The organism is Pseudomonas sp. PDM13 (genome assembly GCF_025685765.1).
Taxonomy (GTDB): Bacteria; Pseudomonadota; Gammaproteobacteria; order Pseudomonadales; family Pseudomonadaceae; genus Metapseudomonas; species Metapseudomonas solani.
Genome location: NZ_JAOTQU010000011.1, coordinates 57,196 through 172,538, shown reverse-complemented (window position 1 = coordinate 172,538; position 115,343 = coordinate 57,196). Strand labels below are relative to the sequence as shown.

Genomic DNA, 115,343 nt, shown 5'->3' with positions numbered 1-115,343 from the left:
CAGATGGCGCGCGCGCCGGAAGTGGAGCCGACGCTGTTGCTGATGTCCGGCCTGCTGAGCTTTTCCCTGGAGCGGGAGATCCTCGTCGAGCAGCTGCAAAGCACCAATGCGGAGCTGGCCCGGCTGGCCCTGACCGATGCGCTGACGGGGCTCTACAACCGCCGCGCCATCCTCGCGGAGATTCCGCGCCTGCTGGCCCTGGCCCGACGCGAGGACCGCTACCTGCTGGTGGGGGTGGTGGACCTGGATGGCTTCAAGGCCATCAACGACGAACACGGCCACCAATCCGGGGACCTTTTCCTCACCCAGGTGGCAGCCAACCTGCAGCAAGGCCTGCGCACCAGCGACATGCTCGGCCGCACCGGTGGGGATGAGTTCATCGTCGTCGCCCTGGGCCCCTACTCGGAAACGCAGGACCAGGCCAGCGAGATGAGCAACGCCGCCAGGCACCTGCAACAGCGCCTGGCCAGTGCCACCGTCGGGCATTACACCTTGAGCGGCGAGAGCAGCATCGACTACCGCGGTGCCAGCGCCGGCGTGGTGGCCCTGCTGCCCGAGGGCGTCGACGCGGAGGAAGCGATCAAGCGCGCCGACCGCGAGATGTACCGCATCAAGCAGGAACGCAAGCGCAACGCCGCCACCATGCACTGAGCCTGGGCGCCCGTGGGTGGGCGCTCAGATCTTCGGGCCGATATGCCGGCGCAGCACCGCCAGTTCGATGAATTCCGGTGCCTGCACGGCATTGGCGCTCAGCCCGGTGGCGGCTTCGCGCTTGGCCGCGCGAACCAGCTGTTCGCGGTCCAGCCCGGCGTCCACGGCGGCGGCCAGCACGGCCTCCAGGGCCACCCAGAGGGCGTCGTTCACGGCGGTGTGGCGAATGTCTTCCATCGGTCTCGTCCTTCTGCAAGAGAGGGAAAGGGTAGACCAGTCGGGCAACCCCGCTCCTCCACCTTGCCGCCGATCGTAGCGACTGCTTTGATTCTCTCGCCGCGCCCACAGATGGACTGAACGCCCGGCCGGCTTTGCCGCTCATAGTTGTTGACCAGCCCACGCGCGGAACCTGACCCACGACATGGAATCGCCTCAAGACACCCCTCGCGAAAACGCCCTGCCCGCCGTCCCCGGCTTCCTGCGCAACGGCGGCGAGATCGCCGCGCTGCTGCAACACGGCCACTGCAAGGATTCACCGCTCGGCCCGCCCGAGCACTGGACCCCGGCGTTGAAAACGCTGATGGCCACGGTGTTGCCGGCCAAGGCGCAGATCGTGCTGTTCTGGGGCCGCGAGTATGTGGCGCTGTACAACGACGCCTACGCGCCGAGCATCGGCACTAAGCACCCACGGGCCCTGGGTCGCCCGGCGCAGGAGAACTGGAGCGAGCTCTGGGACGACCTCGAACCCCTGCTGCGTGGCGTTCGGGACACCGGCGAGACCTTCGTCGCCAAGGACCGCCCCTTCTACATCGAGCGCCACGGCCACGGCGAGACCGTCTACTTCGACGTCTCCTACTCGGCGGTGCGCGAGGCCGACGGCACCGTGGGCGGCGTGCTGTGCATCGTCACCGAGACCACCGAACGGGTGCGCTTCGAGCACCGCCAGGCCTTCCTCCTCGAACTGGGCCGCATCCTGCCCTCGATCACCGATCCCGAGCGCATCGCCACCCTCACCGCGCGCCGCCTCGGCGAGGAACTGGGGGCGGCGCGGGTGCTGTTCGGCGAGGACAACGGCGACGGGCAGACCTTCAGCGTGCGCCATGAATACCTGCGCGACGCTCGCTCCGCCGCCGGCCACCACCGCTACCGCAATTTCGGCGCCAACCTCCTGGCCTCGCTGCAGGCGGGCGAAAGCGTCGCGCGCGACGACCTCCACCAGGACACCGGCCTGGGCTCCGGCGAAATGGCACTCGCCCGCGAACTCGGCCTGGCCGCCACGCTGCACGTACCGGTGCTGCGCCATGAGCAGCTGGAGGCGATGCTGGTCATCCACCACGCGCACCCCCACGTGTTTTCCGAACAGGAACGCCGGCTGGTAGAAGAAACTGCCAAGCTGGCCTGGGTGCTGATCAGCCACGCCCGTGCCGAGCGCGCCCTGCATGCCAGCTCGGCGCAGATATCGGCCATGTTCGACCAGGCCAGCGCCGGCATCGCCGTGTACGACCGCAACTGGCACTTCACCCTGGTCAACGACCGCTACTGCCAGATCGTCGGCCGCCCGCGCGAGGCCCTGCTCGGCCTGAGCCTGCCGGAAATCGCCCACCCGGAAAGCCCCTCCGCACGCCTGCACCTGCGCACCCTCGACGCCGACTCGCCCTTCGAGATGACCGAGCGCTACGCCCGCCCCGACGGCAAGCCGGCCTGGGTGCACAGCCAGATCACCCCGCTGGTGGATGAGCAGGGCAACGTCAACAGCATGCTCTGCGTGTGCATGGACATCAGCTCGCGCGTCCAGGCCGAGGCGCAGCTGCGAGAGCTGAACGAGGATCTGGAGGCCCGCGTCACGGCCATGGTCGCGCAGCGCGAAACGGCGCTGGCGCAACTGCACGAAGCCCGCAAGATGGAAACCATCGGCCAGCTCACCGGCGGCATCGCCCATGACTTCAACAACCTGCTGACGCCGATCATGGCCTCGCTGGAACTGGTGCGCCGGCGCGTGGATGACGAGCGCAGCCGCACCCTCATCGACAGCGCTCTGCAGGCCTCCGACCGCGCGCGGGTGCTGGTGGCTCGGCTGCTGACCTTCGCCCGCCGGCAGACGCTCAACCCCCGGGCGGTGGCCCTGAGCGTGCTGATCAACGACATGCGCGAACTCATCGAGCGCTCGCTGGGGCCGATGATAGACGTCGAGGTGAACATCCCCGGCCGCCTGCCGGCCGTGGTGGTCGACCCGCACCAGCTCGAACTGGCCATCCTCAACCTCGCGGTCAACGCCCGCGACGCCATGGAGGGCCGTGGCCAGCTGACCCTTTCTGCGGCGCTGGACAGCGTGCCCGCCGGCCGGGTGCCGGGCCTCGCCGAGGGCCGCTACGTCAGCCTGAGCGTCAGCGATACCGGCAGCGGCATGGACGAGGTCACCCTCGACCGCTGCCTGGAGCCCTTCTTCACCACCAAGGGCGTGGGCAAGGGCACCGGGCTCGGCCTGTCGATGGTGCAGGGGCTGGCTGCGCAAACCGGTGGCGGTATCGCGATCGGCTCCGAAGCCGGCAAGGGCACCCGGGTGACGCTGTGGCTGCCCATCAGCGCCGAGCAGAGCAGCCACGAGGCGCCCCTCACCGACGCCGCGCCAGCGCCGCAGAAACCCACCCATGTGCTGCTGGTGGACGACGAGGAGATGGTCCGCCAGACCGTCGCCCTGCAACTGCAGGACCTGGGCTACCAGGTGACCGAAGCGAGTTCGGCCAGCGCCGCGTTGCGCATCATCGAACAGGGCCCGCTGCCGGATGTGCTGGTCACCGACCACATCATGGTCGACCAGACCGGTGCCCAGCTCGTCGAGGAATTGCGCCAGCGCAAGATCGCCATGCCGGTGCTGATCATCACCGGCTTCGCCACCCTCACCTCGGCGCAACTCCAGGGCACCGAGGTGCTGAGCAAACCCTTCCGCCGCGCGGAGCTGGCCGAGCGCCTCGCCCGGCTGGTGGAGGCGGCCGGCTGAGCCCGGCCCCTTGCCCTCCTCCGCTTCGCTCCCTATCCTGCGGCGGTCGCGGTCAATCCCGCGGCCGGGTTTGACGACCCGAACATACTGGCGCGAATGCGTAGCCAAGGCGCATGCGAAAAACGGCGGACGTTTTTTGCAGGCATCGGCACGCATGCAGTTTTTAGCTGCTCTGCTCTATGGCAGATCGCGCAGGGAGACCCTCGCGGGTCTGCCGGTTTCCAGTATGCCGGTTCGTCAACCCTGCGCGGTCTGCCACCCTAATGTTTGACGACGTTGGTGGCAGTCTTCCAACTCATACTGGAGCTCCACCATGCATGACGCATCCACCCCCATCGTTTTCCAACGCCTCAACCACCAGCAGCGCACCGTGATGGTCGACAACCAGCCCTGGTTCGTCGCCCACGACTTCGCCCGCCTGATCGGTGCCCTGCGCCCCTACCGCATGACCCGCCTGGTGGACCCGCACCAGCGCCGTGTCGTGGTGCTGCGCCACGCCAGTGGTGGCCGCGAGGAGGTGCTGGCCATCAGCGAGGCCGGTGCCTATCGCCTGCTGTACCGCTTCAACCACCCCGAGCATCGCGGCATCAGCCGCTGGCTCAGCGAAGAGGTGGTACCCACCCTGTACGACCAGCACCGCGATGACGAGGCCACGCCACGGCGGGCCTACATGGTGTGGGCCGAGCACCCGGTGAACGCCTTGAAGTGGCAGGGCGAACTGTGGATCGCCCGGGGCGACCTGCCGGTGTTCCTCGCCGCCCACGATGACCCCGCACTGAGCGATGAACCGAGCTGGAAGCGCCCGCGCTGACGGCAGGGGCGCACCCGGGCCAAGGCTGGAAGTGGGCAAAAAAAATCCACCTGGGCCAAGTGAGAACCCGGGTGGATGAAGAGGTGAAGGTCACACCTTTAGTGGGAGGGCGGGCCGGCTCGATAGGTTCAGGCTACTTGCTGTGCTCCGGCGACGACGGCCCCTCCACCACGCCCCGTGGCCCGGCGATGCCCCAGTAGACCAGGCCGAGTATGGGGAACAGCGAGATGCCCAGGGCCCAGAGCGCCTTGGTGCCCACGGTCTTGTCGCTGCGGAAGACGCTGATGATGGCCCAGATATCGAGCAGGATCAGGATCGCCGCCATGGCGATCCAGAAATAGGAAAAGGGTGCGGACATGGTCGTCTCCTCCGCTGGTGGCGATGACGGGGGAGCCGCCGCGCACAGCGCTCCCCCCTTGCAGCATTGGAAGAGCCTGCCGCACCACAGGTTCAGGGAATCGAGCCTTGGGAAGCCGCCAGGGTGGGCCTTCGCCACCGCGCGAACATCACCGCGCCATCGCCGAGTCATCATGAAAACCGTTTGTCGATCAATCGCTTAGCGAAGCGCGAGGCGAGGCGAACAATTCCGCCGGGCTCCGTTCAGAGTTCAGGTAGGGCCAATCCCGGCCTGCCTGAAAGGAGCACCATCATGAGCAACAAGAACCCCGGCAACTTCAGCAACGACCGTGAAAAAGCCTCCGAAGCCGGCCGCAAGGGTGGCCAGAGCAGCGGCGGCAACAACTTCGCCAATGACCGCGAGAAAGCCTCCGAAGCGGGCCGCAAAGGCGGCCAGAGCAGCGGTGGCAACCGTAACTCGTAAGTCGTAGTACGCAGCCCGGGCTTCGCTCAGGCGAAGCCGGGGCTGGACCTCAATCCGCCTCGCCGCCTTCGAGGCCCATCTGCCGCCGCAACGCATCCACCAGGTCCGCCAGGGCCTGCCGTCCGCTCCGCCCCTCGCCTCTCCTGCGCTGATAGAACCCGAGCTGGAACTCCGCCCCGCTGCCCGCCTCGGCCAACCATCGCGCCCGGCTCAGCGCCGCCTCGTCGCCTACGGCCCGCGCCTGTTCGCCGACCTGCCCGAGCACCGACTCCAGCCAGTCCCTGAAACCGGTGACGACACGCGTGTGCGGGTCGACGAAGCGCCCGTGGCGGCCATGGCGCATGGCCTGCCAATGGTTCTCACGGGTGATCAGGCGCGTCAGCGGGTCGCTCACCCAATGGGGCTCGTCGCCCTGGGAGGCGACCGCCACCATGGCGCGGAACAGCCCGGCGATGCACAGCACATCATCGAGCCGCGGGCAGGCATCGGCGATGCGCAGCTCCAGCGTGGGGAAGCGCGCGGAAGGCCGCAGCGCCCACCAGACATCGGCCTCGGTGCGGATCAGCCCGGAGCCCAGGAGCAACCGCCGGTAATCGTCATAGGCCGCCTCGTCGGCGAAGTGATCGGGTATGCCCATGCGCGGCCATTCCCCGCAGGCCGCCTGGCGATAGCTCAGCAACCCGGATGGGCGCCCCTCCCAGAACGGCGAGGAGGCGCTGAGCACCAGCAGCAATGGCAGCCAGGGCGTGACCCGGTTCATCACCCGGATGCGGTCCAGCCCCTCGGCGATGCCCACGTGCACGTGCAGGCCGGACAGCACGCTGCGCCTGGCCACCAGTTGGTGATCGTCGAACAGTTGCTGGTAACGGGCCGGCGCGCTGCTCCTCTGCTGGCGCCAGCCGCCCAGGGGATGGGTGCCCACCGCGAGGATGCCCAGCCCGTGCGGGCGCCCCAGCGTGTCGAGCGTGGCGCGTACACCGGCCAGGCAGTCGCGGGCCTCGTCCAGGCGGTACAGCACCGGTGTGGCGATCTCGATCTGGGTGGTGAACATCTCCGTCGCCAGCCGCTCGCCCAGCGCTTCCCGGCAAGCGTCGACGTAGCGTTGCACCGAGCGCCGGGCGAGCCTGCGCGTCGCGAGGTCGGTGATGAAGTACTCCTCTTCTATCCCGAAGCCACCCGGCGAATCGGTTGCCATCAGCATTCTCCTTCAGTGATGCATCCCAAGAGGACGCCCGTCGCCCCCGCCCGGTTCCAGTCGTTTCGCCTGGCGAATTAAGTCGGAATCTTTTCCGCCCTGGCCCCCTCACAACCAAGAGGTGCAAAAGCGCCCGTACGAGAGCAGCGAAGCGCCCGCTTCGCGAGGTCCTGCCCGTTCCGGAGAAACTGCCGATGTCCGTTCTCAGCCCAGTCGATACCACCCAGGCCGATGTGCCCCTGGCCATGGCCCCGCTCGGCCCCGCCCAGCGCCTGTATCAGGAGCTGCTGCAACAGCCCGCGGACAGCCTGGACGATGCGCGGGCCTTCCTTCACGAACAACTGCGGCAGGCCGCCGCGCTGCCTTGCGACCTGCCGGGCGAGCCCGCCGACCTGGCGGCCTGGTCCCGCCGCAACGCCGCCCAGGTCACCCACCAATACGCGGCTTACCTGGAAGAGCGCCGCAACGGCGCGGGCCGCCGCTACTTCGGCGACCGCGCCCATGCGCTGTACTTCCTCCGTGGCGTGGCGCCCACCAAGCTGGTGGATGGCGCCTGGCTCCACGGCACCCTGCGCCACTGGCGCGACACCCGCTTCACCCCGCTGGTGCGCACCTTTCTCGAAGAGCTGGGCGATGGCGTGGCCGCGCAGAACCATGTGCTGCTGTACCGCCGCCTGCTCGCCAGCCACGGCTGCGACGACCTCACCGGGCTGGACGATGCGCACTACCTGCAGGGCGCCACTCAGCTCGCGCTCGGCGCCCTGGCCGAGGAGTTCCTGCCGGAGGTCATCGGCTACAACCTGGGCTACGAACAGCTGCCGCTGCACCTGCTGATCAGTGCCTTCGAGCTCGACGAGCTGGACATCGACCCGTACTACTTCCAGCTCCACGTGACCATCGACAACAGCGCCACCGGCCATGCGCACAGGGCCGTGCAGGCGGTGCTGGACAACCACCCGCTGGTGGCCGACGCCGAGGACTTCTACCGCCGCGTCAGCCTCGGCTATCGCCTCAACGACCTGGGCCTGGGCTCCCGCGCGGTGATCGCCGACTTCGACCTGGAGCGCGAGCTGCTGGAGATGTTCGAGCGCAAGCGCGGCGTCGCCGGGCAGGTGCACTCCGACTACTGCCGCATCGAAGGACGCACCGTCAACCAGTGGCTCGGCGCCGACGAAGGCATCACCGACTTCCTCTCGGCGCTGCAACGCCGGGGCTGGATACGCCGCCACCAAGACCCCGCCGAGAGCCGCTTCTGGCAACTGGTGCAAGGTGAGCGCGCGGCGATGTTCGGCGTGTTCTCGCTGTACGAGCAGCAACTGCTGCATGACTGGATCGCCGGCACCTGGGAGCGCCCCGGCACGGGCGCGCTGTCCCGCAACGGCGTGTTCCGCAGCCGCCACCGGCAGCCGCACATGCCCTCCCAGGAGCGCCAGCGCCCCTCGCTGCAACCCCGGGAAAACCCCGAGCAGCGCCAACTGCTGGACGAGCTGCAGCGGCTCGACGAAGCCCGTTACGAAGCGCGGCTGATCGAGTTGCAGGGCCCCGCCACCCACTGGACGCCGGCCGGGCTGCTCGCCACCCGGCTGTTCTCCGAACTGACTCGCTGAGGAGCGCACCTTGTATTACCCCCTGGACCACCTCGGCGTGGCGGCCGACCACCCGCTGCTGCGTCTGGGCCAGTTGCTGGCCAAGCGCGGCTATCGCTTCACCACCATCACCCCGCTGTCACACCAGCGCGTCAATGCGCGGCCGGGCAACCGGGAAGCGCGCACCCTGGAGGACGTCTTCGGCTGGAGCCGCCCCTTCCGGGAGACGCTGGTGGGCGATGAGCTGTTCGCCTTGCTGCGCGACGCGGACGCCCTGGAAGCCCAGGGCGAGCTGTGGTCGAGCCGCATCCGCTGGTCCAGCCTCGACGGCCACCTGTTCGTGCATTCTCGCTACCCGACCACCGACGCCGACGCGGTGTTCTTCGGCCCCGATACCTACCGCTTCGCCCAGGCCCTGCACCAGCACCTGGCGGGCGAAACGCGTACCGCCCTGCGGATCGCCGACATCGGCTGCGGCGCCGGCCCGGGCGCCCTGCTTGCGGCACTGGCCAAGCCCCAGGCGGAGGTCCTGGCCCTGGACATCAACGACCGCGCGCTGACCTGCACTGCCGTCAATGCGCGGCTGGCCGGCGCGGCGAACCTGATCCCGCGGCACAGCGACCTGCTGCACCAGGTGGACGGGGCGCTCGACCTGATCATCGCCAACCCGCCCTACATGCTGGACCCGGCGGAGCGCGCCTATCGCCACGGCGGCGGCGAGCATGGCGCCGGGCTCTCGCAGGCGATCATCGAGGCCGCGCTGGAACGCCTCGCCCCCGGCGGCTCGCTGCTGCTGTACACGGGGGTGGCGATGTTCGGTGGCCGCGACCCGTTTCGCGACAGTTTCCAGCCGCTGCTCGACGCCCATGCCTGGCCGTGGCGCTATCGGGAAATGGACCCGGACGTGTTCGGCGAGGAACTGGACAACCCCCTTTATGCCCAGGCCGACCGCATCGCTGCGGTGGTGCTGGAGCTGACGCGCCCGGCCAATGGCTGAGTGCCCCACGACGAGGACCACGCCATGCAGGACGATAAGGACGACCCCATCAACGACCCCGGCAACGAAGACCCGGGCTCCGCCGTCGAACGGCTGCCCGAGGACGATGCCGAGGTGCACCCGGACGACCCGGACATTCAGGGCGACGATGGCTCGGGGGACCCGCAATGACGCCCGCCCCGGTACCGCCCGAGCAGGCTGCCGAGGGCCGGACGCGCATCATCACCTGTGAGAAGGACCAGCAGTTCCACATCGGCAACGATGTTGTGATCACCATCACCGAGATCCGCGGCTTCTCGGTGAAGATGGCCATCGGCGCGCCGCGCTCCGTACCGGTGCATCGCGAGGAAATCTACCGGCGCATCCAGCAGGCGCTGGAGGCCGAGCAGCGCCAGTCCACGGGCGCCCGCGAACCCTGAGGGGCGAACCGCAGCGGGCGCGCTGGACTCAGGCGGGCACTTCGTCCTGCACGGGCAGGTGTTCGTTGGCCGCGGGTTCGGCAGCCTTCGCCGCGCGCTTGTGGCCATGGAGGTTCTCGAAACAGAAGTTGGTCGCCTCCACATAGCCTTCCGCCGAGCCACAGTCGAAGCGCCGCCCCTTGAAGCGGTAGGCCAGCACGCACCCCTGCCGGGCCTGCTCCATGAGCGCGTCGGTGATCTGGATTTCGCCGCCCTTGCCCGGTGCGGTGCGTTCGATGTGCTCGAAGATGTCCGGCGTGAGGATGTAGCGGCCGATGATGGCCAGGTTGGAGGGCGCATCCTCCGGCTTGGGTTTCTCCACCATGCGCTCGACCCGCACCAGGTCGTCGCGCAGGGCATCGCCGACGACGATGCCGTACTTGCCGGTTTCCTCCCAGGGCACCTCTTCGATGGCGACGATGGAGCAGCGGAACTTGTTGTACAGCTGGACCATCTGCGCGAGCACGCCATCGCCGCCGGGGTTGAGGCACAGGTCGTCGGCCAGGACCACGGCGAAGGCTTCATCGCCGATCAGCGGGCGACCGCAGAGGATGGCGTGGCCCAGCCCCTTCATTTCCACCTGGCGGGTATAGGAGAAGGTGCATTCGCTGATCAGCCGGCGGATGCCGCCCAGGGCCCGCTCCTTGTCGGTGTTGCTGATCTGCTGCTCCAGCTCGTAGCTGATGTCGAAGTGGTCCTCCAGCGAGCGCTTGCCGCGCCCGGTGACCATGGCGATCTGGTGCAGCCCGGCCGCCAGTGCCTCCTCGACGCCGTACTGGATCAGCGGCGTGTCCACCACCGGGAGCATCTCCTTCGGCATCGACTTGGTGGCAGGCAGAAAGCGCGTGCCATAGCCGGCGGCGGGGAACAGACATTTCCTGATCATCGGGGCATCTCCTTGGTATGGGTGCAGTGAGATGCTGACTGCCGGCATCGCCGCTCGGTTCAAGGAAAATGGGCTGAGCGCGGGCGCGGTCTATGCTTGGTTTTCCCAGCCAGCGGAGAACGCCATGACAAAGGACGAGATGAAGAACCGTCTCAACGACGCGATCCAGGCCACCCTCGACTCCCAGCGCGGCGGTCCCTTCCCCGCCCGACAGATTTCCTACTCCGTGGCCATCGGCATGGCGGCGGCGATGCAGCTGTGCGAGCTGGTGGAGGGTGAGGAATACAGCCAGATCATCCAGCGCATCACCGACAGCATCGAGCACGACTTCGCCAAGGCGGCCGAGCCAAAATCCTGATCGTCGGCTCGTCTGTTTTTTTGTTGAAACATTCTCCTGGCCACTCCGCTCTATAGCGCTGTCCGCCCCTTCCCGTGGGTCATTGCAATCAGGAGGAGATATGGATTGGCTCATCAGCTACCGCAACGCTGAAGGTCAGGAGAAGTCGGTCACCATTCGCTCGGGCCATCTGCCCAACCACAAGACGGCTGCCCGCTGTGTGGTGGAACACGCCTTCGGCGACAAGCCCCCCAGGCCGCTCGGCAACCTGTCCGCTGTGGTCTGGCTCGCCAGCTGCGGGTTGGAGATTCTGGACATCAGCCTGCTGCGGGATGATCGAGCGGGGCTACAGCCGATAGCGTTTTCCCGCCCGCAGCCCTACTACCGCCAGAAGCGCGAGGCGGAGGCAGCGCAGCCGGAACAGCCCGCGCCGTAGCGGCGCTCACGGCGGCGGCTGGAGCGCGCGCAGCTCCTCCAGCCGCCGTTCTATCAGTTTCAGGGCGGCGCCGATGCCCGCGTCGAACGGATCGGTGCCACCGACCACCTCCGTTACCGCCCCCGCCTCCCGCAATTGCTCGGCCAGCCTTTGCAATTCCGTCTCCGCGGCGCTGCCCTCGCCGCTTGCGCGGGCCCGTTCAATCAGCCGCCGCAACGCCTGCAGCGGTTCTTCCCCCCGGGAATGCGGGGCGGCGACTATTTCCAGAGCCAGTTCAAGCCCGGCCAGGTCCTGGCGGGTGAGCGTTCGCATGGGGCTTCCTGAGCGCAGGTGTTTCATCAGTGACACGCGGGAAGCGGCCCGAGTTGCAGATTTCGACTGTCCCACGCAGGCGCCGGCGAGGCGGATTCCCTGAACGTTTCAGCGGAAGGCCGGACAGACCAGAAAAGCCCCCCGGACGAGGTAACCGCCATGGCGACCCAACGCATCACCGCCCACCAGCTCGGCCTGGACCAGGCACTGGCTCGCGCCGAAGAAAGCGCCCTGTTCAAATGGCTGATCGCCAGTTTCCTGTTCGGCAAGCCCATCCAGCAGGCCATCGCCGTACAGGCCTATCGGGTGATAGTCGAGGAGCACGGGCGCGATACGCCGCGCAAGCTGGGCCACTGCAGCCACGCCGAGCTGGTGCGGATGCTCGGCCAGGCGCACTACGTGCGCTACGACAATTCCACCGCCGAGCGCCTGCTCAAGCTGTGCGACAAGCTGCACGACGAATACGGCGACCGCCTCGGCACCCTGGTCGAACGCAGCGCCGACCAGGCCGAGTGCGAGAAGCGGCTGCTGGCGTTCGAGGGGATTGGGCCGAAGACCGTGGAGATCTTCATGCGCGAGGCCGGCCCTGCGCTGTTCGGCAGGGCGGCCCGGCACGGTTGAGCCGCTCAGGGCGAGATGGGGTCGCTTGCAGGGAAGGTCTCTTCCACGGCGTTATCGACCTTGGCCTCCAGGGCCCGCTGGCTGCGCAGCGGGTGGTCTTCGATGCGCGGCAGTGCGGCGCGCAAAGCGGCCACGCGCTGGCGCAGGTATTCCAGCTCCGTATCGGGGTCGAACACCAGTCCCTTCATGCTGCAGTGGCCGCTGACACCGCGCAGCAGCAGTGCGGCACCGCCAAGGGCCTTGATCACCCCCGGAGCACCGCCGCGGTACACGCCGGATGCGATGGAAACCAGGCCGGCGGCGACCGAGAAGGCGCGCTCGACGCCATGGACGTTATGGGGTTGTGGGTACATGAGGCTGTCTCCTTATGGTTGAAGCGGCACTAGCGCGAGGCGCGCCGCAAGTCGTGGGAAAGGTTGCCGTGGCCATGGCCCTTCTGCGGCGCGGCGCGCACGCCGAAACGCTCCCATACACGCTCGTGGAAATAGAAGGCGATGGTGTTGCAGGCCGGTTCGATCAGGGCGATGAGGCCGCCGGTCAGCAGGCTCCCGGTGAGCAGGTAGGCCACGGTGAAGGCGATGGTGAAGTGCAGCACGGCGAAGCTCAGCGTCTTGACCAGCGGCTGGCGGCGCTGGGGCGGCGTCGCCCGGGGCGGTGCCGTGTTCGTCGAGCGTTCGTTGCGTATCGCCATGGGCCTTCTCCTGGTTCTGTCGGTCGCTATGGATTGGAAGGGCGAGGGCCCGGTCGAGGTTCAGGAAATCGGGCGGGTGGTGCCCGGACAGGCACAGGCGCGACGCCCATCCGATTGCTGCAACTTTCCGCCGGGGCGCCGCTTCTACAGCCATGCACCCACGATCCCAGGAGATCGCCATGAGATTCGCCCGACTCGCTCTACCCGCCCTGCTCTGCGCCTCCCTTAGCGCCCCATTGTTCGCCGCCGACACGATCGACGCGGATGACTTCGTCGACGAAGCCAGTGCCGGCGGCATCGCCGAGATCGAAGGCGGCAAGCTGGCACTGGAGAAATCCTCCTCGGCCAGCGTCAAGACCTTCGCCCAGCAGATGATCGACGACCACGGCGCGGCCAATCGCGAGCTGGCGGTGCTGGCCCGCGAGAAGAAGCTGGAGGTGGCCACCGAAGCCGAGCTGATGAGCAAGGCCAAGGCCCTGATCCTCAAGCTGCGTGACGGTGAGAACTTCGACGAGGCCTATGCCAACAACCAGGTGGCGGCCCACGAGAAGACCATCGAGCTGTTCAAGGAAGCCGCCGCTTCGGATGACAAGGAAATCGCCGCCTGGGCCACCAAGACCCTGCCCAAGCTCGAGCATCACCTGCAGATGGCCCGCGACCTCGCCGCCACTCACAAGAAGCCCTGATGCAATGACGGGGGGTGGAGGCCGGTAGTGGCCTCCACCCCCACTGCTCCAACCGGGACTCCGCTGGTGGACAAGAAGAGCGTTGTCCACCCGAAAAGCCACTTCGCAGTCATGCCGGCGATGGGCCGTCTCGTGCCTGCAGGTCGGGTGAAACCCGACACCACGGCACCCGCCACGCGGGTTTCACCCGCCCTACGAATCTCTCCAGGGCACACCCGTAGGGTGGATGACGCCTTCACCCATCCACCCTCTCTTTCGCGGCTGAAACCGCTCCCACAGGAAAGCACCGATGTGCTCGGGATCACGGGCGCAGGATCACCTTGCGGCAGTCGTCCTCGGCCTTGTCGAACAGGCGGTAGCCTTCGGCGGCGTCCGCGAGGTCGAGGCGGTGACTGATAATGATCTCGGGGTTCAGCTCGCCCTTCTGGATGTGTTCCAGCAGGCCGGGCAGCAGGGGGTGGACATGGGTCTGCCCCATCTTGAAGGTCAGCCCCTTGTCGAAGGCATCCCCGAACAGGAAGCCGTGGATGAAACCGGCATAGACACCCGGAACGCTCACGGTGCCGCCACGGCGCACGGCGGCGATGCACTGGCGCAGGGCGGCGCCGCTGCTGGCCTCCAGCTTCAATGCCGTGAGCACGGTTTCGGTGGTGCTGCCCTTGGCCTCGAAGCCCACGGCATCGATGGCCGCATCCACGCCCCGGTGCCCGGGCGTCTGCTCGATGATGGCTTCGGCCGGGTCGTCGATCTCGTCGAAATTGATGGGTATCACCCCATAGGTGCGCTGCGCATAGGCCAGCCGGTAGGCGTGCTGGTCGACCATGAAGATCTGCTCGGCGCCGAGCATGCGCGCGCAGGCAGCGGCCATCAGCCCCACCGGGCCGGCGCCGTAGATGGCCACGCGGCTGCCCTGTCCTATGCCGGCATTGATCACCGCCTGGTAGCCCGTGGGCAGGATGTCGGTGAGGAACAGGACCTTTTCATCGTCCAGCTCGTCGGGGATGCGGAAGGGGCCGGTGTTGGCCTTGGGCACCCGTACCCGCTCCGCCTGGCCGCCCGGGAGCCCGCCATAGAGGTGGCTGTAACCGAACAGTGCGGCGCCCGAGGGAATCTGCTTCTTGTTGAGAATGGCGCCACGCCCGGGGTTGGTGGTCTCACAGGCGGCGTGCAGGTTCATCTCGCAGAAGAAGCAGCTGCCGCAGGCGATCACGAAGGGCACGATCACCCGGTCGCCCCGGCTCACGGCGGTGACAGCGGGCCCCACTTCCTCTACCACGCCCATGAACTCGTGACCGAACACGTCGCCATGTTTCACCTGGGGAATCTTGCCGCGATACAGGTGCAGGTCCGAGCCGCAGATGGCGGTGGCCGTCACCCGCAGGATGATGTCGTCCGGCTCCTGGATGATGGGGTCCGGCACGTTGTCGACGCGGACATCGTGGCTGCCGTGGTAGGTGAGTGCACGCATGGGAAACCTCCGAAACGAGTGGGCGTTCATCAGTCCGAAAGGTGGATGCGCGAGGCGTTCAGGGTTTCGGGATGAGTGGCGTACCGTTGCCACTCAGGAGTGGATAGACGAGGTGACCGCGTCAGCGGCCATGCCCAGGCAGTCGATCTCGTGGATCATCCCGGTGGCCAGCGCCGCCTCGGCGTCGAGGATGCGTGGCGCGGCCTTGAGGTAGTCGAGGATGTCCAGCGGCTCGGCGCTCGCCGGGGTGCGCTCGGCGACGATGCGCGCGTAGAGGTGCAGGTCGTAGTCCAGGCTCATGGCGTATTCCGACATCCGCGCGTGGTCCACCGAGCCGTTGAGGTTCCAGTGAAAGGGGTGGAAGAGGAACTTGCTGTGCTGGCAGGCGCTGCGCCGCTGCCCGGCGAGGAAGATGATGTTGCCCATGGACTCCACCGTGCCCAGGTTGTGGGTGCGCACGGGGATGGGCAGCGAGATGAGGAAGTTGTACAGGGAGAAGCCGTAGCTGCACTCCCCGCCCATGGTGGCGATCTTGATCACCAGCTCGTCCGCGCCCTGCTGCACGGCCTGGGTGCAGCGCTCGATGAGCTGGCCGCTGGTGGTGGAGTTGATCGGCGCGGTGAAATGCACGATGTGGCTGGCCATGGCTGCCCTCCTCCTTTTTTGTCTGGGTGGTTCTGGGTGATGGCCTCTGTCAGGTCAGCTCGCGCCGGCCTGGCGCGGGCGGTCGGGCGCGTCGCTGCTGCCGGGGCGATCCTCGGTGGAGGGGTTGCGCGGGGCCTGCCACTCCGGGTGCAGCTCGGGCGGAATGCCTTCGCGCTCGCGGGTGGGCGGCTCGCGGTCGCTGCCCGGGCTCGATTCGACGCTCTGGTTATCGGGAGTGCGGGGAAGGTCGTTCATGGTCGTCTCCAATGGATTGCTCAGGTTCGGTGGAGCCGCCCGCGCCGCTTGTTGTTCCGTCAATCCGTCGGCCGGTGGCATCCCTCGGCAGCCCCGGTCATCCCATTGCCTGAACTCCGCCGAAGCCGCCGCAGTCACTCCAGCATGACCCTCGGAGGACCGCACCATGCACACCCACTATGAAGGCCAGGCCACCCTCGTCTACGCGCCCGGCCACCAGGGCATGTCGACCATGCCGACCGCCTGCAGCACCACCGTCGTACTCGACGAAACCATCCCGGGCATCTTCAGCCTCACCTGCGACCTGGACCTGGGCGATGCCGACTCGCTGCGCATCACCCTGCCCAACGGCCTCAGCGTGGAGGGGCTGATCACCTACCAGGATGGGCGCACGCTCAATATCGTCACCCTGAACTGAGGAGCGGGACATGAACCCAGTGCGGACGGCAGCCCTGCAGGAAGCGTTGTGGATAGCGCTGGAGGCCACCCTGGCGGCCGCGGAAGAAGCCGGTGTGGACCGCGACGACTTGCTCGCCGCCGCCCGGGGCATCGCCACCTCGGCGCTGAAGAGCGGCTCCGGCCAGGCCGCGTCGCTGATCGCCCAGGCCGCCTTGCGCCGGCACATCGGGCAGCGCCCCTGAGCGCCCTATCGACCAATGTCCCCCCTGCACAATTGACTCGGTGCCAATAAACTCCTTGAGCGCAAGGCCTGGATCGTGGTGTCTATGCGGCTGAAACGGGCACCCGGATGGTGCCCGAGGTGAGGTTGAAGTCAGTAGGCGGAGAGCCGAAGCGTGGTACCTGGATATTTCGAGAAGCTGCTGAGCATCGCCAATGACCCGCAACGGGGCTGGGCCAACCGCCTGGCCGCGACGCGCATGGCGATCCGCAAGGCGGCGCAGCAGCACGACCTGCAGCAGGGCAAGCTGTGGGACCAGCGCCGCCGCATGCGCGAGCACCTGCCCTTCACCCGCCACACCCTCAAGGAACTCGAAGCCGCGCAACACGCGCACCTGGCCTCCTACCAGGCGCTGCTGCGCTCCACCGGCCAGTTGCTGATCGCCAACGAACCGCAGGTGCTGGACGAGCTGGACACACCCCGCCTGCTGGACCTGCTCGGGGTCAACCCGACACACCGCCGGCGCATCCCCCGCAACGTCGAGCGCCTGCTCTGCGTGGTGGTGCTGCAGGGGCTGGAAGACAGCGCCCGGCAGTTCAGCGGCCGCCAGCTCGTCGCGCCCCGCAGTGGGCCGCTGGCCCGTGCCTTCAACGAGGTGATGGTGTGCACCACCCTGCACACACTGCGCAACAGCCCCGGCAAGATCGGCCGCCAGGCCGGCACCCCGCCACAACGGCGCAGCGAGTGCGCCGCGCCGGCGCTGACGGTGTACAACGCCGACGGCAGCAGCCGCGTCTACCCGCTGGCCTGACCGCCCTCCCCACATACGCCCCTCACGCATTCGCGCAGCCAGCGGTGGGCCGGGTCGGCATCCATCCTCGGGTGCCAGAGCATCGACACCCTGATCGGCTCGACCACCAGCGGCAGCGGGAAGCTGAACAGCCCCGCGCGCAGGCTGCCGCTATGGCGTTCGGGCACGGTGGCGATGAGGTCGGTGGCGCGGGCCAGTGCCAGGGCGGCGGAGAAGCCGCCCACCAGGGTGACGACATCCCGTTCGAGGCCGGCAGCCTTCAGGGCGTCGTCCACCGGGCCCCGGTCCTTGCCACGGCGCGACACCAGCACATGGCGCCCGCCGGCATAGCGCTCGGCGGTGATGGCGCCACGGGTCAGCGGGTGGCCTTCGCGTACCACGCCGACGAAGCGGTCCTGGAACAGCGCGCGGGTGCGGATCTCCGGGCCGGCGTCGGCGCCCACCACGCCGGTGTCCAGGTCGACGCTGCCGTCGCGCAGGGGCGCGCTGTCCTTGTCGGTCTTGGCCATGAAGCGCAGGCGCACGCCCGGCGCCTCGGCAACGATGCGCCCGATCAGTGCCGGGCCGAAGTTCTCCACGAAGCCATCGCCCACACGCAGGGTGAAGGTGCGCACCAGGCGCTGCAGGTCGAGGTGCTCCACCGGGCGCAGCACGCCCTCCACCCCCAGCACCAGTTGGCTCACCTGCTCACGCAGTTCCAGCGCCCGGGGCGTGGGCACCAGGCCACGGCCGGCGCGTACCAGCAGCGGGTCACCCAGGGTTTCCCGCAGCCGCGCCAGGGCCCGGCTCATGGCTGAGGGGCTGAGGTGCAGGCGCTTGGCGGCACGCGCGACGCTGCCTTCGGCGAGCAGCACGTCGAGGGTGATCAGCAGGTTGAAATCGGGATGGCTCATGGTCGGAAAAACTAGCACGGCCGGCTCATCTATGGCGCTTGATGCATGAATAAAGTGCAAATGCTGCGCCTTCCGCCACACCAACGGTACGCCCAGACTGCTGGCGACCCACCCCACGGAGCCCCGCCATGCAGACCACCCCAGCCAACCCAGCGACCACCGAACAGGCAAGCGGCTCGAAATGGGCATTGGCCAGCCTTGCCCTGGCCACCCTGCTCGCCTCCCTGGGCACCAGCATCGCCAACGTCGGCCTGCCGACCCTGGCCGAGGCCTTCGGCGCCACCTTCCAGAACGTGCAGTGGGTGGTGCTGGCCTACCTGCTGGCCATCACCACCCTGAGCGTCGGCGCGGGCCGCCTCGGCGACCTGCTGGGGCGCCGTCGCCTGCTGCTGGCGGGCCTGCTGCTGTTCAGCGGCGCCTCCACCCTGTGCGGCCTGGCGCCGTCCCTCGGCTGGCTTATCGGCGCCCGCGCGCTGCAGGGCCTGGGTGCGGCGATGATGATGACCCTGGCGATGGCGCTGATCGGCGAGACGGTGCCGCGCGCGAAGACCGGCAGCGCCATGGGCCTGCTCGGCACCCTGTCGGCCATCGGCACCGCGCTAGGCCCCTCCCTCGGCGGGCTGCTGCTGGCCGGGCCCGGTTGGCGGGCGCTGTTCCTGGTCGGCCTGCCCCTGGGCCTGCTGGCCTTCGCCCTCGCCCACCGCCACCTGCCGCGCGACCGGGTGAACGACGGCGGCACCCGCTTCGACATCCCCGGCACCCTGCTGCTGGCCCTGACCCTGGCCGCCTATGCCCTGGGGCTGACCCTGGGCCACGGCCACTTCGGCTCGCTCAACAGCGCCCTGCTGCTGGCGGCGGGCCTGGGCCTGGCGCTGTTCATCCGCGTGGAACGGCGCGTCGCCTCGCCGCTGCTGCGCCTGGCGATGTTCCGCGATCCGCAGCTGCGCGCCGGGCTGGCCATGGGGGCACTGGTCACCAGCGTGCTGATGGCGACCCTGGTGGTGGGGCCCTTCTACCTCTCCGGCGCGCTGCATCTGGCGCCGGCCCAGGTGGGGCTGGCGATGTCCTGCGGGCCGCTGGTGTCGGCGCTGATGGGCGTACCCGCCGGGCGCCTGGTGGACCGCCTCGGCGCCGCGCCCATGGTGCGCATCGGCCTGCTGGGCATGGCGCTGGCCACCCTGGCCCTACCGCTGCTGCCAACGCACCTGGGCGTGCTCGGCTATGTCGTGCCGCTGGCCGGGCTGACGGCGGGCTATGCGCTGTTCCAGGCGGCCAACAACACCCGGGTGATGGCGGAGGTGCCGGCGGAGCGGCGCGGCCTGGTGTCCGGCCTGCTCAACCTGTCGCGCAACCTGGGCCTGGTCACCGGTGCCTCGGCCCTGGGCGCGGTGTTCGCCCTGGGCGCGGCGAGCGACGACATCACCCGCGCGGCGCCCGAGGCCATCGGCGCCGGCATGCGCGGCACCTTCTTCGTCGCCCTGGGGCTGGTGCTCATCGCCCTGCTGATCGCCTTCGCCGACCGCCCGCGTCGCGCGCCTTGATCAGCCCGCCCGCTGGCTGCGCTGCACCAGTGCGACGATGGTGGCGAAGAGTTCTTCCTCGGCCTGGGCCGGGGTGATCTCCTCGGCAGCGGCGGCGTGGGACAGCGCCTCCGCCGCGCCGAGCATGGCCCGCAACCCGGCAGCGCCGAGGCCGCCCTGGCCGGTGAAGGGGCTCAGCACTGCGCGGCATTTGGCGAGGAAGATCGCCTCGTATTCACGCTTGATGCGCTCCAGCTCCGGCGAACCGGCCAGCGCCGCGGTGACCCCGGGGATCTCGCGCCCCTGCTGCAACACACAGGCGACGTAGGACGAGGCGATGACCCGGGCGATGCCCTCGAGCGTTGGCTCGGCGGTGTCCAGTGCCGCATCCATCACCGCCGTCTGACGCGCGTCGAAATCCTGGTAGAGCACCGCCAGCAAGCCCTGTCGCGTGCCGAAGTGGTCGTACACCACCGGCTTGGTCACACCCGCCAGCTCGGCCAGGCGACCCAGGGTCAGCGCATCGCTGCCCTCCTCCCGCACCAGGCGCCAGGCCGCTTCCAGCAGCTGCTTCTGCCGTTCCTCGCGGGACAACCGACGGCGCGGCTGCGCGGCGGAATCCTGTTGCTTCTCATCGCTTGACATGGGAAACCTACCAAAAGTAACTTACCAATCGTAACTTACTGAAAGTATATAAGCGCTTTCAGCTCTCCCGCAATCGAGCCACAGGAGCCACCGACATGCACGCTCTTATCGTTGTCGCCCATCACGATCCCGAGTCGCTCACCCACGCGATCGCCGCCGAAGTCGCCCGAGGCGTGGCCGAGTCCGCGCCGGGCAACGGCAGTGAAACCGCCGACCTCTTCCAGGAAGGCTTCGACCCCCGCTTCAACCCCGCCGACCACGCCGTGCACCGCCACCAGGCCACACCCCCGGCGGATGTGCTCGCCGAGCAGGCACGCATCGACAACGCCGATGCCCTGGTGCTGGTCTACCCGGTGTACTGGTGGTCGATGCCCGGCCTGCTCAAGGGCTGGATCGACCGCGTGTTCAGCAACGGCTGGGCCTTCGACTTCGTGCTCGACCAGCGCTTCGAGAAGAAGCTCGGGCACCTCAAGGTGCACCTGATCGGGGTCGGCGGCGCCGATGCCGGCACCTATGAACGCCACGGCTACCTGGCGGCGATGAAGGCGCAGATCGACCACGGCATCTTCGATTATTGCGGAGCCCAGGTGCTCAGCTCCGAACTGCTGCTGGAATCGGAAAGCCGCGACCCGGCCGACTACCTGCGGGCAGCCCGCAGCCTCGGCCAATCGCTGTTCGCCCAGGCCCCCGCAGCCCGCCCCGTGGAGGCATGAGGCCCTCCCCCCAAAGGCGGCACCCACCTGTCGGGGCGACTTGTAGGGGCGACTTCAGTCGCCAAGCAGTCCGCAGGACTGCCCCCACTCCGGCTTTCCATGTGGCACCGCTTGGTGGATGAAAAGAGCGTCATCCACCCTACACATCGGTCGGTTTCGTGGTTTGGATTGGGCAGGGTGCCGTAGGTTGGCGCCGAGCACAGCGAGGCCCAACGCAGCGATGCCCGGCCTCGCGGCGGGCCCTCCCTGTGGGAGCGGCTTCAGCCGCGAAAGACTCGCCGCCGGCACCCAGCTGCGAGTGGCCGGGTACTCCATCGCAAATGAATGCGCTCCCACGAGATGGGCTGCGGGGTGGAGGTTCGGGTTGGGCCAGCCGACCGGGGCAACTGGCCCGGACGGGGGAGTTTCCGTAGAATCCGCCGCCCCTTCCCTTGTCCCGCCCTCCCCCGGTAATCCATGAAACCAGCCCGCATTCGCGCCGACGTCCTGGCCGGCCTGACGACTTCTTTCGCCCTGGTGCCCGAGTGCATCGCCTTTGCCCTGGTGGCGCAGCTCAACCCGCTGATGGGCCTGTATGGCGCCATCATCATCTGCACCCTGACGGCGCTGTTCGGCGGGCGGCCGGGCATGGTGTCCGGCGCGGCCGGGTCGATGGCGGTGGTGATCGTGGCGCTGGTGGTGCAGCACGGCGTGCAGTACCTGCTGGCCACGGTGCTGCTGGGCGGGGTGATCATGATGGCCTTCGGTTTGCTGCGCCTGGGCAAGCTGGTGCGCATGGTGCCGCACCCGGTGATGCTGGGCTTCGTCAACGGCCTGGCGATCATCATCGCTCTGGCCCAGCTGGAGCATTTCAAGGCCGGCGAAGCCTGGCTGTCAGGCATGCCGCTGGCAACCATGCTCGGCCTGGTGGCGCTGACCATGACCATCGTCTACCTGCTGCCGCGCCTGACCCGCGCCATCCCGCCGGCCCTGGCGGCCATCCTCGGCGTCGGCCTGTTGGTGTATTTCGTCGGCCTGCCCACCCGCACCCTGGGCGACATGGCGCACATCGCCGGCGGCCTGCCGACCTTTGCGCTGCCCGAGGTGCCGTGGAACCTGGAGACGCTGCGCATCGTCGCGCCCTATGCGCTGCTGATGGCGATGGTCGGGCTGCTGGAGACCCTGCTGACCCTCAACCTCACCGACGAGATCACCGAGAGCCGGGGCTACCCGGACCGCGAGTGCGTGGCCCTGGGCGCGGCGAACATGGCCTCGGGCCTGTTCGGCGGCATGGGCGGCTGCGCGATGATCGGCCAGACCGTGATCAACCTCAGCTCCGGCGGCCGTGGCCGGCTCTCAGGCGTGGTGGCCGGGGGCATGATCCTGCTCTTCGTGCTGTTCCTCTCGCCGCTGATCGAGCGCATCCCGCTGGCCGCGCTGGTAGGCGTGATGTTCGTGGTGTCGCAGCAGACCTTCGCCTGGGCCTCGCTGCGGGTGCTGCACAAGGTGCCGGTCAACGACATGCTGGTGATCATCGCGGTGACGGTGATCACCGTATTCACCGACCTGGCCACCGCGGTGATGCTGGGTATCGTCATCGCCGCCATCAACTTCGCCTGGCAGCACGCCCGCGAACTGTACGCCGACAGCCACCTGGAAGCCGACGGCAGCAAGCTGTACCAGGTGCACGGCACGCTGTTCTTCGCCTCCACCACGCCCTTCCTCGCCCAGTTCGACCCGGCGGGCGACCCGGCCCAGGTGACCCTGGATTGCCGCCACCTGAGCTTCGTCGACTACTCGGCCCTCGCCGCGCTGATGACCCTGCGCGAGCGCTACACCAAGGCCGGCAAGCACCTGCGCGTGGTGCACCTGTCCGAGCGCTGCAAGCAGCTGCTCAAGCGGGCGGGTGTGCAGCATTGATAAGAGCTTCGCGAGCAGAGCTCGCTCCTACGGTGGAAAGGCGTCTACCGGGAAGTCGGCGCACGCCCTTGGCACGGATGTAGGAGCGAGCTCTGCTCGCGAAAGTAACCAAAAGCGAAATGAAAATGCCCGACCACCGCTGATGCGATGGCCGGGCATTTTTCTGTGCCTGGGCCTGGCGGCTCAGGTCCCTGCGTCGATCAACCCGCCTCGGACAGCGAGGCCATATCGATCACGAAGCGGTAGCGCACATCGGATTTCTCCATGCGCTCGAAGGCTTCGTTGATCTGGTCCATGCGGATCATTTCGCAGTCCGGGAGGATGTTCTTGCGGGCGCAGAAGTCGAGCATCTCCTGGGTCTCGGCGATGCCGCCGATGGGCGAGCCGGCGAGGCGACGGCGGCCGAGGACGAAGGGGATGGTCAGCTGTTCGTCGATGGGGCCGATCTGCCCGACTATCACCAGGGTGCCGTCGATATCCAGCAGCGACATGTAGGGTGAGACGTCGTGGCGCGAAGGCACGGTGTCGATGATCAGGTCGAAGCTGGACTGTGCGGCGGTCATCGCCTTCTTGTCGGAAGACACCAGCAGGCGGTCGGCGCCCAGGGCTTTGGCGTCGTCGGCCTTGTCGGCGCTGCGGCTGAGCACGGTGACTTCGGCACCCAGGCCGACGGCGAGCTTGACCGCCATGTGGCCGAGGCCGCCGAGGCCGATCACACCCACACGGCTGCCGGGGCCGACGTTCCAGGTGCGCAGCGGCGAGTAGCTGGTGATGCCGGCGCAGAGCAGCGGTGCCGCCTTGGCCAGGTCGAGGCCTTCCGGCACGCGCAGTACGAACTCCTCGCGCACCACCAGATGCTTGGAGTAGCCACCCAGGGTGACTTCCTTGGTGATGCGGTCACGGCTGTTGTAGGTCTGGGTGTTGCGCTCGCGGCACAGCTGCTCCTCGCCCTTGCGGCACTGGTCGCACTGCATGCAGGAGTCGACCATGCAGCCCACCGCGACGTTGTCGCCGACCTTGTGGCGCGTCACCGCCGAACCCACCTCGATGACCCGGCCAATGATCTCGTGACCGGGGACGATGGGGTACAGGCTGAAGCCCCAGTCGTTGCGCGCCTGGTGCAGGTCGGAGTGGCAGACGCCGCAGTAGAGGATTTCCATCGCCACGTCGTTGGGGCGCAGTTCGCGGCGCTCGAACTTGAAGGGTGCGAGCGGTGCAGCGGCGGTTTGCGCGGCATAACCGATTGTGAACATGAGCAGTACTCCAGGGGTTGAGGATCAGCCGACGCGTCGGCCTTCGATGGGATAGGCGGGATCGGAATAACCAGGTGTCGAGGCGTGCCCGGTGGCCACCAGGCTGTCCACCAGGCGCTCGTCGTCCGGGCCGAGTTGCAGGTCGAGGGCGCCCAGGTAGGCGTCCCACTGCGCTTCGGTACGGGGGCCGGCGATGGTGGCGCTGAGCAGGCGGTTGTGCAGCACCCAGGCCAGGGCGAAGGCGACCGAGGTGGTGCCCCGGCTAGCGGCGTGTTCGGCCAGGGTGCGGGCGATGTGCAGGGATTCGGGGCGCCATTCGGTCTGCTGGATGCGCTTGTCGCCGCGCCCGGCACGGGTGTCCGCCGGCGGCGGTGCGTCCACCGGGTATTTGCCGGTGAGCACGCCACGGGCCAGCGGGCTGTAGGAGACCACGCCGAGGCCGTAGTGCCCGGCGGCGGGCAGCTGCTCCACCTCGGCGCTGCGGTCGACGATGTTGTACAGCGGCTGGCTGGCCATGGGCCGGTCGACGCCGAGCCCATCGGCCAGGCGCGCCACGTCGGCGATGCGCCAGCCCCGGAAATTGGAAACGCCGTAGTAACGCACCTTGCCCTGGGCGATCAGCTCGCCGATGGCACGTACGGCTTCGTCCAGCGGCTCGCCGGCGAAGGCGCGGTGGATGTAGAGCAGGTCGATGTAGTCGGTGCCCAGGCGCTTCAGGCTGGCCTCCACCGACTGGAAGATCCATTTGCGCGACAGCCCCTGCTGGTTGGGCCGCTCGCCGAAGGGGAAGCCGAACTTGGTGGCCAGCACCCAGTCGTCGCGCCGTGCGGCGATGGCACGGCCGACTATCTCCTCGGAGCGCCCGGTGTTGTACACGTCCGCCGTGTCGATGAAGTTGACGCCCTGCTCGAAGGCCTTGTCGATGATGCGCCGGGAGGTGGCTTCGTCGGTCTCGCCGCCGAACATCATGGTGCCCAGGCACAGGGGCGAGACTTTCAGGGCGCTGCGCCCGAGGTTGCGGTAGTCCATGGGTGTCTCCATCCGGTCAGGCTGGAAAGGGTAGATCAGGGAAGGTTGCGATCAATGCGACGGGCCCGGAATCAGGCCAGGCGCGAAGATTAAGCGTCAGCGGGGTCTGTCCGGTAGCCGACTACTCCGGAGTGATTGCCCATTCCTGCCAATCGTCGAATGCCTTGAAAGGTGCATTCCAGAGCGCTCGGTGCATTGCCTGATACTGCAACGGGGCGCTTGGCCATTCGCCGTGTCGATGATGGGGCATTAGCCCGGCGAGGCCTCTGCCCGGCTCTGATACGGGGTTTCTGGAGCGACGGACCGGCTCACCGGTGAGTCGCCCCACCCCGCCCGCCAGGCGGCGAAAAACCTGGCTGTACGGTTAGCTTGTGCGACGCCCTGACGCACAGGACTGAAGTGGATGAGCAATCAACTGCCCGGCCTTATATATGTCAGCTGCATTGCATGCGCTTCGCTCGAACTGACACTTAACTAATTGCCCGATACTCCAATAGTGCAACTTGGCGAGTGCAGCAATCACCTTCTCGCGCATATAAATCGCAGCCAAAAAAAAGCCGCTTCAAGAGAAGCGGCAAATAAACCAAAGGATGATGAAATGGAGCAAGGCGCCACTCCGACAACGGACTGGAGCAGCGTCTTGAGGTATTCATCGCCGCCAGAATACGCGCCACGTCCAATCGCAAACTATTAATTTCATTGATATTAATCATCAGCCTCAACAGTTACGGATTACTTGCGCGCGCGTGTTAACTGTTACCCGCCACTTATTCCGCGGACCTTATAACCAATAATTAGTTCGCACTGTCACGATTGGGAATCTACAGTTGCCCGGTCGATCGGCAATTGAATAAGCGGTATCTTCCTGCCGACTCCAAGCCATCAAAAAAACCAATATCTGGGAGCATCCATGCATAACCGAAACTATATAGCCGCCGCCTGCACGCTGTTGGCCCTGAGCATCGCCCAGGCCCACGCCAGCGAGCAGTCCGACGCCAAGGGCTTCGTCGAAGACGCCAGCCTCAAGGTCCTGCTGCGCAACGCCTACTTCAACCGTGACTACAAGGACAAGACCAACGACGCCAAGGTCTGGGGCCAGGGCTTCATCGGTACCTTCGAGTCCGGTTTCACCCAGGGCACCATCGGTTTCGGCGTGGACGCGTACGGCCTGCTCGGCATCAAGCTGGACAGCGGCCGTGGCCGCAACTACAGCGCCTTCTTCGACACCGACAGCGATGGCCACCCGGTGGATGACCTCTCCGAAGCCGGCGGCGCGGTGAAGCTGCGCTTCTCCAACACCGTGCTGAAGTACGGCAACCAGTTCCCCTCCCTGCCCGTGCTCGCCTATGACGACAGCCGCCTGCTGCCGCAAGCCTTCACCGGCACCCTGCTGACCAGCAAGGAAATCGAAGGCCTGGAACTGAACGTCGGCCGCTTCACCGCCGACAGCCCCATGGGCGACCCGGCGCGCGACCCCAACCACCTGAAGAGCATCGACGTGATCGGCGGCAGCTACGTCGTCAACGATGCGCTGTCCGTGGCCCTGTACCACTCCGATGTCGAAGACACCTTCAAGAAGTACTACGGCAACGTGAACTACACCATTCCGTTCAACGCGGAACAGGCCCTGAACTTCGACTTCAACATCTACCGCACCGACTACGACGACAACTCCGATGCCGCGCTGGACTTCGGCGGTGACGGCGACAACGACAAGAACACCCTGTGGAGCCTGGCCGCCAAGTACAGCGTCGGCGCCCACGCGTTCATCATCGCCCACCAGCGCAACACCGGTGACGCCGGCTATGCGTACGACTACGGCGACGGCGGCAGCACCATCTACGTGGCCAACTCCTACTACTCCGACTTCAACCTGAAGAACGAGCGCTCCTGGCAGGCGAGCTACGAGTTGGACTTCGCCACCTACGGCGTACCCGGCCTGAGCTACAAGGTCGCCTACGTGCGCGGCAGCAACATCGAAGCCGGCGGCGAGAGCGACGGCACCGAGCGCGAACTGTTCAACCAGTTCAAGTACGTGGTGCAGGACGGCCCGGCCAAGGACCTGTCCCTCAAGCTGCGCAACTCGATCTACCGCGCCGACAACAACGTGGGCCCGGACCTGAACGAAATCCGCGCCTTCGTCGAGTACCCGATCAGCATCCTCTGATCACCCGCGCGCGCCGGGCAATCCGGCGCGCCTCTCCACGGCGCCCTTGCGGCGCCGTTGGAACCATCCGCCCTCCCCCGAGCACCTCGACACATCGCCCGCCTTCACCTCGCGGTAAGATGCGCGCCGCCAGAAGAACAACCCTGGGGTGCCCCATGACACTGACCCTCCGCCACGAAACCGAAGCCGACATCACCGCCATCGAGCGCCTGACCGCCGACGCCTTCCGTACCGCCCCGCACAGCAGCCACACCGAGCAGTTCATCGTCAACGCGCTGCGCCGCGCCGGGCAGTTGTCGGTGTCCCTGGTGGCCGAGAAAGACGGCGAGCTGGTGGGGCATGTGGCGGTATCGCCGGTGACGCTGTCGTCCGGTGCCCACGGCTGGTATGGGTTGGGGCCGATCTCAGTGCTACCGGCGCTGCAGGGCCGAGGCATCGGCTCGCACCTGATGCACGCCGCCCTCGCCGAGCTCCGTGCAATGGGTGCAGCCGGTTGCGTGCTGCTGGGCGAACCGGGCTACTACGGGCGCTTCGGCTTCGCTGTGCAGCCGGGCCTGGAACTGCCGGGCGTACCCGCCGAGTACTTCCAGGCGCTGTTGCTGGAGGGCGAGTGGCCGGTGGCCGAGGTCAGCTATCACAAGGCGTTCGAAGCGACCGCCTGAGCCTCGGCAGAGCCACATGGCCGCCAGGGCAGGTGTTGGATCGGGCTCCGATGGTGGATGGGTGAAGCGTCATCCACCCTACACACCGGTCGGCGCCGAGGCCCAACACAACGATGTTCGGCCCCGCTGCGGGCCCCTGTGGGAGCGGCTTCAGCCGCGAAAGACTTGCCGCCGGCACAAGGCTGCGAGCGGCCGGATATTCCATCGCGAAATGAATTCGCTCCTACCCAGCAAGAGCTTCGCGAGCAGAGCTCGCTCCTACGGGATCGTGCCCCGGTCTCCGTAGGTTGGCGCCGAGCGCAGCGAGGCCCAACACGACGATGTTCGGCCCCGCTGCGGCCCCCCTGTGGGAGCGGCTTCAGCCGCGAAAGACTTGCCGCCGGCACAAGGCTGCGAGCGGCCGGATATTCCATCGCGAAATGAATTCGCTCCTACCCAGCAAGAGCTTCGCGAGCAGAGCTCGCTCCTACGGGATCGTGCCCCGGTATCCGTAGGTTGGCGCCGAGCGCAGCGAGGCCCAACACAGCGATGCCTCAGCCGGGCATTCCAACCCGCTCAGCAGAGCGTCATCGCCGCCAGGCAGGCACGGTTGCGGCCTTCCTGCTTGGCCCGGTAGAGCAGCTGGTCGCAGCGCGCCAGCAGGTCCTGAGCCTGGACCAGGCACTCGCCGCTGGAGAGCGAGGCGCCCAGGCTGATGGTGTGGTGGCGCAGGCCATCGGGGCGGTGCAGGTGCTCCATGTCCAGGCCCGCCACCTGCACCCGCAGGCGCTCGGTGATGTGCTCCAGCTCGACCTGGCTGCTCACCTGCAACAGCACGACGAATTCCTCGCCGCCGTAGCGGAAGACCTTCGCCTGCCCGTCGCGCAGGGTGTGCACCATGCTGTCCACCACCTCGCGCAGGCAGCGGTCGCCGGCCAGGTGGCCGTAGTGGTCGTTGTAGGGCTTGAAGTAGTCGATGTCCGCCAGCAGCAGCGCGAAGGGCCGGCCGTGCAGGCTCATCTGGTACCAGTACTCCTCCAGCACGCGGTCGAAGGCGCGGCGGTTGCCCACGCCGGTAAGCGCGTCGGTGCTGGCCAGCTCATGCAGGCGGCTGTTCAGCGTGGCCAGCTCGGCGCGCTGGCGGCGCCCTTCCAGGTCGGCGAGAAAGGCCTGGCGCACGCCCCGGATATTGGTCCAGCTGATGAACAGGCTGAAGATCAGCACCGGCAGGTAGACCAGGGTGAAGATCAGCAGCGCCTTGGTATCGCCGGGATGGAGCAGCGCGACGTTGTAGAGGATCACCCCGGAGATGACCATCGAGCTGGCCAGGATGCCCCGGAACGAATAACGCACTCCCAGGTTGCCCAGCACGATGAACACCACCGAGGCATAGAGGAAGGTGGCGACATCGGGCGAGTCGCTGCGCTTGAGCAGCTCGAACCAGGCGACGGTGGAGACGATGTCATGCAGCGGCATGAGCATGTCCATCAGCAACACGCTGCGGCTGTAGCGGAACACCAGGAAGATGTTCAGCAGCCCGAGCAGGCTGAGCAGGCCACGGGTGACCAGCGACTCCATGGCCATGTCCGGGATCAGCACCGCATCGGCCAGCACGTAGGAGTCGTAGGCGATCATCGCGATGAAGTTGATCGCCAGCAGGAAGCCCCGGTGGTGCTCCAGCACATAGGCGCGGAACGCCGGTTGCAACACGGCGGGAAGGCGCCCTCGGCTGTGCCGGGCCGGTACTGTCGGGGACTCGGGAAGGGTCATGGGCGCTTAGCCTGGGCTGCCACCGGGACGGCGGTCATAGCAGTTGGCCAGTCTAGGCAGGCGCGCGAGCCGCGTCTACTGGGACGAGAATCATTCCGCCCTCACCGCGCGCCCTGCCCCACGGCTCACTCGGCCAGGGAAAGCACCACGCCCACTTGCGGCTCCAGCTGCCCTTGCAAGGCCGCCAGGTAACGCTCACGCACCACCTCGGCGCCGTGGCCGTACTCGAAGATCAGCCAGGAGCGGGCGAAGCCGTTGAAGGCCTGCCAGCGCTCGGCGAGCGTGCGGGCGAAGGCCTCCGATCCCCAGAGCTGGTGCAGGCGCTTGCCCTCGTTGGGGGCGAAGAAGAACACCGGTTTCGGCCCGGGCAGGCCATTCGGCAGCGCCTGGCGCTGATCCCAGTGGGAGGCGCCGACCTGGCAGCTGTAGCGCAGCGCCGCCTGCAGATGGCCATGCAGGCGCGCGAGCAGCTGGCTGTTGCCCGCCAGGTCGATGACCATCGACGGCACGTCGCCAGCAAGGGACTCCACCTCGCCGTATTCCAGCACCCGGTCATAGCAACCCAGCCCGGCGGCGAAGGCGCGGTTGGTCGTGGAGGACAGGCCGATCACCTCGTAGTCCTGGCCACGCTCGGCACGGTGCCGGCTGAGCAGGTAGGCCAGGCTGATGGCGGTCTTCGACGAGGCACTGGTGATGATCACCTGGCGCGCGCCGAAGGCCTGGTTGCCGGCGACGAACTCGTCGAGCAGGAAGGCCGTGGTGAACAGCGGCCGCAGGAGCATCTGCGGGGCCTCGCTGTCGTCGCTGTAGAGCGGGTCGGTGGCGCAGTTCAGGTAGTGGTTGTAGATGGCCGGCAGGCCCTGGCGATGGGCGATGGTGTCGGTGAAGCCCTGGGCATCGACGCGACCCGGCTCCATCACCACATGGCTGGCCATGGGGTAGTAACCGTAGAAGCGCTCACCCTCGGCGACACCCTCGCAGCGCGATTGCAGCACCACGGCGAAGCCCCAGACCGGGATCAGCCCCTGCCCCTCCACCGTGGGGAAGAAGCGCCAGTAACCCATGGCATCGCCCAGCGCCGCATAGCTGATGTTGTTGGCGGTGAAGGCGAAGCGCTCGACGCCCAGCAGCACCTGCCCCTCATCCAGCTCGACGGCCAGCTCGCGGCGGTGGGACTGGCAATCATCCAGCTGCGTGCGGTTGATCCGCAGTTCCTGATAGGTGCTCATGGGGCGGTTCCTTGTGGGGTGGGCGGCCAGCGGAAAGCCAGTCTAGAAAGGCGGCCGAAGCGCGTCCAGCCGCCGCCGTGGATCAATCAGCCGCTGAATGACGTGCACGCGGTACAGGTGCATGGGCCACCCCTCGAAAAGGCCGCATTAAGTGTTGCCGGAAGATTTGAGCCCAGCTGGTTGCCGAGCTTTGCTGGTACTTCTGGTTTCGCCCACCCGGGCGAGTCCCTTTTCCAATCGCTGGAACGCCAGCCCGGTGAAAAGGAACCAAAAAACTTGCCCCTCCATACGGGTCTGGCTGAAGCCAGACTTCCCTCGCTCCATCATCGTTCCAGGGGCACGGCACAACGGGCCATCCCTGGCCCGATGCGCCTCTCGCGACATCCATGTCGCTCAACCCCTTCCACGATGATTCGCTCGGCCTCCTGGGAAGGGGCGTTTGGCGGCGCTTCAACTTTCTTCGCTCGAATCCTCACATTGAAGTGCGCACAACACATCCAACGTGGCGGCGGCCTTCGTAGGATGGGTAGAGCGAAGCGAAACCCATGCGGTGGAGGTGACAGAAACCCTTGGGCGCCCCCGGAAAGCACCGTGCTTAAGCGTTTTTCTTAAAACCACAACAACTAATGCATCAAAGCGAAAAGATTCTGGTGGCGGCAGCGGCCGCGTTCTAGCATGGCGCCCTCATCTGCAGGAGCACACCACGTGAAGCTATGCGCCGCGCAACTGTCGTCGATCACGGGCGACATCGAAGGGAATATCGGCAAGCACTGCGCGCTCATCCAGCGGGCCGTGGAACAGGGCGCCGCCTTGATCGTGTTTCCCGAACTCTCGCTGACCAACTACGCGCCGTCCCTGGCCCAGGGCCTGGCCACCACGCCCGAGGACCCGCGCCTCGACGCCCTGCAGCACCTCGCCAACGCGCACGGCCTCATCATCTGCGCCGGCCTGCCGGTAACCGGCGCGCCGCTGCCGCGCATCGGCATGGTCATCTTCCAGGCCCACCAGCCACGCGGCCTCTACTGCAAGCAGCGCCTGCACGCCGACGAGCTGCCCTGGTTCAGCCCCGGCGAAGGCCAGGCGCTGATCCGTTGCGGCGAGCACAGCCTGGCGCCGGCCATCTGCTACGAATCCATGCTCCCCGAGCACGCCGACGAAGCCGTCGCGGCGGGTGCCGACTTCTATCTGGTCAGCGTTGCCAAATCGGCCAGCGGCATCGCCGCCGGGCAACAGCACTACCCCGCCATGGCCCGCCGCCACGGCATGCCGCTGCTGATGAGCAACAGCATCGGCCCGGTGGAGGACTTCCTCACCACCGGCCAATCCGCCGCCTGGAACCGCCAGGGCGACTGCCTCGGCACCCTCCCCGACGGGCAGGAAGGCCTGGTGCTGCTGGACCTGGAAAGCGAACGCGTCGAGCTGATTCCCGGCCCCTGACGCCCCCGGCTTCGGCACCTGCAACCACCCTATTTCATGCAAAGGAATCCCATGTTCATCAGGAAGCTGATGCTGCTCGCCGCCGTTTCACTCTCGCTGCTGCAAAATGCCGTGGCCGAGGAGGACGCGCAGATCGTCGAGCGCATCGACGCCCAGGTCCGCGCCAACGCGCAATGGACCCAGGAGGCCGAACAATGCCCGGCCGACCTGATGCCCGCTCGCCGGGCACTGGAAATCAACGTCCATGACTGCAATACCGCCGACCAGCTGGATGGCTGCCTCACGCTCTGCACCGCCGGGGACGCCTACTCCTGCCTGCGCACGGCCGTGACCCTGCAGCAACTCGGCGGCGACCCCGCCAGCTTCGAACCCCTGTACCAGCGCGCCTGCAAGCTGGGCGCCACCTCCGGCTGCACCAACCACGCCGCCGGGCTGTACCGCGCCGACATGCAGAACGAGCGCGTACAGGCCTGCGCCGCCCGCAGCTTCACCCGCGCCTGCGACCAGGACGATCCCTGGGCCTGCACCATGTACGGCATGTACCTGGCTCGCGGTATCGGCGTGAAGAAGGACCTGCCAAAGGCCCTGGAGGTGCTGAAGAAGTCCTGCAAGCACGGCGAGGAAGACCCCGCCTGCAGCAACGCCCTCCAGCTCGGCGCGAGCATCAGGAAGGCGCTGGATGAGGCCAAGCCGGCCGATTGATGACGCGTCCCGCCATGCCTGGCCCCACAGCATGGGTTTCGCTTCGCTCTACACCATCCTACGAACGGTGCCGGCGCGTGGGGCGACGCAGGTAGTCCACCTTACTCGCTGGGCAGATGCCGGCCGTGCTTGGCACCAAGCTTGTCGACGTAGTCCACGTCCTCGTCGCACAGCATGTACCCCGCCATGTAGGCGTCCTGGTCGATGTCCGCGCCTTCGCCGGCAGCGTAGCGGGCCTCGTCATAGGCGGGCAGCTGGTAGCGGGCGAGGAATTCGGTGATCAGCGCCTCGCGCTTGGCATCGCCAACGTCATAGCCGCCGTCGTAGAACAGCCGGTCGATGCAGGACACCGCGCCCCGGTAGCGCGACTGGGCCGCGTCGAGGGTGGTCGCTTGCACAGCGGCGGGCAGCAGCAGGGAGCCGATCAGCAGCAGGGAACGCAGTGCCATGGGAAATCCTTCTCGGTGGGATGGGTGGCGGAATGCCAGCGGCGCCACGTTAGCAAGCGCCGCCCGCCGCTGCCGTGAAGCCGGTCCCCTTCTGCTCAGCGCCCACCCCGCAGAGCATCGGCGAACTTCCAGCAGGCGAACAGCGCCAGCAGCAGGCCCGTCACGGCGAGCACCGCACCGGCATTGCCCACCTGCTGCAGGGCGATGTGCTGGCTGACCAGGCTGCCCAGCAGCGCACCACCGCCGATGCCAACGTTGTACAGCCCGGAGAACAGCGCCATGGCCACGTCCGTGGCGTCCGACGCCAGGCGCAGCACGTTGGATTGCTGGGCCAGGCCAAAGCACATGATCGCCATGCCCCAGAGCATGCTCATGCCCAGCAGCCAGCCATGGTGCTGGGCCAGCGGCAGGAGCAGCAGCAGGCTCGCCGCCAGGGTGCTGACCGCCACCAGCAGCAGCCCCCGGGGGAAGCGGTCGCTGTAGCGGCTGAAGAGCACCGAGCCGAAGATGCCGGCGCCGCCGGATAGCAGCAGCAACAGGGTGGTCATCTGCCCGCTCATGCCGGCCACGTCCCGGGAGAAGGGCTCGACGTAGCTGTAGGCGGTGAACTGCGCGGTGATCACCAGCACGGTGAGCACGTAGAGCGCCACCAGCGGTGGGCGCTTGAGCAGCATCGGCAGGCTGCGCAGGGAGCCGGAGTTCTGGCTCGGCAACAACGGCAGGGTGCGCGCCAGGCACAGCGCCGTGAGCACCGCCAGCCCGGCGATGGCGAGGAAGGTGGTGCGCCAGCCCAGGGCCTCGCCCACCACGCGACCGAGGGGAATGCCCAGGACCATCGCCATGATGGTGCCGGTGGCCAGCAGCCCCAGGGCCTTGGCCTGCTTGCCCGGCGGCGCCACGCGCACCGCCAGCGACGCGGTGATGGACCAGAACACCGCATGGGCGAAAGCGATGCCGATGCGGCTGAGCATCAGCACGCCGAAGCTCCAGGCCACGCTGGAAAGCAGGTGGCTGACGATGAACAGCAGGAAGACGCACACCAGCAGCTTGCGCCGCTCGATATTGCGCGTGAGCAGCATCAGCGGCAGCGAGGCCAGGGTCACCACCCAGGCGTAGAGGGTCAGCATCAGGCCGACCTGGGCGGTGGGCATCTCGAAGCTGCGGCCGATGTCGCTGAGCAGGCCCACCGGGACGAATTCGGTGGTGTTGAAGATGAAGGCGGCCAGGGCCAGGGCGATCACGCTCAGCCAGCTGCCGGCGCGGGGTTCGGGTGTCGGGTCGAGGATGGGGCGTTCAGGGCTCAAGGGCTGTTCCGGGGCTGTGGCTGGGGTCGGGACAGGGTCGATGCGCCTCCACCGCGCATGCCAGGGGCCACCCGGGGAGCAAGGCACGGGGCGGACGGCTGCGGCAGGGTTTGTTCTTGGAATGGGAGGGGGGACGGCCTGGAAGCGGCGATTCTACGCCTCCAGTGGCCATGGCACCACGGCGAATGACCGATGGGTCGCGGGAGTGGGCCAGCGAGCTGTGAGCGGTTTCAACCGCGAGGCCTGCCACGGCATCTTTCGCGAATGAATTCGCTCCCACGGTGAAGTCGCCTGTGGCACCGAGCGGGGGCAGACCTGCGGTCTGCTGGGCGAATGAATTCGCCCCTACAGGCACATGCCCCCGCATACGCCAGGTGCAAACCATGCCCATTCCTCACGGAGCAGATCGCACAAAATGCTTGTCAGAGCCCAAGGGTTCCCGCTATCTACGTGAACCCTCCTGATTGCGGTGCGCCGATCGACAGTGCCTGAAGCACACCCCCGGCGCGTCACACGACTGCCGGTGCCACGCCAGAATCCGCGCCCGGCGCTCATCACCCCGATGCGGGGGCCGAGCGGCCCGCCCGACATCGCTTTTCATGGAATAGAGAATGCCCCCGAGACACGTGGTCAACGCCGAAGTAAGCCCCAAAGGCAGCCTGGAAACCCTCTCCCAACGCGAAGTGCAGCAACTGAGCGAAGCCGGTTCCGGCAGCATCTACACGCTGTTCCGCCAGTGCGCCCTGGCCATCCTCAACACCGGCGCGCAGATCGATAACGCCAAGACCATCCTCGACGCTTACAAGGACTTCGAGGTGCGCATCCACCAGCAGGACCGCGGCGTGCGCCTGGAACTGCTCAACGCCCCGGCCGACGCCTTCGTCGACGGCGAGATGATCGCCAGCACCCGCGAGATGCTGTTCAGCGCCCTGCGCGACATCGTCTACGCCGCCAGCGAGCTGGACAGCCTCCGCATCGACCTGGAGAGCTCCCAGGGCATCACCGACTACGTCTTCCACCTGCTGCGCAATGCCCGCACCCTGCGCCCGGGCGTGGAGCCGAAGATAGTCGTGTGCTGGGGCGGCCACTCCATCAGCACCGAGGAATACAAGTACACCAAGCGCGTCGGCCACGAGCTGGGCCTGCGCAGCCTCGACGTGTGCACCGGCTGCGGCCCGGGCGTGATGAAGGGGCCGATGAAGGGCGCCACCATCAGCCACGCCAAGCAGCGCATCGTCGGCGGCCGCTACCTGGGCCTGACCGAGCCGGGCATCATCGCCGCCGAAGCGCCCAACCCCATCGTCAACGAGCTGGTGATCCTGCCGGACATCGAGAAGCGCCTGGAGGCCTTCGTCCGTGTCGGCCACGGCATCATCATCTTCCCCGGTGGCGTGGGCACGGCGGAGGAGTTCCTCTACCTGCTGGGCATCCTCATGCACCCGGACAACGTCGAGCTGCCCTTCCCCGTCATCCTCACCGGCCCGCGCAGCGCCGAGCCCTACCTGCAGCAGCTGCACGCCTTCGTCGGCGCCACCCTGGGCGAGGAGGCGCAGAAGCGCTACCAGATCATCATCAACGACCCGGCCGAAGTGGCCCGGCAGATGGCCCAGGGCCTGAAGGAAGTGAAGCGCTTCCGCCGCGAGCGCAACGACGCCTTCCACTTCAACTGGCTGCTGAAGATCGACGAAGGCTTCCAGCGCCCCTTCGACCCCACCCACGCCAACATGGCCAGCCTGCAGCTCAGCCGCTCGCTGCCGCCCCACGAGCTGGCCGCCAACCTGCGCCGCGCCTTCTCCGGCATCGTCGCCGGCAACGTCAAGGACAAGGGCATCCGCCTGATCGAGGAACACGGCCCCTACGAGATCCACGGCGACGCGGAAGTGATGCAGCCGCTGGACCGCCTGCTCCAGGCCTTCGTCGAACAGCACCGCATGAAGCTCCCCGGCGGCGCGGCCTACGTGCCCTGCTACCGGGTGGTGGAAAGCGGCCACTGAGCCGCCAGCGGAGCCAGGCAGGGGTGCAGGGACGGCCCCTGCAATCCCGCATTCCCTGCATTCCCGGGCTGAAGCCCGGGCTACGCCTTACACGCCCTGGGTGAATACCAGGGCCTTGAGCCCGCCTGCGGGGTCCACGTCTTCGAACTCCGGCGGGTTGGCCAGGCGTTCGCGGAAGGCCAGCCCCGGCGCTTCCTCGGCCATGGTGCGGACGATGAAGTCCGCCCCCGTGGCCGGGTCGTTGACGCAGGCCAGCACCTGGCCGCCCTCGGCCAGCAGTTCCGGCAGGCGGCGGAGGATCTTGCGGTAGTCGCGGTCCAGCTCGAAGCTGCCCTTCTGGAACGACGGCGGGTCGATGATCACCAGGTCATAGGGCCCGCATTTCTTCACCTTGCCCCAGGACTTGAACAGCTCGTGGCCGAGGAACATCACCTGGGTCAGGTCGTGGCCGTTCAGCCGGTGGTTGTCACGGCCCCGGCTCAGCGCGGCGCGGGCCATGTCCAGGTTGACCACCGCCTCGGCACCGCCGGCGATGGCCGCCACGGAAAAGCCGCAGGTGTAGGCGAACAGGTTGAGCACACGCTTGCCGGCGGCCTGCTCGCGCACCCAGCGGCGGCCATGGCGCATGTCGAGGAACAGACCGATGTTCTGGTTGCGCATCAGGTCCAGGCGGTAGGCCAGGCCATCCTCGTGCATGGTCCACTGCGCCACCGCCTCGCCCCACAGCAGCTCGGTCTCGCTGCCCGGCAGGTAGCGCCGCTGCAGCAGCAGGCTGCGCACCGGTGCGGCACGCCAGGCGTCGCTGGCCACCAGTTCGGCGAGCATCGCCTTCAGCGCGGCCAGGGCCTCGTCCTCCGGCTCGCGGAACAGCGCCACCTGCACCACGCCCTCCAGCCAATCCACCACCAGGTGCTCCAGCCCCGGCCAGCGGCGGCCACGGCCGTGGAACAGGCGGCGGGTCTCGGTGGGCAGGTCGCCCAGGGCGGCAGTCAGCTGGAGGCGGAGGGTGTCGAGGGCGGCGGGGGTCATGAAGGGAGTCCTGGTTCAGAGGCGCGGCATTCTAACCGCAGCGCTGCTAGGCTGCCTGTGTCCCGACTCTTCGGAGGTTTTCCCGCGACCATGGTCACAACCATGACGTCCCTGCGCAATCGTCGAGCCCGACAGCCATGAACAGGCCGCCCCCCATGGAGAACCCCCAGGGCCATATCCAGGCACGCCGCCTGGCGTTCGGCTTCACCGCGCTGGTGATCGTGGCGATCCTGGCCATGGAGAGCTGGCAGGTGTGGAAGGCCCACCAGCAGGAATTCCGCCGCGCCGAGGTCAACGCCACCAACGTCGCCAGCGCCGCCGCCCAGCACGCCCGCGACGCGGTGCGCCAGGCCGACGCGCTGCTGGTGGGGTTGATCGAACGGGTGGAATGGGACGGCATCGACAAGCTCCAGGTGGAGCGCATGCGCGGCCTGATGAAACGCCAGCAGCGCTTCCTGCCCCAGTTGCACGGCCTGTTCATCTACGACAAGGACGGCAACTGGCTGGTGACCGACAAGGACCACGTCCCCCCCGGCGCCAACAACGCCGACCGCGAATACTTCATCCATCACCGCGAACACGCCGACAACGACCTGTACATCGGCAAGGTGATCAGCAGCCGCTCCACCGGCGACCTGGTCATCCCGGTGTCACGGCGCATCGACAACCCCGACGGCAGCTTCGCCGGCGTCGCCCTGGCCACGCTCAAGGTGGATTACTTCGTGCGCTTCTACGACAGCTTCGACGTCGGCGACTCGGGCGTCATCATCCTCGCCCTGCAGGACGGCACCCTGCTGGTGCGCCGCCCCTTCCTCCCCGAATCCATCGGCGCCAGCCTGGCCAAGGGCCTGGTGTTCAGCGAGTTGCTGCGCGAGGCGCCGGCGGGCACGGCGATCTTCCATGGCCAGGTGGACGGCGTGGAACGGCTGTTCAGCTACCGCCAGCTGGCGGACTACCCGCTGGTGGTGGAAACCGGCATCGCCACCCGCTCCATCACCGCGCCCTGGCTGGACCAGGTGGCGCGCTCGGCCATGGTGGTGGTGGCGATGATCGTCGGCCTGGTGCTGTTCGCCCAGGCGCTGATCCGCCGCATCGAATCCGGCGCCCTGGCCGAAGAGGAGCTGCGCCTGGCCCACGACGCCCTGGAACAGCTGGCCATGGTCGATGGCCTCACCGGCCTGGCCAACCGCCGCCGCCTCGACGCCGTGCTGCCCATCGAAGCCAACCGCGCACGACGCCAGGGCACGCCGCTGGGCATCGTCATGCTCGATATCGACCACTTCAAGCGCTACAACGACCGCTACGGCCACCCCGCCGGTGACCAGTGCATCAGGGCCGTCGCCCAGGTGGTGGGCAGCTTTGCCCGCCGTGCCGGCGACCTGGCCGCGCGCTATGGCGGCGAGGAAATGACCCTGCTGCTGCCCAACACCAGCGAGGCGGAAACCCGCGCCATCGCCGAACAGGTGCGCCTCGCCGTGCGCGAACTGGGCATCCGCCACGAAGGCAGCGACCTGGGGCTGGTCACCCTCAGCGCCGGTATCTACGCCTACATCCCCGTCCCCAACGACAACACCCCGGACAGCCACCTGCTGCGCGCCGCCGACGAAGCCCTCTACGGCGCCAAGGCCGCCGGGCGTGATCGGGTGCATCCGCCTGTGGATGAGAGCGCCTGAGTCGCCCCTACACCGTCCCTGCATCACCCGTCCAGGCGCTGCCCCCACATCCGTAAACAACCTCACACCTCGCCCTTCAGCTTCCTACGCCCCCTGCCGATAGCCTGGTATGCGCTTCGCTTAAGCCCAGGGCGGGCGCCGTCGCTGTAACTGGCTACCCCATAACGATCCATAACAAACCGGGAGTCGTCCCCATGCTCTTACGCCGTATGAAGATCGCGCCACGCGCCATCTTCAGCTTCTCCGTGGTTGCGCTGCTGGTGATCCTGCTCGGGCTGTTCGCCCTGCACCAGATGAAGGGCATCCGCGCCTCCACCATTAGCCTCAACGAAGAAAGCATGCCCAGCTATGCGGCGCTGGGCTCGATCAACGAGAAGATGCTGCGCCTGCGCATCGTCTCCTTCCGCATCCTGGTGGACCGTGAGCCCGAGCTGCTGCGTGCCACCAACCAGCGCCAGGCAGAGCTCACAGGCCAGCTGCACAAGGCCCAGGACGACTACGAGAAGCTGGTGGACGACGGCGAGGAGCTGGCCCAGTACAACCGCTTCAAGTCGGTGCTGGAGGGCTACTACCGGGTCAACGACCAGCTGGTGCGGCTCTCCGACGCCGGCAAGCTCGACGAGCTCCGTGCGCTGCTTGGCGGCGAGTACAAGAAGTACTCCGACGAGCTGGGCGTGCAGCTGGAGGCGCTGATGAAGATCAACCAGCGCATCGCCGCCGACACCGCGCTGCAGTCGACCGCCCAGTACGACAACGCGGTACTGGTGGTCACCGCGGTGATGGTTCTCGCCGCGCTGCTCACCGGCGTGCTCGCCCTGATCCTCACCCGCAGCATCGTCACCCCGCTGGACGAAGCGATGAAGGTGGCCGAGACCGTGGCCACCGGTAACCTCACCGAGCGCATCGAGGTGCACGGCAGCGACGAACCGGCCCTGCTGCTCGGCTCCCTGCGCACCATGCAGCAGAGCCTGAAGACCACCATCGAGCACATCGCCCGCTCCTCCGACCAGCTGGCCTCCGCCGCCGAGGAACTCAACGCGGTGACCGAGGACTCCAGCCGTGGCCTGCACCAGCAGAACCAGGAGATCGAGCAGGCCGCCACCGCGGTCAACGAAATGACCACCGCCGTGGACGAAGTGGCGCGCAATGCCGTGGCCACCTCCGAAGCCTCGCGGGACTCCGACCGCACCGCCCGCGGCGGCCAGGACCAGGTCAACCGCACGGTCGACTCCATCAGCGACCTGGCCCGCGACGTCGGCGAAACCTCCAGCCAGGTGGAAGAACTGGCCGGCAAGGTGCAGGGCATCAGCAAGGTGCTCGACGTGATCCGCGCCATCGCCGAGCAGACCAACCTGCTGGCCCTCAACGCCGCCATCGAGGCCGCCCGCGCCGGTGACGCCGGCCGGGGCTTCGCCGTGGTCGCCGACGAGGTGCGCGCCCTCGCTCACCGCACCCAGCAGTCGACCCAGGAGATCGAGCAGATGATCGGCGGCATCCAGCAGGGCACCAACCAGGCGGTGGATGCCATGCAGAACAGCAGCCAGCGCGCCCGCACCACCCTGGAGATGGCCCGTGCCGCCGGCCAGGCGCTGGACACCATCACCGAAGCCATCAGCCACATCAGCGAGCGCAACCTGGTGATCGCCAGTGCCTCCGAGGAGCAAGCCCAGGTGGCCCGCGAGGTGGACCGCAACCTGGTGAACATCCGCGACCTGGCCCAGCAGACCGCCGCCGGTGCCCACCAGACCAGCTCCGCCAGCCAGGAGCTGTCGCGCCTGGCCATTGACCTCAATGGCCTGGTGGCGCGCTTCCGCGTGTGATCGCGGCGCCTGCGCGAGCCCTCGCGCAGGCGCCGCACAAGCGCACATGCGTACAAGCCGGCCGCAGGCCGTTGTGCAAGGCTGACGGCCCGCTGCCCCTCTGCACGGATAAAGGAACCCAAGCATGAACCGCAGCGAAATGCGCCGCGTGGACCTGAACATGCTCATCGTCTTCGAGACGCTGATGCACGAGCGTAACCTGACCCGCACCGCCGAGAAGCTGTTCCTCGGCCAGCCGGCGATCAGCGCCGCCCTGTCGCGCCTGCGTGACTACTTCAACGACCCGCTGTTTGTGCGCAGCGGCCGCGCCATGGAGCCCACCACCCGCGCGGTGGAGATCCTCCAGCAACTGCGCCCGGCACTGGACGCCATGTCCAACGCCCTCAGCCACGCCCACGAGTTCGACCCGGCCACCAGCAACCTGGTGTTCCGCATCGGCCTCTCCGACGACGTCGAGTGCGGCCTGCTGCCGCCGCTGCTCAACCACCTGCGCGAGGTGGCACCGAACATCGTGCTGGTGGTGCGCCGCGCCAACTTCCTGCTGATGCCCAGCCTGCTGGCCTCGGGGGAGATTTCCGTCGGCGTCAGCTACACCACCGAGCTGCCGGCCAACGCCAAGTGCCGCACCCTGCGGCGCATCCAGACGATGGTGCTGCGCGCCGACAAGCGCCCCGAACCGCTGACCCTGGACGACTACTGCAGCCGCCCCCATGCGCTGATCTCATTCTCCGGCGACCTGTGCGGCAACATCGACCAGGACCTGGCGCGCATCGGCCGCTCGCGCCGCGTGACCCTGGCAGTGCCGCAGTTCAACGGCCTGCGTGCGCTGCTGGCCAACTCCGAGCTGATCGCCACCGTGCCAGACTACGCCGCCAGCGAACTGGTGGCCGGTGGCGGCCTGCGCGCCGAGCCGCCGCCCTTCGAGATCGTCCCGGCCAAGCTGACCATGGCCTGGCGCGGCGCCCAGGACAACGACACCGCCGAGCGCTGGCTGCGCGCGCAGATCGTGCGCTTCATGAGCGAGGACGGGCTCTGAGGCGAATTAACAACGTTTAACTCGCGCCCCAGGGCGGCGCCCCGAACAATCCCAGTGATCCTCCCGTGGCCCCACGCCACGGGCCAGCCACCGCGAACCGGGGATGAGCGCCATGGCCAGCCTCCACCACGACAGCACCCGCGAGTGCGAACAGCCCGTCGATGCCGGCACTTCCGGCGGCCTCGCCCCCTGGCGCGAGCGCCTGGCCAAGCAGATGCTCCTAGACCACCTCGCCGAGGGCATTGCCGTCGCCCGCCTGGCCGAGGCCTGCGCCCTCTCCCGCAGCCACTTCGCCCGCGCCTTCAAATGCAGCACCGGCATGACGCCCCAGGACTGGCTGCGCCAGCAACGCCTGGCCCGCGCCAAGGAGCTGATCCGCACCTCCGACCTCAGCCTCACCCGCATCGGCCTCGAATGCGGTTTCTACGACCAGGCCCACTTCTCCCGCCTGTTCACCCGCGCCGAAGGGGTCAACCCGATGAGCTGGCGGCTGATCGGCGAGTGATGCCGTAGGTTGGCGCCCCTGTGGGAGCGGCTTCAGCCGCGAAAGACCCGCCGCAGGCACCCGGCTGCGAGTGGCCGGATGCTCCATCGCAAATGAATTCGCTCCCACGGATCCCAGCAACAGCTTCGCGAGCAGAGCTCGCTCCTACGGGGTTGGGACGTGCCTTGGGCAGAATTCGTAGGTTGGCGCCGAGCGCAGCGAGGCCCAACGGTGCGAGGTTCGCCTCGCTGCGGGGTTCGCCCAACCTAGAGACTCAATGGGGCACGACCGGCATCGGTGCGCCGCGCCAGAGGCTGGGCAGCGGCAGTGCCTGGCGCCATTCGGGGGTGCGCGGGTGGTGCAGCTCCAGCCGCTCGCCGCCATCGCGCAGCTTGTCCAGGGCATAGGCGCGGGTGGTTTCCAGCAGGCGGTAGCGCACCGCCCCCGCTCCCTGTTCCGCCAGCAGCAGGGATTTCGCCACCAGGTGGCTGATGGCCTCGTACAGCCGCGTCTCGCTGACGCGCTCGCAGCCGATGACGCGAACGGCGCTTTCGAAGGTGAAGGCTTGCTTGAACAGCGCCAGGCGTTGCAGCACCACACGCTCCAGGGCAGTGAGCAGCTCGTAGCTCCAATCCAGGTTCGCCCGCAGGCTCTGGTGCCGGGCCGCTGCAGTGCGGCGCCCCTGGGCGAGCAGCTGGAACTGGCCATCGAGCAGCCGCTGCAAACCGTCGAGACCCAGGCCATCCACCTGGGCGGCCGCCAGCTCGATGGCCAGGGGCAGGCCGTCGAGGCGCCGGCAGATGTCGCTCACCAGCGGCACATCCCCGGGGCGCAGGCGGAAGCCGTCCTGGCGCGCACGGGCGCGGGCGACGAACAGGCGGATGGCCGCACAGCCCAGCGCCTCGTCCACGCCGCAGTCGGCCGGTGGTGGCGGCACCGGCAACCCCGCCAGGCGCTGGATGCACTCGCCTTCGGCCAGCAAGGGCTCGCGGCTGGTGGCCAGGATCGCCAGGCGCGGTGCACGGCGCAGCAGGCCTTCGGCAAGCAGCGCGCTGGCATCGATGACGTGTTCGCAGTTGTCCAGCACCAGCAGCGCGTGGCGCTGGCGCAACTGGCAGCCGAGGGCGGCGAGGGGCTCGCCGTTGGCCGGCGCCAGGCCAAGCACCGTGGCCACCGCAGCGGCCACGTCTTGGGGCCCGCAGGCAGCCAGGTCGATGAAGTGCACGCCGTCCGCATAGTGCTCCAGCAGCAACTCGGCGACGCGCAGGGCCACGGTGGTCTTGCCCATGCCGCCGGGGCCCACCAGGGTGAAGAAGCGCCGCGCCGGCAACTGGCTCACCAGCGCGCCGACCACGGCGTCGCGCCCCTCGAGGCGGGTCAGCCGCACGGGCAGATTGTGTGCTGGCAGCGCCGCCGGGGATGAGGCGGCGCACTCACAGGTGACCTCGGCGACGAAGCTGTAGCCACGCTGCGGCACATTGGCGATGAAGCGGCGCCCGTCGCGGCCATCGCCCAGGGCGCGGCGCAGGGCGGCGATGTGCACCCGCAGGTTGGTTTCCTCCACCACAGTGGTGGGCCAGACGCGGGCGATGATGCAGTCCTTGCCGACCAAGTGGCCGGCGTTCTCCAGCAGCAGCTGGAGGATGTCCAGGGCGCGGCTGCCCAGGCGCAGCGGCTGGTCGTCTTCGAGCAGCAGGCGCTGCTGGACGTGGAAGCGGAACGCGCCGAAGCGCAGGACCCGCTCATCCCGGGTGGTGCTGATGTCGTGCATGTCACAGTATGCCGGCAACCGGCGGGCACCCTGCGAACTGCCTGCAAGGCCCCGATCCGGGCCCGTGCACCCTCCTTTCGAGAATGCTTCCCATCATCCCAGCCTGATGCGACAGGACAACGGCAACGAGAGGATAAGAACGGCCAAGGCGATGCCCAGGACGGACACGGGCCCCGGCGAGGCCCTTGGCCCGGCGCCCCGAGGGTCAACTGAACTGGCGGCGGTACTGTGCGGGACTGAGGCCGAGCTTTTCGGCGAAGAGGAAACTCATGTGCCGCACGCTGCCGAAACCGCTGCGATAGGCCACGGTCTTCAGGGGCAGGTCGCCGGTTTCCAGCAGGTTGCGGGCGCGGTCGAGGCGCGCGCCCTGGAGGAACTCCATGGGCGTCATCTTCACCTCGCGGGCGAACACCCGGGAGAAGTGCCGGGGGCTCATGGCCACCAGGGCCGCCATGCGCTCGATGCTGAAGGGTTCGTCCAGGTGTTCCAGCACGTGGTTCTGCACCCGCGCAATGGGTGAGTCATCCCCCACCACACCGGCCGCCAGGGGGCTGAACTGTGCCTGGCCGCCCTGGCGCTGCATCACCACCAGCAGCACCTTGGCCACGTCCAGGGCCAGCTTGCGGCCATGGTCCTCGGCGACCACGCCCAGGGCCAGGTCGATGCCGGCGGTGACGCCGCCGGAGGTGAGCAGCTTGCCGTCGCGGATGTAGATCTGGTCGGTCTCGATCTCGGCGCCCGGGCAGCGCGCGGCCAGGCGTTCGATGTAATGCCAGTGGGTGGTGACGCGGCGGCCTTCGAGCAACCCGGCCTCACCGAGGATGAAGGCGCCGGTGCAGATCGAGCCATAGCGCCGCGACGCCTCGGCGGCCCGGCCAAGCCAGGCGAGCAAGGCCCCGTGGCTGTCGTTGTAGGCGCCGGGGCCACCGGGCACCAGCAGCAGGTCATAGGCCGGCTCGGCGTCCTCTATCAGCAGGTCGGCCTGCATGGCCAGGCCGTTGGAGGCGCGCACCGTGCGCTCGCCGGCGGCCAGGGTGACGATGCGATAGGCCTCTTGCGGCGGCAGGTAGCGGTTGGCGATGGAAAACACATCCATGGGGCCGGCCACATCGAGCATCAGCAGGTCGGGGAATAGCAGGATGGCAACGGTCTTCATGCAGCGATGGGGGCGTCCGGGTGATAGGGGCGCTCAGTATGAAGGGGCTCTGGCGCGCTGTCTGCGAACCGTTTCCCTGGCGCGACGGCACGACCTGCGCCAGGCCCTGCCACACCGCCTGTCGGGAACCCGGGACAGCGCCTTGCGCCTGCGTCCGCTTTGAAAAGACTTGTTGCTATTCCTCCATCGCCGCCGTTCGGTCGAATCTCCAGAATGGCGCCTCCCTGAATCTTCGGATAGCCGACGTGGATTACCTCCTGCAACTCGTGTCGAACCCCACCGCCTGGATCGCCCTGGCCACCCTGGTGGTCATGGAAGTGGTACTGGGTATCGACAACCTGATCTTCATCTCGATCCTCACCAACAAGCTGCCCGAACACCAGCGCGCCAAGGCCCGCCGCCTGGGCATCGGCATGGCGCTGATCCTGCGCCTGGGCCTGCTCGGCACCGTGGCCTGGATCGTGCAGCTGGTGCACCCGGTGTTCGAGGTGTTCGACCACGCGTTCTCCTGGAAGGACATGATCCTCATCGCCGGCGGTCTGTTCCTGCTGTGGAAGGCCACCACGGAAATCCGCCACTCGGTGGACCCGGCGCCGGAAGGCGACATGTTCGTCGGCAAGCAGGTGGCCGCCATCGGCTTCAGCTCGGCCATCGTGCAGATCCTGCTGCTGGACCTGGTGTTCTCCGTCGACAGCATCATCACCGCCGTGGGCATGACCGAGCACGTGCCGATCATGGTCATTGCCGTGGTTGCCGCCGTCACCGTGATGCTGCTGGCCGCCGATCCCCTGGCACGCTTCATCAACAACAACCCCACGGTGGTGATGCTGGCCCTGGGCTTCCTGATCATGATCGGCATGACCCTGATCGCCGAAGGCTTCGGCGCCCATGTGCCCAAAGGCTACATCTACGCCGCCATGGCCTTCTCCGCCGCCATCGAAGCGCTCAACATGCTGTCCCGCCGCGCCCGTCGCAAGGCGCAGCCGCAGGAATGACGCGCCGCCCCTCTCTTGCGGGAGAGGGGCGCCTTCCGTAGCCCAGGGCAGCCCCTTCGCGAGCAGAGCTCGCTCCTACCGGGTCGAGGCGCATCCTGTACCACAGCGCCGTAGCCCGGGCTTCAGCCCGGGGCCGTGCCCAACCCCGTCTGGTGGATGAAAAGAGCGTCATCCCCCCTACGCCTGCCCTTCCCATCGCTGGGGCAACTGCGTTGCCCATGGGCGACTGAAGTCGCCCCTACAAGGTCCGCCCGTGCGGGTGCAAAAACCGCGAAACTGACCTGAACCCTTCATATAGATATGAGATCAACATCATATCGATGCGCCAGGTGGCGATCGAAGCGCCATATCGTTACGAAGGAGTCGAACTTCGATGAATATTTCCCCTGAACTGGCCCTGTCCCAAGCCCGCGAACGGCTGCAGCACATGCGCAACGCCGCTGATGGACGCACCCTCGCCTACCGCTTCGGCGTGGCGCAGGGTTATATCAACGCGTTGCGTGATTTCGCCGGGCTGGATGCGGAAACCTGGCGCCATCTGCTCGACGAGGCCGAGGCCGTGCGCCAGGAAACGGACGCCGCGCTGCACCCGCTGGTGCCCCAGGCCTTCATCCTCGCCCAGGCCGCGCCCGTGGAGGGCCAGGCCGCGCACTCTTAGCTTTCCTTTCATTTGAACTTGGGAAACCACGTCCTTAGGGCGTGGTCATGAGTGATCGGCTCTGCCTGTGAGGATTTGAATTGAGAGCCCTGCAGGATTAACTCGTGTCGTAGGGTGTGCCGTGCGCACCTCCGCGCGGTGCTTCCGGCGAGTCCGAGGTGCGCACAGCACACCCTACGTCCGAAGTGAGAGGCGGCTGCATGCTCCGAGGTCTGATTGCGCCCCCTTCTAGGAGGCCAAAAGCAAAGCCACGTTCTAAGAACGTGGATTTTACTCCAGGGCGGCCGCAACGCCGCCCAGGTTTCAATCGCGGGATTGCATCCAGCTCTCCAACTGCTCGGCCGGCATCGGCCGGGCCACGTAATAGCCCTGCACCTCATCGCACCCCCACCACTGCATGAGACGGTACAACTCTTCGGTTTCCACCCCTTCGGCCACCACCCGGTAGCCCAGCTGGCGCGCCAGCTGGATGACCGCGCCGACCACTCGCTGGTCGCGTTCCTCGGTCTGCACATTGCGCATGAACGACTGGTCGAGCTTCACCGAACTGGCCGGCAGGTCGCGCAGATAGGACCAGTTGCTGTAGCCGGTGCCGAAGTCGTCGATGGCCAGCTCGATGCCCTGGTCACGCAGGCGGAACAGGTTGCGCCGCACCTCCTCCGGGTTCTTCATCAGCACGCTTTCGGTGAACTCCAGCTCCAGGCATGAGCCGTCGATCTGGTGGCTGCGCACCAGCTCGATGATGCGGTCGACGAAGTCGGCGTCGTCCATGTCGCTGGCCGAGACGTTGATCGACACCTTCCAGTCCAGCCCCCGCCGCTGCCATTCGAAGGCCTGCTCGATGGCCCGCTCGGCCACCCACAGGCTCAGGGGGCGGATCAGCGCGGTCTTCTCCGCCAGGGGGATGAACTCCGCCGGGCTGATGCCGCCGAGCTGCGGGTGGCGCCAGCGCAGCAGGCCCTCCACGCCGACCATGCGGCCGCTGAGCACATCCACCCGCGGCTGGTACTCCAGGCGCAACTGGTCTTCGGCGTGCACCGCCTTGGACAGCGACGACAGGAGGATGAAGGCGCGCTGCTGGGCGTGGTCCAGCGCGGCCTCGTAGTAGCGCCAGCGCACCCCGGTTTCCCGGGCGTTGTCGGCGGAGCTGACCAGCAGCCGCAGCCAGTCGCGGTTGTCCAGGGCCGGGTCGAGGTTGAGGATGCCGGCGCCGAAGCGGATCTGCAGCGGGATGCCCTCGCACTCGATGGGCGCGGCGAAGACATCGGCGAGACGATGGGACAGGCTCTCCACCGCCTCGCGCCCGCCACCTTCGACGATGAAGCCGAAGCGCGTCGGGCTCACCTTGTACAGCAGATAATCCTCGGGCAGCGCCTGCTGCAGGCGGGTCTTGATGTGCAGCATCAGCGCCGCCGAGAAGGGGTAGCCGAGCACCTTGACGATGTCGTTGAGAAAGGCCGGGGCGATCATGTCGGCCGCGACCACCGTGATGCGCTGGCCGGCCCGCAGCGCGGACTCGACGTCCTCTTCCAGGCGCAGGCGGTTGTACAGGCCGGTGGGCTGGTCGATGAAGGTGGCCTTGCGGATGTTGCGGATGCGCAACATCGCCAGCTGCGCCAGGGATTCGAGCATCGACTCGTCGCGGGGCGACAGGGGTGGGCGCGGCTTGGTGTCGATGATGCAGAAGCTGCCCAGGGCCAGTCTGTCTTCGGTCAGCAGCGGCACGCTGGCGTAATAGCGGATGCCCGGCTCGCCCACCACCAGCGGGTTGTCGCGAAAGCGCGGGTCATCCAGCGCATCGCAGACCTGGAACAGCGTCTCCGCCATCACCGCATGGGCGCAGAAGGCGTCGCGCCGGGGCGTCTCCACCACATCGACGCCGACCCGGGCGCAAAACCACTGGCGGTTGTCGTCGACGATGGACACCAGCGCGATGGGCACCTCGAAATATTCCGAAGCGAGCGCCACCAGCTTTTCGAACACTTCGTCCTCGGCGTTCTCCAGGGAGCGCAGCGACTGGACCTTGTTCTGGCGTTCGGCTTCGTTCTGAGGGAGCGGGCAAACGTCCATGGTTTCCTCCCGGCTGCAGGACCTTTGCTTCGACAGCATCAACGGCAGATTGATTCAAGCAGCCTGATCGGCAGCGCGCCTCTGCGCAACCGACCTCCTCTCCCCGCTTCCGCGCGAATTCACAGACTCATTCTCGGACTCGTCCCATGGGGCAGGAACCTCCCAGGAGGCATCCTGAATCGGCTCTCGATAGCGGGCCACCCTCTGTTGCGGCGGGCCAACCCGTAACAGGCCCGGCTATCGAAGGCCCCATTTTTGAACCCCTCGTAGAAGGTACTTCGATGAGCATTTCCAAGCGCACCCTGCGCAAACTGCCCCTGGCCCTCGCCATCGGCCTGACCACCCTGGCTTCCCAGCAAGCCTTCGCCCACGGCTATATCGAGAGCCCGAAATCCCGCTCGCTGATGTGCAGCCGCGACGGCGGCAACCTCAACGCCAACTGCGGCTCCATCCAGTACGAACCGCAGAGCGTGGAGTACCGCCCCGACGCGCAGAACCACCTGGGTGGCAAATGGTGCGGCGGCACCTTCCGCGAATGCGGCCCGGCCGATGGCACCATCGCTGCCGGTGGCCACAACGCCTACAGCCCGCTGAACGAGCAGACCGCCACCCGCTGGCACAAAACCACCATCAAGCCCGGCATGCAAGACTTCCGCTGGCACTACACCGCCGGCCACGCCACTGCCTATTGGCAGTTCTACATCACCAAGAAGAACTGGAACCCCAACCAGCCGTTGACCCGCGACTCCTTCGAAGCCGCCCCGCTGCTGCACGAGGACTTCGCCACCAGCGGTCATGCCAAGCCCGAACATGGGAAGAAATCAACCCACCGCCTGAACATCCCCACCGACCGCAGTGGCTACCACGTGATCCTCGCCACCTGGCGCATCGGTGACACCGACGCCACCTTCTATCAGGCCGTTGACGTCAACATCGACAACGATGGCACTGGCGGCGGCACCACGCCCCCGGTCCCGGAGTGGAATCAGATCGGCGCCGTGCAGCCCGAACCCCTCAGCGTCGGCGACACCGTGACCCTGCGCGCCTTCGGCAAGAGCGACCAGATCAACAGCATTTCGCTGAAGATCGACAACGCCAACCAGGCCCAGGCCAACAACTGGCCTTACCTGCTGGCGCAGAAGGTCAACGCCGCCGACCTCGGCTACAAGCTGGGCGAGTTGAACACCGCTGGCGACGTCGTGCCCAACTACGGCCGCAACGGCATCCACGTGAAGGCCGACAGCAAAGTGGTGCGCGTCGAGGTGCAGAAGGACCAGCCAAGCGTGCCGGGCTCGCTGAACCTCACCGGCCTGCAGGCCAGCTACGAGATCAAGAACGGCCAGGCCGACCTGCACTTCAACGCCATCGCCCAGGGTGGCGAGTACCAGGTCAAGGCCACCGTACTCAACGCCAAAGGCGAGACCGTCGCTCACCAGGAAGCCGCGCCGGGCAACACCCCGCACTTCCACATCCCAGTGCTGAAGGCCGAAGCCGGCAAGCACGACCTGGTGGTCGTGGCCACGCCGAAGAAGGGCGAGCTGCTGCAACAGACCCACAGCTTCACCCTGATCGCCGAGCCGGGTAACGGTGGCGAGAACCCGGGCGGCGGTGAAAACCCGGGCGGCGCCAAGTACGACTTCGTCTTCCCGGACGGCCTGGCTGAGTACAAGGCGGGCACCACCGTGCTGGCCAAGGACGGCAACGTCTACGCCTGCAAGCCCTTCCCTGCCAGCGGCTACTGCAAGCAGTGGGCCAGCGGCTCGACTCAGTTCGAGCCGGGCAAAGGCAGCCACTGGACCATGGCCTGGGATCGCAAGTAACTCCTGCCTGGCAACAGAGGAGCGTGGCGCTAGCGCCACGCTCTTTTCAACTGAGAGACGGCCATGTCCACCCTTCGCTACTCACGCCCCCGGGCCCTCCTGCACTGGGGGTCCGCAATCGTCATCCTCTGGGCCACGCTGAGCGGCTTCGCCAATGCCTTGCTGGAGCTGCCGGAGCCCCTGTCCACGACCATCGGCTTCATCAACGTCTCGCTCACCGGGCTGCTGATTCCATTCTTCGTCCTGCGCATCGGCTACGCCCTGGCCCACCCCGGCCCGGCCCACGCTCTCCAGGGCAACGCCCTCGGCAGCTTTCTCGCCAAGGCCGGACACCTGGCCCTGTACATCGCCACCGCCCTGGTACTGGTCACGGGCGTGCTGATGATGGATCGCTCCATCGACCTGTTCGGCCTCGCCAGCCTGCCGCAACCACTCACCGAGCCGGTGCTGACCGGGTTCTTCAACCGCAGCCACCGTATGTTCTGCGTCGTACTCGCCCTGCTCGTGGCCGGCCATATAGGCGCCGTCGCCCTGCATCACCTGAGCGGGCAGCCGGTACTGGCACGGATGAAACCCTGAACCATGCCTGCATTGCTACGACGCCTCGCCCATACGCCACGGTGGGCACTGCTGCTCGGATGCCTCGCGTTCGGCGGCTGGCTTGCCTGGCTGGGCGCAGGCACCTGGCAGCTACACCACGACCTGGCGGCCACGCCGGCTCCATTGGCTTCGCCTGCCGCCGTCGTGGAGCAGTCGGCCAGGCCGACGGACACCACCCTGGTGGCCCTGCTGTTCGGCGTGCTGCTCGCGAGCCCCGAAGCCGAGGCCGAAGACGCTGGCGCCAGCCTCTCCCTGACCCTGCTGGCGAGCCTGGTGGAACACCGCGCGGAACACTCCCGGGCGCTTATCGCCAGCCCCGGCGGCAGCGCTTTCTATGGCATCGGCGAGCGCCTGCCCAATGGCGCCGTACTGCGTGACATCGCCAGCGACCAGGTCCGCATACAGCATGCCGGCCGCGAGTTCCAACTGAGCTTCCCGCGCCGGGAAACCCGTCTGCTCGTGCCCCAGCCGGGCACGACCGAAACCGCATCCGCGACACGCATCCCCTCGCAGGAGACCCAACCATGAAACTGCCCCGCGTAACCAGCGCCCTGCTGGTCCTCGGCACCCTGCTCGCCCCCCTTCCCGCGTTCGCCGAACGCAACGAAACCCGCCAGTGGACCCTGAACATGAAGGATGCCGAGCTGCGCGACCTGGTCAGCGAGGTGGGCGAGATCACCGGCAAGACCATGGTTCTGGACCCGCGCATGAGCGGCAAGGTCACCGTGCAGTCGGCCGCCGCCATGGACCAGGCCGGCATCTATGCGCTGTTCCTCAGCGTGCTGCGCAGCCAGGGCTTCGCCGCCCTCGACCAGGGCGACCGCGTGCTCATCGTGCCGGTGGCCGACGCCAAGACCCGCGCCAGCGAACACGACGGCAGCGCCGGTGAAGCCGTGGTCACCCAGGTGCTGCCGCTGCACAACGCCAGCGCCGCCGAAGTGGCCGCCGTGGTGCGCCCGCTGGTGGCCACCGACGCCTATATCGCGCCCTCCACCACCGCCAACGCCCTGGTGGTGACCGACAGCGCCAGCAACGTCGAGCGCATCCGCCAGGTGGTCCGCGAGCTGGACGACTCCGGCCAGCGCGCCTTCAGCACCCTGAGCCTGAAGCACGCCTGGGCCAGCGACCTGGCCAGCACCCTGAGTGAGAGCGTCAACCAGGCCGGCGGCGGTGCACCGAGCGCCAAGGCGGTGGCCGATGCCCGCAGCAACCGCCTGATCCTCATCGGCCCGGAGCCGGCCCGCGCGCAGATGGCGCGCCTGGCCCGCACCCTGGACACGCCCGGTAACGCCGGCGACGGCACCCGCGTGGTCCGCCTGCACCACAGCGACGCCAAGCGCCTGGCCGAGCTGCTCAGCGGCATCGGCAAGCGCCTGGAAGTGGGTCGTGGCGGCAAGGATGGCCAGGCCGGTTCCATCCTGGTGAACGCCGACGAGAGCCAGAACGCCCTGGTGCTGATGGCCGAACCGGCGCAACTGGCGATGCTCGACGGCATCATCGCCCAGCTCGACCGCCCCCGCGCCCAGGTGCTGGTGGAGGCGGCCATCGTCGAAGTCAGCGGCGACATCAACGAAGCCCTCGGCGTGCAGTGGGCCGGCCGCGGCGGCGATATCGCCGGTGCCGTGCAATTCGGCGGCAACGGCATCGCCATCGGCTCGGTGATCAACGCCCTGGAGGACGGCAAGCGCCCGACGCTGCCGGACGGCACCCTGATCGGCATCGGCAGCCGCGACTTCGGCGCGCTGATCAACGCCCTGTCCAGCGACTCCAACAACAACCTGCTCTCCACCCCCAGCCTGCTGACCCTGGACAACGAGGCGGCGGAAATCCTCGTCGGCCAGAACGTGCCCTTCCAGACCGGCTCCTACACCACCGACAGCGCCGGCGCCTCCAACCCCTTCACCACGGTGGAGCGCCGCGACATCGGCATCACTCTCAAGGTCACCCCGCACATCAACGACGGCGACACCCTGCGCCTCAAGGTCGAGCAGGAAAGCTCGGAGCTGGCGGCCGCGCCAACGGGCATCTCCACCAGCGACGTGATCACCAACAAGCGCTCGGTGAAGAGCACCATCCTCGCCGACGACGGGCAGATCATCGTCATCGGCGGGCTGATCAAGGACAACGTCAAGACCCAGGTCAGCAAGGTGCCGCTGCTGGGGGACATCCCGCTGCTGGGCGCGCTGTTCCGCTCCAGCAAGGACGTGGTGGAGAAGACCAACCTGATGGTGTTCCTGCGCCCCACCCTGCTGCGCAGCAGCGAAGCCGCCGAACGCCTCGGCCAGCGCAAGTACGAGGACCTGCGCCAGTTGCGCAGCAACGACCCGGCGGCCAACCGCCTGCTGCTGCCCAGCGCGCCGCGCCAGCTGTTCGACCCCGCCGCGGAGCCGGCTGTCGACCTGCGTGACGGGGCCCGCCGATGAGCGCCGTGGCCCGCCTGCCCTTCAGCTACGCCCGGCGCCACGGGGTGCTGCTGGACGATGGCGAACTGCTGTGCCGCGCCGACACGCACCTGGCCATCCTCACCGAGGTGCGCCGCCTGCACGGCGAGCCGGCGCGCTGCCGGGTGCTCGGCCAGGACGCCTTCGCCGAACGCCTGGCCCTGCACTACCGGGACGGCCAGGGCGACGCCCAGCAGGTGGCCGCCGGCCTGGGCGAGCAGATGGCCGGCGACGACGACCTCGCCAGCCTGGCCGAGCACCTGCCGCAGACCACCGACCTGATGGACCAGGAAGACGACGCGCCGATCATCCGCCTGATCAACGCCATCCTTGGCGAGGCGGTGAAGGCCCGCGCCTCGGACATCCATCTGGAGACCTTCGAGCAGCACCTCTCGGTGCGCATGCGCGTGGACGGCCTGCTGCGTGAAATCCTCCGCCCACGGCGCGAACTGGCCGGGCTGCTGGTGTCGCGGATCAAGGTCATGGCGCGGCTGGACATCGCCGAGAAGCGCATCCCCCAGGACGGCCGCATCGCCTTGCGCATCGCCGGCCACGAGGTGGACGTGCGCGTCTCCACCCTGCCCTCGGCCCACGGCGAGCGGGTGGTAATGCGCCTGCTGGACAAACAGGCCGGGCGCCTCGACCTCGCCCGCCTGGGCATGGACGCCGCCACCCGCACGCGCCTCGAAGGCGCCCTGGCGCGGCCCCACGGCATCCTCCTGGTCACCGGCCCCACCGGCTCGGGCAAGACCACCACGCTGTACGCCGGGCTCTCCAGCCTCAACAGCGAGTCGCGCAACATCCTCACCATCGAAGACCCGGTGGAATACCACCTGCCCGGCATCGGCCAGACCCAGGTCAACACCAAGGTCGACATGACCTTCGCCCGGGGCCTGCGCGCCATCCTCCGCCAGGACCCGGACGTGGTGATGGTGGGCGAGATCCGCGACCGCGAAACCGCCGAGATCGCCGTGCAGGCCTCCCTCACCGGGCACCTGGTGATCTCCACCCTGCACACCAACAGCGCCGTGGGTGCGGTCACCCGCCTGGTGGACATGGGCGTCGAGCCCTTTTTGCTCTGCACCTCGCTGCTCGGCGTGCTGGCCCAGCGCCTGGTGCGCGTGCTCTGCCCCCACTGCAAGGTCGAAACCCGCGCCGATGCCGCTGCCTGCGCCCAGCTGGGCCTGGCCCCGGACGCAGCGCCCCGGCTGTGGCAGCCGAGCGGTTGCCCGGCCTGCCAGCACAGCGGCTACCGGGGCCGCCAGGGCCTCTACGAACTGGTGCTGCTGGACGAAACCCTGCGCCAGCTGATCCACCAGGGCAGCGGCGAGGCCGACCTGGCACGCCATGCCCGCCAGCACGGGCCGAGCCTGTTCGCCGACGGCCGGGACAAGGTCCTGGCCGGCGTCACCAGCCTCGAAGAGCTGCTGCGCGTAACCCGGGAGGATTGAAATGGCCGCCTACGAATACCTCGCCATGGAGGCCGGCGGCGGCAAGCAGCGCGGCGTGCAGGAAGCCGACAGCGAACGCCAGGCCCGCCAGCTGCTGCGTGAGCGCCAACTGGTGCCGTTGCGCCTGCGCCTGGCCAAGGGCAGCCGCAGCGCCGGTGGCAAGCCGTCGGGGCGTGGCCTGGGCGCCGCCGAACTGGCCCTGCTGACCCGCCAGCTGGCCACCCTGGTGCAGGCCGCCCTGCCCCTGGAGGAAGTGCTCGCCGCCGTCGCCGCGCAGTCGGAAAAGCGCAGCCAGCAGGCCATGGTGCTGGCCATCCGCGCGCGGGTGCTGGAGGGCCACGGCCTGGCCCAGGCGATGGCCGGCTTCCCCCGTGCCTTCCCGCCGCTGTACCGCGCCACCGTGGCCGCCGGCGAGCGCGCCGGGCACCTCGGCCAGGTGCTGCTGCAACTGGCCGACTACACCGAATCGCGCCAGGCCGCGCGGCAGCAGGTGCAACTGGCCCTGCTCTACCCGAGCATCCTGCTGCTGGCGGCCTTCGGCATCGTCGGCTTCCTGCTGGGGTTCGTGGTGCCGGACGTGGTCAAGGTGTTCATCGACAGCGGCCAGGAGCTGCCCGCGCTGACCCGGGGCCTGATCGCCGCCAGCGAGCTGCTGCAACGCCACGGTGTGGCCCTGCTGTTGGCCATCGCCGGGGGCATCTGCGCCTTGCGCCTGGCCCTGCGCAGGCCCGCCACGCGGCTCGCCTGGCATCGCGTGCTGCTGCGCCTGCCGCTGCTCGGGCGCCTGGTGCGGGCCAGCGATTGCACGCGGTTCACCAGCACCCTGGCGATCCTCGGACGCAGCGGCGTACCCCTGGTGGATGCCCTGGAGATCGCCGCCGAAGTGGTGGCCAACGGACAGATTCGGACCGGTCTGAAAGACGTGGCCCGCGCCGTGCGCGAAGGTGGCCCGCTGACACGGGCCCTGGAACGCAGCGGCCACTTCCCGCCGATGATGCTTTACATGATCGCCAGCGGTGAACGCTCCGGCGAACTGGACGCCATGCTCGACCGCGCCGCACGCCAGCAGGAAGCGCAACTGGCCACCCGCATCGCCATGCTGGTGGGCCTGTTCGAGCCGGCGATGCTCGTGTTCATGGGCGCCAGCGTGCTGGTGATCGTGCTGGCGATCCTCATGCCCATCCTCAGCCTCAACCAACTCATCGCCTGAACGGCAGGACTCCCCATGCACAGCAAACGCAGCCAAGCAGGCTTCACCCTTATCGAGATCATGGTCGTGGTCGTCATCCTCGGCGTGCTCGCCGCCCTGGTGGTGCCGCAGATCATGAGCCGCCCCGACCAGGCCAAGGTCACCGCCGCCCGCGCCGACATCAACGCCATCGCCATGGCCCTGGACATCTACAAGCTCGACAACCACGGCTACCCCGGCACCCAGCAAGGCCTCGATGCGCTGGTGAGCAAGCCCAGTGGCAGCCCGCCGGCGCGCAACTGGAACCCCGATGGCTACCTCAAGCGCCTGCCCGTCGACCCCTGGGGCAACCCCTACCAGTTCATCACCCCCGGCAGCCAGGGCAACGCCTACGACCTGTTCTCCTTCGGCGCCGACGGCCGCGCCGGCGGCGACGGCCTCAACGCCGACATCGGCAACTGGGATCGTTGAGATGTCCCCGGCACGCAAAAAGCCCTTCCGTAGGATGGGTAGAGCCCTGCGAAACCCATCACCTCGGCAGCATGGGTTTCGCTCCGCTCTACCCATCCTACGAAGCGAGGTGACTCCCTCACGGCCCTGTGGGAGCGAATTCATTCGCGATGGAGCCCACTCATGAACCGCTCTAAGGCGCAGGGCTTCACCCTGCTGGAAATCCTCGTGGTCATCCTGCTGATCGGTCTGGTGGCGGGATTGGCCGGCCTGGCCCAGGGCGACCACGGCGGCCAGCAGGCACGGCGCGAGGCGGAGCGCCTGCGCGTGCTGCTCGCCCTGCTGCGCGAGGATGCGCTGCTCGCCCAGCGCCAGTTCGGCCTGCGCGTAGACGCCGACGGCTACGCCGTGCAGCGCCTGGAGCCCGACGGCCGCTGGGCGCCCGCCCCCGGTTACCGCCCGCAGCACCTAGCCGAGCCCCTGCGCTTGCGCATGGAAGCCGCCGAGGATGCCGCGCAGCTGGGCAGTGCACCCGGGGGCACCGCGCCGCAATTGCTGGTGCTCTCCAGCGATGAGATTTCGCCCTTCACCCTGTACCTGGAGCTGCGCGGCAAGCCGCTGCTGACCCTGGCCAGCGATGGCCTGGAAGAGGTGCGCATTGAAACGCTGTGAGGGCTTTACCCTGCTGGAGGTGATGGTCGCCCTGGCCATCTTCGCCACCCTCTCGGTGGCCCTGTACAGCGCCGCCGGGCATATCGCCAGCAACAACGCCGGGCTCACCGAGCGCAGCCTGGCCCAGTGGCTGGCGGACAACCGCCTCAACGAACTGCGCGCCGGCATGCGCGAGCCACAACGCGGCTACCGCCAGGAGCGCATCGCCTTCGCCGGCCGCCAATGGCTGCTCGGTACCGAGATCAGCGCCGCTCCCGACCCGCGCCTGCTGGAGGTAAAGGTGGACGTGGCGGTGCCCAACGACCCGCCACTGACCCGAGCGCTGCTCAGCGGCTTCATCGAGGCGCCGCGATGAACGAGCGCGGCTTCACCCTGCTGGAAGTGCTCATCGCCATCGCCCTGTTCGCCCTGCTCGGCCTGGCCAGTTACCAGTTGCTGGAGCGGGTGCTGCACAGCGAACGGCGCATCCAGCAGCACGAGCAGCAGCTGCGCCAGTTGCAACGCGCGCTGGACATCTTCCAGCGCGACCTGTGGCAGGCCCTCCCCGCCGCCCTGCCCGATGACCCGAGCCGACGCCAGGCGCTGATCGGCCGCGACCACCAGCTGCGGCTGATGCGCGGCGGCTGGGCCAACCCCTTGCAGCAGCGTCGCAGCGAGGTGATGTGGGTCGAGCACCGCTGGGAACAGGGCCAGTGGCTGCGGGCCTACCGGGGCGACGACGGCACGGGGCACAGCCAGCGCCTGCTGGAAGGCGTGGAGCTGACCCGGCTGCGCTACATCGATGACCGCGGCCAGCCCATGGACGCCTGGCCGGCAGGCGGCGGCGCGCTGAACCTGCCCCGGGCGCTGGAGATCGAGCTGGACGCGCCAGGCTACCCGGGGCTGCGCCGGGTCATCCTGCTGCCGGGCCTGAAGGTGCCGGACCATGAGTGAACGGCACCGCCAGCGCGGCGTGGCGCTGATCAGCGTACTGCTGGTCACGGCGCTGGTCACCCTGATCATCAGCGACATGCTCGCCCGTCAGCGCCTGAGCCTGGCCAGCAGCGCCAACCAGCTGCAGCAGCAACAGCTCTGGCAACTGGCCCTGAGCGGCGAGGCCTGGGCCCGCCAGCAGCTGCACGATGACCTCGCCACGCGCGAGGAGCCGCTGCGCGTGCACCTGGGCCAGGGTTGGGCCCGGGACGGCAACGCATTCGACATCGACGGTGGGCAGATCCGCATCCGCATCGAAGACCTGGCCGGGCGTTTCGACCTCGACACCCAGCGCAGCACCAGCCGCCTTGCCCGTGCACGCTACCAGCGCCTGCTGGCCAACCTCGGCCTGCCCCACCACGACCCGGCGCTGCTGCCGCAACGGCCCGGCGCCGACGGCAAGCCGCAGCCCTTCGCCGACAGCAGCGAACTGGCACGCCTGGCGCAACTGGACGCCGCCGGCCTGCAACGCCTGCGCCCGCATGTCGCCACCCTCGGCGGCGTAGCGCTCAACCTCAACACCGCCTCGGCCGAGCTGCTGGCCAGCCTCGAAGGCCTCGACCCGGCCATCGCCCGCACCCTGGTGCAGGCACGCCCGCCCCAGGGCTATGCCAGCGTGCAGGCCTTCATGGAGCAGCCGCTGCTGCACGGCCGCGAGGTGAGCAGCCGGGAGCTGGGCGTCGACAGCCGGCACTTCCGCGCCCACCTGTTGGTGCGCCTGGGCGAGCGGCAGCTGTACCTCGCCAGTGACCTGCGCCTGGAGCGCGATGGCCGTATCAACGTCCTGCGCCGGCAGTTGCTGGCGCCCGACCTTTCACACCCGGAGTAACCCCCGTGCACGCCTGGCTCCATCTCGCCACTCTCGACGACGACAGCCCCCTGACCTGGTGGCTGGACGCCCACGCCCCCGAACAGGGCGACCTGCACCAGGCAGCCACGGCACTGGCCGGCCAGCGGCTGACCCTGCTGCTGCCCGCCGAAGCCGCCAGCGCCCATGAAGTGGAGGTGCCGGCCCGCAGCGGCCGCTGGCTGCGCCAGGCGCTGCGCTCCGCCCTGGAGGAGCGCCTGCTGGATGACATCGACAACCTGCACCTGGCCCGGGGCCCCCTGCTGGACGGACGTCGCTGCCGGGTGATCGCACTGGACCGTGCCTGGCTGCAGGGGTGCCTGGCCCGGCTCGCCCAACACGGCCTGGTGCCCACCCGCATCCACCTCGATGCCGACTGCCTGCCGGCCGGCGAGCCCTATGCCCTGCACTGTGCGGGCCGCTGGTTGCTGGGTGGCGAACCAGGCCTGTGTGCGGCCCTGCCCGATGGGCAATGGGACGATCTCGCAGCGCTGCTGCCCGAAGGGCTCGTGCGTCGCGAGGAATCCCCCTGGCCGCTGCTGGTGGAAGGCGCGCCACAGGCCATCGACCTGCGCCAGGGCGAATTCGCCCAGCGGAACGGCAAGCGCGTGCCCGTCGGCATCCTGGCGCTGGTCGCCGTTCTCGCCGGGGGTGCCCAGCTGGCCCAGGACCTGCTGCATCGTCACTGGCTGGAACAGGGTAGCGCTGTGCTGCAACAGGCCAACCTCGACGAGTGGCAGCGGCGCTTTCCGGAGGAGCGTCGGGTGGTCGACCTGGGCCGCCAGGTGCAAGCGCGGTTGTCCGCAGCCCAGCGCCCGGCGCAGGGCCTGGCGAGCGGCCTGGAAAGCCTGGCGAGCAGTTGGAGTGCCGGTGGCGGCAGCCTGGCCCGAGTGCAGCGCCTCGACTACCAAGCCGGCGAAGGCTGGACCTTGCGCGTGGAGGCCGGGTCCTTCGCCGACATCGAGCGCCTGCGCGAGGGCCTCACCCAGCAGGGCCTGGAGGTGCAGGCCGACTCCAGCGTGCGCAGCGCCCAGGGCGTGAGCGCACGCTTGCGCATCGCTGAATGAACCCCGCAACCGGCACCCGCCAAACCAAGGAACCCCGCTGATGAACCCGCTCTCCCCCCTGCACAACCGCTGGCGCCAGCTGCCCGCCCGTGAGCGCCGGGCGCTGCTCCTGCTCGGCCTGGTCCTTGGCCCGGTGCTGGCCTGGGTGCTGCTGTTGCAGCCCCAGCGCCAGGCCCTACACCAGGCTGAACAGGACTACCAGCAGGCCCTGGCCCTGCAGGCCGACCTGGCGCGCCTGCCGGCTGCGCGCCCGCAAGCGAAGCTGACCGCCGAGGCCCTCCCCGGCCTGCTGGCACGCACCAGCGCCGAGGCGCGGCTGAATATCGAGCGCATGGACCAGGAAGGTGCCGGACGCATCAACCTCGGCCTGGAGGGGGCGCTGGATGACCTGATCGGCTGGCTGCGGCAATTGCAGCAGGCCGGCGCCCGGGTCGCCAGCCTGGGGCTGGAGGTCAGCCCCGACGGCCAGGCGCGGGCGCGGTTGCTGGTGGAGGCAGGGGCCTAGCGCGCCTCAGGCCTGGCGCCCCACCCAGATTGGCGGCCGGCGGCTGGCCCAGGGCAGTGCGCGTTCCAGTTGCCCGGCGAGGCGCAGCAGCAGGTCTTCGCGGCCGCAGTCGGCGCTGAACTGCAGGCCGATGGGCAGCCCGCTGGCCGCGTCCTGGGCCAGGGGCACGGACATGGAGGGGGCACCGGTGACGTTGGCCAGGGCGGTGAAGGGTGATTGCCGGAACACCCGCTGCATCCAGCCGCGGCCGTCCAGCGCTTCCTGGCCCCGGTTGTAGTCGCCGATGGGCGGCGCCAGGTGCGGCAGGGTCGGGCTCAGCAGCAGGTCGAAGCGGGTGAAGAACTCGCCCATGCGCCGGGCCACGGTGTTGCGCATGTGCATGGCGCCGAGCAGGTCGATGGCGCTGAGGCCGCGGCCCAGCTCATAGAGGGCCAGGCTGGCCGGCTCCAGGGTGCTGGCGTCGATGGGCCGACCGGTCTGCGCTGCCAGGGCGTCGATCCAGTCGGCGGTGTTGGCGGCCCAGAAGCGCGCATTGAGCTCGATGAAGGCCTCCCAGCTCAAACCGATATCCGGCTGCACCGGCTCGACCTGGTGCCCCATTTCCTGCAACTGCCGGGCGAGCCCTTCCGTCGCCTTGACGATGGACGTTGCGCTGCGTCCCCCATCGAGCGAGTGCAGCAGCAGGCCGATCTTCAGCGGGCCGGGTTCGCGCCCCACTTCCTCCAGGTAGGGCCGCACGGGCGCGGGGATGCGGTACGGGTCGCCCGTGGCGTGGCCCTGGATGGCATCCAGCAGCGCGGCGCTGTCGCGCACCGAGCGGCTGAGCACGCCCTGCACCGCCAGCCCGCTCCATACCTCGTCCAGCGCCGGACCGATGGACACGCGCCCGCGACTGGGCTTGAGGCCGAACAGGCCGGTGACCGACGCCGGCACGCGGATCGAACCGCCGCCATCGGTGGCATGGGCCACCGGCACCAAGCCGGCCGCCACGGCAGCGGCGGCGCCACCGCTGGAGCCGCCGGCACCGTGCTGCGGGTTCCAGGGGTTGCGGGTGGGGCCATTGGCCAGGGATTCGGTGGCGGTGCTGGCGGCCAGCTCCGGCACCATGGTGCGGCCCAGGGTCACCAGGCCGGCCTGGCGGAAGCGCTGCATCAGGTTGGAATCCGCCGGGCTCACCAGCCCCTCGGCCAGGCGGCTGCCCAGTTCGTTGCGGCGCCCGGCCATGGCCACGCCCACGTCCTTGATCAGGAACGGCACGCCGTGCAGCGGCCCGGCAGCAGGTGCCGGCTCGTCGTCCCAGTGCTCGACCAACGCGTTGATCGCGGGGTCGAGCGCCGCGAACGCCGCCAGCGCGGCGTCCCTGACCTCGGCGGCGGTCACCTCGCGGCGGGCGATGAGCGCGGCCAGGCCGAGTGCATCCTGAGCGGCGTATTCAGACAGATTCATGGGGCTCTCCAGGTTCACCTGCCAGCTGAAGCAGGTATGATTGATACCATTCAGTATCGAACGATACTGTCCGGTATACCATGATACTCATCAGTATCGCCCGTCAAGCGGAGAACGCCATGCGACCCGAGCGCGTCATGCGCCTGCCCCCTCGCGAACGCATCATCGATGCTGCGCAGGAGCTGTTTTTCAACGAGGGGATCACCCGCGTCACGGTGGACGCCATCGCGGCCAAGGCCGAGTCCACCAAGATGACCCTGTACCGCCACTTCGAATCCAAGGATGCCCTGGTGCTGGAGTGGATCCGCCTGCACATCGAGCAGTACCGCGACATCTTCGAGCGCCTGGTGCAGGCCCACCCCGGCGACGCCCGGGCGCAGCTGCTAGGCTTCGCCCAGTTCATCGCCGACGATCTGTCCACCTCTTCGTACCGGGGTTGCTCGTTCACCAACGTGATCGCCGAGATACCCGACGACCAGCACCCCGCCCGGGTGCTGATCGAGGCGCACAAGCAGGCGCAGTTCCGCCGCCTCGCCGCGCTCTGCGTCGAGGCCGGCCTGGCCGATGCGGAGGACGTGGCCGAGGAACTGACCTACCTGATGGAGGGCGCGCAGATCGTCTCGCAGAACAAGGGCATCGAGCGGGTCGGCGAGAAGCTTCTGCGCATGGTGAGGAAGAAGATCGGCGCCTGACGCGGTCCAACACAGCAATCCATGGCCCAGGAGCCACCCGATGACCGAAGCGGCCCCCACCACCATCAGCGTCATGCGGCGCTTCCGCCAGAGCGCCGAGCAGGTGTTCGACGCCTGGCTCGACCCGGCGATCGCCTCGCGCTTCCTGTTCGCCACGGCGGACGGCGAGATGCGCGTGGTGGACATCGACGCCCGGGTCGAAGGCCGCTACTGCATCATCGAGCGACGCGGCGAGGAGGATGCCGAGCACCTGGGCGAGTACCTGGAGATCGAGCGGCCGACACGCCTGGTGTTCACCTTCGGCATCGACCGCGACGACCCTTCCCGCGACCGTATCAGCCTCAGCTTCACCCCCCTGGGCGAGGGCTGCGAACTGCTGCTGAAGCATGAGATGCGCCCGGCCTGGGCCCACTACGCCACCGCCACCCGCGACGGCTGGAACATGATCCTCGGGCACCTCGCCCGCGCCCTCGACAACCCCTGAGCGCCGTCTCAGGCGCCGGGGTAGACCACCTCCTCGGCCTCGGTGGGCAGCGGCACTTCCCATTTGAACAGCATCCGCGCGATGTCCTGGTTGCGCAGGCTGCTGTCGCGCCGGGTGTTGCGCCGGCGGATCTCCGCTTCGCTGGCCTCCAGGTACACCAGCTGCACACGGGCGTCGTAGGCGTAGAGCAGGTCGAGGGTCTTTTTGCGCATCTGCGCCGACAGGTGCGTGGCGTTCCACACGAAAGGTTGCCGCGAACGCAGCAGTGCCTTGGCCTGGTCGATGGCGAAGTGCGCGGCGGCGCCTTCGTTCTGGCCGTGGCGCAGGCCCAGCGCCTCGCGTGCATCGTCGAAGGAGATCACCGGCAGCTCGGGCTGGTGCTTCGCCTGCCAGGAGTTCTTGCCGCTGGCTGGCAGCCCGGACAGCACGATCACCTGGGAGCCCTCCACCTCGCGGTGCAGGGGATAGTCCGGCAGCACCCGCGCGCCACGGAAGTAGCGCACCCGCGTGTAGTCGTCGACGAAGGCCTTGGGCCCGCGCAGGCAGCCCTCCTCCTCGGCCAGTTGCTCCACCAGCTCGATGTCGTCCAGCAGCGCCTGCTTGCCGTGGAAGTGACGGCCCTGCATATCCGCCCGCGCCACGGCACAGAGCATCCACACCGGCAGCTCCCAGGACAGCTTGTGCAGGATGAACTCCGCCGAACGCCCGCTCTTGTCCCCCGCCAGGGCGAAGAACGGCAGCTGGTGCACGGCGATGATCCGGCAGATGCGCTCGCGCAAGGCGAAGGGCACGCCGGCGCGCCAGAGCAGGATGCGCACGTCGATGGCGCCGCGCCGGGAATGGCCGGGCTGGCCGATCTTGCCGGTGACTTCGTCGATCACCGTGGTCGCCGGCTTGGCGATGTCGTGCAGCAGCGCGGCGATGAACAGCACGAAGCGCTCGTCGTCGTCCGCCGTGGCGTAGGCGCCCTGCCCCAGCAGCGCCTCGACCACCATTTGCGTGTGGGTCCAGACATCGCCTTCGGCGTGGTAGACCGGGTCCTGTGGGGTGCTGGCCAGCTCGCCCAGCGCCGGGATCAGCGCCAGGCAGGCAGCGAAGTCCGCTGTGCCGCCGGGGGCGGGCACCAGGGCCCGCAAGTGTTCCATGTTCATGAATGTCGTCCTTGTGCAGCGGCCAGGTCGGCCCAGGTCACCACCGGCTCGGGGGCGTAGAGATCGACGCCTGGAGCCAGCAGGTTGGGAATGAACGGCTGCTGTGAATGGTGGATGCCGGAGTCGAGGATGGCCTGGACGAAGTCCGGGCGTACCCACTTGACCCGGCCAAGGGTGTGTTCGGGGCTTTCGATCTTCAGGTACAGCCCTTCCATCAGCTCGGAGCTGTCGCCGTTGGCCCAGGCGCGGGCCAGGTCCAGCCCTTCGCGCCGCACGGTGTGCTCGAAGGCTTCGCGCCAGCCGGCGGAGCGCGCCAGGGACGGCCGCACCAGCTTGAGCAGATCCGCCAGCCGGGGCGGCGGCTCGCCTTCGTGGAGCACCGGCACGGACAGCACCGGGCTGCCGGCCAGCAGCGCGCGCCGCGCCCGGGTGGAAAGGAAGGCCCGTTGCTGGCGGTCCCAGATGTCGAACTCGAGGAACAGGTGCGGCAGGCGGTCGTAGAACACCGAATGCAGCTTGCTGCACACCTCGCCGAACAGCACGTAGCGGTCCTCCAGCCGCTCCAGCAGCAGGTGCTCGTGGGCCCGGGCCCACTGCTTGAACTGGCTGAACTGGCGCTCGCGGCCGCCACCGATCAGGTAGTGCCCACGGGACTGCAGCAGCAGCTCGCCACCGGCGGAAAAACTGATGGCGGCATTGGCGCCATCGAGCTTCTCTTCCACCACCAGGTGGCAGCCGGCTAGCTCGCGGTAGGCCAGTTGGTCGGCGTCGCTGTCACCGACCTGCAGGCGTGAGGATTCGAGGTGCGGGGTCCGCGGGTATTTGAACAGCTCGAGATTTTGCGCAGGGGCGCAGGAATGATCCGTCATGGTCTTCTCCTGTGAAAAAGGGAAAACCGACGACGCGCTTCAGCGGGAATCAGTGGAAGCCACCCAGGGGCGGCCAGCAACAGGGCTCGGTGAACCGTCGTCGGTATCAGGCGTGTTGGCTGGCGCGGGGCATTGGCTTCACCACTTGGATGGAGGGGTGGATCGGAAAGGCGCGCATTGAAAACCCGCAGCACGCGCGCTGTCAACACGGTCGTGTGAAGTGCGTCGCAGAGCGCTTGCCCGACATGACGCCAGCTGGCAATCTGCCGCCACTCCACTTCCCAGGAAATGTCCATGGACCGGATCGAGGCCGCCCTCACCACCCTCAAGTCCCTGCTGCTCACCGATGAGACCGTCATCCAGAGCTCGCACCAGCTGCGCCTGAAGGCGCTGAAGCACCGCCGAGAACTGGTGGTCGCCACCAACATGCGCGTGATCCTGTTCATCCGCCGCGCGTTCGGCGGCTACCGCATGCACGACATCCGCTGGCAGGACCTGCAGGACGCCGCCATCGACGAGAACCTGCTGCCGGGCCTGTTCGGCGCCGTACTGAGCCTGCGCCTGTACAACGGCACCCTGGTGCGCATCGACGGCCTGGAGCCGGTGAGCGCCCGCGCCCTGTACGTGTACTGCCAGCAGCAGGAGCAGGAATGGCGCGAGAAGAATCGCGTCCGCGGCATGGAGGAGCGCTCGGGGTTCGGCTTCGCCAGCATGCCGGGTACCACCGGCGTTGCCGGAACCACCGGAGCGGCGGGTGCTCCCATGCCCAACATCCCCATGCCGGGAACCCCGGCCTTCGACGCGCTCTTTTCCGCCGCCTTCTCCGGTGCGACGCCTGGCACGGTCAGCCGCACGACCATGGGCTCACCACGCACCACCACCAGCAGCACCTTCGAAAGCACGGTGGATGAAGGCGACTCCTTCACCCTCCAGGGCAAGGGGGATTTAGGCGCACTGGCCGGCATGGCCAAGCTGATGAACCCGGCGACCGCGTCCGCCAGCGCCGAGAAGCTGGCCAAGGGCATGGCCGAGGCGAAGAAGCAGTTCGACGCGGGCAAGCTGTCCGCCGCCGAGTACGAGAGCGCGAAAGCCAAGGTCCTCAGCAGCCTGTGACCGCCCGCCCCGCCACCGGCGCGCCCTGCGCCGGTCGGCAAACAACCTGAACTCCCCGCCAGACACCGCGCTCTCTTGATCAATGGCCAGGCCCACGGCCTGCAAGAACAAGATCAAGGGAGCCTGCGATGAACTCGACCACCCTGCCCGCCGATGCCGCCCGGGAACGCGCGACCACGGGCGATGACTCGCGCTGCTACGAAACCGACCTGCCGGCGCGCCTGGATCGCCTGCCCTGGGGCCGCTTCCATACGCTGCTGGTGATGGCCCTGGGCATCACCTGGCTGCTGGACGGGCTGGAGGTGACCCTGGCGGGCTCGGTGGCCGGTGCGTTGAAGGACAGCCCCGTGCTGCACCTGACCAACGCCGAGGTGGGCCTGGCCGGCGGCATGTACATCGCCGGGGCGGTGCTGGGTGCACTGTTCTTCGGCTGGCTCACCGACCGCATCGGCCGGCGCAAGATGTTCTTCCTCACCCTGGCCGTGTACATCAGCGCCACCGCCGCCACCGCCTTCGCCTGGAACATGTGGAGCTTCATGCTGTTCCGCTTCCTTACCGGCGCCGGCATCGGCGGCGAGTATTCGGCCATCAACTCGACCATCCAGGAGTTCACCCCGGCGCGCTTCCGTGGCTGGGTGGACCTGGGCATCAACGGCACCTTCTGGGTCGGCGCGGCCCTGGGCGCAGTGGGGTCGGTGATCCTGCTGGACCCGGACATCCTCGGCGGCGACATGGGCTGGCGCCTGTGCTTCGGCATCGGCGCGGCGCTGGGCCTGGTGATCCTGCTGATGCGCCTGTGGCTGCCGGAAAGCCCGCGCTGGCTGATGATCCATAACCGGCCCAAGGAGGCCCTGGCGATCATCGACGACATCGAGGCGCGCTTCCGCCGCGAGGGCCATGAGCTCTCCAGCGTCGACCACCTGCCGAAGATGCGCCTGCGCGGCCGCGACCACACGCCGCTGAACGAGGTGTTCCATACCCTGTTCAACGTGCACCGGCGTCGCGCCATCGTCGGCCTGAGCCTGCTCACCAGCCAGGCGTTCTTCTACAACGCCATCTTCTTCACCTATGCCCTGGTGCTGACCGACTTCTACGACGTGCCCAGCGAGAACGTGGGCTGGTACATCCTGCCCTTCGCCCTGGGCAACTTCTGCGGGCCGCTGCTGCTCGGCCGGCTGTTCGACCATGTGGGGCGGCGGGTGATGATCAGCGGCACCTACATCATCTCCGGCGTGCTGCTGACCCTGAGCGGCTACCTGTTCCAGCAGGAGATGCTCGACGCCACCCAGCAGACCATCGCCTGGATGGTGATCTTCTTCTTCGCCTCGGCAGCGGCCAGCTCGGCCTACCTGACGGTGGCGGAAACCTTCCCGCTGGAGATCCGCGCCCTGGCCATCGCCGTGTTCTACGCCTTCGGCACCGGCCTCGGCGGCATCGTCGGCCCGCTGCTGTTCGGCCAGTTGATCGAGAGCGCCGAGCGCAGCAACGTGTTCATCGGCTACCTGATCGGCGCCGCGCTGATGGTCGGCGCCGGCCTGGTGCAGGCCTTCTGGGGCGTGGCGGCGGAGCGCCAGCCGCTGGAGAGCGTGGCGGCGCCGCTGTCCCAGGTGGACGAGGTGCCGCGCACGGCCTGATCAGCCCTCCAGGCCCAGGCGCTGGTGCCACTGGGCGATGGACTCCTGCGGGTAGAGGTCGAAGCGCTGGTCCTTGGCGCCGGCCTCCACCTCCACCCATTCGGCTTTCGAGCCGAGCATCAGGTGGGTGTGCTCCGGCGGCACCGGCAGGGGCGTGTCGATGGCCGAGGCGAAGGGGTGGATCAGCTCCGGCCACTCCGGGCTGAACAGCCATAACCCGCTGCCGCACAGCGAGCAGAAATGCCGCTCGGCGGTGCTGGCGTGTGCGCGCTTGTCGCCCTCCTCCTTGAGCCGCGCGTGGTAGACGCTGATGTGCTTGCGCCCGGTGACCGTCAGGCTCTGCGCATCCCCGGAGAGGTTGATGGCATAGCCACCGCCGCCCTGGGTCTTGCGGCAGATGGAGCAATAGCAGCGCTGGTAGGGATAGGGATGGGCGCTGTCCAGGCTGAAGGACACGGCTTGGCAATGGCAGGAGCCTTCCAGGTGCATGCTGACCTCCCGGGGTCGAGTGGATTGCAGGGCATCTGGACAGGAGGATCGCCGGGTTTGTACGGGGTCGTTCGTCGGATGAGCCGTAGGGCGGATGAAACCCGCGTGTATGCAGGCACAGGGCCGTCGGGTTGCACCCGATGTAGGGGCGACGTCAGTCGCCAAGGAGCGCGCAGCGCTCCCGGCCAGGCACCCTTCCCGACCGTAGGAGCGAATTCATTCGCGAAATGAGTGGAGCGCAGCGAGACCCACCCTCACAGCCCGGACGAGCCGCCATTGGTGGATGAAAAGAGCGTCATCCACGCACGGCATGACTCCGTGCTGGGGCCGTCAGGTTGCACCCGACCTACAGTTGCCCCGTCGCCCAGAGAATGACGAGCACGACGATCACCAGGCCCAGAGAAGCGGTGAGAATGGATTCGGTGTTGTCATTCGGCCCACGGCGCGGGTAGCGGCCCAGGGTGAGCAGGCGCATGAAGGGTAAGCCGATCCAGTACAGCAGCCAGCCGATCAGATCGAAGATGATGGACTGGAGAAACCACCCCAACACCCGCAACACCCCGCCAAATATCTCCTCCATCCCTTACTCGCACGCCCCGCGCTGGTAGAAGAAGTAGCCCATGTAGTGCAGCACCATCTCCTGCTTGCCGATGGAGACGATTTTGTAGTTGCCCATGACTTCGGTGCTGATGGTGTCGCCTTCGACGCGGTAGGCGCCGCTTTGGGTGAAGCCGCCCATGCTGTAGTCGAGGGTGCCTGCGCGGGTGAAGTCGTAGGTGGAGTTGTCCGGCTCGCGCTCGCCGTCCTGGGTCAGCGACATGCCCTTGAGGCACCAGGGGCCGTAGAGGTCGTCGAGCCTGTAGTCGGCGGCGCCGGCGCTGGTGGCGAGCAGCAGCGTGGCGAGGGTCAGGGCGAGCGATGCGGGTTTCATGGTCGGTCCTTGGGCGGGAAAAGAAGGGAGGGCTAGGTGGTCGGCATGAACACCGGAAGCAGCATGGGCCAGGCGAGCTTGACCAGCTGCGGGACCAGCAATATGACCAGGGCCAGGCCGGCGAGCAGGCGCAGGCCCTGGCAATCGGCGTCGCGGTAGAAGGCCCAGGCCACCCGCGCCAGGTAATGCAGGGCGATCAGTATCGGCCCGTAGACCATCGCCACCAGGCCCAGCATGCGCAGGTCGAAGTCCTGGTCGAGGCCACCCTGGCGCAGGCTTTCCGGGTTCTGGTCAACCAGCAGCCCGAACAACATGGCCCGTATGCCGATCAGCAGCAGCGCGCTGGTGATCAGGTTGCCCAGCAGCGAGGCCTGGGCCGGCTCGACCACCAACGTACGCACCAGGCCGGCGGTACCCGCCCAGGCGCCCAGCAGCAGAAACGCCGAGAACAGATGAGTGCTCCAGGGCAACAGCAGGGAGAGCAGCGCCAGCGGCAGAGCGGTGAGCACGCCGAACAGCAGGTAGCAGAGCAGGCGCAGCGTCACCCCGAGGGAGCGGAGCTGAGCGCTCATGACCGGCCCCGGCAGCGGGCCTGGAGGGAGGTGGATGGCATGCGTACGTCCTTGTACCGGGCGGCGTTATTCGCCGATGTCTTCGTTCCAGAGTTCGGGGCGGGCCTCGATGAAGTCTTCCATCAGGGCGATGCAGGTGGCGTCCTGCAGCACCTCGACCTCGACGCCGCGGGAGCGCAGCAGTTCTTCCTCGCCGAGGAAGGTGCGGTTCTCGCCGACGATGATGCGCGGGATGCCGTAGAGGAGGATTGCGCCGCTGCACATGGAGCACGGCGACAGCGTGGTGTAGAGCACCGCTTCGCGGTAGACGCTGGCGGGCTGGCGGCCGGCGTTTTCGAAGGCGTCCATTTCACCGTGGCGGATGGCGCTGCCTTCCTGCACCCGGCGGTTGTGGCCACGGCCGATGATGCGGCCCTTGTGGACGATAACCGAGCCGATGGGAATGCCGCCTTCGGCCAGGCCCTGGCGGGCTTCGTCGATGGCGGCCTGCATGAATGCGTCCATGGTGGTGCTCCTTGCGCGGTTGCGGCGATGGAGCGAACGCTACGAGATGGCCGGCGGGCTGTCCACTGGCGCGTGAAGGCGATGTGACGAAGCGATGAACGCCGTGCCGGGGGCGGCACGGCGTGGGGCCGTCAACGCTCGCGCAGGGCTTCGGCGCGGGCGCGGATGATGGGCTTGAGCAGGTAGCTGAGGATGCTCTTCTTGCCGGTCATGATGTCCACCGAGGCGACCATGCCGGGGATGATCAGCAGCGGCTTCTCATCGGTACCCAGGTGGCTTTTGCGGGTGCGCAGCTTGATCAGGTAGAAGCTGTTGCCTTCTTCGTCGGTGATGGTGTCCGCGCCGATCTGCTCCAGCTCGGCCTGCAGGCCGCCGTAGATGGTGTAGTCGTAGGCGGTGAACTTCACCATGGCCTTCTGCCCGGGGTGGAGGAAGGCGATGTCCTGGGGACGGATGCGCGCTTCCACCAGCAGGGTGTCGTCCAGCGGGACGATTTCCACCAGGTCGCTGCCCGGCTGGATCACGCCGCCGATGGTGTTGATCAGCAGTTGCTTGACGATGCCACGCACCGGTGAGGTGACCAGGGTGCGGTTGACCCGGTCTTCCAGCGCCTTGCCGGTGGCCTCGGCCTTGTTCAGGTCGGTGCGCGCCTCGTTGAGCTGGGTGAGCGCCTCGCTGCGGAAGCGCGAGCGGGTTTCGGCGATCTTCTGCTCCACTTCCTTGATCGCCGATTCGGCGCGGGGAATGGCCAGGTTGGTGGCGTCGAGCTGGCCACGGTTCTCCACCTCGGCGCGGCGCAGCCGCAGCACTTCGACCTTGGAGATGGCGCCGTCGGCCACCAGGGGTTCGGAGATGGCGATCTCCTGGCGCAGCAGTTCCAGGCTGTTGCGGTACTGGCCCTGCTTGGAGGCGAATTCGCGCAGTTCCTGCTGCTTCTGCACCAGTTGCTCTTCGAGGCCGGCGACCTCGTCGTGCAGCTGCTGCTGGCGGCTGCCGAACAGGGCTTCCTCGCTCTGCGCCTGGCCGGGGGCCTTGGCGCGCAGTTCTTCGCTGATGGCGAGCTCGCGGCCATCCACCTCGGCGCTCAGGCGCTCGACGCGCAGGGCCATGGCGACGCGGTCGGCATCGGTTTCGCCGACGTTGGACTGGAAGCGCGTGGCATCCAGGCGCAGCAGCGGGTCGCCGATCTCGACCACCTGGCCTTCGTGGACGAACATCTCGGAGATGATGCCGCCTTCGAGGTTGGAGATTTTCTGCAGCTTGGACGAGGGAATCGCCTTGCCATCGCCACGGGTGACTTCGTCGATCTCGGCGAAGTGCGCCCAGAAGCCGAGGAACAGGGTGAAACCGATCAGCGTCCAGATGGTCAGGCGCACCACACGGGGGGCGTCTTCGACCAGCGCCTTGCTGACTTCCGGCAGGGGCTGGCCGGAGAGGTCTTCGCGGCCTTTGAAATAGCCCAGCAACGATTGGCCCAGAGACTTACGCGACACTGATCTGCCCCTTTTTCAGCGCTTCCATCACGGCGTCCTTCGGACCGTCGGCGATGATCTGCCCTTTGTCGACGATCAGCAGGCGGTCCACCAGCGAGAGCATGGAGGCGCGGTGGGTGACCAGCAGCACGGTCTTGTTGGTGACCACCGCGTTGAGGCGCTGCTTGAGGCGTTCCTCGCCGGTGTTGTCCATGGAGCTGGTGGGCTCGTCGAGCAGCAGGATGGGCGGGTCGAGCAGCAGCGCGCGCGCCAGGGCGACGTTCTGTCGCTGGCCGCCGGAGAGGTTCTGCCCACGCTCGCCCACTTGCAACTCGTAGCCTTGCGGGTGCAGGCGGACGAACTCGTGGACGCCGGACAGCTCGGCGGCTTGCAGCACCAGCTCGTCCTCGACGTAGCGGGCACCGGACACCAGGTTGTCACGCAGGGTGCCGGCCAGCAGCTGGATGTCCTGGGGCACGTAGCCGATGTTGTGGCGCAGGTCGCTGACATCCAGCTGGCGCACGTCGACGCCGTCGATCAGCAGGCTGCCGGAATCGGCCTGGTAGAGGCCGACGATGAGCTTGGCCAGGGAGCTCTTGCCCGAGCCGCTACGACCGACGATGCCGATCTTCTCGCCGGGGCGGACGATCAGGTTGATGTTGTTCAGCGCCGGGGTCTGCTGGTTCGGGTAGGTGAAGTTCAGCTGGCGCATTTCGACGGCGCCCTGCAGGGTCTGGCGCGTCAGCGGGCGTTCGTCCTCGTGGCGTTCCTGGGGCAGCTCCATCATGTGGTTGACCGAGTGCATGGTCAGACGCGCCTGCTGGTAGCGGGTGATCAGGCCCGAGAGCTGGGTCATCGGGCCGAGGGCGCGACCGTTGAGCATGTAGCAGGCGATCAGGCCGCCCATGCTGAGCTCACCGGCGATGATCAGGTAGACGCCGGCGACGATCATCACCACGCCGGCCAGCTGCTGGATGAGCAGCGTGAGGTTGAGCGAGAGGCTGGAAAGCATCTTCACCCGCAGCTCGAGACGGCCGAGGGTGCCGATGGTCTGCTCCCAGAGGTACTGGCGCTCGCTTTCGGCGTTGTTGACCTTGACCGCGTCGAGGCCGGCCAGGGTTTCGATCAGGCTGGACTGGCGCTCGGCGGACAGCGCCATGGTGCGGTCCATGGTTTCCACCAGGGGCTTCTGCAGCAGCCAGCCGATGGTCATCGCGAGGACGAAGGCGACCACGGGGATCCACACCAGGTGGCCGCCGAGGATGCCGATCACCAGGAGGATCAGCAGGGTGAACGGCAGGTCGATCACGCTGGTCATGGTCAGCGAGGCGAGGAAGTCCCGCAGCGACTGGAATTCGTGGATGTTCTGGGCAAAGCTGCCGACCCGCGCCGGGCGGTTCTTCATGGCCATGCCGACGATGCGCTCGAACAGCGTGGCCGAGATGATCATGTCGGTCTTCTTGCCGGCAAGGTCGAGGCACAGCCCGCGCATGGTCTTGAGCAGCAGGTCGAACAGGTAGGCGCCGGAGATGCCGATGGCCAGCACCCAGAGGGTGGCGGCGGCCTGGTTGGGCACTACGCGGTCGTAGACGTTCATCACGAACAGCGGCGCGCCGAGGCCGATCAGGTTGATCAGCAGGCTGGCGGCCACTGCATCTATATAGAGCCAGCGGGAACGCTTGAGGGTGTCGCGGAACCAGTGGCTGACCCGGGGGATGAGGCTGCCGTGGTTGAGGTCGAACTTGTGCTGCGGCTGGGCGAAGAACGACTGGCCGCTGTAGTCCTCGGCCAGCAGTTCGCGCTTGACCCGCACCTCGCCGCCATCGCTTTCGCTGAGCAGCAGGCGCGCGTCGCCGTTTTCTTCCCAGGACAGCAACAGGGCACAGCGCCCTTCCTTGAGCAGCAGCAGGGCCGGCAAGGCGATCGCCGGGATCTGCTCCAGCTTGCGTTGCAGCACCCTCCCCTGCAGGCCCGCACGGGCTGCGGCACGGGGCAGCAGCTCGGGGGTCAGGCGTTGCCCGGGCAGCGGCAGGCCGGCGGTGAGCATGGCTCGGCTGGCCGGACGCTGATGCTGCAGGCAAAGGGAGAGCAGGCTGTCCAGGAGTGGATCGTCAAGCTGTCCGCGTGGATCGTGACTGAAGGGTACTCGGCTGACTTCTGGATCCACGCTTGGACACTCTTTCTCTAGGACGGGTGAAGGCTCAGTTCAGGCCCGGCAGGGTCGCCTCGGGCTTGAGTTCGGACTGGACGACGGAGGCCATCGGCGCAACCACGCCCTGGCTCTTGAGCAGTTCGCCAATGGTCGCCTTGATCCGGTACTGAGTAAACAGTTCGACGTAGCGAATTTCCACCAGGCGGCGGGACGCGGTGAACAGTTCGTTCTCGCTGTCCAGCAGGTCCAGCAGGGTGCGCTCACCGATGCTGAACTGCTTCTGGTAGGACTCGCGTACCCGGGTACTGTAGTCGACATATTGCTGGGCGATCGGGATTTGTTCGCGGGCGTTGGCCAGGGCGTTCATGGACAGGCCCAGGTCTTCGTTGAGCACGCGCAGGGCGTTGTTGCGGATGTCCAGCGCCTGGTTGATCTGGTAGGCCTTGGATTCCAGGTCGGCCTTGTTGCTGCCACCGGCGAACAGGTTGTAGCGCATGCGCAGCATGGCCTGCCATTCGTTGACGTGGCCGTTCTGGCCGTCCAGGTCGTTGTCGGCGCCACGGCTCAGCTCGGCATCGAAGCGCGGGTAGAAGAAGGACTTGGCCGCGTCGTACTGCTTCTCGGCAGCGGCTACGTCGGACTCGGCGGAACGCAGGATCGGGCTGTTGGCCAGCAGGGTCTGGCGGGCTTCGGCGATGTCGGTGGGCAGCTGGCCCGCCAGGCCGGCCGGCTCGCTCAGTTCGACCGGGTCGATGCCGACTACGCTATAGAAGTTGGTGCGGGCGTCAGCCAGGTTGGTCTGCTCGGTGATCAGGTTATTGCGGGCCTGGGCCAGGCGTGCTTCGGCCTGGTCCTGGTCGGCCAGGCGACCGACGCCACGGCTGCTGCGCAGGCTGATCTGGTCATAGATGCGCTGGTGGCTCTTCAGGTTGTTTTCCGCCAGGCGGACCATCTCCTGGCGCTGGATCACGTCGATGTAGACCTGGGCTGCGTCCAGGGCCGTTCTTTCCGACGTACCGAGCAGCGAGTAGGCACGGGAATTGACTGTGGCTTGCTGGCGGGCAACTTCGCTGGAGGTGGCGAAGCCGTCGAACACCATCTGTTGCAGGCGCAGCGACGATTCGCCACGGGTCATGGTCTTCCAGTGGTCGCCCTGCCCACGGGTGGTGGTGGTGTCGGAACCCTCGCGGCCGTAGCCGGCGAGCAGGTCGACTTTCGGCAGGTAACCGCCCTTGGCGGCCTTCAGTTGGTAATCGGCGGACATCCGGCTATTGATGCCGGCCTGGACTTCGGGGTGTACATCCAGTGCGCGCTGCATGGCTTCGGAAAGAGTCTGGGCATGAAGCGGAAGACTCGCGACAAGAGCGAAAGGCACGACACAAGCAAAACGCAGACGCATGGATTGGCATCCTTATCAGAGTGTTGGAGACAGTATTTTGAAGGCCGAAATCACCGTCATGAAATTGGCATCAACCTCGCTCTCGCGGAGCAGAAAACCGTGATCCAAGTCTCATTGAAAAATTCCGGACGGCCATCGAATATCAAAGTGACATTACGAAAACGATTGTTTAGGATGGATGCCAATTGGTCAATACATTGGCATAAACTTAATAGCAAAACGCGATAAGCCAATAAATTGACGACAAAAAAATACCACTTTTAAACAAGGGAATGCCTGCATCGAAACGGCTCTTCGCAAGAGCACCGAAGCAGCACGCCGAAGCTAGAGCCAAACCAGGAGAGTCACCCTCATGAGCAGTGTCGTTGCAATCGTCAAGAGCGTTGTCGGCCAAGTAGTTGCAGTCTCCCCGGAGGGTGTGCAGCGCCAGCTCATAGAGGGTGATCGCATCTTCCAGGGCGATCAGCTGATCACCGGCGCTGCGGGCATGGTGACCCTTGAACTGCCCAACGGCAAAATGCTCGACCTCGGCCGCGACACCCAGTGGAGCAGCGCCGAGCTCGCCCCCCAGGCCGCTGACGACAAGCCGGCCACCCAGGCGCCCAGCGCCGATGAGCTGCAGAAAGCCATCGCCGCCGGCGTCGACCCGACCCAAGCCTTCGAAGCCACCGCGGCTGGCGGCGCCCCTGCTGCGGGCGGTGCTGGCGGCACTGGCGCGGCCGGCGGCAGCCACAGCTTCGTGCTGCTGGACGCCACGGGCGAGCGCGTCGACCCCACCGTCGGTTTCAACACCGAAGGCCTGGCCTTCCAGGCCGCCGACGATGACGAAACCCAGGACCCGCTGCAGAACGTCGCCCCCGAGTTCGTCGACGGCTCCGGCAACCCCATCACCCGCTTCGACCTGACCACCGACGAAGACGTGCCGCTGAACGGCACCTTCACCAGCCGTGACGCCAACGGCGACCTTGTGACCTTTTCCGTCACCCGCGTACCGGCCAACGGCACCCTCGCCCTGAACCCGGACGGCACCTGGACCTATACCCCGGGCAAGGACTACAACGGCAGCGACAGCTTCGAAGTGACCGTGAGCGACAGCCGCGGCGCCTCCACCCCGCTGACCGTCAACGTCGGCATCAACCCGGTGAACGACGCCCCGGTCGCCAGCGGCACCTATGAAGCCAACGTCGATGACACCGCCGCCGCCGACACCTTCGCCGACATCAAGGGCCAGCTGACCGCCACCGACGTCGACGACACCGTGCTGACCTGGAGCGGCAGCGCCAAGGGCGCCTACGGCGAGCTCACCGTCAACGCCGATGGCAGCTACACCTATGTGGTCAATGCCGATGCCGTGAACGGCCTGGGCCTGGGCGAGAACGCCAGCGAGAACTTCACCGTCACCGTGAAGGACCCCTCCGGCGCCAGCGACACCCGCGTCATCACCATCAACTTCACCGGCACCAACGACACCCCGATCGCCACCGCCACCACCGCGGCCGTCACCGAAGACCAGAGCATCACCGGCAACCTGGTGGCCACCGACGCCGACAAGGGCGCGGTCCTCTCCTATGCAGTGGATGGCAAGGTCCCGGCCGGCTTCACCCTGAATGCCGACGGTTCCTGGACCTTCAATGCCGGCGACGCCGCCTACCAGTCCCTGGCCGAAGGCGAGACCACCACCGTCACCATCCAATACATCGTCACCGACGAGCACGGCGCCCAGGCCACCAACACCCTGACCGTGACCGTCACCGGAGTGAACGACCCGGCCAACCTCGGCACCGCCGATGTGCAGCTGACCGAAACCGACACCGCGCTGAGCACCGGCGGCACCCTGTCCATCAGCGATGTCGACAGCCCGAACACCTTCGTTGCCCAGAGCAACGTCGCCGGCACCTACGGCACCTTCAACATCGACGCCAACGGCAACTGGAGCTTCGTCGCCAACTCGGCCTTCAACGAGCTGAACGTCGGCCAGTCCTACAGCGAGTCCTTCAAGGTCGTCTCCGCCGACGGCACCGAGACCAGCGTCACCGTTACCATCAACGGCACCAACGACGCGGCCGTCCTCAGCAGCGCCAGCGTGGAGCTGGCCGAGACCAACGCCCCCGTCACCGCCAACGGCACCCTGACCATCAGCGACGTCGACAGCCCGAACACCTTCGTGGCGCAGAACAACGTCGCCGGCAACTACGGCACCTTCAGCATCGGCACCGACGGCAAGTGGACCTTCGTCGCCAACTCGGCCTTCAACGAGCTGAACGTCGGTGACAAGCGCACCGAAAGCTTCGAGGTCTCCGCTGCCGATGGCACCAAGACCAGCGTCACCATCACCATCAACGGCACCAACGATGCCCCGGTGGGCGTGGCCGACAAGATCACCCTGGATGAAGACACCACCGCCACCGGCAACGTGCTGAGCAACGACACCGACGTCGACAGCAGCAGCCTGACCGTCACCAAGTTCAGCCTGACCAACCTGCCCTTCGTCAGCTTCAAGGCCGGCGAGACCGCCGACCTGGTCATCGGCAAGCTGACCATCAAGGCCAACGGCGAATTCACCTTCGTGCCGGCCAAGGACTACAACGGCCCGGTGCCGTCCATCACCTACACCCTGAGCGATGGCAGCGCCACCAGCACCGCCACCCTCACCTTCGACATCACCCCGGTCAACGACGCCCCGGTCAACACCGTGCCCGGCGCCCAGAGCCTGAACGAAGACAGCAGCAAGAGCTTCAGCCTGTTGACCGGCAACAGCATCGCGGTCCGCGACATCGACGGCGACCAGCTGACCACCACCCTTTCCGTCGAACACGGCGCGCTGACCCTCGGCCCGCTGAGCGGCGGCGTGTCCTTCAGCGGCAACGGCACCGGCAGCATCACCCTGGTGGGCAGCCAGGCGGCCATCAACGCCGCCCTGCAGGGCCTGAAGTACGTTCCGGCCAAGGACTACAACGGCCAGGACACCCTGACCATCAACACCACCGACGGCAAGCTGAGCGACAGTGACAGCGTCACCCTCACCATCAAGCCGGTGAACGATGCGCCGGTGGCCACCCCGACCACCGATGCCACCACCGAAGACGCCCCGAGCATCGGCGGCAAGCTCGCCGCCACCGACGTTGATGGCGACACCCTGACCTACAGCGCCAAGGGCACCCTCCCCGGCGGCTTCACCCTGAACACCGATGGCACCTGGACCCTGGACCCGAGCCACGCCGACTACCAGCACCTGGCCGAAGGCAAGTCCACCACCCTGACCATCAACTTCACCGCCACCGACGGCAAGCTGTCCAGCAGCAGCACCCTGACCATCACCGTCACCGGCGTGAACGACAAGCCGACCATCACCGCCGCCACCGCTACCGCCACCGAAGGCAACGGCGAGATCAACGGCCAGATCGCCGCCAATGACGTCGACGATGGCGCGGTCCTCAGCTTCAGCACCGCCGCCAATATCGCCGGCCTGACCCTGGGCAGCGACGGCAAATGGACCTTCGACGCCAACAACGCCGCCTACGACTACCTCAAGGGTGGCGAGCAGCTGGTCATCAAGGTGCCGGTCACCGTTACCGACGAGCACGGCGCCAGCGCCGACAGCACCCTGACCATCACCCTCACCGGCACCAACGACGCGCCGGTGGCCAATGCCGTCAGCGCCTCGGGCAACGAAGACCAGGCCGCACGCATCCAGGTGAACCTGTCCGGCAGCGATGTCGACGGCACCGTCACCGGCTTCACCATCGGTTCCGTGCCCGCCAACGGCACCCTCTACGCCGGCGCCAACGGCGGTACCGCCCTGAAGGCCGGCGACAGCGTCACCGGCCCGGTGTACTTCGTCCCGGCCAAGGACTGGAACGGCACCACCACCTTCGAATACAGCGCCGTCGACAACAACGGTGCCGTCTCCGCCGACAAGGCCACCGCGACCATCACCGTCGCCCCGGTCAACGACCGCCCGGTCGGCGTCAACGACAGCGTCACCCTGAACGAAGACACCACCGCCACCGGCAACGTCCTGACCAACGACAAGGACGTGGACGGCGATACCCTGGTGGTCACCAAGTTCAACATCACCGGCTTCCCGCTCGTCAGCGCCAATGCCGGCGGCACCATCGACCTGCTGGGCACCGGCAAGCTGACCATCAAGGCCAACGGTGACTTCACCTTCGAGCCGGCCAAGGACTACAACGGCCCGGTCCCGAGCGTCACCTACACCCTGAGCGACGGCAGCCTCACCAGCACCGCCACCCTCAAATTCGACATCACCCCGGTCAACGATGCCCCGGTCAACAGCACCCCGGGCACCCAGACCCTGGCCGAGGACGGCAGCAAGGTCTTCAGCCTCTTCGGCAACAACAGCGTCAGCGTGAGCGATGTGGACGGCGACAAGCTGACCACCACCCTCAGCGTCGACCACGGCGTGCTGAGCCTCGGCCCGATCCTCGCCAACGGCCTGACCTTCAGCGGCAACGGCACCGGCAGCATCACCCTGTCCGGTAGCCAGGCCGCCATCAACGCCGCCCTGCAGGGCCTGAAGTACGTCCCCGCCGCCAACTACAACGGCCAGGACACCCTGACCATCAGCACCAGCGACGGCAAGCTGAGCGACACCGACAGCATCACCCTGAACATCACCCCGGTGAACGACGCCCCGGTGGCCAGCGCCAGCAGCGCCACCACCGTCGAAGACGCCCCGGCCATCGGCGGCAAGCTCGATGCCACCGACGTCGACGGCGACACCCTGACCTTCACCCTGAAGAACCCCGCACCGGACGGCTTCACCCTCAACCCGGACGGCACCTGGACCTTCGACCCGAGCAACAGCAGCTACCAGTACCTCGGCAAGGATGAAGTGCTGACCATCAAGGTCCCCTTCACCGCCACCGACGGCTCGCTGTCCAGCAGCAACACCCTGACCATCACCATTACCGGCGTGAACGATGTGCCGGTCGTCAGCGGCGCCATCACCTACGGCACCAACGAAGACGCCGCCGGCCACGTGATCGACCTGCTGGCCAAGGCCAGCGATGCCGACGCCAAGGACGTGCTCAGCGCCGTCGACATCAAGGAAACCAGCGGCAACGACACCGCCGGCGTCATCATCCAGGGCAACACCCTGGTGGTCGACCCGTCCAAGTACAACTACCTGGCCAAGGGCGAGAGCGTCGTCCTGACCTACGAATACCAGGTCAGCGACGGCAAGGGCGGCCTGGTCACCACCAGCGCCACCGTCACCATCGACGGCGTCAACGACGCGCCGGTGGTCAGCAGCGCCATCGCCGTGGACACCAACGAAGACAGCACCGGCTTCAACGTCGACCTGCTGGCCAACGCCAAGGACGTCGACCTCACCGACGTGCTGGGCATCAGCAACTTCAAGCAGGTCGGCACCCAGGACTCCACGGGCGTGACCCTCAGCGGCAACGGCCTGCAGGTCAACCCGAACGCCTACAACTACCTCGCCGCCGGCGAGAAGCTGGTGCTCACCTACAGCTACGACGTGGTCGACAACAACGGTGGCATCACCCCCACCACCGCCACCATCACCATCGAGGGCCGCAACGACGCCCCCGTGCTGGAAAGCACCGTACAGAGCGGCAGCATCACCGAGCGCGCCGACGGCGTGCCCGGCGAGAACGCCGGCAGCCTGACCGCCAGCGGCGACTTCGGCTTCAGCGACGCCGACCTGAGCAACACCCACACCGTGGGCACCCAGCTGGTCAGCGCGAAGGATGGCAGCGGCCAGGACGTCAACGTCCTCGGCAGCCTCAACGCCGCCATCAGCGACTCCGCCCAGGGCGACGGCCAGGGCTCCGTGCACTGGAACTACAGCGTCGCCGCCGGCGCGCTGGACTACCTCGGCGCCAACGAGACCGTGACCCTGGTCTACCGCGTCACCGTCACCGACAGCAGCGGCGCCCCGGTCTCCCGTGACGTCACCATCACCCTCACCGGCAGCAACGACGCCCCGGTGGTGAGCGGTGTCGCCACCACCCTGACCCACGAAGACGCATCCGCCTACAGCCTCGACCTGCTGCAGCACGCCTCCGACGAAGACGCCAACGACGTCCTCAGCGTCGGCAACGTCAAGCTGGTGGGTACCGGCGACGTGTCCGGCGTCAGCTTCGACGCCGCCAGCAACAGCCTGAAGATCGACCCGTCCAAGTACGACTACCTGGCCGTGGGCGAGAAGGTCGTCCTCAACTACAGCTACGAAGTCAGCGACGGCCATGGCGGCGTCACCAGCGCCAACGCCTCGGTCACCATCGAAGGCCGCAACGATGCTCCGGTGGTCACCGACACCAGCGTCACCGTCGACGAAGAAAGCACCGGCACCCCGCTGAACATCGCCGCCCCGACCGATGTCGACGTCAACGACACCCACGTCATCACCGTCACCGGCCTGCCCACCGTGGGCACCGTGACCCTGGCCAACGGCACCCCGGTGACCAACGGCCAGACCCTGACCAGCGCCGAACTGCAGGGCCTGAAGTACAACGGCCCGGCCGACTACAAGGCCGGCGACCCGGTTGGCGACTTCAAGTACAGCGTCAACGACGGCACCACCACCGTCGAAGGCAAGGTCACCCTGGGCGTCAACCCGATCAACGACGCGCCCGATGCCAATGACGACTTCGGCGTCATCGCCGGCCTCAAGGGCAACTACTACGCCTACCGTGAAGGCGTGGACGGCAACAACCTGGAGAACCTCGCGGGCGTCGCCGCCTTCATCGCCGGCCGCACCCCCAGCGCCACCTTCACCGCCACCGAGCTGAACTACGGCAATGGCGTGTCCACCGACCTGGGCAACGACCAGCAGCTGCAGAAATTCCTCGGCAACGATGCCGGCTCCCTGAACACCGACCCGGTGAACAGCTCCGACGCCATCATCCAGCTCACCGGGCAGATCAGCCTCGCCGCCGGCACCTACCAGTTCAAGGTCACCGCCGACGACGGCTACAGCATCGTCATCGACGGCAAGGTGGTCGCCGAATTCAACGGCAACCAGGGCCCGACCGCGCGCGAATCGGCCACCTTCACCATCACCGAGAGCGGTGCCCACAACATCCAGATCGTCTATTGGGACCAGGGCGGCCAGGCCCAGCTCAAGGTCGAACTGCGTCCGGAAGGCGGCAGCTACACCGTGGTCGGCGGCAGCCAGCTGAGCCAGGCCGGCAACGACGTACTGACCACCAACGAAGACCAGCCGCTGACCATCGAGCCCGCCACCCTGCTGGGCAACGACACCGACGTCGATGGCGACAGCCTCACCATCATCAGCGTCCAGGGCGCCAAGAACGGCACCGTGGAACTGGTCAACGGCAAGGTGGTGTTCACCCCTGCGCCCAACTTCAACGGCACCGGTTCCTTCACCTACACCGTGAGCGACGGCCATGGCGGCACCGATACCGCCACCGTCACCGTGGGCGTCAAGCCGGTGAACGATGCACCGGTGGTCGACAGCACCTCCCTCACCGTGGCGGAGGAAAGCGTCGGCACCAACCTGGGCCTGAAAGCCCCCACCGACGTGGACGGCAACCCGCTGACCATCAAGGTCACCGGCCTGCCGACCCTGGGCACCGTGACCCTGGCCGACGGCACCACCGTGACCAACGGCCAGAGCCTGACCAGCGCCCAGCTGCAAGGCCTGAAGTACAACGCCCCGGCCGACTACACCGCCGGCCAGGCCGTTGGCAACTTCACCTACAGCGTCAACGACGGCACCGCCACCGTGAACGGCCAGGTCACCCTGGGCGTCACCCCGGTGAATGACCTGCCGGTCGTCGACAGCACCAGCCTGACCGTCAACGAAGAAAGCGTCGGCACCGACCTGGGCCTCAAGGCCCCGACCGATGTCGATGGCGACAGCCTCACCATCACCGTCACCGGCCTGCCCACCGTGGGCACCGTGACCCTGGCCGACGGCACTGCCGTGACCAATGGCCAGAGCCTGACCAGCGCCCAGCTGCAAGGCCTGAAGTACAACGCGCCGGCCGACTACAGCGCCGGCCAGCCCGTGGGCAGCTTCACCTACAGCGTCAACGACGGCACCGCCACCGTCAGTGGCCAGGTCGCCCTGGGCGTGAATCCGGTGAACGACCTGCCGGTCGTCGACAGCACCAGCTTGACCGTCAACGAAGAAAGCGTCGGCACCGACCTGGGCCTCAAGGCCCCGACCGATGCCGATGGCGACAGCCTCACCATCACCGTGACCGGCCTGCCAACCCTGGGCAGCGTGACCCTGGCCGACGGCACCGCCCTCACCAATGGCCAGACCCTCACCAGCGCCCAGCTGCAAGGCCTGAAGTACAACGCCCCGGCCGACTACAACGCCGGCCAGGCCGTTGGCAGCTTCACCTACAGCGTCAACGATGGCACCGCCACCGTCAGCGGCCAGGTCGCCCTGGGCGTGAACCCGGTGAACGATGCGCCGGTGATGAACGACGCATTCGTCAACGTGGACGAAGACAGCAGCCTCACCAGCCAGCTGAACGCCACCGACGCCGACGGCGACACCCTGACCTACAGCCTCAAGTCCGGCACCAGCAACGGTACGCTGGTACTGGATACCGCCACCGGCGAGTACACCTACAAGCCCAACGCCAACTACAACGGCCCGGACTCCTTCACCGTCACCGTCAACGATGGCAAGGGCGGCGTGGTCGACGCCGTGGTGCGCATCACCGTCAACCCGATCAACGACGCACCGACCGCCAACCCGGCCAACCTGAGCGTTGCCGAAGACACCCCGGTGAGCGGCCAGGTGGATGCCCACGACGTCGACGGCGACACCCTCACCTACCGCATCGCCAGCGGCAACGGCCCGCAGAACGGCACCGTCACCCTCTACACCGACGGCAGCTACACCTACCGGCCGAACAAGGACTACAACGGGCCCGATGCCTTCACCGTCACCATCAGCGATGGCAAGGGCGGCACCACCACCAGCCTCATCAGCATCGACGTGACCCCGGTCAACGATGCACCGGTCACAGCTGACCAGGCCAAGGAAACCGACGAAGACCAGAGCGTCAGCGGCAAGATCGTCGCCACCGACGTGGAAGGCGACAAGCTGGCCTACGTCATCCAGTCCGGTGTCGACCACGGCTCGCTGCTGCTCAACACCGTCACCGGTGAGTACACCTACACGCCGAACAAGGACTACAACGGCAACGACACCTTCACCATTCGGGTCTATGACGCGAAAGGCGCCTACGCCGACTCCGTGGTGACCGTGAAGATCAACCCGGTCAACGACGCACCGGTGAGCAGCCCGTCCAGCATCAGCACCAACGAAGACACCCCGATCGACGGCCAGATCGTCGCCCGCGATGCCGATGGCGACGCCCTCACCTACAGCATCGCCAACGGCAACGGCCCGCAGCATGGCACCGTCACCCTCAACGCCGACGGCAGCTACACCTATCAGCCGGGCAAGGACTTCAACGGCAGCGACGCCTTCACCGTCACCATCGACGATGGCCACGGCGGCACCACCACCAGCCTGGTGAGCGTCACCGTCAAGCCGGTCAACGACGCCCCGGTCACCGCCGACCAGGCCAAGGAAACCGATGAAGACCAGAGCGTCAGCGGCAAGATCGTCGCCAGCGACGTGGACGGCGACAAGCTGACCTACGTCATCCAGGCCGGCGTCGACCACGGCTCCCTGCTGCTCAATACCGTCACCGGCGAGTACACCTACACGCCGAACAAGGACTTCAACGGCACCGACACCTTCACCATCCGGGTCTACGATCCGAAGCTCGGCTATGCCGACTCCGTGGTGTCCATCAAGGTCAACCCGGTCAACGATGCACCGACCAGCAGCCCGTCCAGCGTCAGCACCGACGAGGACACCCCGGTCGAAGGCAAGGTCATCGCCCGTGACGTCGACGGCGACACCCTCACCTACAGCATCGCCAACGGCAACGGCCCGCAGCACGGCACCGTCACCCTCAACGCCGACGGCACCTACACCTACCAGCCGGCCAAGGACTTCAACGGCAGCGATGCCTTCACCGTCACCATCGACGACGGCCACGGCGGCACCACCACCAGCCTGGTCAGCGTCACCGTCAAGCCGGTCAACGACGCTCCGGTAGCGCCCAACAGCACCGCCAGCGTGGACGAGGACGGCACCCTGATCAGCCGCATCACGGCCACCGATGCGGACGGCGACAGCCTCACCTACACCCTGAAGACCGGCACAGCCAACGGCACCCTGACCCTCAACCCGAGCACCGGCGAGTACACCTACAAGCCCAACGGCGACTACAACGGGCCGGACAGCTTTGTGGTCACCGTCAGCGACGGCAAGGGCGGCGTGGTCGACAGCGTGGTCAACATCACCGTCAACCCGGTCAACGATGCCCCGACCGCGGTCAACGACACCGCCAGCACCCTGGAAGACACCGCCGTCACCATCGACGTGCTGGCCAACGACCGCGACGTCGACGGCGACAGCCTGACCCTGACCGGCGCCAACGCGCAGCACGGCAGCGTCAGCATCGTCGACGGCAAGCTGGTCTACACCCCCACCGGCAACTACAGCGGTGCGGACACCATCACCTACACCGTCACCGATGGTAAGGGCGGCAACAGCACCGCCACCGTGCAGGTCGGCATCAAGGCCGTGGCCGATGCCCCGAACCTCGGCGCCCAGGCCCCGAGCGGCAACCCCGCGGCCACCGGCCTGCTGCAACAGAGCTGGAACAACCTGGCCCTGGGCAGCGGCGGCAACGGTGCCTCCCCGGCGACCCTGAAGAGCACCATCGACGCCGCCGGCACCCCCGCCAGCAGCGGCAACCTGGCCGATGCCCACATCGACAGCGTCAACGCCGGCGTGGCCAACAAGCTCTCCGGCCTGATCTACCTCGAAGCCGGCCAGACCTACACCTTCAGCGGCACGGGTGACGACAGCGTGCTCGTCTCCGTGGGCGGCACCACCGTGGCCAACGCCACCTGGGGCGGCTCCACTGGCCAGTTCAGCGGCAGCTACACCGCCCAGCAGAGCGGCTACTACACCCTGGACATCTACCAGCACAACCAGAGCGGCCCGGGCAACCTGGACGTCAACGTCAAGGTCGGCAACGGCCGGGTGCAGGACCTGTCCAGCGCCAACGTGCAGCTCTACACCAAGCCCAGCGACCTGGCCGGCAACGGCCTGCACCTGTCGGAACTGCATGGCAGCGACGGCAAGGGCTACTACCAGCTCTACAACGTCAACGAGGGTGACGAGGACAGCAGCATCCCGCTGTCGCGCCTGACCACCTCGCTGAACGACACCGACGGCTCGGAGAGCCTCTCCGTGGGCATCTCGCAGATCCCCGAGGGCGCCACCCTGACCGACGGCGTGAACAGCTTCACCGCCACCAGCGGCAGCACCAGCACAGACATCACCAGCTGGAACCTGGGCAACCTGAGCATCACCCCGCCGGCCAACTACAACGGCACCTTCGACCTGAAGGTCACCGCGACCGCAACCGAAGGCGCCAACGGCGACAAGGCCAGCACCAACCTGACCCTGCCGGTGACCGTGCATGCCGTGAATGACGCGCCCACCAGCGCCGACAACACCGTCAACACCAACGAAGACACCCCGCGTGGCTTCACCAGCGGCGACTTCGCCTTCCACGATGTCGACACCGGCGACAGCCTCAAGGCCATCCGCATCAACAGCCTGCCGGCCAGCGGCAGCCTGAGCCTGGGCAACGAAGCCGTTACCGTCGGCATGATCATCACCGCGGCGCAGATCGCCTCCCTGGTCTACACCCCGGCGGCCAATGCCAACGGCAACAACAGCTTCAGCTTCTCGGTACAGGACCAGAGCGGCGCCTTCTCCACGCCCAACACCATGACCATCCAGGTCGCGGCGGTGGACAGTGCTCCGGGCCTGGCCAACAGCACCGTGAGCTTCGCCGAGAACATCGCCTCCGGCACCACCATCGCCGACCTCAACGACCGTTTCACCGGCACCGACCAGGACCGTGACGGCGAGCCGCTGTTCTACAGCATCACCGGTGGCAACGACGCTGGCCTGTTCAGCATCAACTCCAGCACCGGCGTGATCACCCTCGCCAACGGCAAGACCCTGGACTACGAGACCGCCACCCAGCACCAGCTGCAGGTCAGCGCCACCGACGGCAAGACCCCGGTCACCGCCACCGTCACCATCGACGTCACCAACGTCAACGACAACGGCGTGGTCATCAGCGACAGCAATGCCGCCGATAACAAGGTCAACGAGAACGCCGCCAACGGCAGCACCGTCGGCCTGACCGTGAAGGGCGTGGACGGCGACGTCGGCGCGACCATCACCAAGTACGAGCTGACCGACAACGCCGGTGGCCGCTTCGCCATCGACGCCACCACCGGCGTGGTCACCGTCGCCGATGGCAGCAAACTCGACTACGAGGCCGCCACCAGCCACACCATCACCGTCAAGGTCACCAGCTCCGATGGCAGCACCAACACCCAGGTGTTCACCATCGACCTGAACAACCTCAACGACAACGGCATCACCATCACCGACATCAACACCGCGCCCAACCAGGTCAACGAAAACGCCTCCACCGGCACCCTCGTCGACCTGACCGTACGCGGCGTGGACGGCGACGCCGGTACTACCATCACCAAGTACGAGCTGACCGACAATGCTGGCGGCCGCTTCGCAATCGACGCCACCACTGGCGTGGTGAGCGTGGCCGATGGCAGCAAGCTCGACTACGAGTCCGCCACCAGCCACACCATCACCGTCAAGGTCACCAGCTCCGATGGCAGCACCAACACCCAGGTGTTCACCATCGATCTGAACAACCTCAACGACAACGGCGTGGTCATCAGCGACAGCAACGCAGCGGCCAACACCGTTGCCGAGAACGCCGCCAATGGCTCCACCGTTGGCCTGACTGCTCTGGGCGTGGACGGCGATGCCGGCACCACCATCACCAAGTACGAGCTGACCGATAACGCCGGTGGCCGCTTCGCGATCAACGCCACCACGGGCGTGGTGACCGTCGCTGACGGCAGCAAACTCGACTACGAGGCCGCCACCAGCCACAACATCACCGTCAAGGCCACCAGCTCCGATGGCAGCACCAATACCCAGGTGTTCACCATCAACCTGAGCAACGTCAACGACAACGGCGTGGTCATCACCGACAGCAACGCCGCCGCCAACACCGTTGCCGAAAACGCTGCCAACGGCTCCACCGTGGGCCTGACCGTACTGGGCACCGACGGAGACGCCGGCGCGACCATCACCAAGTACGAGCTAACCGACAACGCCGGTGGCCGCTTCGCGATCAATGCCACCACGGGCGTGGTGACCGTCGCTGACGGCAGCAAACTCGACTACGAGGCGGCTACCAGCCACGACATCACCGTCAAGGTGACCAGCTCCGACGGCAGCACCAATACCCAGGTGTTCACCATCAACCTGAGCAACGTCAACGACAACGGCGTGGTCATCAGCGACAGCAATGCAGCGGCCAACACCGTTGCCGAGAACGCCGCCAATGGCTCCACCGTCGGCCTGACTGCTCTGGGCGTGGACGGCGATGCCGGCACCACCATCACCAAGTACGAGCTGACCGACAATGCCGGCGGCCGCTTCGCGATCAATACCACCACCGGTGTGGTGACCGTGGCCGATGGCACCAAGCTCGACTACGAAGCCGCCACCAGCCACAACATCACCGTTAAGGTGACCAGCTCCGACGGCAGCACCAACACCCAGGTGTTCACCATCAACCTCACCAACGTCAACGACAACGGTGTGGTGATCAGCGACAGCAACGCAGCGGCCAACACCGTTGCCGAGAACGCTGCCAACGGTTCCACCGTGGGCCTGACCGTACTGGGCGTGGACGGCGATGCCGGCACCACCATCACCAAGTACGAGCTGACCAACGACGCCGGTGGCCGCTTCACCATCAACGCCACCACTGGCGTGGTGACCGTCGCCGATGGCACCAAGCTCGACTACGAGAGCGCCACCAGCCACGACATCACCGTCAAGGTGACCAGCTCCGATGGCAGCACCAACACCCAGGTGTTCACCATCAACCTGAGCAACGTCAACGACAACGGTGTAGTGATCACCGACAGCAACGCCGCGGCCAACCGCGTCGATGAGAACGCCGCCAACGGCAGCACTGTCGGCCTCACCGTACTGGGCACCGACGGTGACGCTGGCGCCACCATCACCAAGTACGAGCTGACCGACAACGCCGGTGGCCGCTTCGCGATCAACGCCACCACCGGTGTGGTCACCGTCGCCGATGGCACCAAGCTCGACTACGAGGCGGCTACCAGCCACGACATCACCGTCAAGGTCACCAGCTCCGATGGCAGCACCAATACCCAGGTGTTCACCATCAACCTGAACAACCTCAACGACAACGGCGTCACCCTCACCGACTCCGACGCGGCCACCAACACCGTCGCCGAGAACGCGGCCACCGGCACCCGCGTGGGCCTGACCGCCTTCGGTGTGGACGGCGACGCCGGCACCACCGTGACCTACTCGCTGACCGACAACGCCGGCGGCCGCTTCGCGATCAACGCCACCACCGGCATCGTCACCGTGGCCGACGGCAGCAAGCTCGACTTCGAGACCGCCACCAGCCACAACATCACCGTGCTGGCCACCAGCTCGGACGGCAGCACCAAGTCGGCGACCTACTCCATCGCCGTGACCAACGTCAACGAAGCCCCCGTGGTGGTCGCTGGCGCTGCGGTCACCGGCAACGAAGACACCAACTACGTCTTCACCTGGAGCGACTTCAAGGTCAGCGACGTGGACGCCAACAGCAGCCTGTCGATCAAGGTCGAGAGCCTGCCGGGCGAAGGCAAGCTGCAGGTCAAGGTGGGCAACACCTGGACCGATGTCAGCGCCAACACCACCGTCACCAAGTCGGTGATCGATGGCGGTGGTCTGCGCTTCGTGCCGGACAGCAACGAATCCGGTCACGACAGCTTCGGCAACACCGGTGTCGGCCTGAACAAGCAGACCTACGCCGAGTTCAAGTACAGCGGCAGCGACGGCTCCCTGAGCAGCGCCAGCAGCACCATGAGCATCGACATTACGCCGTCGGCCGATACGCCCACGCTCACCGTCAAGTCGGCGGCCGCTGCCAACCTGTTCACCACCACCTGGGAATCCGCGCCGGACAGCAACAGCACCTCCGAGTCGATACGCGCCACGACCCTCGAGAACTGGACCCTGGTCACCACCGGTGACAAGCGTTCGGGCGGCGACAACGTGTTCGAGGTCTGGGGTCACAACGACACCATGCAGAACCAGGCCGGCAACGATGTCACCATCAAGATGCAGGGCAGCGGCAACAACGACGCCCTGGAGCTGAACGACGCCGGCGGTAGCATGGCGCAGACCCTGGGTATCACCCGTAACGTCGCCACCGAAGTCGGCAAGGTCTACGAGCTGTCCCTGGACTATGCCGGCCGCCTCGGCTTCGACACCACCTACACCAAGATCGCCGTCTACCTCGGCAACACCCTGGTGGGCGAGTACGCCTCCACCAGCAGCCAGACCAGCCTGAACTGGGAGAACATCCACTTCAGCTTCGTCGGCACCGGCAGCACCGAGGCCCTGACCATCAAGCTGGCGGGCACTTCCACCAACGAGGCCGGTCGCGGCGCGCTGATCGACAACATCACCCTCTCCTCGTCCCAGGGCGTGGTGGCCGGCGATGGCGGCGTCAGCGGCAAGACCAGCATCGCCCTGGCCAACTACATCGGCGGCGCGCTGACCGACACCGACGGCTCCGAAAGCCTGAGCTACCAGCTGAGCAACCTGTCCAACGGTTCGACCATCGTCGTCGGCGGTACCACCCTCAGCGCGGTCAACGGCGTGTACACCCTCACCGCTGCCCAACTGGCCACCGCCAAGCTGCAGGTCTCCGGTGATGTGCGCGGCGACATCGGCCTGGACGTCAAGGCGGTCAGCACCGAGCCCAACGGCAGCACCGCCAGCACGGCCTCCCAGCACCTGACGCTGAACATCGTCGATGGCGGCGTGGAGCACACCAGCTACACCACCACTAGCACCACCATCAGCGACAGCGCCGGTACCGGCACCACCGGCCTGGGCAGCGGCCTGACCAGCGAGTACTGGGGCTACAGCGAGAACGGCAGCAGCCGGCCGAACCTCACCACCCTCAACCAGGTGGAGAACTACATCGAGGGTCGCCCCGGCAACAACAGCAGCCTGGTGGGCTCCAACGCCAACGCAGCCAACGGTTCGGTCAACGCCACCTTCATCGCCAACGTCATCGACTACGGCCTGAAGAACGGCAGCCCAGTGTTCAGCGACGACCTGGGTGACAACCGCAACGTCAGCAGCGGCACCACCATCGGTTCGTCCAGCAACAGCCAGAACAACCTGTACGACTTCCTCACGGCGGCCAGTACCGGCAACGTCTCCAACCTCAAGGCCGGTGGCGCAGGCCTGGGCGACACCAGCGATGCCATCATCCGCGCCCACGGCTTCATCGATGTCGCCAACGCCGGCACCTATGACATCCGTATCACCGCGGACGATGGCTACCGCCTGCTGATCGATGGCCAGGACGTCGCCAACGCCGACAAGATCCAGTCCACCACCACCGACACCTACCAGGGCATCAGCCTCACCGGCGGCCTGCAGGCGCTGGAACTGCTGTATTGGGACCAGGGCGGCTCCGCCACCCTGAAGATCGAGCTCAAGCCCAGCGGTAGCGCCGACTCGGCGTACAAGACCCTCGGCACCGGCGACTACCAGCTGCTTCAGGCCACCGTGCTGTCCAGCGGCCAGGAACTGGTGGAAACCAGCAACGGCTGGGTGGTCCACACCATCCAGACGGCCAACGGCACCGAAGCCAACGACCTGATCAACGGCAGCAAGTACTCCGACATCATCAATGGCGGCAACGGCCACGACGTGCTCTACGGCAACGCTGGCAACGACCTGCTCAACGGTGGTGACGGCAACGACCTGCTGATTGGCGGTATCGGTAACGACACCCTCACCGGTGGCGCAGGCGCGGACGTCTTCATGTGGAAGGCGGGCGATGTCGGCAACGACGTGATCAAGGACTTCAACGCCGCCCAGGGCGACCGCATCGACCTCAGCGACCTGCTGCCCGATGCCGCGCACTCCGGCAACCTCCTCGATTACCTCAAGGTCGACACCGCCACCAGCACCCTGCAGGTGAGCACCACCGGCAACGTCAACAGCGGCGCCGATGTGACCATCAAGCTCGAGGGCGTGGACCTGACCCAGTACGGTTCCACCTCCTCGCAGATCGTCAGCTCCCTGGTGGCCGGCTCCGACCCGCTGGTGAAGACCGAGCACCACTGATCCACCGACAACGCCCCTCCCCGCCCCCCTCCCCGTCGCCGTGAACCGGCGGCGGGGAGGCGGCCGGTTCGCTTTCCCCATGTTCCCCACGGGCCTGCGCGTGTAGATTGGCGCAGGTCTTTTCATGTCCTCAGAAAGGGGGTACCCCATGCTTTACGTTCAGCAAGACGACCAGGGTCAACTGGTGCGCGTGGAAGCGGCCGAGTTCGAAGGCTTCACCGGCATGCTCCCCGCCGATGACCAGCTCGTACTCGCCTGGTATTCCAACCAGACCGTCGAAGCCAGCCTGATGCAGCTCAAGCAGAGCGACCAGGAAATGATCCGGGTACTGGAAGACCTCATCGGCCTGCTGATGACCAAGGGCGTGATCCGCATCACCGACCTGCCCCAGGCCGCGCAATCCAAACTGCTCAGCCGTAACCAGGCACGCGAGGCCCTCGGCGGCCTGAACCGCCTGATCAACGACGAGGAGTCCGGCGTCATCTGACCCGGCCCCTGCTTTCCCCTTTGCCGCCGCTGCGCCGGGCCCTACTCCGGCAACGGCACATCCGCGCCAACCAGCTCCTCTTCCCGTAGCGCCAGCCAGAACGCCCGAGGCACCTCGGCCTGCAGTTGCGCCATGTACTGCGCCGGGCGTGCCGGTGTCGCGGTGCCGGGAATCACCGACAGCACCGCCGGGTTGGCCAGGCAGAACTGCAGCGCCGCCGCCCGCGAATCGATGCCGAAGCGCTCGCACAGCGCCATCAGCCGCTGCGCCCGGCGCTTCACCTCCGCCGGGATGCGGTCGTACTCGTAGTGATCGCCCCCGGCCAGCACACCCGAGTTGAACGGCCCACCGACGACGATGCCCACGCCGCGCGTGAGGCAGGCGGGGAACAGCGTCTCCAGCGCCTCGCGGTGGTCCAGCAGGCTGTAGCGCCCGGCCAGCAGGAACAGGTCCGGGTCGGCCTGCTCCAGCGCCAGCCGGCAAGGCTCCACCAGGTTCACACCCAGCCCCCAGCCACGGATCAGCCCCTCATCGCGCATGGCCGTCAGCTCCTTCGCCGCCCCCGCCATGGCCTGGGCGAAGTACTCGCGCCAGCGCGGGCCGTGCTGGTCCTCGGAGACGTCGTGGATGAACACCAGGTCGATGCGTTCCACGCCCATGCGCACCAGGCTGTCCTCCAGGGAACGGCGGGCACCGGCGGCGGAGTAGTCGAGGATGCGCCGGTTGGGCAGCTCATGGACGAAGGGCTTGGCGTTCTCCGGCGCGGCGGCCGGCTCCAGCACCCGGCCCACCTTGGTACTCAGCAGGTACTCGTCGCGCCGGCGGGTGCGCAGCAGGCGGCCGAAGCGCTCCTCGGCCAGCCCGGCGCCGTAATGGGGAGAGGTGTCGTAATAGCGGAAACCGGCTTGCCAGGCGGCCACCAGGGTGGCGTCGGCCTGCTCTTCGGCCACGGGGTGGAACATGTTGCCGAGCGGTGCGCCGCCCAGCCCGATACGCGGCAGGTGGATGCGCATGGAGCCTCCTGAAGTCGTGTTCTGGCGTACTTCAGGGGACCGGGTGAGGCGCGGGATGGTTCAAGGCAACGGCCGGAAGGCGGGGCCGCGGCGCCCGCCTCCGCCCGGGATCAACGCCAGGGAGCGGGAGCGCCGAACAGCTGGCCCTGGGCACCCTGGATGCCCATTTCCTGCAGCACCCGCAGCTCGCCCTCGGTCTCGACGCGCTCGGCGATCAGCGGCAGGTCGATGCTGTGGGCCGCACGCTGCATGGCCTCGATGAACAGGCGCTTGTCGTTCTCGGTGTCGATGGCGCGGATGTGGCTGCCATCCACCTTCAGGTAGGCCAGGCCCAGGCGCGCCAGGTTGCCGATCATGCTGAAGCGGCCGCCGAAGTGCTGCAGGCTGAGGGCGAAACCCAGCTCGCGCAGGCGTCGGGTCAGGCTCTCCAGCACCGCCTGCTCCGGCAACTGGTCTTCCTCCAGTTCCAGGGTCAGGCGCGGGCCCAGCTGCGGATGTTGGCGCAGCAGGTCGAGGGCACGGTTCAGCGCCTTCTCGTCACGCAGCAGCGCGCCGGAGAGGTTCAGCGCCAGGGGCTGGTCGTGGCTGGCCATCTGCGCCAGCACCAGTTCCAGCATCACCAGATCGAGGCGCGTGGACCAGCCGAAGCGCTCCAGCCAGGGCAGGAAACGCCCGGCGGGGATGCTCTCGCCCTGCTCGTCCGGCAGGCGCGACAGCACCTTGTAGTGCAACACCCGCGACGGCTCGCGGCTGGCCACCACCGGCTGGAAGAACAGCTGGAAGCGCCCCTGGGCCAGGGCCTTGTCCAGCAAGGCGTGCCAGGCATGACGGTCATCGCCGACGTTGCCGGCGCTGGTCTGCTCGATGCACGCCCAGGCGCGATCGGCCTGGCGCTCGGCCTGGGCCAGGGCCTCGTCGGCGAGCATCATCAGGTCCTGCTGCGACTCGCCCGGGGCGAAGGGCACCAGGCCGATATGGGCCACGGGATGGGTGTCGGTGGCACCGGTGCTGGCCAGGCTGCCCAGGGCGCCGTCGAGGCGGGTGGCCAGTTGCTCGGCCTCCTCGCGCACCAGGCCCGGCGCCAGCAGGATGAATTCACCACCGCGGCTGCGCGCCAGCAACTGGCCGGCGCCCTGCCCCGCGCTGTTGCGCGCGAGCTGCTCGGCCACGGCCTTGAGCAGCTGGTCGGTGCGCTGGCCGCCCAGGCGCTGGTTGAGGCCGGCCAGGTCGTTGACCCGCAACAGCAGCAGGTAGCCGCTGCTGGCCTGGTCCTCGGCACTCAGGCGGGCGCTGAGCTGCATCTCGAAATAACGGCGGTTGCCCAGGCCGGTGAGGCTGTCCTGGTAGGCCTCGTCACGCAGGCGCTCGCTGCGCTCGGCCTGCTCCTGGAACAGCGCCTTGAGCTTCTCCACCATCTGGTTCATGGCCTGCACCACACGGCGCAGCTCGGGGGTGCGCGGCAGTTGCGGTAGGCTGAGGAATTCGCGACGGGCGATGGCGTGGGATTGCTCCACCATGTAGTCCAGCGGGCGCAGCTGGCGACGCAGCAGCACGGCCCCGAGGCCGGCGCTGACCAGGCCACACAGGGCCAGCCAGCCGAGGCTGCCGAGGGCGCTCTGCCACAGCTTGGCGATGGCGAACATCGGGTGGCTCTGCACCTCGACCCGCGCGGCCTGGGTCCAGCCCCGGCTGACGATGGCATCGCCACCGGCCGACTCCAGGCCGATCAGCGACACGAACCACTGCGGCACCTGGGCCGCCACCGCATCGGGCACGCCGGTGCGCTCCACGATCACCTTGCCGGTGGCCATGTCGATCACGCGGATGCGCTCGAAGTAGCCGCTGTCGAAGATCGAACTGACCATCAGCTCGACCATCGCCGCATCGTCGATGTGCGGCGTCAGCGACAGGCCCAGGGCCGTCGCCGCGTCCTGGGCATGGGAACGCAACTGGTTGACGTACTGCTCGCGCGAGCTTTCCAGGCTGACCATGAAGCTGCCGCTGAAGGCGACGACCAGGAACAGGCAGATGGCGATCAACAGCTGTTTGAACAGGGACATCTCGACTCCGCTATTCGCTCGTGGGAAAGCCTTCGGCTTTCATCTTTTCCAATAGGTCCTGCCAGCGGGACAGACGCTTGGCGTCGCCCACCTTCTTGCCGCCGCCCTGGTTGCTCAGCCACAGGCCCTCGCCGTTGAAGGCGTAGACCGGCAACAGGTCACTGCGCTGGGAAGCCGGCAGGATGCTGCCGATCAGGTTGTCCAGCACCAGGGGCACCGCGTCGGGTTTCTCGTAATAGGTCAGCACCATGTGCGCCTGGTTCAGGCGCAGTGCCTTGACGTAGGTGATGCGCAGCTTCTCCGCCGGCACCCCCAGGTGACGCAGGCTGATGTACTTGGCGATGGCGTAGTCCTCGCAATCGCCCGCCCCGCGGCGCAACGCCTCCACCGGTGTCGCCCAGTAATCCACCTGGTTCCACAGGGCGAGGTCATCGGTGAAACGCAGCTTGGCGTTGAAGAAGCGATTGACCTCTTTCAACTGCTCCGCCTCGCTGGCGCCCACCTGGCTGGCCAGCAGGCGCTGCCAGTCATCGATGCGCTGCTTGCCATCGCCCAGGGGGCCATAGAGGGATTCGGCGCGACGGCTGATCAGGGTGAAATCCCAATCCGCCTGCAGGGCACCGGCCAGCAAGGCGAACAGCAACAGCAGCGCCGGGCCTATAACGCCCGGCCTACCAGTGCTTCGCCATTTGCCGATACTGCTGAGCAAAATCCGATTTCCTGCCAATGGAACCGCCAGGCGGCCCCGATAACGAGGCGCGAATGGTGCGGGCTGGAAGCGGAAAAAACAATGGCACAGTGCCCCTATCCGACCTGCGCCGTGGGCAAGGCCATAAGGGTTTCAGTGCCATCGGAAACACGGAGCCCCGTAGGTTGGGCTGAGGGACGAAGCAGCAGGGTCGGGTGAGACGATCGCCGGAAGAATGTGCAGGACCGGGCACACCGATCGGTGGAGGTAAAAAGCGACCTCCACCCGACATGCACAACGCCGTGCCGGTGTAGGTCGGGTGCAACCCGACAAGGGTTTCGCACAACAACATCGCGGGTTTCACCCGCCCTACCGCCATATCCCAACCACCGTGCCGACCGGCGCGTAGCCCGGGCTTCAGCCCGGGAACGGTGGTGGCAGGATCAGCGCAGCCCGCGCAGGTGGAGGAAGCCGAACAGCAGCACCTGGGTGCGCTCCAGCCAGGGGAAGGGACGGGCCTTGAGCTTGCGGTTGAACAGCGCGGCCTCGGCCACGTGGACCAGCAGCATCACACCGGCCACCAGCAGCAAGGGGCGGTGCAGGGGCTCGCCGAAGGGGTAGATGATGTTGAGGATCGCCACCAGCCAGAACATGGCCAGGGCGCCCTTGGCGAACGACAGGACGTGCATAGGGGTTCTCCATTGCAAGGTTGAGCCTTGCAGTGTGCCGTCTCCAGCCGCGCGCGCCTTCCGCACTTTCGTTTGGCCGGCGCGCGCGACTCGGGGTCAGTCCGCCTGCATCTGCACCGGTGGCATGCGCCAGCGCCCGTCGAGGATCTCCGCCTTCGGCCAGTACAGCCGGCCGGTCACGCTGAACACACCCTCGTGGGGAATCGGCAGCCAATTGGCCTGTCCCTCGCCTTGCGGTGCCTCGGCCTGCAGCAGGATGTCGAGGGAGCCATCGGGGTTGAACGCCAGCGCATCGCGGTCGCCCAGGGCGAAACGGTTCAGCGGGTTGGCCACCAGGAAACCGTCGCCGTCGTAGACGGTCAGCGACCAGAAGGCCCGCACCGGCGGCAGCGCATCGGCGGCGAAATGCATGCGGTAGCGCTTGCCGCCCTGCAGGTCCTCGCCCCGGCCATCCTGCACCGCATTGGGGTAGATGGCATCTTCCGCCAGGTTGGCGCCGAAGCCGGCCATGGCCACCGCCGCGCGCAGGCCGTAGTCCTCGCCATAGCGGCCCACCTGCATCGGCGGTACGCGCCAGCCGTCCTGCAGGTTGCTGGGGTTGGCCATGGCCTTGCGCACACCGCGCTCGGCCAGCCAGACGCCCAGGTTCACCGCCTGGCGCTGCAGCCAGGACCACTCCGCCACCGGTTTGCCGGGCTCCACGCCGAGCGCCGCCAGCTGCCCAAGCACCGGCGCATCGGCTGCAGGTGGCGGGTTGTCGTCCATCAGCGCAGCCAGGCGCTGGAAGAAGGCGCGGCTATCGAGGGCGCGCACCTGGAACAGCGGCGGCACCGACTTGCGCCCCTTCGCGGGCGGCGCCACCGAGGCCTGCACCTGGCCCGGCCGCCACTGCGCCAGGGGCGTGAGGCTGATGCCGGCCTGGATGGCGTGGACGCGGTCATAGTCCGCCGGGCCATTGGTCTGCACCCGGCCCAGCAGCCAGGCCATGCGCGTAGGCGAGCGCAGCAGGCTGAAGCCCTTCGGCACCTCGCCCTGCCAGCGCGGCCCCACCAGCAGGTAGCGCCCGGCGATATTGCCGGTGGTACGCGGCCCCAGGGAGGCGAATACGTTGGTCCAGGCATCGAGGAACTGCATGACGTTGTAGCGTTCGGTGGCCGGCAGCTCGAACACCAGCGGCCCCTGCTCCAGGTCCAGCCAGGCCACCGAGTAGAGGGTGTCGACGTTGGGCCGGACAATCTCGCGGAAGCCCGCGTCGGGGAAGCGCGGCACGTGCATCAGGCGGTTGATCGGCGCCATGTCGGCGCTGAAGTTGTCGCGGGTGATCTCGGTGAGCACCAGCGGGTAGCCGTACAGGTAGCCCTGGGCGGCGTTGCGGATCAGCTCGCGCTGGCTGAACAGCAGCAGCGCGGGCAGACCGACGAGCAGGGCCAGCGCCAGCAATGTGCGGCGCAGCAAGGGGGAAGTCTTCATGGCGGCCTCGTGGGCGGCGCCTGGAACGGCGCCGCCGGTTCAGGTGGGTCAGCGCACCGTCAGGGCGATGGGGGCGTCCTCGAAATCGAAGCAGCCGAGGAAGGTCTTGATGTCCAGCAGGTTGCCGTCGACCTTCACGTCGCCCAGCAGCGCACCCTTGAGCAGGCCGTTCTCGCCGCTGATCACGGTGTCGAGGTAAGTCTTGTCGAAGGTCAGCTTCAACGTGGTGCCCTCGGGGATGCCTGGGTGCATCTCCACCACGCCGCGGCGTATCTCCAGCGCCCACTGCTCGTTGATGTCGGGGAAGACGAAGCCCAGGGTGAGGTTCACGTCGGCGCTCTTCTCCGGGTCGATGCGGGTCACCCAGTTCTGCAGGAAGATCCGCGCCGGCAGATTCTTCAGCATGTCCGGCGAGAGGAAGGCGTTGCGCAGCCCCTGGGACAGTTGCAGCGCGGCATCGCCGTCGAGCTTGCCTTCCAGCTCCATGGCGCTCATCAGGTACCAGTTGCGCCAGTTGATGTTCATGCTGGCATAGCCCAGGCGGCGGAAGCTGCGGGCCTTGATGTCACGGGCCAGCTTGTCGTCATGGTCGACGCGGATGGCGTAGCTGGCCAGCTCCGCCGCCCACTGCCAATCCCCCTTGAGGTAGGCGTCGCCGGCGGCCAGCAGCAGCTTGTCGCGCCCACCCATGAGGGCGATCAGGCGCTTGGCCTTCTCCGCCGGCGGCGTCGGGTCGAGGTCCACCGGGTCACCCTGGAACCAGCCCAGGTAGCCCTGGTAGATCTGCCGCACGCTGTGCTTCACGGTGCCGTAGTACTCGCGCAGGTAAGGCGTGTAACCGGCCAGGTGCGGCGGCAGCTTGACCTTCTCCACCAGCTCGTCCGGGGTCAGACCCTTGTTCATCCAGCGCACGGTCTGGTCGTGGATGTAGGCGATGGCGTCGCGGGTCATGCGCAGCACCTCTTCCACCTTGTCGCGGCCGGACACCGGCTGGCCATGCAGCGGCACCATGTAGTCGGCCTTGAAGGCGCGCAGCTTGTCGAGGCTCTGCACCCACACCACCGGGTCGCGGAACTTGGTGCCGCGCAGGGTGTGGACGTTGGGCAGGGTCGGCCCCTGGGTCACCTCGGCGCTGATCAGCACGCGGTTGTCCGGCAGGTAGAGGACGATCTCGTCCGGCGCCTCGCTGGGCACATGGAGGAACTGCACCTTCAGCCCGGCGATGGTGGTATCCAGGGACTCCTTGAAAGTGATGGTCGGCGCGATGAAGGTGGAGGCGCCGGGATGGGCCAGCGGGCCGAGGCCGGCGTTCATGTCGCGCTTGTCGCTGTCCGGCAGGGCCGCACCGAAGCTGTAGCCCGAGCGCATGCCGAGGATCGGCCCCACCAGCGCGCCCTGGGTCACCACGTTGTCGAGCAGGGTTTCCTGGGCGTAGATCTGCACCTCGCCGCTCTTCACCTGCTCTTCGCTGACGAAGCCCTTCACGCCGTTGATGTGGTCCGGGTGGAAGTGGGTGTAGACGATGGCCTTGATCGGCTTGGCGCTGATCTTGCGGAACTCCGCCAGCACCTTGCGCGACTGCTCAGCGGACTCGCCCGTGTCGACGATGATCAGACCTTCCGGCGCCTCGATCATCACGCTGTTGGCCAGGTTCCAGCCCACCGCCGACCAGACGTTGTCGGCGATCTTGTAGACCTTCTCGTCGAAGTGCCGGGTGTGGTCGGCGAGCTCGGCGTTGATGCTCGGCTCCAGGGTCTCGTCGGGTAGCGCGGCGTCGGCGCCGAATGGCAGGGCGGCGGCCAGCAGCAGGCCGCCGAAGCGGGTGGTGATGCGCATGATGTCGGCTCGTTGTTGTTATGGGAGCAGACAGGCTGGCAGGCGCCGATCAATAATTCCAATGCATTCCTCTGCCGAAACCGATGCGGGATACGCATGAACGACCTACGCCAGCTCCGCCATTTCGTCGCCCTCGCCGAGCACGGCCACTTCGCCCGCGCGGCGGAAGCCGTCAACCTCAGCCAGCCGGCCCTCAGCCGCAGCATCCAGGCCCTGGAGGCCAGCCTCCACTGCAGCCTGCTGGACCGCGGCCCCCGGCAGATCAGCCTCACCGCCCACGGCAGGCTGGTGCTGGAACACGCCCAGCGCCTGCTGGACGGCCGCCGCGCCCTGCACAGCGCCGTGGCCCAGTTGGAGAACCTCGACAGCGGCGAGCTGCGCCTGGGTGCCGGCCCCTACCCCGCCGCACGCCTGGTACCCCGTACGCTGGGCCGCTTCGCCGGGGCCCACCCGGGCGTGCAGGTGCAGTTGCGCATCGAGGATTGGCACAGCCTGCGCAACCAGTTGCTGGGGGATGCCATCGAGCTGTTCGTGGCGGACGTGCGCGAATTCGAGGGCGACCCGCTGCTGCACATCACGCCCCTGCGCCGCCACGCCGGCACCCTCTTCTGCCGCCCCGGCCACCCGCTGCTGCGGCTGCCCCACATCCGCGTGGAACACCTGGCCGCCTACCCGCTGGCCGGCACCCAGCTGCCGGTGGAGGTGGCGCGCACCCTGGGCGCGCTCAACCAGAAGCCGCAGCCACTGGGCATCGAGTGCAACAACTTCATGGTGCTCAAGGCCCTGGTGGCCGACAGCGAGGTGATCAGCATGGCGCCCTGGGACGTACTGGCCGAGGACGTTGCGGCCGGCCGCCTGGCGGTGCTGCTGCCAGTGGACAACCTCGACGCCCGTTCCGCCTATGGCATCGTCAGCCACGCCGGGCGCAGCCTGTCACCGGCTGCGCGGGCGATGGTGGAGTACTTGCTGGAAGAAGACGCCCAGCCCATTACCGGCTATTGAAACGGGCTGCGTTGCCATCGCTGCGTTGAAAACAGGCTCGAGATGCTCATCTACGGTTCGTAGACTCCGCTCTCTCGCCTGTTTTCGCCTTGCGCTGGCTGCCTCGCCTAGGTTTCAGTGCTCTGCTTTAGCGACGGTTCTGCTGCGACCAATCACTGCGGTGCGGGCGGATGGGGTTTTCGTGGGGGCGTACCTGGTAGGCCGGCGGCACGGCGTAGCTGGGGCGGCCGCCGCCCTGGTTCCAGCCCTGTTGCGGCGGGCGGTTGCCGCCCCAGTTCTGCAGGCGCGGGGTGTAGTCTTGGCGACGCTCGTTCCAGTCCGGGCGCGGCGGGTTGCGGTTGTCCCAGCGCCGCGAGTCGTGCCGGTTGTCATGGCGATTGTCGTGGCGGTCGTAGCGATGGTCGTTGCGCCCGTCGTAGCGGCGGTCATGGCGCGGCGGCTGATAGGGCTGCGGGCGCACCTGGTAGTAACGCTGCGGCTGGTAGATGCGCTCGGTCCGGTAGTAGTAGGTCGGTGAACCCTGGTAATAGGCCGGCTGCTGCACGACATAGCCACCGCCGCCATAGTTGCGCGGGTAGCCACGATAATCGTCGTCATAGTCGTAGACGGCACAACCACCCAGGGACAGGCCCAGTACTGCGATCAACATCGTTCGATAGGACATGGCGGCCTCCTTCGACCGCTGGGACGGCGCCAACGAATGTCGGCACCCGGGATTTCTCCCACAATCTTCGACACCGTTTCACACGGCCGGTGTGCATCCCTCCGTCGGCAAAATCCATTTCCAGTTGTTACCACGCACCAGCATGAAGCGCCCCGCCCCAGAGACGGGCACGGCGCGCCCCTGCGCACCGCTGAAATTCACCCCGCCCTCCTCCACAACGCCCGCCGCCAGTGGCTCGCGCCGGGTTGGCATGGCCTTCGCTAAGGATTAGGCGTGCAGGAGCAACCCGGTGGAAGCCGGGGTCCGCGGCACCACAATTTGCAATGGCTGGCTAGGGTTCCGGCTCGCGAAAGCGGGTGGCTGGTCCGAGAGCCGGCGACCTCCTCCGAGGTTACACGGCGGGACAAAAGCCCGGGAGAACGCGCCCCTGCAAGCAGGGAAGTGCCGCGCCGCTCCCGCTGTCCCTTACCGAACTGGAGGTCATCCATGCGCAAGCCCCGTCTGTTCGCCGTACTCGCTGCCGGCCTAGCCGCCGCCATCAGCTTCAATTCCAATGCAGCGCAGAAGGACAGTTTCAACGTCTGCTGGACCATTTACGCCGGCTGGATGCCATGGGAATACGGTGCCACCCAGGGCATCGTCGACAAATGGGCGAAGAAGTACGGGATCGACATCCAGGTCACCCAGCTCAACGACTACGTCGAGTCGATCAACCAGTACACCGCCGGCCAGTTCGACGGCTGCACCATGACCAACATGGACGCCCTGACCATCCCCGCCGCCGGCGGTGTGGACAGCACCGCGCTGATCGTCGGCGACTTCTCCAACGGCAACGACGGCCTGGTGATCAAGGGCGAGGGCAAGACCCTGGCCGACCTCAAGGGCATGTCCATCAACCTGGTGGAGCTCTCCGTTTCCCACTACGTCCTGGCCCGCGCCCTGGAGCGCGCCGACCTCAGCGAGAAGGACGTGAAGGTGGTCAACACCTCCGACGCCGACATCGCCGCGGCCTTCGACACCGATGACGTCCAGGCCGTCGCCACCTGGAACCCGATGCTCGCCGAGATCAAGGCCAAGCCGGGCAGCACCGAGGTCTTCGACTCCAGCAAGATCCCCGGCGAGATCATGGACATGATGGTGGTCAACAGCGAAACGCTGGCCGACAACCCCGCCCTGGGCAAGGCCCTGACCGGCGCCTGGTTCGAAATCGTGGCGCTGATGGCCAGCGACAACGCCGAGGGCCGTGCCGCCCTGGAGCACATGGCCAAGGCCTCCGGCACCGACCTGGCCGGCTACCAGTCGCAGCTCGCCGCCACCCGCCTCTTCTACACCCCCAAGGACGCCCTGGAGTTCGCCACCAGCCCGAAACTGCCGGCGACCATGGACAAGGTGGCGCAGTTCTCCTTCGCCCACGGCCTGCTGGGCGAAGGCGCCAAGGACGCCGACGCCGTCGGCATGAGCTTCGCCAAGGGCGTGGTCACCGGCGACAAGGGCAACGTCAAGCTGCGATTCGACCCGACCTACGTGCAGATGGCCGCCGAAGGGAAGCTCTGACCGCCGACACGGTTCCGTAGGTTGGTACCAAGCGCAGCGCGGCCCAACGTTGGGCCTCGTTCCTCGGCACCAACCTACCCGCCCCCTATCACCGAGACCTCGCCATGCGCCTGATCAACCGCCACCCGGACCGTGCAGGAAGGCTGCTGCTGATCCTGCTGCCCTTCGCCCTGCTGCTGTTCGCCTACTTCACCGGGTCGGCGGCGCGGCTCACGGAGAACCCCAACGACAAACTGCTGCCCAGCGCCACGCAGATGGTCGATGCGGTGCAGCGCCTGGCGTTCACCGAAGACAAGCGCAGCGGCCAATACCTGTTCTGGCAGGACAGCGCCTCCAGCCTCAAGCGCCTGGCCATCGGCCTCGCCGTCGCCGCCCTGCTGGGCCTGTGCCTGGGCATCGCCGCCGGCACCCTGCCGCTGTTCGGCGCGCCGTTGTCGCCGCTGCTCACGGTGCTGTCGATGGTGCCGCCGCTGGCGATCCTGCCGATCCTGTTCATCGTCTTCGGCCTGGGCGAGCTGTCCAAGGTGATGCTGATCGTCATCGGCATCACCCCGGTGCTCGCCCGCGACCTGGAGCAGCGCGCCCGGGAGATCCCCCGCGAACTGCTGATCAAGGCGCAGACCCTGGGCGCCAATACCTGGACCCTGATCCTGCGCGTGGTGCTGCCGCAGCTGCTGCCGCGCCTGCTCATCTCCCTGCGCCTGGTGCTGGGCTCGGCCTGGCTGTTCCTCATCGCCGCCGAGGCCATCGCCTCCACCGACGGCCTCGGCTACCGCATCTTCCTGGTCCGCCGCTACCTGGCCATGGACGTGATCCTGCCCTACGTGGTGTGGATCACCCTGCTCGCCTGGCTGATGGACCTGGGCCTGCGCCAGCTCACCCGCCTGGCCTTCCCCTGGTACGAAGGAGCCAAGGCATGAGCGCCTTCATCGAAGTGAAGAACCTGTGGCAGGAATACAGCGACCAGGTGGTGCTGGAGAACCTCAGCCTGAGCGTCGCCGAAGGCGAGTTCTGCACCTTGGTCGGCGCCTCGGGCTGCGGCAAGTCCACCTTCCTGCGCATGCTGCTGGGCCAGGAAACGCCCAGCCGTGGCCAGCTGCTTCTGGACGGCCAGCCCCTGGTGGCCGAGCCCGATGCCAGCCGCGGCGTGGTGTTCCAGCGCTACTCGGTGTTCCCCCACCTCTCGGTGCTGGACAACGTCGCCCTCGGCCTGGAGCTGCCCCGCGCACCGCTGTTCGGCCGCCTGTTCGGCGGTGCCCGTCGTGCCGCCCGCGAACAGGCCGCTGTGATGCTGGAGAAAGTCGGCCTCGGCCACGCCCTGGACAAATACCCCGCGCAGCTCTCCGGCGGCATGCAGCAGCGCCTGGCCATCGCCCAGGCCCTGGTGATGAAGCCCCGCGTGCTGCTGCTGGACGAACCCTTCGGCGCCCTCGACCCGGGCATCCGCAAGGACATGCACGAGCTGCTGCTGGGCCTGTGGCAGGAAACCCGGCTGACCGTGTTCATGGTCACCCACGACCTGGCCGAAGGCTTCACCCTCGGCACCCGGCTGATGGTCTTCGACAAGGTCCGCCACGACCCGCAAGCGCCCGGTGCCTATGGCGCGCGCATCACCTACGACATCCCCCTGAACAGCGACCGCCGCGCCGCGCGCGCCGCCGTCGAAGCCCTGCCGGAGCGCGTCACCCGTGCCCTGCAGCCCGCCCCGGCCCATTGAAAGGAGCCTGCCCATGACCGCATCCCTGGCCCTGCGCCCCACCCTTTATGAAGAAACCGTCCCCGGCGGCGGCCACACCTCCTTCGTCCTCAAGCGCGGCCAGCTGCTGCGCATCAGCGACATCGAGGGCGGCGCCAACGTCAGCCTGCTGCTGTTCAACGCCGCCGAGAAAAGCGAGCGCCTGAACCTGCCGGACAGCCTCAAGTGCCAGCACACCGCCAAGCTCACCGCCGGCCACTGCCTGTACTCGGACATGGGCCGCGTGCTCGCCGCCATCACCGCCGACAGCTGCGGCTGGCACGACAGCTTCGGCGGCGTGCTCAGTGCCAATGAAGTGCAGGAGAAATACGGCGCCGGCCGCTACCAGGAACTGCGCAACGGCTTCTTCCGCAACGGCGTCGACAACCTGCTGGTGGAGATGGGCAAGTGGGACCTGAACCTGCAGGACCTGCTCATGTGCCTGAACCTGTTCAGCAAGGTCACGGTGGACGCCGACGGCTGCTTCCACTTCCAGCCCGGCCACTCGAAAGCCGGCGACTACGTCGAACTCTACGCGCCGATGGACAGCCTGGTGGTGCTCACCGCCCTGCAGCACCCCATGGACCCCGACCCCGTCTACGCCCCGAAGCCGGTGAACCTGAGCTGGCACAAGGTCGAGAGCGACGGCATCAGCGTGCTCTGCCGCACCTCGCGCCCGGAGAACGGCCGCGGCTTCCACAACACCGAACGTCTGTACATCTGAGGGCTGCCCGATGAACCCCACTCCCAGCGACAAGCACCCCGAAGCCGCCGTCTACCGCGCGGTGATCGCCGCCGGCGAACCCTTCATGACCGAAGTGAAGGCCGGCCAGACCCTGCGCCTGCTCGACCTCGAAGGCAACCAGGCAGTGGACACCCTCTTCTTCAACGCGCAGAACCCCCGCGAGCGCTATGACGTGCAGCGCACCCTGCGCAAGCAGAACCGCGTCTACCTCAGCGCCGGCAGCGTGCTCTGGTCCAACCTCGGCAACCCCATGCTGAGCATCGTCGCCGACACCTGCGGCCGCCACGACACCCTCGGCGGCGCCTGCGCCCAGGAAAGCAACACCGTGCGCTACGCCCTGGACACCCGCTACATGCACAGCTGCCGCGACAACTTCCTGCGCGCCAGCCTGCACGACGGCCGCCTGGCCAAGCGCGACATCAGCGCCAACATCAACTTCTTCATGAACGTGCCGGTAACCCCCGAAGGCGGCCTCACCTTCGAAGACGGCATCTCCGCCCCCGGCAAGTACGTCGAGCTGGTCGCGCACATGGACATCATCGTCCTCATCTCCAACTGCCCGCAGCTGAACAACCCCTGCAACGGCTACAACCCCACTCCGGCGCAGGTGTTGGTATGGGAGTGAAAAGGCAGCTGGAAGTGGCAAGCGGCAAGCTGCAAGGGGTGCGGCGTTGGTTGTTCCTCTTGTGCCAGAGCCGTTCAGGGCAGTGCCTGCAGAACACCTCCAGACCTCGACCGTAGGCGCTCGCTCTGCTCGCGAAGCTTCGCCAGCAGAGCTGGCTCCTACAGGTGACAGCATGCTCAGCCACGGACGACCGTGGTGCAGACGAACAAGGCGGGACGGCCCGTCATCCCTTTCGAGGGCTCCGCAATGTTTGAAAAACTCCTGATCGCCAACCGCGGCGCCATCGCCTGCCGCATCCTCCGCACCCTGCGCCAACTCGACGTGCGCGGCGTCGCCGTGTACTCCGAGGCGGACATCGCCAGCCTGCACATCCAGCAGGCCGACGAGGCCCACAGCCTGGGCGAAGGCCCGGCTGCGAACACCTACCTGGTGGTGGAGAAGATCCTCGCCGTGGCCCGCGACAGCGGCGCCCAGGCGATCCACCCCGGCTATGGCTTCCTCTCCGAGAACGCCGCCTTCGCCGAAGCCTGCGAGGCGGCCGGCATCGCCTTCGTCGGGCCGACGCCGCAGCAGTTGCGGGTGTTCGGCCTCAAGCACACCGCCCGCGCCCTGGCCAAGGCCCAGGGCGTGCCCATGCTGGAAGGCACCGAGCTGCTGGAAAGCCTCGACGCGGCGCTGCTGGCTGGTGAACAGGTGGGCTACCCGGTGATGCTCAAGAGCACCGCCGGCGGCGGCGGCATCGGCATGCGCGTATGCCGCTCGGCCAGCGAGTTGAGCGAGGCCTTCGACGCGGTGAAGCGCCTGGGGCAGAACAACTTCAGCGACGCCGGGGTGTTCATCGAGAAGTACATCCAGCGCGCCCGCCACCTGGAAGTGCAGGTGTTCGGCGACGGCCGTGGCGAGGTGATCGCCCTCGGCGTGCGCGACTGCTCGGTGCAGCGGCGCAACCAGAAGGTGTTGGAGGAAACCCCTGCACCCAACCTGCCCGCCGGCATGGCCGAGGACCTTTGCGCCGCCGCCATCCAGCTGGCCAAGGCGGTCAGCTACCGCAGCGCCGGCACCGTGGAGTTCGTCTACGACAGCGAGGCCGAGCGCTTCTACTTCCTCGAAGTGAACACCCGCCTGCAGGTGGAGCACGGCGTCACCGAACAGGTCTGGGGCGTCGACCTGGTGCGCTGGATGGTCGAGCTGGCCGCCGGCACCCTGCCGCCGCTCGCCGAGCTGGCCCGCGGCCTTGCGCCCAGCGGCCACGCCATCCAGGCGCGGCTCTACGCCGAGGACCCGGGCCGCGACTTCCAGCCCAGCCCCGGCCTGCTCACCGCCGTGCGCTTCCCCGAGGCGGACGGCCGCGCCCTGCGCATCGACACCTGGGTGGAAGCCGGCTGCGAAATCCCGCCCTACTTCGACCCGATGATCGCCAAGCTCATCACCTGGGCGCCAACCCGTGACGAGGCCAGCGCCGCCCTCGATTGCGCCCTGGCCGGCTCGCTGCTCTACGGCGTGGAAAGTAACCGCGACTACCTGCGGCAGATCCTGATCGACGCGCCCTTCGCCAGCGGCCAGCCCTGGACCCGCTGCCTGGAGCACCTCGCCTACCGCGCCCACACTTTCGAGGTGCTCGGCGCCGGCACCCAGACCACGGTGCAGGACTACCCCGGGCGCCTCGGCTACTGGGCCGTGGGGGTGCCGCCGTCCGGCCCCATGGACAGCCGCGCCCTGCGCCTGGGCAACCGCCTGCTGGGCAACGAGGAAGGCGCCGCAGCGCTGGAAATCACCATGAGCGGCCCTAGCCTGCGCTTCAACACCGACGCGGTGGTGGCCGTCACCGGCGCGCCGATCCCGCTCACCCTCGACGGTCAGCCGCAGCCCCTGAACACCGCGCTGCGGGTGCCAGCCGGCGCCACCCTCGCCCTCGGCACCATCGCCGGCGCCGGTGCGCGCAGCTACCTGTGCCTGCGCGGCGGCCTGCAGCTGCCGGATTACCTGGGCAGCAAGAGCACCTTCACCCTCGGCCAGTTCGGCGGCCATGGCGGCCGCGCCCTGCGCGCCGGCGACGTGCTGCACCTGCAGCCCCTGGCCAACCGCGAAGCCGGCGCCAGCCTGCCCACCGAGCTGTGCCCGCCGCTGCCGGCGCTGCGCCGCATCCGCGTGATCTACGGCCCCCACGGCGCGCCGGAATACTTCACCCCGGCCTCTATCGAGACCTTCTTCGCCACCGCCTGGGAAGTGCACTTCAACTCCAGCCGCACCGGCGTGCGCCTGATCGGTCCGAAGCCGGAATGGGTGCGCGAAAGCGGCGGCGAGGCCGGCCTGCACCCCTCCAACATCCACGACAACCCCTACGCCATAGGCGCGGTGGACTTCACCGGCGACATGCCGGTGATCCTCGGCCCGGACGGCCCCAGCCTCGGCGGCTTCGTCTGCCCGGTGACCATCATCGAAGCCGACCTCTGGCAGCTCGGCCAGCTCAAGGCCGGCGACAAGGTGCGCTTCGAGCCGGTGGATATCGCCACGGCGCGGGAACTGGCCCAGGCACGCCACCGCGAATGCACCACCCTCTGCACGAGCGAATTCATTGGCGATGCCGGCGCCAGTGATATCGCGGATCAATCCGCGCCTACCGGTGCGACCGGGCTTTCGAGCCCCATCGTCCTCGACCTGGGCCAGGACGCCACACGCCTGGTGGCCCGCCTCTCCGGCGACACCCACCTGCTGCTGGAGATCGGCGCGGCGGAGCTGGACCTGGTGCTGCGCTTCCGTGGTCACGCGCTGATGCAGGCGTTGGAGGCCGAGGCGCTGGAAGGCGTCATCGACCTGACCCCGGGCATCCGCTCGCTGCAGGTGCACTACCAGCCGGAAACCCTGCCCCTGGAGCGCCTGCTGCAGGTGGTCGCGGGGCTCTGGGACGGCGTCTGCGCCGCCGGCGACCTCGCCGTGCCGTCGCGCATCGTTCACCTGCCGCTGTCCTGGGACGACCCGGCCTGCCAGCTGGCCATCGAGAAGTACATGACCACGGTGCGCAAGGACGCGCCCTGGTGCCCGAGCAACCTGGAGTTCATCCGCCGCATCAACGACCTGCCCAACCTCGACGAGGTGCAGCGCACGGTGTTCGACGCCAGCTACCTGGTGATGGGCCTGGGCGACGTCTACCTCGGCGCGCCGGTGGCCACCCCGCTGGACCCGCGCCACCGCCTGGTGACCACCAAATACAACCCGGCGCGTACCTGGACGGCAGAGAACTCGGTGGGCATCGGCGGCGCCTACATGTGCGTGTATGGCATGGAAGGCCCCGGAGGCTACCAGTTCGTCGGCCGTACCCTGCAGATGTGGAACCGCTACCGCGACGTCGCGGCCTTCGACGGCAAGCCCTGGCTGCTGCGCTTCTTCGACCAGATCCGCTTCTACCCGGTGAGCGCCGATGAGCTGCTGCGCATCCGCCGCGACTTCCCCCTGGGGCGCTTCCCGCTGCGCATCGAGCACAGCGAGCTGCGCCTGGCCGACTACCAGGCCTTCCTCGCCACCGAAGCCGAAGGCATCGCCACCTTCCGCGCCCAGCAGCACGCGGCCTTCAACGCCGAGCGGGAACGCTGGATCGCCTCCGGCCAGGCCCACTTCGACAGCGAGGACCTGGCGCCGGACCTGGGCGAAGACGCCCCCCTGGGCGCCGGCCAGCACGCCATCGAAAGCCATATCGCCGGCAACCTCTGGCAGGTGCAGGTGGAGACCGGCGCCAGCGTCAAGGCCGGCGACGTGCTGGTGATTCTGGAGTCGATGAAGATGGAAATCCCCCTCACCGCCCCCCGTGACGGCGTGGTCCGCGAAGTTCGCGTGCAACCCGGCTCCCCGGTGCGCGCCGGCCAGCGGGTGGTGGTGATGGAAGAGGCGTAGGGGCCACGTCACATCATCTTGTAGGGGCGAATTCATTCGCCAAGCGGTGCGTAGCACCACCTCTTCGCGAGCAGAGCTCGCTCCTACAAGATCCCCCTTAAAGCGACCTGCATCGCGCGCCGGCACGCTGCGCATTGCCCATCCACCGCGACGGTTCTAGAGTGCGAGGCGGCAACGCACGCAAAAGGACCCGCCATGCAGCCGCAAAACCGCGACCAGGCGCAGCAACGCGCTGACGACATCCAGGCCTTCCAGCGTGAAGCGGAACGCCTGCGCCAGGAGCAGGCACTGCCCCTGGACGACGCGCAGATGGCGCGCCTGGGCGAACACCACCGCCGGGTGCTGGCCGATTTCCACGACCGCTTCGATATCGACTCCGACAAACAGACCCGCCGCCTGTCCCTGAGCATGCGCATCGCCTCGCTGCTGGGCGCACTGGCCCTGGGCGCCAGCCTGCTGTTCTTCTTCTATCAGTTCTGGGGCCTGCTGCCGGAAAGCGCGCAGGTGCTGATCCTGGGCGGCGTGCCGCTGCTCGGCCTGGCGCTGACCTGGCAAGTACGCCGCCGCGACCCGTCCGGCTACTTCAGCAAGCTGGCGGCGATGCTCACCTTCGTCGCCTTCGTGCTGAACCTGGTGATGCTCGGGCAGATCTTCAACATCACGCCCTCCGACCGTGCCTTCCTCGCCTGGGGGGCCTTCGCCCTGCTGCTGGCCTACGGCTGTGACGCACGCCTGCTGCTGGTGGCCGGGCTGATCTGCCTGATGGGCTTCGTCTCGGCACGGGTCGGCAGTTGGGGCGGCTGCTACTGGCTGCAGGTGGGCGAGCGCCCGGAAAACTTCATCCCGGCGGCGCTGGGGGTGTTCCTGATCCCGCAGTTCATCTCCCAGGCGGGCTACGCCGGTTTCGCCGCCACCTACCGCCTGGTGGGGCTGATCACCCTGTTCCTCACCCTGCTGATCCTCGCCAACTGGGGCAGCGGCAGCTACCTGCCGGGCAGCCACGACCTGATCGAGGGCGGCTACCAGTTGGCCGGTTTCGTGCTCGCGGCGCTGGGCATCTGGCTGGGCACCCGCCGCGACTGGCCCGAAGTGGTCAACGGCGCCCTGACCTTCTTCATCATCTTTCTCTACACCAAGCTCTTCGACTGGTGGTGGGAGCTGATGCCCAAGTACCTGTTCTTCCTGCTGCTCGGCCTGATCGCCGTGCTCATCCTGCTGGTGCTGGGCCGCCTGCGCCGCAGCTGGCTCAATGGGGAGGAACGCCCATGAAGCTCTTCGACCGCCGCTACGCCCTGCCTGCCGCCCTGGCCCTGGTGCTGGCCACCAATGCCGTGGTGTTCGCCGGCGCCTGGTACAACCGCTCCGGCGAGCCGGACAGCAGCCTGCGCCTGAGCGAACGGGAAGTGCACCGCGACTACACCAGCTTCGGCTGGGGCAGCGATGAAAACAGCGCCCTGGCCCTGAGGCTGGACTGGCGCGTACTGCCGCTCAACGACGAGGACGAGCCATACCGGGGTGAATGGCTGGAGAACGACCGCCTGGTGGAACTCGGCTTCCCGCCCTATGACCCGGCCGCCAATGAAATCGACCTGAACACCCATGAAGCCTTCCTGGTGCTGGAACTGGACGGCCCGGCCCGGCAGCAGGCGCTGCAGCGCGCCGAACAGCGGCTGCGAAAGGCCACCGAGGCCCTGGCCCGCGACCCCGGCGACAGTGAACGCAAGGAGCGCGAGTCGGACGCCCGCAAGGCGCTGGAGCAGGAACGTGATACCGCCAGCCGCCTGTTCGTGGTCGACGTCGGCCTGGACGCCGAAGCCCTGCGTGCACGCCACCCCGACCGCCAGCGACAGGCGGTGGTGCGTGGCGAAGTCTATGTCTGGCTGCGCACCGACGACGGCAAGACGCGCATGGTGGGCGAGATTTCGCGGCTCGCGGTGCCGGCCGTGCAGGTGCCCCTCCACTGGCGTGAGGCGCTGGACAGCCAGTTGCGCGACAGCGCCTACATGCCGCCCAACGGGCCGCTGGAACTGCAACTGAATTACGGCAAGCGCCTGGAGCCCTGGATCAGCGAGGTGGTGGTGCCCAAAGGCTGAAATGCCGGGCATATCACCCGTGACGCCGCCCTGACGAGTGGCTAGCATAGTGCCACTTGACCAGGGACCTCCTCGCCCGATGCCTTCCAGCCCACGCTCCAGAAAGACCCAGCACCTGCTGGTGGTGTTGCTCGTGCTGCTGCTCGCCAGCGGCTTTCTCGTCACCTCGCTGGTGAGCTACTACGCCTCCCTGGAGTCGATCCGCGACAGCATCGTCAACACCGAGCTGCCGCTGACCTCGGACAACGTCTATTCCGAGATCCAGAAGGACCTGGTGCGACCGATTCTCATCTCCTCGATGATGAGCCGCGATACCTTCCTGCGCGACTGGGCCATGCAGGGCGAGCAGGACCCGGGGCAGATGACCCGCTACCTGCGCGAGGTGCAGGAGCATTACGGCGCCTTCACCAGCTTCTACATCTCCGAGCGCACCCAGACCTACTACCAGGCCAAGGGCGTGCTGAAGAAGGTGAGCGAGGACGAGCAGCGCGACGTCTGGTACTACCGCGTGCGCGACATGAAGGAGCCCTACGAGATCAATGTCGACGTCGACATGGCAAACCAGGACCGCATGACCATCTTCATCAACTACAAGGTGCTGGACTACGACGGCCGCTTCATCGGCGCCACCGGCGTGGGCCTGACGGTGGATGCGGTGGTCAAGCTGATCGACGCCTACCAGGAGCGCTACGAGCGTTCCATCTACTTCGTCGACACCACCGGCAAGCTGGTGCTGACCAGCGCCCAGGGCGGGCCGATGGGGGCCACGGTCGGGCAGAACCTGGCGGATATCGACGGCATGCGCGACCTGGTGGCCAAGCTGCCGCGCCCCCAGGGCGGCGACTTCACCTGGAATGAACAGGGCGACAGCCACTACCTGAACGTGC

The 115,343-nt window shown here is 67.6% G+C and carries 97 protein-coding genes, 2 pseudogenes and 1 riboswitch (2 of these 100 only partly in view); of the genes and pseudogenes, 59 read left to right on the top strand and 40 right to left on the bottom strand.

All coding sequences use genetic code 11. From position 1 onward, the window contains the following. Nucleotides 1–651 carry the 3' portion of a GGDEF domain-containing protein gene (locus tag OEJ36_RS13930; protein ID WP_263401996.1) on the top strand. Its footprint begins 390 nt before the window's first position, so the window shows 651 of its 1,041 coding nt (coding positions 391–1,041); its start codon lies beyond the left edge, outside the window; the stop codon is at nt 649–651. 24 nt (nt 652–675) lie between these two features. Here the strand turns inward: OEJ36_RS13930 and OEJ36_RS13925 are convergent, their stop codons facing one another. Further along, complete coding sequence (locus OEJ36_RS13925) at nt 676–888, bottom strand: hypothetical protein (RefSeq protein WP_021220043.1); 213 nt, start codon at nt 886–888, stop codon at nt 676–678. A gap of 184 nt (nt 889–1,072) precedes the next feature. On the opposite strand from OEJ36_RS13925, the gene OEJ36_RS13920 reads away from it, so the two are divergent. Together OEJ36_RS13920 and OEJ36_RS13915 are read left to right on the top strand one after the other, a co-directional pair. Further along, nucleotides 1,073–3,649, top strand: a complete 2,577-nt coding sequence (locus OEJ36_RS13920; RefSeq protein WP_263401995.1) for a PAS domain S-box protein — start codon at nt 1,073–1,075, stop codon at nt 3,647–3,649. Between the two features lie 313 nt (nt 3,650–3,962). After that, a complete protein-coding gene (locus tag OEJ36_RS13915; RefSeq protein ID WP_263401994.1) occupies nt 3,963–4,460 on the top strand; it encodes a Bro-N domain-containing protein in 498 nt (165 codons plus the stop codon). Between the two features lie 133 nt (nt 4,461–4,593). Here the strand turns inward: OEJ36_RS13915 and OEJ36_RS13910 are convergent, their stop codons facing one another. Further along, complete coding sequence (locus tag OEJ36_RS13910) at nt 4,594–4,818, bottom strand: PLD nuclease N-terminal domain-containing protein (protein WP_021220040.1); 225 nt, start codon at nt 4,816–4,818, stop codon at nt 4,594–4,596. A gap of 306 nt (nt 4,819–5,124) precedes the next feature. Between OEJ36_RS13910 and OEJ36_RS13905 the strand changes: the two are divergent. Then, nucleotides 5,125–5,280: pseudogene (locus tag OEJ36_RS13905) on the top strand (general stress protein); the annotation flags it as partial. 49 nt (nt 5,281–5,329) lie between these two features. Here the strand turns inward: OEJ36_RS13905 and OEJ36_RS13900 are convergent. Next, the gene (locus tag OEJ36_RS13900) at nt 5,330–6,475 is read right to left on the bottom strand and encodes a carboxylate-amine ligase (RefSeq protein WP_263401992.1); all 1,146 of its coding nucleotides are present in this window, start codon (nt 6,473–6,475) and stop codon (nt 5,330–5,332) included. Between the two features lie 194 nt (nt 6,476–6,669). On the opposite strand from OEJ36_RS13900, the gene OEJ36_RS13895 reads away from it, so the two are divergent. The 4 genes from OEJ36_RS13895 to OEJ36_RS13880 are packed head-to-tail and all read left to right on the top strand — an operon-like array spanning nt 6,670 to nt 9,477. Further along, the gene (locus tag OEJ36_RS13895) at nt 6,670–8,082 is read left to right on the top strand and encodes an iron-containing redox enzyme family protein (protein ID WP_263401991.1); all 1,413 of its coding nucleotides are present in this window, start codon (nt 6,670–6,672) and stop codon (nt 8,080–8,082) included. Nucleotides 8,083–8,092: 10 nt separating this feature from the next. Beyond that, the gene (locus OEJ36_RS13890) at nt 8,093–9,058 is read left to right on the top strand and encodes a class I SAM-dependent methyltransferase (protein ID WP_263401990.1); all 966 of its coding nucleotides are present in this window, start codon (nt 8,093–8,095) and stop codon (nt 9,056–9,058) included. A gap of 24 nt (nt 9,059–9,082) precedes the next feature. Next, the gene (locus OEJ36_RS13885; RefSeq protein ID WP_184490185.1) at nt 9,083–9,229 is read left to right on the top strand and encodes a hypothetical protein; all 147 of its coding nucleotides are present in this window, start codon (nt 9,083–9,085) and stop codon (nt 9,227–9,229) included. Continuing rightward, nucleotides 9,226–9,477: a carbon storage regulator gene (locus OEJ36_RS13880; RefSeq protein WP_263401989.1), complete on the top strand. Its 252-nt coding sequence runs from the start codon at nt 9,226–9,228 to the stop codon at nt 9,475–9,477. The genes OEJ36_RS13885 and OEJ36_RS13880 overlap by 4 nt, the downstream gene beginning before the upstream one ends. A gap of 28 nt (nt 9,478–9,505) precedes the next feature. On the opposite strand, the gene galU is transcribed toward OEJ36_RS13880, so the two are convergent. Beyond that, nucleotides 9,506–10,402: a UTP--glucose-1-phosphate uridylyltransferase GalU gene (galU, locus tag OEJ36_RS13875; protein WP_263401988.1), complete on the bottom strand. Its 897-nt coding sequence runs from the start codon at nt 10,400–10,402 to the stop codon at nt 9,506–9,508. Between the two features lie 124 nt (nt 10,403–10,526). Between galU and OEJ36_RS13870 the strand changes: the two genes are divergently transcribed. Beyond that, entirely contained in the window at nt 10,527–10,760 is a 234-nt protein-coding gene (locus OEJ36_RS13870; RefSeq protein WP_263401987.1) for a hypothetical protein, read from the top strand. 100 nt (nt 10,761–10,860) lie between these two features. After that, nucleotides 10,861–11,175: a hypothetical protein gene (locus OEJ36_RS13865; RefSeq protein WP_263401986.1), complete on the top strand. Its 315-nt coding sequence runs from the start codon at nt 10,861–10,863 to the stop codon at nt 11,173–11,175. 6 nt (nt 11,176–11,181) lie between these two features. On the opposite strand, the gene OEJ36_RS13860 is transcribed toward OEJ36_RS13865, so the two are convergent. Beyond that, nucleotides 11,182–11,487, bottom strand: coding sequence for a hypothetical protein (locus OEJ36_RS13860; protein ID WP_263401985.1), 306 nt, complete (start codon nt 11,485–11,487; stop codon nt 11,182–11,184). A 159-nt stretch (nt 11,488–11,646) separates the two neighbouring features. On the opposite strand from OEJ36_RS13860, the gene OEJ36_RS13855 reads away from it, so the two are divergent. Further along, on the top strand, nt 11,647–12,108 hold the full coding sequence (locus OEJ36_RS13855) for a DNA methylase (protein ID WP_263401984.1): 462 nt from the start codon (nt 11,647–11,649) through the stop codon (nt 12,106–12,108). Between the two features lie 5 nt (nt 12,109–12,113). Here OEJ36_RS13855 and OEJ36_RS13850 read toward each other — a convergent pair whose 3' ends face one another. Together OEJ36_RS13850 and OEJ36_RS13845 are read right to left on the bottom strand one after the other, a co-directional pair. Further along, nucleotides 12,114–12,461 carry a DUF2892 domain-containing protein gene (locus tag OEJ36_RS13850; protein WP_043242083.1) on the bottom strand — a complete coding sequence of 116 codons (348 nt, stop codon included), beginning with the start codon at nt 12,459–12,461 and terminating at the stop codon, nt 12,114–12,116. Between the two features lie 29 nt (nt 12,462–12,490). Further along, the gene (locus tag OEJ36_RS13845) at nt 12,491–12,799 is read right to left on the bottom strand and encodes a DUF2061 domain-containing protein (protein ID WP_263401983.1); all 309 of its coding nucleotides are present in this window, start codon (nt 12,797–12,799) and stop codon (nt 12,491–12,493) included. A 179-nt stretch (nt 12,800–12,978) separates the two neighbouring features. Between OEJ36_RS13845 and OEJ36_RS13840 the strand changes: the two genes are divergently transcribed. Beyond that, on the top strand, nt 12,979–13,485 hold the full coding sequence (locus OEJ36_RS13840; protein WP_081711470.1) for a DUF4142 domain-containing protein: 507 nt from the start codon (nt 12,979–12,981) through the stop codon (nt 13,483–13,485). A gap of 301 nt (nt 13,486–13,786) precedes the next feature. On the opposite strand, the gene OEJ36_RS13835 is transcribed toward OEJ36_RS13840, so the two are convergent. From OEJ36_RS13835 to OEJ36_RS13825, 3 genes are all read right to left on the bottom strand, one after another. Next, the gene (locus tag OEJ36_RS13835; protein WP_263401982.1) at nt 13,787–14,953 is read right to left on the bottom strand and encodes a zinc-dependent alcohol dehydrogenase; all 1,167 of its coding nucleotides are present in this window, start codon (nt 14,951–14,953) and stop codon (nt 13,787–13,789) included. Nucleotides 14,954–15,046: 93 nt separating this feature from the next. Beyond that, nucleotides 15,047–15,598 carry an ATP-dependent Clp protease proteolytic subunit gene (locus OEJ36_RS13830; protein ID WP_263401981.1) on the bottom strand — a complete coding sequence of 184 codons (552 nt, stop codon included), beginning with the start codon at nt 15,596–15,598 and terminating at the stop codon, nt 15,047–15,049. Nucleotides 15,599–15,652: 54 nt separating this feature from the next. Further along, nucleotides 15,653–15,853 (bottom strand): hypothetical protein, encoded by a 201-nt coding sequence (locus OEJ36_RS13825; protein WP_263401980.1) that lies wholly within the window; start codon nt 15,851–15,853, stop codon nt 15,653–15,655. A gap of 166 nt (nt 15,854–16,019) precedes the next feature. On the opposite strand from OEJ36_RS13825, the gene OEJ36_RS13820 reads away from it, so the two are divergent. The 3 genes from OEJ36_RS13820 (at nt 16,020) to OEJ36_RS13810 (ending at nt 17,283) form a co-directional block, all read left to right on the top strand. Continuing rightward, nucleotides 16,020–16,271 (top strand): hypothetical protein, encoded by a 252-nt coding sequence (locus OEJ36_RS13820; protein ID WP_263401979.1) that lies wholly within the window; start codon nt 16,020–16,022, stop codon nt 16,269–16,271. Nucleotides 16,272–16,281: 10 nt separating this feature from the next. Continuing rightward, on the top strand, nt 16,282–16,494 hold the full coding sequence (locus OEJ36_RS13815; RefSeq protein ID WP_263401978.1) for a hypothetical protein: 213 nt from the start codon (nt 16,282–16,284) through the stop codon (nt 16,492–16,494). Between the two features lie 153 nt (nt 16,495–16,647). Next, nucleotides 16,648–17,283, top strand: a complete 636-nt coding sequence (locus OEJ36_RS13810; protein ID WP_263401977.1) for a hypothetical protein — start codon at nt 16,648–16,650, stop codon at nt 17,281–17,283. On the opposite strand, the gene OEJ36_RS13805 is transcribed toward OEJ36_RS13810, so the two are convergent. After that, nucleotides 17,268–18,176: a LysR family transcriptional regulator gene (locus tag OEJ36_RS13805; RefSeq protein WP_263401976.1), complete on the bottom strand. Its 909-nt coding sequence runs from the start codon at nt 18,174–18,176 to the stop codon at nt 17,268–17,270. The genes OEJ36_RS13810 and OEJ36_RS13805 overlap by 16 nt on opposite strands. A gap of 128 nt (nt 18,177–18,304) precedes the next feature. Here OEJ36_RS13805 and OEJ36_RS13800 point away from each other — a divergent pair, with 128 nt between their 5' ends. After that, nucleotides 18,305–19,717, top strand: a complete 1,413-nt coding sequence (locus tag OEJ36_RS13800; protein ID WP_263401975.1) for an MFS transporter — start codon at nt 18,305–18,307, stop codon at nt 19,715–19,717. Here the strand turns inward: OEJ36_RS13800 and OEJ36_RS13795 are convergent, their stop codons facing one another. Further along, complete coding sequence (locus OEJ36_RS13795) at nt 19,718–20,341, bottom strand: TetR/AcrR family transcriptional regulator (protein ID WP_263401974.1); 624 nt, start codon at nt 20,339–20,341, stop codon at nt 19,718–19,720. Between the two features lie 95 nt (nt 20,342–20,436). Between OEJ36_RS13795 and OEJ36_RS13790 the strand changes: the two genes are divergently transcribed. Both OEJ36_RS13790 and OEJ36_RS13785 read left to right on the top strand, forming a co-directional pair. Then, nucleotides 20,437–21,054 (top strand): NAD(P)H-dependent oxidoreductase, encoded by a 618-nt coding sequence (locus tag OEJ36_RS13790; RefSeq protein ID WP_263401973.1) that lies wholly within the window; start codon nt 20,437–20,439, stop codon nt 21,052–21,054. Nucleotides 21,055–21,510: 456 nt separating this feature from the next. After that, nucleotides 21,511–22,953, top strand: coding sequence for a SulP family inorganic anion transporter (locus OEJ36_RS13785; protein ID WP_263401972.1), 1,443 nt, complete (start codon nt 21,511–21,513; stop codon nt 22,951–22,953). Nucleotides 22,954–23,153: 200 nt separating this feature from the next. Here OEJ36_RS13785 and OEJ36_RS13780 read toward each other — a convergent pair whose 3' ends face one another. Together OEJ36_RS13780 and OEJ36_RS13775 are read right to left on the bottom strand one after the other, a co-directional pair. Further along, a complete protein-coding gene (locus OEJ36_RS13780; protein WP_021220015.1) occupies nt 23,154–24,206 on the bottom strand; it encodes an NAD(P)-dependent alcohol dehydrogenase in 1,053 nt (350 codons plus the stop codon). A gap of 24 nt (nt 24,207–24,230) precedes the next feature. Continuing rightward, the gene (locus OEJ36_RS13775) at nt 24,231–25,235 is read right to left on the bottom strand and encodes an aldo/keto reductase (protein ID WP_263401971.1); all 1,005 of its coding nucleotides are present in this window, start codon (nt 25,233–25,235) and stop codon (nt 24,231–24,233) included. Between the two features lie 910 nt (nt 25,236–26,145). Here OEJ36_RS13775 and OEJ36_RS13770 point away from each other — a divergent pair. Both OEJ36_RS13770 and OEJ36_RS13765 read left to right on the top strand, forming a co-directional pair. Further along, nucleotides 26,146–27,402: an OprD family porin gene (locus OEJ36_RS13770; RefSeq protein WP_263401970.1), complete on the top strand. Its 1,257-nt coding sequence runs from the start codon at nt 26,146–26,148 to the stop codon at nt 27,400–27,402. Nucleotides 27,403–27,557: 155 nt separating this feature from the next. Further along, nucleotides 27,558–28,064, top strand: a complete 507-nt coding sequence (locus tag OEJ36_RS13765; protein ID WP_263401969.1) for a GNAT family N-acetyltransferase — start codon at nt 27,558–27,560, stop codon at nt 28,062–28,064. A 555-nt stretch (nt 28,065–28,619) separates the two neighbouring features. Here the strand turns inward: OEJ36_RS13765 and OEJ36_RS13760 are convergent. Both OEJ36_RS13760 and OEJ36_RS13755 read right to left on the bottom strand, forming a co-directional pair. Further along, nucleotides 28,620–29,753: a GGDEF domain-containing protein gene (locus tag OEJ36_RS13760; RefSeq protein WP_263401968.1), complete on the bottom strand. Its 1,134-nt coding sequence runs from the start codon at nt 29,751–29,753 to the stop codon at nt 28,620–28,622. A gap of 185 nt (nt 29,754–29,938) precedes the next feature. Then, nucleotides 29,939–31,042, bottom strand: coding sequence for a DUF2855 family protein (locus OEJ36_RS13755; protein ID WP_263401967.1), 1,104 nt, complete (start codon nt 31,040–31,042; stop codon nt 29,939–29,941). A gap of 705 nt (nt 31,043–31,747) precedes the next feature. Here OEJ36_RS13755 and OEJ36_RS13750 point away from each other — a divergent pair. After that, nucleotides 31,748–32,479 carry a carbon-nitrogen hydrolase family protein gene (locus OEJ36_RS13750; RefSeq protein ID WP_263401966.1) on the top strand — a complete coding sequence of 244 codons (732 nt, stop codon included), beginning with the start codon at nt 31,748–31,750 and terminating at the stop codon, nt 32,477–32,479. 51 nt (nt 32,480–32,530) lie between these two features. Further along, nucleotides 32,531–33,181, top strand: coding sequence for a tetratricopeptide repeat protein (locus OEJ36_RS13745; protein WP_263401965.1), 651 nt, complete (start codon nt 32,531–32,533; stop codon nt 33,179–33,181). A gap of 101 nt (nt 33,182–33,282) precedes the next feature. Here the strand turns inward: OEJ36_RS13745 and OEJ36_RS13740 are convergent, their stop codons facing one another. Further along, nucleotides 33,283–33,630 carry a hypothetical protein gene (locus OEJ36_RS13740; RefSeq protein ID WP_263401964.1) on the bottom strand — a complete coding sequence of 116 codons (348 nt, stop codon included), beginning with the start codon at nt 33,628–33,630 and terminating at the stop codon, nt 33,283–33,285. A gap of 95 nt (nt 33,631–33,725) precedes the next feature. Then, on the bottom strand, nt 33,726–34,916 hold the full coding sequence (locus OEJ36_RS13735; RefSeq protein WP_263402006.1) for a sugar transporter: 1,191 nt from the start codon (nt 34,914–34,916) through the stop codon (nt 33,726–33,728). 629 nt (nt 34,917–35,545) lie between these two features. Between OEJ36_RS13735 and ppnN the strand changes: the two genes are divergently transcribed. Next, on the top strand, nt 35,546–36,928 hold the full coding sequence (gene ppnN / locus OEJ36_RS13730) for a nucleotide 5'-monophosphate nucleosidase PpnN (protein WP_263401963.1): 1,383 nt from the start codon (nt 35,546–35,548) through the stop codon (nt 36,926–36,928). A gap of 87 nt (nt 36,929–37,015) precedes the next feature. Here ppnN and OEJ36_RS13725 read toward each other — a convergent pair whose 3' ends face one another. Continuing rightward, nucleotides 37,016–37,957 carry a class I SAM-dependent methyltransferase gene (locus OEJ36_RS13725; protein ID WP_263401962.1) on the bottom strand — a complete coding sequence of 314 codons (942 nt, stop codon included), beginning with the start codon at nt 37,955–37,957 and terminating at the stop codon, nt 37,016–37,018. A 137-nt stretch (nt 37,958–38,094) separates the two neighbouring features. Here OEJ36_RS13725 and OEJ36_RS13720 point away from each other — a divergent pair, with 137 nt between their 5' ends. From OEJ36_RS13720 to OEJ36_RS13705, 5 genes and pseudogenes are all read left to right on the top strand, one after another. Continuing rightward, nucleotides 38,095–39,630: a sensor domain-containing diguanylate cyclase gene (locus OEJ36_RS13720; protein WP_263401961.1), complete on the top strand. Its 1,536-nt coding sequence runs from the start codon at nt 38,095–38,097 to the stop codon at nt 39,628–39,630. A 194-nt stretch (nt 39,631–39,824) separates the two neighbouring features. Beyond that, a pseudogene (locus OEJ36_RS30645) lies at nt 39,825–40,592 on the top strand (MCP four helix bundle domain-containing protein); the annotation flags it as partial. Next, complete coding sequence (locus tag OEJ36_RS30640) at nt 40,587–41,450, top strand: methyl-accepting chemotaxis protein (protein WP_411861006.1); 864 nt, start codon at nt 40,587–40,589, stop codon at nt 41,448–41,450. The pseudogene OEJ36_RS30645 and the gene OEJ36_RS30640, both read left to right, overlap by 6 nt. Nucleotides 41,451–41,574: 124 nt before the next feature. Beyond that, nucleotides 41,575–42,486, top strand: a complete 912-nt coding sequence (locus tag OEJ36_RS13710) for a LysR family transcriptional regulator (protein WP_263401959.1) — start codon at nt 41,575–41,577, stop codon at nt 42,484–42,486. A 112-nt stretch (nt 42,487–42,598) separates the two neighbouring features. Next, complete coding sequence (locus OEJ36_RS13705; protein ID WP_263401958.1) at nt 42,599–42,991, top strand: helix-turn-helix domain-containing protein; 393 nt, start codon at nt 42,599–42,601, stop codon at nt 42,989–42,991. A 253-nt stretch (nt 42,992–43,244) separates the two neighbouring features. Here OEJ36_RS13705 and OEJ36_RS13700 read toward each other — a convergent pair whose 3' ends face one another. Together OEJ36_RS13700 and OEJ36_RS13695 are read right to left on the bottom strand one after the other, a co-directional pair. Beyond that, nucleotides 43,245–44,741 carry an ATP-binding protein gene (locus OEJ36_RS13700; RefSeq protein ID WP_263401957.1) on the bottom strand — a complete coding sequence of 499 codons (1,497 nt, stop codon included), beginning with the start codon at nt 44,739–44,741 and terminating at the stop codon, nt 43,245–43,247. 205 nt (nt 44,742–44,946) lie between these two features. Continuing rightward, nucleotides 44,947–45,897: a GlxA family transcriptional regulator gene (locus OEJ36_RS13695; protein WP_263401956.1), complete on the bottom strand. Its 951-nt coding sequence runs from the start codon at nt 45,895–45,897 to the stop codon at nt 44,947–44,949. Between the two features lie 245 nt (nt 45,898–46,142). On the opposite strand from OEJ36_RS13695, the gene OEJ36_RS13690 reads away from it, so the two are divergent. Both OEJ36_RS13690 and OEJ36_RS13685 read left to right on the top strand, forming a co-directional pair. Beyond that, nucleotides 46,143–46,892, top strand: a complete 750-nt coding sequence (locus OEJ36_RS13690) for a TerC family protein (protein WP_184491709.1) — start codon at nt 46,143–46,145, stop codon at nt 46,890–46,892. Nucleotides 46,893–47,265: 373 nt separating this feature from the next. Further along, the gene (locus OEJ36_RS13685; protein WP_263401955.1) at nt 47,266–47,550 is read left to right on the top strand and encodes a hypothetical protein; all 285 of its coding nucleotides are present in this window, start codon (nt 47,266–47,268) and stop codon (nt 47,548–47,550) included. 303 nt (nt 47,551–47,853) lie between these two features. On the opposite strand, the gene OEJ36_RS13680 is transcribed toward OEJ36_RS13685, so the two are convergent. Further along, nucleotides 47,854–49,620, bottom strand: a complete 1,767-nt coding sequence (locus tag OEJ36_RS13680; protein WP_263401954.1) for a putative bifunctional diguanylate cyclase/phosphodiesterase — start codon at nt 49,618–49,620, stop codon at nt 47,854–47,856. 281 nt (nt 49,621–49,901) lie between these two features. Here OEJ36_RS13680 and gbpA point away from each other — a divergent pair, with 281 nt between their 5' ends. The 13 genes from gbpA (at nt 49,902) to OEJ36_RS13615 (ending at nt 61,634) form a co-directional block, all read left to right on the top strand. Then, nucleotides 49,902–51,440, top strand: a complete 1,539-nt coding sequence (gene gbpA, locus OEJ36_RS13675) for an N-acetylglucosamine-binding protein GbpA (RefSeq protein ID WP_263401953.1) — start codon at nt 49,902–49,904, stop codon at nt 51,438–51,440. 63 nt (nt 51,441–51,503) lie between these two features. Further along, a complete protein-coding gene (locus tag OEJ36_RS13670; RefSeq protein ID WP_263401952.1) occupies nt 51,504–52,019 on the top strand; it encodes a cytochrome b in 516 nt (171 codons plus the stop codon). Between the two features lie 3 nt (nt 52,020–52,022). Continuing rightward, complete coding sequence (locus tag OEJ36_RS13665) at nt 52,023–52,568, top strand: type II secretion system protein N (RefSeq protein ID WP_263401951.1); 546 nt, start codon at nt 52,023–52,025, stop codon at nt 52,566–52,568. Further along, nucleotides 52,565–54,463: a type II secretion system secretin GspD gene (gspD, locus tag OEJ36_RS13660; RefSeq protein WP_263401950.1), complete on the top strand. Its 1,899-nt coding sequence runs from the start codon at nt 52,565–52,567 to the stop codon at nt 54,461–54,463. The genes OEJ36_RS13665 and gspD overlap by 4 nt, the downstream gene beginning before the upstream one ends. Further along, nucleotides 54,460–55,932: a type II secretion system ATPase GspE gene (gspE, locus tag OEJ36_RS13655; RefSeq protein ID WP_263401949.1), complete on the top strand. Its 1,473-nt coding sequence runs from the start codon at nt 54,460–54,462 to the stop codon at nt 55,930–55,932. Before gspD ends, gspE begins: the two co-directional genes overlap by 4 nt. Before the next feature lies 1 nt (nt 55,933). Continuing rightward, nucleotides 55,934–57,142 (top strand): type II secretion system inner membrane protein GspF, encoded by a 1,209-nt coding sequence (gspF, locus tag OEJ36_RS13650; protein WP_263401948.1) that lies wholly within the window; start codon nt 55,934–55,936, stop codon nt 57,140–57,142. A 15-nt stretch (nt 57,143–57,157) separates the two neighbouring features. Continuing rightward, nucleotides 57,158–57,592, top strand: a complete 435-nt coding sequence (gene gspG / locus OEJ36_RS13645; RefSeq protein ID WP_043247302.1) for a type II secretion system major pseudopilin GspG — start codon at nt 57,158–57,160, stop codon at nt 57,590–57,592. Between the two features lie 162 nt (nt 57,593–57,754). Beyond that, entirely contained in the window at nt 57,755–58,243 is a 489-nt protein-coding gene (gene gspH, locus OEJ36_RS13640) for a type II secretion system minor pseudopilin GspH (RefSeq protein ID WP_263401947.1), read from the top strand. Continuing rightward, complete coding sequence (gene gspI / locus OEJ36_RS13635) at nt 58,230–58,598, top strand: type II secretion system minor pseudopilin GspI (RefSeq protein WP_411861004.1); 369 nt, start codon at nt 58,230–58,232, stop codon at nt 58,596–58,598. The genes gspH and gspI overlap by 14 nt, the downstream gene beginning before the upstream one ends. Then, nucleotides 58,595–59,176: a type II secretion system minor pseudopilin GspJ gene (gene gspJ, locus OEJ36_RS13630; RefSeq protein WP_263401945.1), complete on the top strand. Its 582-nt coding sequence runs from the start codon at nt 58,595–58,597 to the stop codon at nt 59,174–59,176. The genes gspI and gspJ overlap by 4 nt, the downstream gene beginning before the upstream one ends. After that, nucleotides 59,169–60,044, top strand: a complete 876-nt coding sequence (gene gspK, locus OEJ36_RS13625; RefSeq protein WP_263401944.1) for a type II secretion system minor pseudopilin GspK — start codon at nt 59,169–59,171, stop codon at nt 60,042–60,044. The genes gspJ and gspK overlap by 8 nt, the downstream gene beginning before the upstream one ends. Nucleotides 60,045–60,049: 5 nt before the next feature. Further along, complete coding sequence (gspL, locus tag OEJ36_RS13620; RefSeq protein WP_263401943.1) at nt 60,050–61,129, top strand: type II secretion system protein GspL; 1,080 nt, start codon at nt 60,050–60,052, stop codon at nt 61,127–61,129. A 40-nt stretch (nt 61,130–61,169) separates the two neighbouring features. Next, nucleotides 61,170–61,634 (top strand): type II secretion system protein M, encoded by a 465-nt coding sequence (locus OEJ36_RS13615; protein WP_263401942.1) that lies wholly within the window; start codon nt 61,170–61,172, stop codon nt 61,632–61,634. Between the two features lie 6 nt (nt 61,635–61,640). Here the strand turns inward: OEJ36_RS13615 and OEJ36_RS13610 are convergent, their stop codons facing one another. Next, entirely contained in the window at nt 61,641–63,080 is a 1,440-nt protein-coding gene (locus OEJ36_RS13610; RefSeq protein WP_263401941.1) for an amidase, read from the bottom strand. Nucleotides 63,081–63,199: 119 nt separating this feature from the next. On the opposite strand from OEJ36_RS13610, the gene OEJ36_RS13605 reads away from it, so the two are divergent. Both OEJ36_RS13605 and OEJ36_RS13600 read left to right on the top strand, forming a co-directional pair. Further along, the gene (locus OEJ36_RS13605; protein ID WP_263401940.1) at nt 63,200–63,772 is read left to right on the top strand and encodes a TetR/AcrR family transcriptional regulator; all 573 of its coding nucleotides are present in this window, start codon (nt 63,200–63,202) and stop codon (nt 63,770–63,772) included. Nucleotides 63,773–63,812: 40 nt separating this feature from the next. Next, nucleotides 63,813–64,256 carry an SRPBCC domain-containing protein gene (locus OEJ36_RS13600; protein WP_263401939.1) on the top strand — a complete coding sequence of 148 codons (444 nt, stop codon included), beginning with the start codon at nt 63,813–63,815 and terminating at the stop codon, nt 64,254–64,256. Nucleotides 64,257–64,264: 8 nt separating this feature from the next. On the opposite strand, the gene OEJ36_RS13595 is transcribed toward OEJ36_RS13600, so the two are convergent. Together OEJ36_RS13595 and OEJ36_RS13590 are read right to left on the bottom strand one after the other, a co-directional pair. Then, nucleotides 64,265–65,407: an AAA family ATPase gene (locus OEJ36_RS13595; protein WP_263401938.1), complete on the bottom strand. Its 1,143-nt coding sequence runs from the start codon at nt 65,405–65,407 to the stop codon at nt 64,265–64,267. Then, the gene (locus OEJ36_RS13590) at nt 65,404–66,276 is read right to left on the bottom strand and encodes an RNA ligase family protein (RefSeq protein WP_263401937.1); all 873 of its coding nucleotides are present in this window, start codon (nt 66,274–66,276) and stop codon (nt 65,404–65,406) included. Before OEJ36_RS13590 ends, OEJ36_RS13595 begins: the two co-directional genes overlap by 4 nt. Before the next feature lie 294 nt (nt 66,277–66,570). Here OEJ36_RS13590 and OEJ36_RS13585 point away from each other — a divergent pair, with 294 nt between their 5' ends. Together OEJ36_RS13585 and OEJ36_RS13580 are read left to right on the top strand one after the other, a co-directional pair. Next, nucleotides 66,571–67,389 (top strand): PH domain-containing protein, encoded by an 819-nt coding sequence (locus OEJ36_RS13585; RefSeq protein ID WP_263401936.1) that lies wholly within the window; start codon nt 66,571–66,573, stop codon nt 67,387–67,389. A gap of 128 nt (nt 67,390–67,517) precedes the next feature. After that, a complete protein-coding gene (locus tag OEJ36_RS13580; RefSeq protein ID WP_263401935.1) occupies nt 67,518–69,023 on the top strand; it encodes an MFS transporter in 1,506 nt (501 codons plus the stop codon). Here the strand turns inward: OEJ36_RS13580 and OEJ36_RS13575 are convergent, their stop codons facing one another. The 8 genes from OEJ36_RS13575 to OEJ36_RS13540 all read right to left on the bottom strand — a co-directional run bounded on the left by OEJ36_RS13575 (nt 69,024) and on the right by OEJ36_RS13540 (nt 76,542). Next, nucleotides 69,024–69,512 (bottom strand): GFA family protein, encoded by a 489-nt coding sequence (locus tag OEJ36_RS13575; protein WP_263401934.1) that lies wholly within the window; start codon nt 69,510–69,512, stop codon nt 69,024–69,026. Nucleotides 69,513–69,858: 346 nt separating this feature from the next. After that, nucleotides 69,859–70,092, bottom strand: coding sequence for a hypothetical protein (locus OEJ36_RS13570; protein ID WP_263401933.1), 234 nt, complete (start codon nt 70,090–70,092; stop codon nt 69,859–69,861). Between the two features lie 3 nt (nt 70,093–70,095). Next, complete coding sequence (locus OEJ36_RS13565; protein WP_263401932.1) at nt 70,096–70,443, bottom strand: hypothetical protein; 348 nt, start codon at nt 70,441–70,443, stop codon at nt 70,096–70,098. A 32-nt stretch (nt 70,444–70,475) separates the two neighbouring features. Next, nucleotides 70,476–71,015 carry a hypothetical protein gene (locus tag OEJ36_RS13560; protein WP_263401931.1) on the bottom strand — a complete coding sequence of 180 codons (540 nt, stop codon included), beginning with the start codon at nt 71,013–71,015 and terminating at the stop codon, nt 70,476–70,478. A 66-nt stretch (nt 71,016–71,081) separates the two neighbouring features. Next, nucleotides 71,082–71,519 (bottom strand): nucleoside deaminase, encoded by a 438-nt coding sequence (locus OEJ36_RS13555; protein ID WP_021221981.1) that lies wholly within the window; start codon nt 71,517–71,519, stop codon nt 71,082–71,084. 131 nt (nt 71,520–71,650) lie between these two features. Beyond that, the gene (locus OEJ36_RS13550; protein WP_263401930.1) at nt 71,651–73,012 is read right to left on the bottom strand and encodes an HlyD family type I secretion periplasmic adaptor subunit; all 1,362 of its coding nucleotides are present in this window, start codon (nt 73,010–73,012) and stop codon (nt 71,651–71,653) included. Further along, nucleotides 73,002–75,158: a type I secretion system permease/ATPase gene (locus tag OEJ36_RS13545; RefSeq protein WP_263401929.1), complete on the bottom strand. Its 2,157-nt coding sequence runs from the start codon at nt 75,156–75,158 to the stop codon at nt 73,002–73,004. The genes OEJ36_RS13550 and OEJ36_RS13545 overlap by 11 nt, the downstream gene beginning before the upstream one ends. Before the next feature lie 34 nt (nt 75,159–75,192). After that, a complete protein-coding gene (locus tag OEJ36_RS13540; RefSeq protein WP_263401928.1) occupies nt 75,193–76,542 on the bottom strand; it encodes a TolC family outer membrane protein in 1,350 nt (449 codons plus the stop codon). Nucleotides 76,543–76,894: 352 nt separating this feature from the next. On the opposite strand from OEJ36_RS13540, the gene OEJ36_RS13535 reads away from it, so the two are divergent. Both OEJ36_RS13535 and OEJ36_RS13530 read left to right on the top strand, forming a co-directional pair. After that, entirely contained in the window at nt 76,895–93,907 is a 17,013-nt protein-coding gene (locus tag OEJ36_RS13535; protein ID WP_263401927.1) for a retention module-containing protein, read from the top strand. Nucleotides 93,908–94,055: 148 nt separating this feature from the next. Then, a complete protein-coding gene (locus OEJ36_RS13530; protein ID WP_021218070.1) occupies nt 94,056–94,394 on the top strand; it encodes a hypothetical protein in 339 nt (112 codons plus the stop codon). A gap of 41 nt (nt 94,395–94,435) precedes the next feature. Here the strand turns inward: OEJ36_RS13530 and OEJ36_RS13525 are convergent, their stop codons facing one another. The 6 genes from OEJ36_RS13525 to OEJ36_RS13500 all read right to left on the bottom strand — a co-directional run bounded on the left by OEJ36_RS13525 (nt 94,436) and on the right by OEJ36_RS13500 (nt 102,150). After that, nucleotides 94,436–95,407 (bottom strand): aldo/keto reductase, encoded by a 972-nt coding sequence (locus OEJ36_RS13525; RefSeq protein ID WP_263401926.1) that lies wholly within the window; start codon nt 95,405–95,407, stop codon nt 94,436–94,438. A 110-nt stretch (nt 95,408–95,517) separates the two neighbouring features. Next, nucleotides 95,518–97,467, bottom strand: a complete 1,950-nt coding sequence (gene lapD, locus OEJ36_RS13520; protein WP_263401925.1) for a cyclic di-GMP receptor LapD — start codon at nt 97,465–97,467, stop codon at nt 95,518–95,520. A 10-nt stretch (nt 97,468–97,477) separates the two neighbouring features. Next, entirely contained in the window at nt 97,478–98,110 is a 633-nt protein-coding gene (lapG, locus tag OEJ36_RS13515) for a cysteine protease LapG (RefSeq protein WP_317891580.1), read from the bottom strand. 488 nt (nt 98,111–98,598) lie between these two features. Beyond that, the gene (locus OEJ36_RS13510; protein ID WP_263401924.1) at nt 98,599–98,844 is read right to left on the bottom strand and encodes a DUF1145 domain-containing protein; all 246 of its coding nucleotides are present in this window, start codon (nt 98,842–98,844) and stop codon (nt 98,599–98,601) included. Between the two features lie 96 nt (nt 98,845–98,940). Further along, on the bottom strand, nt 98,941–100,314 hold the full coding sequence (locus OEJ36_RS13505; RefSeq protein WP_263401923.1) for a DUF1254 domain-containing protein: 1,374 nt from the start codon (nt 100,312–100,314) through the stop codon (nt 98,941–98,943). Between the two features lie 48 nt (nt 100,315–100,362). Continuing rightward, nucleotides 100,363–102,150: an alkyl/aryl-sulfatase gene (locus tag OEJ36_RS13500; RefSeq protein ID WP_263401922.1), complete on the bottom strand. Its 1,788-nt coding sequence runs from the start codon at nt 102,148–102,150 to the stop codon at nt 100,363–100,365. A gap of 96 nt (nt 102,151–102,246) precedes the next feature. Between OEJ36_RS13500 and OEJ36_RS13495 the strand changes: the two genes are divergently transcribed. Further along, on the top strand, nt 102,247–103,152 hold the full coding sequence (locus OEJ36_RS13495) for a LysR family transcriptional regulator (RefSeq protein ID WP_263401921.1): 906 nt from the start codon (nt 102,247–102,249) through the stop codon (nt 103,150–103,152). Nucleotides 103,153–103,279: 127 nt separating this feature from the next. Here the strand turns inward: OEJ36_RS13495 and OEJ36_RS13490 are convergent, their stop codons facing one another. Next, nucleotides 103,280–103,816, bottom strand: a complete 537-nt coding sequence (locus OEJ36_RS13490) for a hypothetical protein (protein ID WP_263401920.1) — start codon at nt 103,814–103,816, stop codon at nt 103,280–103,282. A gap of 320 nt (nt 103,817–104,136) precedes the next feature. Next, a riboswitch (guanidine-I (ykkC/yxkD leader) is annotated at nt 104,137–104,236 on the top strand. 66 nt (nt 104,237–104,302) lie between these two features. On the opposite strand from OEJ36_RS13490, the gene OEJ36_RS13485 reads away from it, so the two are divergent. The 9 genes from OEJ36_RS13485 to OEJ36_RS13445 all read left to right on the top strand — a co-directional run. Further along, nucleotides 104,303–105,370: a putative urea ABC transporter substrate-binding protein gene (locus tag OEJ36_RS13485; RefSeq protein WP_263401919.1), complete on the top strand. Its 1,068-nt coding sequence runs from the start codon at nt 104,303–104,305 to the stop codon at nt 105,368–105,370. 104 nt (nt 105,371–105,474) lie between these two features. Continuing rightward, on the top strand, nt 105,475–106,290 hold the full coding sequence (locus OEJ36_RS13480) for an ABC transporter permease (RefSeq protein WP_263401918.1): 816 nt from the start codon (nt 105,475–105,477) through the stop codon (nt 106,288–106,290). Beyond that, nucleotides 106,287–107,087, top strand: coding sequence for an ABC transporter ATP-binding protein (locus tag OEJ36_RS13475; RefSeq protein ID WP_263401917.1), 801 nt, complete (start codon nt 106,287–106,289; stop codon nt 107,085–107,087). Before OEJ36_RS13480 ends, OEJ36_RS13475 begins: the two co-directional genes overlap by 4 nt. A gap of 13 nt (nt 107,088–107,100) precedes the next feature. Further along, nucleotides 107,101–107,829 (top strand): urea amidolyase associated protein UAAP1, encoded by a 729-nt coding sequence (locus OEJ36_RS13470; protein WP_263401916.1) that lies wholly within the window; start codon nt 107,101–107,103, stop codon nt 107,827–107,829. A gap of 10 nt (nt 107,830–107,839) precedes the next feature. Further along, nucleotides 107,840–108,475, top strand: coding sequence for an urea amidolyase associated protein UAAP2 (locus tag OEJ36_RS13465; protein WP_263401915.1), 636 nt, complete (start codon nt 107,840–107,842; stop codon nt 108,473–108,475). A 246-nt stretch (nt 108,476–108,721) separates the two neighbouring features. Next, a complete protein-coding gene (gene uca / locus OEJ36_RS13460) occupies nt 108,722–112,363 on the top strand; it encodes an urea carboxylase (protein WP_263401914.1) in 3,642 nt (1,213 codons plus the stop codon). A 195-nt stretch (nt 112,364–112,558) separates the two neighbouring features. Then, the gene (locus tag OEJ36_RS13455) at nt 112,559–113,632 is read left to right on the top strand and encodes a DUF2157 domain-containing protein (protein ID WP_263401913.1); all 1,074 of its coding nucleotides are present in this window, start codon (nt 112,559–112,561) and stop codon (nt 113,630–113,632) included. After that, complete coding sequence (locus OEJ36_RS13450) at nt 113,629–114,456, top strand: DUF4824 family protein (RefSeq protein ID WP_263401912.1); 828 nt, start codon at nt 113,629–113,631, stop codon at nt 114,454–114,456. Before OEJ36_RS13455 ends, OEJ36_RS13450 begins: the two co-directional genes overlap by 4 nt. A 79-nt stretch (nt 114,457–114,535) precedes the next feature. Continuing rightward, nucleotides 114,536–115,343 carry the 5' portion of a sensor domain-containing diguanylate cyclase gene (locus tag OEJ36_RS13445; RefSeq protein WP_263401911.1) on the top strand. The gene runs 677 nt beyond the window's last position, so only the first 808 of its 1,485 coding nucleotides appear in the window; its start codon is at nt 114,536–114,538; its stop codon lies beyond the right edge, outside the window.

Coding starts and splice junctions, on each gene's coding strand:
- OEJ36_RS13925 (WP_021220043.1), bottom strand. CDS start 888: ATGGAAGACATTCGCCACACCGCCGTGAACGACGCCCTCTGGGTGGCC.
- OEJ36_RS13920 (WP_263401995.1), top strand. CDS start 1,073: ATGGAATCGCCTCAAGACACCCCTCGCGAAAACGCCCTGCCCGCCGTC.
- OEJ36_RS13915 (WP_263401994.1), top strand. CDS start 3,963: ATGCATGACGCATCCACCCCCATCGTTTTCCAACGCCTCAACCACCAG.
- OEJ36_RS13910 (WP_021220040.1), bottom strand. CDS start 4,818: ATGTCCGCACCCTTTTCCTATTTCTGGATCGCCATGGCGGCGATCCTG.
- OEJ36_RS13900 (WP_263401992.1), bottom strand. CDS start 6,475: ATGGCAACCGATTCGCCGGGTGGCTTCGGGATAGAAGAGGAGTACTTC.
- OEJ36_RS13895 (WP_263401991.1), top strand. CDS start 6,670: ATGTCCGTTCTCAGCCCAGTCGATACCACCCAGGCCGATGTGCCCCTG.
- OEJ36_RS13885 (WP_184490185.1), top strand. CDS start 9,083: ATGCAGGACGATAAGGACGACCCCATCAACGACCCCGGCAACGAAGAC.
- OEJ36_RS13880 (WP_263401989.1), top strand. CDS start 9,226: ATGACGCCCGCCCCGGTACCGCCCGAGCAGGCTGCCGAGGGCCGGACG.
- galU (WP_263401988.1), bottom strand. CDS start 10,402: ATGATCAGGAAATGTCTGTTCCCCGCCGCCGGCTATGGCACGCGCTTT.
- OEJ36_RS13870 (WP_263401987.1), top strand. CDS start 10,527: ATGACAAAGGACGAGATGAAGAACCGTCTCAACGACGCGATCCAGGCC.
- OEJ36_RS13865 (WP_263401986.1), top strand. CDS start 10,861: ATGGATTGGCTCATCAGCTACCGCAACGCTGAAGGTCAGGAGAAGTCG.
- OEJ36_RS13860 (WP_263401985.1), bottom strand. CDS start 11,487: ATGCGAACGCTCACCCGCCAGGACCTGGCCGGGCTTGAACTGGCTCTG.
- OEJ36_RS13855 (WP_263401984.1), top strand. CDS start 11,647: ATGGCGACCCAACGCATCACCGCCCACCAGCTCGGCCTGGACCAGGCA.
- OEJ36_RS13850 (WP_043242083.1), bottom strand. CDS start 12,461: ATGTACCCACAACCCCATAACGTCCATGGCGTCGAGCGCGCCTTCTCG.
- OEJ36_RS13845 (WP_263401983.1), bottom strand. CDS start 12,799: ATGGCGATACGCAACGAACGCTCGACGAACACGGCACCGCCCCGGGCG.
- OEJ36_RS13840 (WP_081711470.1), top strand. CDS start 12,979: ATGAGATTCGCCCGACTCGCTCTACCCGCCCTGCTCTGCGCCTCCCTT.
- OEJ36_RS13835 (WP_263401982.1), bottom strand. CDS start 14,953: ATGCGTGCACTCACCTACCACGGCAGCCACGATGTCCGCGTCGACAAC.
- OEJ36_RS13830 (WP_263401981.1), bottom strand. CDS start 15,598: ATGGCCAGCCACATCGTGCATTTCACCGCGCCGATCAACTCCACCACC.
- OEJ36_RS13825 (WP_263401980.1), bottom strand. CDS start 15,853: ATGAACGACCTTCCCCGCACTCCCGATAACCAGAGCGTCGAATCGAGC.
- OEJ36_RS13820 (WP_263401979.1), top strand. CDS start 16,020: ATGCACACCCACTATGAAGGCCAGGCCACCCTCGTCTACGCGCCCGGC.
- OEJ36_RS13815 (WP_263401978.1), top strand. CDS start 16,282: ATGAACCCAGTGCGGACGGCAGCCCTGCAGGAAGCGTTGTGGATAGCG.
- OEJ36_RS13805 (WP_263401976.1), bottom strand. CDS start 18,176: ATGAGCCATCCCGATTTCAACCTGCTGATCACCCTCGACGTGCTGCTC.
- OEJ36_RS13800 (WP_263401975.1), top strand. CDS start 18,305: ATGCAGACCACCCCAGCCAACCCAGCGACCACCGAACAGGCAAGCGGC.
- OEJ36_RS13795 (WP_263401974.1), bottom strand. CDS start 20,341: ATGTCAAGCGATGAGAAGCAACAGGATTCCGCCGCGCAGCCGCGCCGT.
- OEJ36_RS13790 (WP_263401973.1), top strand. CDS start 20,437: ATGCACGCTCTTATCGTTGTCGCCCATCACGATCCCGAGTCGCTCACC.
- OEJ36_RS13785 (WP_263401972.1), top strand. CDS start 21,511: ATGAAACCAGCCCGCATTCGCGCCGACGTCCTGGCCGGCCTGACGACT.
- OEJ36_RS13780 (WP_021220015.1), bottom strand. CDS start 24,206: ATGTTCACAATCGGTTATGCCGCGCAAACCGCCGCTGCACCGCTCGCA.
- OEJ36_RS13775 (WP_263401971.1), bottom strand. CDS start 25,235: ATGGACTACCGCAACCTCGGGCGCAGCGCCCTGAAAGTCTCGCCCCTG.
- OEJ36_RS13770 (WP_263401970.1), top strand. CDS start 26,146: ATGCATAACCGAAACTATATAGCCGCCGCCTGCACGCTGTTGGCCCTG.
- OEJ36_RS13765 (WP_263401969.1), top strand. CDS start 27,558: ATGACACTGACCCTCCGCCACGAAACCGAAGCCGACATCACCGCCATC.
- OEJ36_RS13755 (WP_263401967.1), bottom strand. CDS start 31,042: ATGAGCACCTATCAGGAACTGCGGATCAACCGCACGCAGCTGGATGAT.
- OEJ36_RS13745 (WP_263401965.1), top strand. CDS start 32,531: ATGTTCATCAGGAAGCTGATGCTGCTCGCCGCCGTTTCACTCTCGCTG.
- OEJ36_RS13740 (WP_263401964.1), bottom strand. CDS start 33,630: ATGGCACTGCGTTCCCTGCTGCTGATCGGCTCCCTGCTGCTGCCCGCC.
- ppnN (WP_263401963.1), top strand. CDS start 35,546: ATGCCCCCGAGACACGTGGTCAACGCCGAAGTAAGCCCCAAAGGCAGC.
- OEJ36_RS13725 (WP_263401962.1), bottom strand. CDS start 37,957: ATGACCCCCGCCGCCCTCGACACCCTCCGCCTCCAGCTGACTGCCGCC.
- OEJ36_RS13720 (WP_263401961.1), top strand. CDS start 38,095: ATGAACAGGCCGCCCCCCATGGAGAACCCCCAGGGCCATATCCAGGCA.
- OEJ36_RS30640 (WP_411861006.1), top strand. CDS start 40,587: ATGCAGCAGAGCCTGAAGACCACCATCGAGCACATCGCCCGCTCCTCC.
- OEJ36_RS13710 (WP_263401959.1), top strand. CDS start 41,575: ATGAACCGCAGCGAAATGCGCCGCGTGGACCTGAACATGCTCATCGTC.
- OEJ36_RS13705 (WP_263401958.1), top strand. CDS start 42,599: ATGGCCAGCCTCCACCACGACAGCACCCGCGAGTGCGAACAGCCCGTC.
- OEJ36_RS13700 (WP_263401957.1), bottom strand. CDS start 44,741: ATGCACGACATCAGCACCACCCGGGATGAGCGGGTCCTGCGCTTCGGC.
- OEJ36_RS13695 (WP_263401956.1), bottom strand. CDS start 45,897: ATGAAGACCGTTGCCATCCTGCTATTCCCCGACCTGCTGATGCTCGAT.
- OEJ36_RS13685 (WP_263401955.1), top strand. CDS start 47,266: ATGAATATTTCCCCTGAACTGGCCCTGTCCCAAGCCCGCGAACGGCTG.
- OEJ36_RS13680 (WP_263401954.1), bottom strand. CDS start 49,620: ATGGACGTTTGCCCGCTCCCTCAGAACGAAGCCGAACGCCAGAACAAG.
- gbpA (WP_263401953.1), top strand. CDS start 49,902: ATGAGCATTTCCAAGCGCACCCTGCGCAAACTGCCCCTGGCCCTCGCC.
- OEJ36_RS13670 (WP_263401952.1), top strand. CDS start 51,504: ATGTCCACCCTTCGCTACTCACGCCCCCGGGCCCTCCTGCACTGGGGG.
- OEJ36_RS13665 (WP_263401951.1), top strand. CDS start 52,023: ATGCCTGCATTGCTACGACGCCTCGCCCATACGCCACGGTGGGCACTG.
- gspD (WP_263401950.1), top strand. CDS start 52,565: ATGAAACTGCCCCGCGTAACCAGCGCCCTGCTGGTCCTCGGCACCCTG.
- gspE (WP_263401949.1), top strand. CDS start 54,460: ATGAGCGCCGTGGCCCGCCTGCCCTTCAGCTACGCCCGGCGCCACGGG.
- gspF (WP_263401948.1), top strand. CDS start 55,934: ATGGCCGCCTACGAATACCTCGCCATGGAGGCCGGCGGCGGCAAGCAG.
- gspG (WP_043247302.1), top strand. CDS start 57,158: ATGCACAGCAAACGCAGCCAAGCAGGCTTCACCCTTATCGAGATCATG.
- gspH (WP_263401947.1), top strand. CDS start 57,755: ATGAACCGCTCTAAGGCGCAGGGCTTCACCCTGCTGGAAATCCTCGTG.
- gspJ (WP_263401945.1), top strand. CDS start 58,595: ATGAACGAGCGCGGCTTCACCCTGCTGGAAGTGCTCATCGCCATCGCC.
- gspK (WP_263401944.1), top strand. CDS start 59,169: ATGAGTGAACGGCACCGCCAGCGCGGCGTGGCGCTGATCAGCGTACTG.
- OEJ36_RS13615 (WP_263401942.1), top strand. CDS start 61,170: ATGAACCCGCTCTCCCCCCTGCACAACCGCTGGCGCCAGCTGCCCGCC.
- OEJ36_RS13610 (WP_263401941.1), bottom strand. CDS start 63,080: ATGAATCTGTCTGAATACGCCGCTCAGGATGCACTCGGCCTGGCCGCG.
- OEJ36_RS13605 (WP_263401940.1), top strand. CDS start 63,200: ATGCGACCCGAGCGCGTCATGCGCCTGCCCCCTCGCGAACGCATCATC.
- OEJ36_RS13600 (WP_263401939.1), top strand. CDS start 63,813: ATGACCGAAGCGGCCCCCACCACCATCAGCGTCATGCGGCGCTTCCGC.
- OEJ36_RS13595 (WP_263401938.1), bottom strand. CDS start 65,407: ATGAACATGGAACACTTGCGGGCCCTGGTGCCCGCCCCCGGCGGCACA.
- OEJ36_RS13590 (WP_263401937.1), bottom strand. CDS start 66,276: ATGACGGATCATTCCTGCGCCCCTGCGCAAAATCTCGAGCTGTTCAAA.
- OEJ36_RS13585 (WP_263401936.1), top strand. CDS start 66,571: ATGGACCGGATCGAGGCCGCCCTCACCACCCTCAAGTCCCTGCTGCTC.
- OEJ36_RS13580 (WP_263401935.1), top strand. CDS start 67,518: ATGAACTCGACCACCCTGCCCGCCGATGCCGCCCGGGAACGCGCGACC.
- OEJ36_RS13575 (WP_263401934.1), bottom strand. CDS start 69,512: ATGCACCTGGAAGGCTCCTGCCATTGCCAAGCCGTGTCCTTCAGCCTG.
- OEJ36_RS13570 (WP_263401933.1), bottom strand. CDS start 70,092: ATGGAGGAGATATTTGGCGGGGTGTTGCGGGTGTTGGGGTGGTTTCTC.
- OEJ36_RS13565 (WP_263401932.1), bottom strand. CDS start 70,443: ATGAAACCCGCATCGCTCGCCCTGACCCTCGCCACGCTGCTGCTCGCC.
- OEJ36_RS13560 (WP_263401931.1), bottom strand. CDS start 71,015: ATGAGCGCTCAGCTCCGCTCCCTCGGGGTGACGCTGCGCCTGCTCTGC.
- OEJ36_RS13555 (WP_021221981.1), bottom strand. CDS start 71,519: ATGGACGCATTCATGCAGGCCGCCATCGACGAAGCCCGCCAGGGCCTG.
- OEJ36_RS13540 (WP_263401928.1), bottom strand. CDS start 76,542: ATGCGTCTGCGTTTTGCTTGTGTCGTGCCTTTCGCTCTTGTCGCGAGT.
- OEJ36_RS13535 (WP_263401927.1), top strand. CDS start 76,895: ATGAGCAGTGTCGTTGCAATCGTCAAGAGCGTTGTCGGCCAAGTAGTT.
- OEJ36_RS13530 (WP_021218070.1), top strand. CDS start 94,056: ATGCTTTACGTTCAGCAAGACGACCAGGGTCAACTGGTGCGCGTGGAA.
- OEJ36_RS13525 (WP_263401926.1), bottom strand. CDS start 95,407: ATGCGCATCCACCTGCCGCGTATCGGGCTGGGCGGCGCACCGCTCGGC.
- lapD (WP_263401925.1), bottom strand. CDS start 97,467: ATGTCCCTGTTCAAACAGCTGTTGATCGCCATCTGCCTGTTCCTGGTC.
- OEJ36_RS13510 (WP_263401924.1), bottom strand. CDS start 98,844: ATGCACGTCCTGTCGTTCGCCAAGGGCGCCCTGGCCATGTTCTGGCTG.
- OEJ36_RS13505 (WP_263401923.1), bottom strand. CDS start 100,314: ATGAAGACTTCCCCCTTGCTGCGCCGCACATTGCTGGCGCTGGCCCTG.
- OEJ36_RS13500 (WP_263401922.1), bottom strand. CDS start 102,150: ATGCGCATCACCACCCGCTTCGGCGGCCTGCTGCTGGCCGCCGCCCTG.
- OEJ36_RS13495 (WP_263401921.1), top strand. CDS start 102,247: ATGAACGACCTACGCCAGCTCCGCCATTTCGTCGCCCTCGCCGAGCAC.
- OEJ36_RS13490 (WP_263401920.1), bottom strand. CDS start 103,816: ATGTCCTATCGAACGATGTTGATCGCAGTACTGGGCCTGTCCCTGGGT.
- OEJ36_RS13485 (WP_263401919.1), top strand. CDS start 104,303: ATGCGCAAGCCCCGTCTGTTCGCCGTACTCGCTGCCGGCCTAGCCGCC.
- OEJ36_RS13480 (WP_263401918.1), top strand. CDS start 105,475: ATGCGCCTGATCAACCGCCACCCGGACCGTGCAGGAAGGCTGCTGCTG.
- OEJ36_RS13475 (WP_263401917.1), top strand. CDS start 106,287: ATGAGCGCCTTCATCGAAGTGAAGAACCTGTGGCAGGAATACAGCGAC.
- OEJ36_RS13470 (WP_263401916.1), top strand. CDS start 107,101: ATGACCGCATCCCTGGCCCTGCGCCCCACCCTTTATGAAGAAACCGTC.
- OEJ36_RS13465 (WP_263401915.1), top strand. CDS start 107,840: ATGAACCCCACTCCCAGCGACAAGCACCCCGAAGCCGCCGTCTACCGC.
- uca (WP_263401914.1), top strand. CDS start 108,722: ATGTTTGAAAAACTCCTGATCGCCAACCGCGGCGCCATCGCCTGCCGC.
- OEJ36_RS13455 (WP_263401913.1), top strand. CDS start 112,559: ATGCAGCCGCAAAACCGCGACCAGGCGCAGCAACGCGCTGACGACATC.
- OEJ36_RS13450 (WP_263401912.1), top strand. CDS start 113,629: ATGAAGCTCTTCGACCGCCGCTACGCCCTGCCTGCCGCCCTGGCCCTG.